The organism is Pseudoalteromonas sp. 10-33 (genome assembly GCF_001469195.1).
In the GTDB taxonomy this organism is placed as follows: Bacteria; Pseudomonadota; Gammaproteobacteria; order Enterobacterales; family Alteromonadaceae; genus Pseudoalteromonas.
Window position 1 is genome coordinate 389,608 of record NZ_LOFI01000012.1, and the last position, 83,397, is coordinate 473,004.

At 38.4% G+C, this 83,397-nt stretch carries 79 protein-coding genes and 4 pseudogenes; 33 read left to right on the top strand and 50 right to left on the bottom strand.

Going from position 1 to position 83,397, the window contains the following annotated elements:
* Positions 1-395: 395 nt before the first annotated feature.
* The 3 genes and pseudogenes from ATS76_RS09540 to ATS76_RS09550 all read left to right on the top strand — a co-directional run.
* Positions 396-857: pseudogene (locus tag ATS76_RS09540) on the top strand (cytochrome b); the annotation flags it as partial.
* Positions 858-1,550: 693 nt separating this feature from the next.
* A complete protein-coding gene (locus ATS76_RS09545; RefSeq protein WP_058551938.1) occupies positions 1,551-2,564 on the top strand; it encodes a DUF5924 family protein in 1,014 nt (337 codons plus the stop codon).
* A 127-nt stretch (positions 2,565-2,691) separates the two neighbouring features.
* Positions 2,692-3,276, top strand: coding sequence for a lipoyl domain-containing protein (locus tag ATS76_RS09550; protein ID WP_058551939.1), 585 nt, complete (start codon positions 2,692-2,694; stop codon positions 3,274-3,276).
* Between the two features lie 43 nt (positions 3,277-3,319).
* Here the strand turns inward: ATS76_RS09550 and ATS76_RS09555 are convergent, their stop codons facing one another.
* Complete coding sequence (locus tag ATS76_RS09555) at positions 3,320-4,837, bottom strand: leucyl aminopeptidase (RefSeq protein WP_058428913.1); 1,518 nt, start codon at positions 4,835-4,837, stop codon at positions 3,320-3,322.
* A 182-nt stretch (positions 4,838-5,019) separates the two neighbouring features.
* On the opposite strand from ATS76_RS09555, the gene ATS76_RS09560 reads away from it, so the two are divergent.
* Positions 5,020-5,694 carry an NADPH-dependent FMN reductase gene (locus ATS76_RS09560; RefSeq protein ID WP_006792927.1) on the top strand — a complete coding sequence of 225 codons (675 nt, stop codon included), beginning with the start codon at positions 5,020-5,022 and terminating at the stop codon, positions 5,692-5,694.
* Between the two features lie 142 nt (positions 5,695-5,836).
* Here ATS76_RS09560 and ATS76_RS09565 read toward each other — a convergent pair whose 3' ends face one another.
* The gene (locus ATS76_RS09565; protein ID WP_058551940.1) at positions 5,837-7,852 is read right to left on the bottom strand and encodes a TonB-dependent receptor; all 2,016 of its coding nucleotides are present in this window, start codon (positions 7,850-7,852) and stop codon (positions 5,837-5,839) included.
* Between the two features lie 208 nt (positions 7,853-8,060).
* Between ATS76_RS09565 and ATS76_RS09570 the strand changes: the two genes are divergently transcribed.
* Positions 8,061-9,872, top strand: coding sequence for a protein kinase domain-containing protein (locus tag ATS76_RS09570; protein WP_058551941.1), 1,812 nt, complete (start codon positions 8,061-8,063; stop codon positions 9,870-9,872).
* A 52-nt stretch (positions 9,873-9,924) separates the two neighbouring features.
* Here the strand turns inward: ATS76_RS09570 and ATS76_RS09575 are convergent, their stop codons facing one another.
* Positions 9,925-10,446, bottom strand: coding sequence for a hypothetical protein (locus tag ATS76_RS09575; protein ID WP_058551942.1), 522 nt, complete (start codon positions 10,444-10,446; stop codon positions 9,925-9,927).
* Between the two features lie 3 nt (positions 10,447-10,449).
* Positions 10,450-11,454 carry a YHYH protein gene (locus ATS76_RS09580; protein ID WP_058551943.1) on the bottom strand — a complete coding sequence of 335 codons (1,005 nt, stop codon included), beginning with the start codon at positions 11,452-11,454 and terminating at the stop codon, positions 10,450-10,452.
* Between the two features lie 158 nt (positions 11,455-11,612).
* Between ATS76_RS09580 and ATS76_RS09585 the strand changes: the two genes are divergently transcribed.
* Positions 11,613-12,044 (top strand): DUF3859 domain-containing protein, encoded by a 432-nt coding sequence (locus tag ATS76_RS09585; RefSeq protein ID WP_058551944.1) that lies wholly within the window; start codon positions 11,613-11,615, stop codon positions 12,042-12,044.
* A 157-nt stretch (positions 12,045-12,201) separates the two neighbouring features.
* Here the strand turns inward: ATS76_RS09585 and ATS76_RS09590 are convergent, their stop codons facing one another.
* The 3 genes from ATS76_RS09590 to acuR form a co-directional block, all read right to left on the bottom strand.
* The gene (locus ATS76_RS09590; protein WP_058403995.1) at positions 12,202-12,618 is read right to left on the bottom strand and encodes a VF530 family DNA-binding protein; all 417 of its coding nucleotides are present in this window, start codon (positions 12,616-12,618) and stop codon (positions 12,202-12,204) included.
* Between the two features lie 72 nt (positions 12,619-12,690).
* Complete coding sequence (gene acuI / locus ATS76_RS09595) at positions 12,691-13,683, bottom strand: acrylyl-CoA reductase (NADPH) (RefSeq protein WP_058551945.1); 993 nt, start codon at positions 13,681-13,683, stop codon at positions 12,691-12,693.
* A 49-nt stretch (positions 13,684-13,732) separates the two neighbouring features.
* Positions 13,733-14,365: an acrylate utilization transcriptional regulator AcuR gene (gene acuR, locus ATS76_RS09600; RefSeq protein ID WP_058551946.1), complete on the bottom strand. Its 633-nt coding sequence runs from the start codon at positions 14,363-14,365 to the stop codon at positions 13,733-13,735.
* Positions 14,366-14,764: 399 nt separating this feature from the next.
* Between acuR and rmf the strand changes: the two genes are divergently transcribed.
* Positions 14,765-14,935: a ribosome modulation factor gene (rmf, locus tag ATS76_RS09605; RefSeq protein ID WP_004586522.1), complete on the top strand. Its 171-nt coding sequence runs from the start codon at positions 14,765-14,767 to the stop codon at positions 14,933-14,935.
* 86 nt (positions 14,936-15,021) lie between these two features.
* Here the strand turns inward: rmf and fabA are convergent, their stop codons facing one another.
* Positions 15,022-15,537: a bifunctional 3-hydroxydecanoyl-ACP dehydratase/trans-2-decenoyl-ACP isomerase gene (gene fabA, locus ATS76_RS09610; protein ID WP_058403998.1), complete on the bottom strand. Its 516-nt coding sequence runs from the start codon at positions 15,535-15,537 to the stop codon at positions 15,022-15,024.
* Between the two features lie 203 nt (positions 15,538-15,740).
* Here fabA and ATS76_RS09615 point away from each other — a divergent pair, with 203 nt between their 5' ends.
* From ATS76_RS09615 to ATS76_RS09625, 3 genes are read left to right on the top strand one after another with little or no spacing between them, the layout of a single operon-like run.
* Positions 15,741-16,598, top strand: a complete 858-nt coding sequence (locus ATS76_RS09615) for a 6-carboxytetrahydropterin synthase (RefSeq protein WP_058551947.1) — start codon at positions 15,741-15,743, stop codon at positions 16,596-16,598.
* On the top strand, positions 16,591-17,409 hold the full coding sequence (locus ATS76_RS09620; RefSeq protein WP_058551948.1) for a M23 family metallopeptidase: 819 nt from the start codon (positions 16,591-16,593) through the stop codon (positions 17,407-17,409). The genes ATS76_RS09615 and ATS76_RS09620 overlap by 8 nt, the downstream gene beginning before the upstream one ends.
* A gap of 5 nt (positions 17,410-17,414) precedes the next feature.
* A complete protein-coding gene (locus ATS76_RS09625; RefSeq protein WP_058404001.1) occupies positions 17,415-17,846 on the top strand; it encodes an acyl-CoA thioesterase in 432 nt (143 codons plus the stop codon).
* A 176-nt stretch (positions 17,847-18,022) separates the two neighbouring features.
* Here ATS76_RS09625 and ATS76_RS09630 read toward each other — a convergent pair whose 3' ends face one another.
* Genes ATS76_RS09630 through ATS76_RS09650 form a run of 5 tightly spaced genes read right to left on the bottom strand, consistent with a single transcriptional unit; the run spans position 18,023 to position 23,622 of the window.
* Positions 18,023-19,345: a Na+/H+ antiporter family protein gene (locus ATS76_RS09630; RefSeq protein ID WP_058551949.1), complete on the bottom strand. Its 1,323-nt coding sequence runs from the start codon at positions 19,343-19,345 to the stop codon at positions 18,023-18,025.
* A gap of 8 nt (positions 19,346-19,353) precedes the next feature.
* Positions 19,354-21,330, bottom strand: coding sequence for a transglutaminase family protein (locus ATS76_RS09635; protein WP_058551950.1), 1,977 nt, complete (start codon positions 21,328-21,330; stop codon positions 19,354-19,356).
* Complete coding sequence (locus tag ATS76_RS09640; protein WP_058551951.1) at positions 21,323-22,315, bottom strand: DUF58 domain-containing protein; 993 nt, start codon at positions 22,313-22,315, stop codon at positions 21,323-21,325. Before ATS76_RS09640 ends, ATS76_RS09635 begins: the two co-directional genes overlap by 8 nt.
* A gap of 5 nt (positions 22,316-22,320) precedes the next feature.
* Positions 22,321-23,226: an AAA family ATPase gene (locus ATS76_RS09645; RefSeq protein ID WP_058551952.1), complete on the bottom strand. Its 906-nt coding sequence runs from the start codon at positions 23,224-23,226 to the stop codon at positions 22,321-22,323.
* 12 nt (positions 23,227-23,238) lie between these two features.
* Positions 23,239-23,622 (bottom strand): response regulator, encoded by a 384-nt coding sequence (locus ATS76_RS09650; RefSeq protein ID WP_058551953.1) that lies wholly within the window; start codon positions 23,620-23,622, stop codon positions 23,239-23,241.
* Between the two features lie 334 nt (positions 23,623-23,956).
* On the opposite strand from ATS76_RS09650, the pseudogene ATS76_RS09655 reads away from it, so the two are divergent.
* Together ATS76_RS09655 and ATS76_RS09660 are read left to right on the top strand one after the other, a co-directional pair.
* Positions 23,957-24,757: pseudogene (locus ATS76_RS09655) on the top strand (ABC transporter ATP-binding protein); the annotation flags it as partial.
* A gap of 169 nt (positions 24,758-24,926) precedes the next feature.
* Positions 24,927-25,886, top strand: a complete 960-nt coding sequence (locus ATS76_RS09660) for a sugar-binding transcriptional regulator (RefSeq protein ID WP_058551954.1) — start codon at positions 24,927-24,929, stop codon at positions 25,884-25,886.
* A gap of 279 nt (positions 25,887-26,165) precedes the next feature.
* Here ATS76_RS09660 and ATS76_RS09665 read toward each other — a convergent pair whose 3' ends face one another.
* The 4 genes from ATS76_RS09665 to ATS76_RS09680 all read right to left on the bottom strand — a co-directional run bounded on the left by ATS76_RS09665 (position 26,166) and on the right by ATS76_RS09680 (position 28,872).
* Positions 26,166-26,942 (bottom strand): DNA/RNA non-specific endonuclease, encoded by a 777-nt coding sequence (locus tag ATS76_RS09665; protein WP_058551955.1) that lies wholly within the window; start codon positions 26,940-26,942, stop codon positions 26,166-26,168.
* 277 nt (positions 26,943-27,219) lie between these two features.
* Complete coding sequence (locus ATS76_RS09670) at positions 27,220-27,792, bottom strand: tRNA-(ms[2]io[6]A)-hydroxylase (protein ID WP_058551956.1); 573 nt, start codon at positions 27,790-27,792, stop codon at positions 27,220-27,222.
* A 75-nt stretch (positions 27,793-27,867) separates the two neighbouring features.
* Complete coding sequence (locus tag ATS76_RS09675; protein ID WP_058551957.1) at positions 27,868-28,497, bottom strand: sulfotransferase; 630 nt, start codon at positions 28,495-28,497, stop codon at positions 27,868-27,870.
* Positions 28,498-28,872 carry an MAPEG family protein gene (locus ATS76_RS09680; protein ID WP_058551958.1) on the bottom strand — a complete coding sequence of 125 codons (375 nt, stop codon included), beginning with the start codon at positions 28,870-28,872 and terminating at the stop codon, positions 28,498-28,500.
* A 159-nt stretch (positions 28,873-29,031) separates the two neighbouring features.
* Here ATS76_RS09680 and ATS76_RS09685 point away from each other — a divergent pair, with 159 nt between their 5' ends.
* Entirely contained in the window at positions 29,032-30,384 is a 1,353-nt protein-coding gene (locus ATS76_RS09685; RefSeq protein ID WP_058551959.1) for a DUF2254 domain-containing protein, read from the top strand.
* A gap of 27 nt (positions 30,385-30,411) precedes the next feature.
* Here the strand turns inward: ATS76_RS09685 and ATS76_RS09690 are convergent, their stop codons facing one another.
* The 3 genes from ATS76_RS09690 to ggt all read right to left on the bottom strand — a co-directional run bounded on the left by ATS76_RS09690 (position 30,412) and on the right by ggt (position 34,904).
* Entirely contained in the window at positions 30,412-31,140 is a 729-nt protein-coding gene (locus ATS76_RS09690; RefSeq protein ID WP_058552020.1) for an SIMPL domain-containing protein, read from the bottom strand.
* Between the two features lie 153 nt (positions 31,141-31,293).
* A complete protein-coding gene (locus ATS76_RS09695) occupies positions 31,294-32,988 on the bottom strand; it encodes an NAD-dependent malic enzyme (protein WP_058551960.1) in 1,695 nt (564 codons plus the stop codon).
* Between the two features lie 137 nt (positions 32,989-33,125).
* Positions 33,126-34,904, bottom strand: a complete 1,779-nt coding sequence (ggt, locus tag ATS76_RS09700; RefSeq protein ID WP_058551961.1) for a gamma-glutamyltransferase — start codon at positions 34,902-34,904, stop codon at positions 33,126-33,128.
* A 64-nt stretch (positions 34,905-34,968) separates the two neighbouring features.
* Here ggt and rrtA point away from each other — a divergent pair, with 64 nt between their 5' ends.
* A complete protein-coding gene (gene rrtA / locus ATS76_RS09705) occupies positions 34,969-35,586 on the top strand; it encodes a rhombosortase (RefSeq protein WP_235590922.1) in 618 nt (205 codons plus the stop codon).
* 74 nt (positions 35,587-35,660) lie between these two features.
* Here rrtA and ATS76_RS09710 read toward each other — a convergent pair whose 3' ends face one another.
* The 5 genes from ATS76_RS09710 to ATS76_RS09730 form a co-directional block, all read right to left on the bottom strand.
* On the bottom strand, positions 35,661-38,162 hold the full coding sequence (locus tag ATS76_RS09710) for a S9 family peptidase (RefSeq protein WP_058551962.1): 2,502 nt from the start codon (positions 38,160-38,162) through the stop codon (positions 35,661-35,663).
* A 119-nt stretch (positions 38,163-38,281) separates the two neighbouring features.
* A complete protein-coding gene (locus ATS76_RS09715) occupies positions 38,282-39,442 on the bottom strand; it encodes an endonuclease/exonuclease/phosphatase family protein (protein ID WP_058551963.1) in 1,161 nt (386 codons plus the stop codon).
* 221 nt (positions 39,443-39,663) lie between these two features.
* Complete coding sequence (locus ATS76_RS09720) at positions 39,664-40,812, bottom strand: 5-(carboxyamino)imidazole ribonucleotide synthase (RefSeq protein ID WP_058551964.1); 1,149 nt, start codon at positions 40,810-40,812, stop codon at positions 39,664-39,666.
* A gap of 2 nt (positions 40,813-40,814) precedes the next feature.
* Positions 40,815-41,297: a 5-(carboxyamino)imidazole ribonucleotide mutase gene (purE, locus tag ATS76_RS09725; protein WP_058404023.1), complete on the bottom strand. Its 483-nt coding sequence runs from the start codon at positions 41,295-41,297 to the stop codon at positions 40,815-40,817.
* 193 nt (positions 41,298-41,490) lie between these two features.
* Positions 41,491-43,080 (bottom strand): ABC-F family ATPase, encoded by a 1,590-nt coding sequence (locus ATS76_RS09730; RefSeq protein WP_082664339.1) that lies wholly within the window; start codon positions 43,078-43,080, stop codon positions 41,491-41,493.
* Between the two features lie 518 nt (positions 43,081-43,598).
* Here ATS76_RS09730 and ATS76_RS09735 point away from each other — a divergent pair.
* Positions 43,599-44,807: pseudogene (locus tag ATS76_RS09735) on the top strand (porin).
* 214 nt (positions 44,808-45,021) lie between these two features.
* Here the strand turns inward: ATS76_RS09735 and ATS76_RS09740 are convergent.
* The gene (locus ATS76_RS09740) at positions 45,022-45,903 is read right to left on the bottom strand and encodes an alpha/beta hydrolase (protein ID WP_058551966.1); all 882 of its coding nucleotides are present in this window, start codon (positions 45,901-45,903) and stop codon (positions 45,022-45,024) included.
* Between the two features lie 25 nt (positions 45,904-45,928).
* Positions 45,929-46,417, bottom strand: a complete 489-nt coding sequence (locus ATS76_RS09745; RefSeq protein WP_058551967.1) for a GNAT family N-acetyltransferase — start codon at positions 46,415-46,417, stop codon at positions 45,929-45,931.
* 91 nt (positions 46,418-46,508) lie between these two features.
* Here ATS76_RS09745 and ATS76_RS09750 point away from each other — a divergent pair, with 91 nt between their 5' ends.
* Positions 46,509-46,709 carry a hypothetical protein gene (locus ATS76_RS09750; protein WP_058551968.1) on the top strand — a complete coding sequence of 67 codons (201 nt, stop codon included), beginning with the start codon at positions 46,509-46,511 and terminating at the stop codon, positions 46,707-46,709.
* A 56-nt stretch (positions 46,710-46,765) separates the two neighbouring features.
* On the opposite strand, the gene ATS76_RS09755 is transcribed toward ATS76_RS09750, so the two are convergent.
* Positions 46,766-46,960, bottom strand: coding sequence for a CPXCG motif-containing cysteine-rich protein (locus tag ATS76_RS09755; protein WP_008133045.1), 195 nt, complete (start codon positions 46,958-46,960; stop codon positions 46,766-46,768).
* A gap of 214 nt (positions 46,961-47,174) precedes the next feature.
* Here ATS76_RS09755 and msrA point away from each other — a divergent pair, with 214 nt between their 5' ends.
* From msrA to ATS76_RS09770, 3 genes are all read left to right on the top strand, one after another.
* Positions 47,175-47,774 carry a peptide-methionine (S)-S-oxide reductase MsrA gene (gene msrA / locus ATS76_RS09760; RefSeq protein WP_058551969.1) on the top strand — a complete coding sequence of 200 codons (600 nt, stop codon included), beginning with the start codon at positions 47,175-47,177 and terminating at the stop codon, positions 47,772-47,774.
* A 177-nt stretch (positions 47,775-47,951) separates the two neighbouring features.
* Positions 47,952-48,866 carry a 2OG-Fe(II) oxygenase family protein gene (locus ATS76_RS09765; protein WP_058551970.1) on the top strand — a complete coding sequence of 305 codons (915 nt, stop codon included), beginning with the start codon at positions 47,952-47,954 and terminating at the stop codon, positions 48,864-48,866.
* A gap of 134 nt (positions 48,867-49,000) precedes the next feature.
* On the top strand, positions 49,001-49,744 hold the full coding sequence (locus ATS76_RS09770; RefSeq protein WP_058551971.1) for a substrate-binding periplasmic protein: 744 nt from the start codon (positions 49,001-49,003) through the stop codon (positions 49,742-49,744).
* A 68-nt stretch (positions 49,745-49,812) separates the two neighbouring features.
* On the opposite strand, the gene ATS76_RS09775 is transcribed toward ATS76_RS09770, so the two are convergent.
* The 4 genes from ATS76_RS09775 to ATS76_RS09790 all read right to left on the bottom strand — a co-directional run bounded on the left by ATS76_RS09775 (position 49,813) and on the right by ATS76_RS09790 (position 55,540).
* Positions 49,813-51,924 carry a TonB-dependent siderophore receptor gene (locus ATS76_RS09775; protein ID WP_058551972.1) on the bottom strand — a complete coding sequence of 704 codons (2,112 nt, stop codon included), beginning with the start codon at positions 51,922-51,924 and terminating at the stop codon, positions 49,813-49,815.
* Positions 51,925-52,008: 84 nt separating this feature from the next.
* Positions 52,009-53,280 carry a DUF3526 domain-containing protein gene (locus ATS76_RS09780; RefSeq protein WP_058551973.1) on the bottom strand — a complete coding sequence of 424 codons (1,272 nt, stop codon included), beginning with the start codon at positions 53,278-53,280 and terminating at the stop codon, positions 52,009-52,011.
* The gene (locus tag ATS76_RS09785) at positions 53,277-54,725 is read right to left on the bottom strand and encodes an ABC transporter permease (RefSeq protein ID WP_058551974.1); all 1,449 of its coding nucleotides are present in this window, start codon (positions 54,723-54,725) and stop codon (positions 53,277-53,279) included. Before ATS76_RS09785 ends, ATS76_RS09780 begins: the two co-directional genes overlap by 4 nt.
* Positions 54,725-55,540: an ABC transporter ATP-binding protein gene (locus ATS76_RS09790; RefSeq protein ID WP_201023500.1), complete on the bottom strand. Its 816-nt coding sequence runs from the start codon at positions 55,538-55,540 to the stop codon at positions 54,725-54,727. The genes ATS76_RS09785 and ATS76_RS09790 overlap by 1 nt, the downstream gene beginning before the upstream one ends.
* Before the next feature lie 335 nt (positions 55,541-55,875).
* Here ATS76_RS09790 and ATS76_RS09795 point away from each other — a divergent pair, with 335 nt between their 5' ends.
* The 6 genes from ATS76_RS09795 to bktB all read left to right on the top strand — a co-directional run bounded on the left by ATS76_RS09795 (position 55,876) and on the right by bktB (position 62,332).
* Complete coding sequence (locus tag ATS76_RS09795) at positions 55,876-57,105, top strand: porin (RefSeq protein WP_201023501.1); 1,230 nt, start codon at positions 55,876-55,878, stop codon at positions 57,103-57,105.
* A gap of 2 nt (positions 57,106-57,107) precedes the next feature.
* On the top strand, positions 57,108-57,548 hold the full coding sequence (locus ATS76_RS09800; RefSeq protein ID WP_058551976.1) for a hypothetical protein: 441 nt from the start codon (positions 57,108-57,110) through the stop codon (positions 57,546-57,548).
* Complete coding sequence (locus ATS76_RS09805) at positions 57,541-59,172, top strand: diguanylate cyclase domain-containing protein (RefSeq protein ID WP_058551977.1); 1,632 nt, start codon at positions 57,541-57,543, stop codon at positions 59,170-59,172. Before ATS76_RS09800 ends, ATS76_RS09805 begins: the two co-directional genes overlap by 8 nt.
* A 75-nt stretch (positions 59,173-59,247) precedes the next feature.
* Positions 59,248-59,949, top strand: a complete 702-nt coding sequence (locus tag ATS76_RS09810; RefSeq protein WP_058551978.1) for a metal-dependent hydrolase — start codon at positions 59,248-59,250, stop codon at positions 59,947-59,949.
* 200 nt (positions 59,950-60,149) lie between these two features.
* Complete coding sequence (locus tag ATS76_RS09815) at positions 60,150-60,752, top strand: hypothetical protein (protein ID WP_058551979.1); 603 nt, start codon at positions 60,150-60,152, stop codon at positions 60,750-60,752.
* A gap of 389 nt (positions 60,753-61,141) precedes the next feature.
* Positions 61,142-62,332: a beta-ketothiolase BktB gene (gene bktB, locus ATS76_RS09820; protein WP_058551980.1), complete on the top strand. Its 1,191-nt coding sequence runs from the start codon at positions 61,142-61,144 to the stop codon at positions 62,330-62,332.
* 172 nt (positions 62,333-62,504) lie between these two features.
* Here bktB and ATS76_RS09825 read toward each other — a convergent pair whose 3' ends face one another.
* From ATS76_RS09825 to ATS76_RS09865, 10 genes and pseudogenes are all read right to left on the bottom strand, one after another.
* Entirely contained in the window at positions 62,505-62,813 is a 309-nt protein-coding gene (locus ATS76_RS09825) for a DUF6419 family natural product biosynthesis protein (protein ID WP_058552023.1), read from the bottom strand.
* Between the two features lie 116 nt (positions 62,814-62,929).
* Complete coding sequence (locus ATS76_RS09830) at positions 62,930-63,292, bottom strand: hypothetical protein (RefSeq protein WP_058551981.1); 363 nt, start codon at positions 63,290-63,292, stop codon at positions 62,930-62,932.
* Between the two features lie 36 nt (positions 63,293-63,328).
* On the bottom strand, positions 63,329-63,883 hold the full coding sequence (locus tag ATS76_RS09835; RefSeq protein ID WP_058551982.1) for a GNAT family N-acetyltransferase: 555 nt from the start codon (positions 63,881-63,883) through the stop codon (positions 63,329-63,331).
* A 538-nt stretch (positions 63,884-64,421) separates the two neighbouring features.
* Positions 64,422-64,733: a hypothetical protein gene (locus ATS76_RS09845; RefSeq protein ID WP_058551984.1), complete on the bottom strand. Its 312-nt coding sequence runs from the start codon at positions 64,731-64,733 to the stop codon at positions 64,422-64,424.
* 217 nt (positions 64,734-64,950) lie between these two features.
* Positions 64,951-65,349 carry a hypothetical protein gene (locus ATS76_RS09850; protein ID WP_058551985.1) on the bottom strand — a complete coding sequence of 133 codons (399 nt, stop codon included), beginning with the start codon at positions 65,347-65,349 and terminating at the stop codon, positions 64,951-64,953.
* Between the two features lie 45 nt (positions 65,350-65,394).
* Entirely contained in the window at positions 65,395-65,832 is a 438-nt protein-coding gene (locus tag ATS76_RS09855; protein WP_058551986.1) for a hypothetical protein, read from the bottom strand.
* A 143-nt stretch (positions 65,833-65,975) separates the two neighbouring features.
* Entirely contained in the window at positions 65,976-66,152 is a 177-nt protein-coding gene (locus tag ATS76_RS19290; RefSeq protein ID WP_201020859.1) for a hypothetical protein, read from the bottom strand.
* Between the two features lie 107 nt (positions 66,153-66,259).
* Positions 66,260-66,538 (bottom strand): annotated as a pseudogene (locus ATS76_RS19550) (transposase); the annotation flags it as partial.
* A 22-nt stretch (positions 66,539-66,560) separates the two neighbouring features.
* Complete coding sequence (locus ATS76_RS09860) at positions 66,561-66,998, bottom strand: SMI1/KNR4 family protein (RefSeq protein ID WP_160327116.1); 438 nt, start codon at positions 66,996-66,998, stop codon at positions 66,561-66,563.
* A gap of 73 nt (positions 66,999-67,071) precedes the next feature.
* A complete protein-coding gene (locus ATS76_RS09865) occupies positions 67,072-67,455 on the bottom strand; it encodes a hypothetical protein (RefSeq protein WP_152995634.1) in 384 nt (127 codons plus the stop codon).
* A 376-nt stretch (positions 67,456-67,831) separates the two neighbouring features.
* Between ATS76_RS09865 and gloA the strand changes: the two genes are divergently transcribed.
* Positions 67,832-68,359, top strand: coding sequence for a lactoylglutathione lyase (gene gloA, locus ATS76_RS09870; RefSeq protein ID WP_058551989.1), 528 nt, complete (start codon positions 67,832-67,834; stop codon positions 68,357-68,359).
* Between the two features lie 72 nt (positions 68,360-68,431).
* Here gloA and htpX read toward each other — a convergent pair whose 3' ends face one another.
* The 5 genes from htpX to bioB form a co-directional block, all read right to left on the bottom strand.
* Complete coding sequence (htpX, locus tag ATS76_RS09875) at positions 68,432-69,295, bottom strand: protease HtpX (protein WP_058551990.1); 864 nt, start codon at positions 69,293-69,295, stop codon at positions 68,432-68,434.
* A gap of 141 nt (positions 69,296-69,436) precedes the next feature.
* The gene (bioD, locus tag ATS76_RS09880; RefSeq protein WP_058551991.1) at positions 69,437-70,120 is read right to left on the bottom strand and encodes a dethiobiotin synthase; all 684 of its coding nucleotides are present in this window, start codon (positions 70,118-70,120) and stop codon (positions 69,437-69,439) included.
* Between the two features lie 26 nt (positions 70,121-70,146).
* Complete coding sequence (locus tag ATS76_RS09885) at positions 70,147-70,980, bottom strand: methyltransferase domain-containing protein (RefSeq protein ID WP_058551992.1); 834 nt, start codon at positions 70,978-70,980, stop codon at positions 70,147-70,149.
* The gene (locus tag ATS76_RS09890) at positions 70,977-72,128 is read right to left on the bottom strand and encodes an aminotransferase class I/II-fold pyridoxal phosphate-dependent enzyme (protein WP_058551993.1); all 1,152 of its coding nucleotides are present in this window, start codon (positions 72,126-72,128) and stop codon (positions 70,977-70,979) included. Before ATS76_RS09890 ends, ATS76_RS09885 begins: the two co-directional genes overlap by 4 nt.
* Before the next feature lie 13 nt (positions 72,129-72,141).
* Entirely contained in the window at positions 72,142-73,182 is a 1,041-nt protein-coding gene (bioB, locus tag ATS76_RS09895) for a biotin synthase BioB (protein WP_058551994.1), read from the bottom strand.
* A 95-nt stretch (positions 73,183-73,277) separates the two neighbouring features.
* Here bioB and bioA point away from each other — a divergent pair, with 95 nt between their 5' ends.
* From bioA to ATS76_RS09925, 6 genes are all read left to right on the top strand, one after another.
* Positions 73,278-74,588, top strand: coding sequence for an adenosylmethionine--8-amino-7-oxononanoate transaminase (gene bioA / locus ATS76_RS09900; protein WP_058551995.1), 1,311 nt, complete (start codon positions 73,278-73,280; stop codon positions 74,586-74,588).
* Positions 74,589-74,775: 187 nt separating this feature from the next.
* Positions 74,776-75,588, top strand: a complete 813-nt coding sequence (locus tag ATS76_RS09905) for a hypothetical protein (RefSeq protein WP_058551996.1) — start codon at positions 74,776-74,778, stop codon at positions 75,586-75,588.
* Positions 75,588-76,628, top strand: coding sequence for an extracellular solute-binding protein (locus ATS76_RS09910; protein WP_058551997.1), 1,041 nt, complete (start codon positions 75,588-75,590; stop codon positions 76,626-76,628). The genes ATS76_RS09905 and ATS76_RS09910 overlap by 1 nt, the downstream gene beginning before the upstream one ends.
* Complete coding sequence (locus tag ATS76_RS09915) at positions 76,628-78,127, top strand: ABC transporter permease (protein ID WP_058551998.1); 1,500 nt, start codon at positions 76,628-76,630, stop codon at positions 78,125-78,127. The genes ATS76_RS09910 and ATS76_RS09915 overlap by 1 nt, the downstream gene beginning before the upstream one ends.
* A gap of 13 nt (positions 78,128-78,140) precedes the next feature.
* On the top strand, positions 78,141-79,151 hold the full coding sequence (locus ATS76_RS09920) for an ABC transporter ATP-binding protein (protein ID WP_058551999.1): 1,011 nt from the start codon (positions 78,141-78,143) through the stop codon (positions 79,149-79,151).
* 30 nt (positions 79,152-79,181) lie between these two features.
* Entirely contained in the window at positions 79,182-79,811 is a 630-nt protein-coding gene (locus tag ATS76_RS09925; RefSeq protein ID WP_058552000.1) for a Vat family streptogramin A O-acetyltransferase, read from the top strand.
* Between the two features lie 2 nt (positions 79,812-79,813).
* On the opposite strand, the gene ATS76_RS09930 is transcribed toward ATS76_RS09925, so the two are convergent.
* Complete coding sequence (locus ATS76_RS09930; RefSeq protein ID WP_008131176.1) at positions 79,814-80,248, bottom strand: ATP-binding protein; 435 nt, start codon at positions 80,246-80,248, stop codon at positions 79,814-79,816.
* Positions 80,249-80,545: 297 nt separating this feature from the next.
* Between ATS76_RS09930 and asnS the strand changes: the two genes are divergently transcribed.
* Entirely contained in the window at positions 80,546-81,943 is a 1,398-nt protein-coding gene (asnS, locus tag ATS76_RS09935) for an asparagine--tRNA ligase (protein ID WP_058405591.1), read from the top strand.
* A 73-nt stretch (positions 81,944-82,016) separates the two neighbouring features.
* Here asnS and ATS76_RS09940 read toward each other — a convergent pair whose 3' ends face one another.
* Together ATS76_RS09940 and ATS76_RS09945 are read right to left on the bottom strand one after the other, a co-directional pair.
* Positions 82,017-82,949: an IS3 family transposase gene (locus tag ATS76_RS09940; RefSeq protein ID WP_152995635.1), complete on the bottom strand. Its 933-nt coding sequence runs from the start codon at positions 82,947-82,949 to the stop codon at positions 82,017-82,019.
* Positions 82,859-83,359, bottom strand: coding sequence for a transposase (locus ATS76_RS09945; protein WP_058552002.1), 501 nt, complete (start codon positions 83,357-83,359; stop codon positions 82,859-82,861). Before ATS76_RS09945 ends, ATS76_RS09940 begins: the two co-directional genes overlap by 91 nt.
* Positions 83,360-83,397: the final 38 nt, after the last annotated feature.

Sequence of the window (83,397 nt, forward strand, 5' to 3'; positions counted from 1 at the left end):
TCATTATTTAAACGCTTGCAGCTAAGCGTTTCACCGTGTTCATTAATGATAGCAATAACACAATTATTTGAATGCAAGTCAATTCCACCATATAGTTTCATACTAAGTTCCTCGAGGTACAGTTTATGTTTTGGTCAACACAACTGTATCGAAAAACTCGAGGAGCTTTCTATATGATTATCAAATCTTGACTTCAGACATCAAAGAGCGAACTGTACGAGTATTGGTTAGCAAACAAAGACTGAAGACTCAGAAACTCATTCAATTTTAGCGGTTTATTACTTTTAAACACACGTTGATATTTAAAACAGTAACTTTAAGTTGTTGTTTTTTTATGCCTACTATTTAAGCTTGCTCAGTTATTGTTACTAATATTTAAATTCCAGAATCATTAAACCATTGAACTTCGTGAATTATTTGAAAATGGTACCGAAACCCGTGATGCCTTAAAAATGTGGCACTTTATGTTGGGTTTATCTGTGCTAGCTTTAGTTAGTGTGAGGTTAGTTGCGAGTCTGGTGGGTGGTGCAGCACCTGCCATACAGCCAGAGCCTGCAAAATGGCAAAAAAAATTAGCTACATTTGTTCATATTGCGCTGTATGTGTTTATGTTTGCTATGCCTATAGCTGGTTGGCTAATTTTGAGTTTAGCAGGTAAACCCATCCCGTTTTTTGGTTTAGAGTTGCCTGCTTTGACCGCTCAAAACTTTGAACTTGCTAAAAGTATTAAAGAGATACATCAAACCGCAGGGGAAGTGGGGTATTACGTAATAGGTTTACATGCGGCTGCGGCTTTATTTCACCATTATGTTTTGGCTGATAATACGGTATCGCGAATGCGTTTTCCGAAATACTAGAAATAATAAAATCAACGGAGCCAAGCTTTAATTTTGCCCTTAATGTTTGGTGACTGATATTTAGCTGGTGCATCCCTAAAAGTTGCGTTTTTTAAATTAAACTATTTGATTGCGTTAGTTGCAAAGAACCAAATGTTGCTCTTTTAGCTTTATAAGCTTTAGTTAGTATTTTTATTATTATTGGGTTACTGTTTGCTAAATTCAATTTTTGAAGGTAAGGGTATGGAATTTATATATCATATTTTAAATTGGGGTTCCCCTTTAGGTTTGGGGTTATTCTTTTTTCTTTCATGTGCTGGCACTGGCATACTATTTTGGGGTTTATCTCAATTTAAAAATAGCTCTACCACAAATCAATAACGTGGTTTGTTTTTAGCTGGGCCTTTGTTTAAAAAACATTTACCGTTTAATTTCTTAAAGGCCTTAGTTAAAACGCTTTATATTACTCCTGAATATTTGTTATTAGTACCGTCCTTATAAACAGTGTTGGTTTTGTGAGTGTACAATAGATTTTCATTTGCATAATTTGTAATTGAGCCACATAAACAATTTACCAAAATAGTCCCGCGCTCTTATTTAGTTTCTCAATATTAAAAATATTATTGGGCTATCTATGTTCTGTTCATCTATGTTTGGCTAAGCTGTTGTAATAAATTAATAATAAAGTGCATTTGGTACTTATAAAGCGGGCAAATGAACAAATTAAAATCCTTGATTACACAATTTATTACTGCAATGCAAAAACGCCCGGGGTTATTGGCTGTTTTAGCGTTTTTATCGGGCGTTGCTAGTTATGTGCTTGTTGATAGAAAGGAGTCGTTTGCGCAGGTTGTTGCTGTTGTTTTACTTATAAGCTGGTTGTGGTTAATTGTAGATAATTGGCTGCGTGATAAAGTTGAAGAACGATTTGGTGTAAGCGTTTCACCTAATGTAACACGCTTTGCTCTACAAATGATTCAGCAAGAGAGTTTGTTTTTTGCACTGCCATTTTTTTTAGTTGTGACCCAGTGGGACCACCCTCAAGCAGTATTTACATCGCTGATTATATTGTGTGCGGTCGCATCAGTTATTGACCCGTTTTACTACAAAAAATTAGCTAAAAATAGAACGCTATTTACGGTGTTTCACAATTTTGCTTTGTTTGTAGTTTTACTTGTTACATTGCCTATTTTATTTAGCTTAACAACCAGCCAAAGTTTAGCTGCTGCGCTAGTTATAGCCGTGGTGTTAACATTACCTAGTCTTACTAATTTAATGCCCAATGCGCCATGGTGGCGTTTACCCATTTTAGCGATTATTTTATTTAGTTTGAGTGCAGGCGTATGGCAATTAAAAAGCTTTGTACCACCGGCTGCTCTGCACTTAACAAGCATTGCATTAGCCCATGAGGTAAATGAGCAAAGTAAAAAACCGATAGGAAATATTAACACGTTAAGTGAGCGCTCTTTACATGCAAAAGGGCTTTATACATGGACAGCGGTAAAAGCACCACGAGGGCTAAACGAAAAGATATTTCATGTGTGGACACATAATAAAAAGCAGGTAGACAAAATAGCGCTTAATATCAGTGGAGGGCGTAAAAGCGGTTATAGAGCGTGGACACACAAAGTAAATTTTCCACATAACGCGGTAGGAAAGTGGCAAGTTAAGGTTATGACTGAATCAGGCCAGTTAATTGGTTTAACTAAATTTAGGGTGACGCCTTAAACCAAGTTAAATAAAAATGGGCTAAAGCATAAATAATTAATTGAATAAGTGTGTATTAAAAAATTATTGTTAACTATCAAAGGGGTTGATAGGCTGTAGTGGTAAATTTATTAAGCAAGGATGAACGATGAACAGTGATGTTTTAATACCTCATTTACCCGAACAAACAATGTCTGCTTTGGCTACAAAAATATATGTGACTGAGGGGCAACACGTAAAAAAAGATGACACATTACTTGATGTGGAAACTGATAAAGTTGTTCTTGAAATTGTTGCTATGGCTAACGGAGTTGTCACCAAGATAAATATAAATGAAGGTGAGCAGGTTAGCTCAAACCAAGTGGTGATGCAGTTTGAATATGACGAAGTAACCGAGGAGTTAATACAAGCCCCTTTGAGTGATAAACCTGCATTTCAAAATAACACCAGCGACGTAGACCAAATTAACACCCATGATATTCAGAGCTCAGTTACTGAAACAACCATTCATAATGAAATAATAAATCTAGATCCAACGATTGATGATCCCAAACAGGCTTGCTTGGATAAACATAATGATACGCCACATACAGAATCTAAAATAGACACCAGAGCACAGCTACCTCAAGAAGTAAGCCATAGTGGTGAGAGTAAAGGGGTGTTTTATATGGTTGCTGTACTAGCGGTAGGCATTATTATTGGTGTAACAGCGAGTCGCTTTATATTTAATTAGTGGAGTAAACGCCAAAAGCGTGGGCTTTTGGCGTAAAATAAAATTAGTTAGCTAATAGCCATTCGCTTAACAAGCGTACACCATAGCCTGTGCCGCCAGGTGATAGTTCACCTTTTCCTTTTTTAACTAACGCGTTACCTGCAATATCAATATGAACCCAACGGGTTTCACCCGCAAAATGCTCTAAAAACGTTGCTGCAGTGGTTGCGCCAGGTCCGCCAGACCCTACGTTTGTTATGTCGGCAATGTCTGATTTAAGCATATCTTTATAACCTAATGGTAAACGCCATAGGTTTTCGTTTACCTGCTCGCCAGCAAGTGTTAGCTGATTTACGAGTGTGTCGTCTTTTGAGAAAACAGCCGCATACTCGTTACCAACGGCACGAATTTTTGAACCAGTAAGTGTAGCTACATCAATCATTATGCTTGGGTTGAAGTGCTTACGTGCATACCACATTGCATCACTTAAAACTAAACGGCCTTCGGCGTCGGTGTTGAGTATTTCAACACTTAAGCCTTCAGCTGTTCGAACAACATCACCAGGCGCTACTGCAAATTGCGAAACCATATTTGCCGCCATGCCCATTACAGCTACAACGTTTTTGTCGGCTTTGGCCATAGCCATTGCTTTAACCGTACCGAGTACAGCTGCAGCGCCTGCCATGTCTGATTTCATACGCGCGATAGATGCACCTGTTTTAATACTATAACCGCCCGAGTCAAATGTTATACCTTTACCTACTAATGCTATAGGGTCGTCATTAGAGCCTTTATAATGTGCAACGACTAAGCGAGCGCCCTGATCGCTACCGCGGCCAACGGCTTCTAATGCGCCCATACCAAGCTCTTTAAGTTGTTCAGGCTTTAAAACTGTAATGGTCACGCCTAACGATTCAAGTTCTTTTGCAGCATTTGCAAAATCAACTGGCGTCATTTCAGTGGCTACTTCTGAGGTAAGATCGCGTGCTAAAAATACACCGGCCTGAATACTTTCTAGCTGTTTATACGTCGCTTTCGTCTTTTTTGTGCTATCGACATCAAACGAGTAAGTCACTGTTTGCGTGCTAGGTGTTTGTTTGTATTTTTCAAAGCGATGGTCACGCAGGTTTGCGCCATGCGCAAAGTTTGCAGCAAGTAAATGGTTTGCATCAACGCCCGTTACATCGTCAAATAATACATTGGCGGTATCGGCTTTATATTTAACTAATTGCGCGTGCACGTTTCCGCCTAATTTAGCAATGCGTGCTTTATTTAACTCGTTTTGTTTACCAGTTCCGACAACTAATATACGTTTGTAGTTACTATTAAGTGGGGCAATCAGCTGTGTTGTTTTGGCGTATTTACCTTCAAAGTTTTCAACATCAATTATACGTTGCAGCTGTCCATTAAATTGTTTGTCGAGGTTTTTAAATTGGTTGTTTTTTCCATCTTGGCTATAAAACACAATTAATGTGTGTGCATCGTTGTCTACTTTAGAAGAAAACGAAAACTGTGCTGCGTGTGTATTTAAACTAGCGCTTATTGCCAGCGTTAAGAGAGAGGCTTTAATTATGTGTTTCATCGTTCACCTAAGATTAATTTAAAACTGTTTTTTACCTATTTTTGACTGCTTAGTTAAGTGCGATAAGCTGAAACGGCAATTAAGAGCGACGTATAACGGCATAAAAAATACGTTATAAATTTATTTGCATGTCGGTGATACTAGGCTTAATGTAAAACAAAATATTTACATGGAGTTATATTATGAAGTTTTTATTGTTTTTAGGCACTGTGCGTGAGAGCTCCCCCCCTAAACCAGTACGTCTTGGAAGTAGAGTTAGTAAAGCGTGTTTATTGTGTTTGCAGTCACACTTTAGTGAACATGAATTTGAAATAATTGATGCGTTAGATTACCCAAACGATGCTGTATTTAAACCTCACTTTGCATATACACAGCACAATGCACCCACTAAACTTAACAACTTGGCCGATAAAATTAAATCTGCTGATGGCTACATAATGATCAGCCCTGAATATAATCACTCTATGAGCCCTGCATTAGCTGATCTTCTCAATCACTTTGGTAGTTCACTGTTTTCGTATAAACCCAGTGCGATTGTTTCTTATTCTGCTGGGCAGTGGGGTGGGGTTCGTGCTGCAATTAGTATGCGCACTTTTTTATCAGAACTTGGGTGTTTACCAGTATCGTCGATGATTCATGTTCCAAAGGCACAGGATGTGTTTAACGAGCTTGGAGAGTTTGCTACTGATGATGATCAGACCTCGTGGTTTAACTATTTTTCTCGTACATTTAATCAATTAATATGGTGGGCTGAGGCCGCTAAAATACAGGCTGAATGTAAAAACCCTCATAATATGATTGCAAGCTTTAAAACAAATCCCGCGCAGCGAAATGCGCCTAAAACGACTACTAATTAAGTAATTGTAATTTAAATTATATGTATTTGTACTGTTTGGGTCATCAAAAAGTAAAGAAACCGGTTAGGCGAAATGAGCAAATAAGTACCCATTTACAGTTATACTGTATTTATATACAGTATAACTGTTGCGTTAATAAATACTAAAACAGTAAACTAAGTGTTAGGCGTGCAGTTCTGGGCTCAATAGGGTGAAAATGATTATCTTCAACGCCTTGAGCTGGCTCACCGGCTAAACGCGATGCATAATAGTAATCTATATCGTGGTCGGTACTGTTAAACAAGTTAAGTAATTCAAAGTCTACTTTCCAATGGGTTTGCTTATAGCTCACAGAGCTATTAACTACCGTTAGCGGGTTTGAGCGCTTATCACCGTCGTCTGTTAATGTGCGTTTACCGATATGGCGTACCCTGATCGATGATTGCCATTGTTTACTTAAGTGCCAATTTAAACCTGTACTTGCTACAACGGGTACAGCGCCTTCTATGTAATTGTTATTGTCATTTATATCTAAGCGAGAATGTGTAAACGAGGCTTCTAAATCAATATTAAATTGCTCGTTAATCCAGTAATAGGCACTCATTTCTAACCCATACCGCTTAGACGCATCACTTGGCTCTGTATTACCTGCATCTCCTACAAACAATAGTTCTGAGTCGAGTTTTAACCACCAGAGCGCAGCTGACATATTATATTTTTTTTCATCAGCAAATCGTAATCCAATTTCAGCGCCTTCACTTTTTACTAATAGATCGACCCGTTCGGCTTGATCACCTGTTACTGGGTCGATATTTATTGTGGAGCCGCGCGCATCGTTAGAGTGAAAAGATTGCCCCCAATTTGCATAGGCAGCTAGCAATTGAGTAAAGCGATAATTTAAGCTTGCTTTAAAACTGATTAAATCATCACTTGCTTTACCTGAGTTTACGGCGGTAATACTGGTTACATTTGTATCAAAATAGTCGTACCTTACACCTGCTGTTGCTTCTAGTTTTGGGGTAAATAAAAGTTTAGACTCCCAAAAGCTTGAATAACTCGTTTGCTTGAGTGCATCTTGCCTTACAGTGCTTAGCTGCTCTCTGGCTTTAGTGTTATAAAGCCCAACGTTATCTATATCGTCGTGTTTAAGCTCAAGCCCTGCAGTGTGTTGAATGTTTATGCCTGATGTTTTAGTTTCAAACTGATAACTTAAAGTGGTGCCATAAATATTGCGGCTATCTTGCTGATTAAACTGATCGCCATTAATTGGGTCATTTAAAAAATAACTGAAATTAGAATATAGGTTTAAATCGTAATTTATTACATAAGCGCTGGCTTTCAAATGCTCCCCTTGCCAATTACCCGATAAACTATAACGGCTAGAGCTGCCGCCAAGGGTGGTGTCGAGCGAGCCTAATTGTGTTATTAAATTTTGCGAAACAGCACGCTGTGGAATTTGATCGGCTGAGTTCCATGTGTTGTCGTATGCCATTGCGCTTATTGATAGGTCACCATTAAATGCTTTACCAACATAACGTAGTAGGGCATTTTTTTTATTTACGTCTTCGTTTATGTCATCCCAAGGGCCGTCGTAGCCTTGCCACTCAGCAGCCGCAATAAGTTTGCCTTTTTTAAGGTTAGTTGAGCCAAGTACTACCGCGCGTTTATAGTTATCTTCACCAATACTTAGTTCTATTTGCTGATGTTTAACATTATCAACCAGTTTAAACTGTGCACTACCAGCACTTGAAAAATCACCTTGGCTTGCGCTATATGACCCCTTTTGATAGTTAATGGTAGAAATAGATTCGGGAATTATAAAGTTTAGATCGGTGTAACCTTGGCCGTGTCCGTGGCTACGCATGTTGATAGGCATACCATCGATACTGGTGGCAAAGTCGGTCCCATGGTCTAAGTTAAATCCTCTAATAAAGTATTGGTTTGCTTTACCTGAGCCACTGTGTTGAGTAACCGCCATCCCCGGAATGAGCTCTAACATTTCAGCGCTTCTTAGCATTGGGCGCTGCTCAATTTCACCTTGGCCAATAATGCCGCTAGAGGCACTGATTGATTCGCCAATTAAACCATCACGGTGCCCATATACAGTGAGCTTTTCTATATTGGCATGTACATAACCGCTATATAATGTGCCTATAGTTAAAATTGCTAATGTTTTCATCCTTAAAGTCCTATCTATTATGCTTACTATTCAGTGCTGTTTAAATTAAAACGACTAAGTAAACCTTTTGGATGCAACATTGAGTGTTTTATTATTCAAATAGGGCTTAAGTTTGAAAACTATATTGGTGCTATTGTAATGTCGTTATATAAAACTAATAATCAGAGTGTTAAAACTTACCAGTAATCACATAATTAGAGAGCCTGTATTGAAAGCCAAAGAAATTCGAAATTTTTACATTAACGAAGAGCAATCCGTATATTTGCTGTCGCATCGTGATGCTAAAAAACATCGCCAGTGGCTTAATATTTGTATTAAACAACTTACTTTGCTTGGTTATAAAAATGTAGAAATGATTGGCTCAGGTGCATTTGGGTTTGTATTTGCAGGTGAAGACGACAAAGGCTTGCCTTGGGTGTTTAAGTTTTCACGGATTACGCTTGCTCAAAGTGTGCGTGACCGTCTTGAAGACGAAGCGTATATGCTTTCACAAATTAATAATCCGCTGGTGCCTAAATTTTATGCGTTTGAGCGCATTAAAAAGCAGGGCATTTTAATGATGGCGCGCGCCATGGGAGAAGACCTTGAAAAAGTGTCGCTTAAAGAGGGGCGATTTAGCGCGGCTAAAATAATGGCATTAGCCGTTAAATTACGTAATGTATTACTTGATTTAAGTAACCACAAAAATGGGTTAAGTGCTCAACCAATTGTGCATGGAGATATAAAACCTTCAAATTTGGTGTGGGATGCGCAAACAGATGCTTTATCTTTAGTTGATTGGGGGAGTTCGGTATATGCCCAATTACACAGTAACGGTGAGCCCGTAGCCAGTAACTTTATGGATTTAATGTCGGGAGATTTAAGCACGACCAATGCGCGTATGGGAGATGTGTACTTTATAGGCGAAGCGCAAATGTCGGGTGAGCAATCATCCCCGCGGTTTGATGAGCAAGGTGTTGCAGCAACTTTATATGCATTAGCGTCTGCACAGTCTTGCCGATTTGGTGCGCAGGCTATTCCTGCAATTTCTTTAGGGCTACCTAAAGAGCTCGCTAACGTTATAGATGGCATGCTCAGTAAAAGTAAAACAGTACGTGATGCTGCAGGCGATTACTTTATACGTAATATACCAACAATGGCAAAAGCGTATTTACCCGATCTTAAATTAACACAGCAAAAAGCCGCTATCCCGTTTTGGTACGGTACCGATGAAGCGCCAGATACCGTAGTTTATAGCTCGCGTAAACAGTTTTTACGCCAAGCCGACCATAACCAACAGTTACTAGATGTAAATGATGCCCAGTTAGACCGATACTACAAAGAATTTTTATTTGATACTGGTGACACCGAAAAAGCATTTTTGGCCTCCATAAGCCGGCTTGCGAAATACCCAGCCGTGGGTGGGCTTAGTTTTCATTGGAAAGATGAATCGTTGTTTATTGAGTCGTCATTAATAATGCACGATGAGTCACTAGGCAAAGCATTTACAGATTCAATAAACAATACAGTGATGTTAGCCCAAGCAATTAACCAAAAAGGGCTATTTAAATGTTGTTTATTTGATGCACGTAAAACCATTCAATTAGAGCGAGATGGCACCGGTGCATTTAAGTTTGATAGTCTTCCTGAGCTAGATTATGAAGTTGTGAGTGTTAAAGCTAACGAAATAACCCGGCCACATTCATACTTTGAAGATGGTAAAGATCCCGATGAGCAATTACAACTTCCTAAAAAAGTTATTAAATGTGTATTTGAGCTAAACCAAATACACCATACCGGTTGTATTATTTTTGAAGCCTTGCCCGACAGAATGAAAATTCACCACTACTACAGGCTACTCGACTCGACAAAAGAGGCCGAATTTAAACGTTTGTTAAATAAGCTAATGCAATATGCTGTAAACATTACTGATGTGGGCGTTGCGGGCTTTATGAAGCTACCCTATAAAAATACACGAGAGTTTGATTTGTGTGCACGACAAGCTGAGCAATTCTTTCCTAAAAACCCAAAACGCGTATAACGTGTCAGCTTTTGTAATGGGTTTATTTGGCTTGGTAAATCAGCCTAATACTTTAAAATAACTCACTATGCGGAGACAATGGCTCTAGCTCAAATTGATGTATAAGCTGTTGCTGTTTATTGGTAGCGGTAATTTTATAAGTTTGTTTACTACGGTTATTGGCAAATAAATTAATATTGAATTTTATATTGTTTGTCATTAGAGGTGTGAATCTGCCGGTAATGGTAATTTGATCAACAAATGTATTGTTACCGCTGTGCGCCGTTTCTGGGTGTAATAAAAGCCCTTCAATCGAAAAGCGATATTGCTGATCAGACAAATACACGTGCTTTTTAACCTGTTTACTAATGTGATTACGGTATTTATTAAATTCAGTGAGTGAAAGTGTCCCATCGTTGTTTTCGTCAACGCCTAATAATGACGACGCAGGAAGCGACAGCACAACAAACACATGCTCTTCAACAACATTAAGGGTGCCATGTTGTGCAACTATTAAGTGCGCATGTGTTTTTTGAGATATACAAAAAGCGATAATAATTACCCCAATGTTATGTATTAATTTTGAAAGGCGCATAACTTAAAGCTCTCCTTTTACACAACGCTGAAGAAACGGGTAAGTGTCAGTTGCATAGTAGTGATAAATACCATCTGGAAATTCCGGTGTTACGCCAATACGGCCATTGCATTCATCTAAATCGCCTGAACCTGCAACGTATTCCCAGTCTTGTGCAAATGTTCCTAATGGGTATATGTCGGTAGAAGGTCTGTTTGTACTGACTGTGGTAACGTGTTGGTAACTTCCTGTCATTGCAACGAGTTCAGAAGTGGCATCGGTTGAATCTGAGTAACCATAACGTGCATAAATAGGAAATCCGTCTGCAGCCCAGCCTATTAGTGTCATGGTTGTTTCATTACCGCCTTGCATTGTTATAAACCCTTCGGGCATTCCATGGTAATGATACGTCCCATCTGGTTGCACATGGGCATTGTTAGCATCTGTGCCAAAACTAAATGTAGTTTGGCTTAAAGCTTCTATATTCCAGTTGCCGCTATTATCACCTAGGTCGCAATTTTCACCTGAGTCATCACAGCTACCACCTGTGCCGGCATCAATTTTAACGCCATTTAAAACAAGCCTTGTTATTCCGCGAGGGCCGCCCATCATTGTAGCGGATGACGATTGAACCGGTGTTAATGTAAAGCTTTCATTCACTGATTGCTCGGCGATGGTATTGGGGTTAGCCGGATTAGGAAAAGTGCCTACGTCGTGGTCAGGAATTCCATTAGCAATGATGTCACGCGTTGTGCCTGTGCATGTCCAGTCAGCTGAGCTTGTTGTTTGTACAGAGTCAGCGTTGTTGTATTCGTTGTAAGCGTACTCACATAAAACATTGTGTGTAGAACCATTTGCATCAGTATTTGAACCGTCAACTGTTGTGCTATCAGTTATTACGTCGCTTATTGAAGTGCTTTGCTCAGAACCACCGCATGCTACAAGTGATGAGATTGCAGTAAAGCACACAATTAGTTTAAATTGTGCGACTGAATTTTTAGAAATATTATTTATTAGGAATGTACTCATAATTTTGAACTCACTGATAAAGAGATCAAAATATTATTCTGTAATTGTGCAAGCAATGTGCAAATATAAATGAAAATTATGTAAGTAAACTTTTATATAAGACTAAACCAACGGTTTATTATAAAATTTTGGTATATAAGTAAGTACAGGTTGGATAAATGGCAAAGTTAAAACCCAGCGTTACGCTCCAAGGTTATGGTATTTATTCAACTTGGGATAGTAACAGCAAGGCTCTTCCACAAATTGAGCAATTCACTACTGATGTGATTGCTGAAATAGACGTAGAATTTGGGCTGATAGTAAATATCAAAAAAGCAAAAGGTGAAAAACTGCATTTTTGTATTTACCATCCAGACATACCTAACGAAGAGGGGGATGTTATGCCGCCTTTTGAAGGCGTTGAATACGTTAAAGATAACGATTGGCACTTTTATCTTGGCGATACATTGTGGGAGCCTATTGGCAATAAGCTAGGCCCATGGCGAATGACTTTAACGCTTAATAATAAAATAATTGCAGATAAGACATTTAATGTTGAAATGGAAGCACAAAAAACAGAAATTGATTTTTGGAAAAGCCGAGGTTACTAAATAGATTAGCTAACCGTGTAGAATATAAATGACCCCTCGCTAGAGTTAGTTCATTTAACACAGCGGTTAGGTACTTTTCACAATAAAAATCAAGCAACGCTTGCTTACAAAAAAAGCCAATGTAGATTGGCTTTTTGTGAAAATATTTAACTAAAATTTAGTTACCCCAAGGGTTGCTTGCATTAGAACGTTGCTTACGATCACGGGCACGTTGTTTAGTTTCTTTCTTTTCTTTGATACGTTTAGCATCACTAAAACTTAGTTCACAGGGTTCACCTGGTTTATGATCCTCTGGGATCACTCTATCACGAGGAGGAAGCTCGTACTGAACATCGTCTGGCTTAGGTAAGTTTTTAAGGCGGTAAAGGTAAAAGTTGTCTACTTTTTCTTGAGCCCATTGGGTTTTACGCAAAAATTTTACTGCGGATTTAATATCTGGATTATTTTTAAAACAATTAAGCTGCAGGTATGCGTGTAGGAGTTCCCACCCGTATTGCTCAACCAGCTCTTCAACCACTTGTTCTAATTTTACGCCTTGCAGTGGGTTATTACTGAAAAGTTCTTGGTTGCTCATAGGTGTTGCCTCGTTATTTAAATACAAACTGTATTATAAATTTAATAACGAGGCTTTAATAGGGGAAATAGCTTAACGTTGGCAATTAACTACAACACGGCCTCTAATTTTGCCTTCCATTAATAAGTTAGCGTTGTCGATTACATTTTCTAAACTTATCTCAGTTGAAATTTTATCTAAATAATCGGCTTTTACTAAAGTGGCTAATCTATTCCATGCTTCAACTCTATCCGCTTTTGGACGCATTACACTATCAATACCAATTAACGATACACCACGTAAAATAAATGGCGCAACTGATGCAGGTAAATCCATACCTTGGGCAAGGCCACATGCGGTTACAACGCCTCCATATTTGAGCGATGCGCAAATATTAGCAAGCGTATGGCTGCCAACAGAATCAATAGCTGCAGCAAAGCGCTCTTTTTGTAATGGTTTGCCTGGGTTTGAAAGCTCATCTCTGTTAATTATTTCTGTTGCGCCGAGTTCTTTTAAATATTCGATTTGATCAACTCGACCCGTGGCTGCGATGACTTGATAACCAAGTTGATTAAGTAAATATATAGCAAAGCTGCCAACGCCGCCGTTTGCCCCTGTAACTAAAATTTCACCAGCGTCTGGTGTAATGCCTTGCTTTTCAAGTGCTATAACGCTGAGCATAGCGGTATAACCCGCAGTACCAATTTGCATTGCTTGTTTTGGGCTAATAGCAGCAGGTAAGGGAATTAACCAGTCACTATTTAGCGCTGCTTTTTGTGCAAGGCCGCCCCAATGTTTTTCGCCAACACCAAAACCATTTAAAATAACGTTATCGCCATTTTTAAATTCATTGCTGGTGGAGGTTGTAACAGTACCGACTAAATCTATACCTGGCACCATAGGAAAGCTTCTTACTACTGGCCCTTTACCTGTAATTGCTAAGCCGTCTTTATAGTTCAATGTGCTGTACAACACACTTACTGTAGTGTTTTCTTCAGGTAAGTCATTTTCGTTAAGCTGCGATAAAGAAGCGCTATAATTATTATCTTCTTTATTAATAACAATGGCTTTAATTGGGTTATTCATAACATATCCTTTTAGACCGATCGTCTTTTAATTGGTAAATAAAAGTGCATTAAGTTAGTAATGCACGTAAAAACATTTCAGTGTACAACGTAAGCGGTGTGCTTGATTTAGTGAGCTTTGCTCGCATTACTGCGCCTTCCCAACCAATCCAAAAGTACTCACTCATTAATTGTGTATTAACCGTTTTAGCAATTGTGCCTTGCTGTTTAGCTTGGTTTAAACATTTTTCAATTTGTATTTGCCAAGAGGTGTAGCTTTTCATTAATCGATTTTTAAATTCATCGCTTAAGTGATTTAGTTCTTGGTTTAAATTGCCAACTAAGCAACCGCGTTTGTAGTCGTACTTGCTCATGCCTTTAATGGCACTTTGAGTAAAATTGACTATTCGTTCAAGCGGTGGAGTATTTTGTTGCTCAAGGTAATGGCTTAGCTTTACAATAAAGTAACTGTCGTAGGCATCGACTAAAGCAATGCCATAAGCTTCTTTACTTTTAAAGTAATGGTAAAAAGAGCCTTTAGGTACCGAGGCTTTTTTTAATATTGTATCTAACCCTGTAGCACTAAAGCCAAACTCAGTTAACGTTTCTAACCCCGTGCGTATAAGTAACGCTTTAGTATCGGCGTTATCTCTGGCTATTTTGGGTGGACGGCCACGTCTTACGGTTGTTGTATTTTTGTTCATTAAACTATATTAGACCGATCGGCTTTTAATGTGCAAGTATTAAATTCGTTTGTTTAAAAATAATACCGACTTTGTCTGATTATGTAACGCCTACTATTTATGAAATTAAATTTATGTTTGAACTTCACTTATTTTTACTAGTCAATAATTGAGGTTAATACACAAATTGTGCGACTTAGTTAGTTATGATTTTAAATCGATGAGTAGGTTACATATCAGCGTGGTATGACCAGGGGAATTGTTTTAATGTTAATTCATTTTTGCATCAGCAGCTTAGTTAATGTCAAACAATTTAATTGCTTTTGTTATTTGAACTTTACATTTTTATTAACTATTCGTTAATTGTAGATTTCACTTATGCTACAAAATATATAATTAAAAAAGGTGAGGATAATACCGATGAAGAGACAGAAAAGAGATCGTTTAGAAAGAGCTCATTCTCAAGGTTTCAAAGCAGGTTTAGCAGGTCGTTCTAAAGAGCTATGCCCTTATCAACAAATAGATCCAAAATCAGAGTGGTTAGGTGGATGGCGAGAAGCGATAGAAAATCGCAATATGTATAAAACCTAATTTATAAACAAATTAAAGCAAAAAGGCCTCCATATTGGAGGCCTTTTTGTAGGCAGTTTCTCAAAGCGAAACTGTATATAAGTAGATTAAAAAGACGTGGTGTCTTGAAATAACCCTACTTTTAAATCTTTGGCTTCATATATTACGCGGCCATCGACTTCTACTGTTCCATCTGCAACACCCATGAAGAGTTTACGTTTAATTACGCGTTTCATTTCAAGGCGGTACGTTACTTTTTTAGATGTTGGGAGTATTTGGCCAGTAAATTTAACTTCACCTACACCTAAAGCACGGCCAAGACCAGGACCACCTGACCAGCCAAGATAAAAACCGACAAGCTGCCACATCGCGTCAAGGCCTAAACATCCAGGCATCACCGGGTCACCCTTAAAGTGGCAATCAAAAAACCAAAGGCTCGGGTCAATATCAAGCTCAGCGATTATTTCGCCTTTACCGTGGCTTCCACCATCAGCATTTATAGAGGTAATGCGGTCCATCATTAACATGTTATCGCTAGGTAAACGACAATTGCCTTCACCAAACATTTCACCTTGACCACATAAGATCAGTTCTTCTTTTGTATAGCTGTTTTTAGGTTCCATAACTCATTATCTTCGCTTAGAAATTGCCAGTACTTTAGCGTACACTTGTACGCTAAACAACTCGGAGCAGTTAAATATCCACTATATTGCGTATTAAATCATCAATCAAACAATGGCTTGGCTTTTTGCTTTATAAAACCGCGCAATTACAATCAAAAATCATTATAATTACCGCTGTCTTATAACTAGTCTAAAGGAAGTTTATGATCCTTTTTGTTAACTCACTTACTGTGATAGATTTTTCTTACTTATGTAACAAACGCGGCGCCGTTGGCGAAAGCTGGATTGTTGATTTAACTTTGCACGGTAAACTTAATGATGAGTCGATGGTGTTGGACTTTGGATTAGTTAAAAAACAAATTAAAGGCATTATTGATGAATGTATTGATCACCGTTTAGCTATTCCTAATAGCATTAATGGGTCAGTGACAGAATTTGATGAGTATAAAACACTTGATTGTACCTTTGGTGACAACCACCATTTAGCAATGAGTGCACCACATCAAGCCTATTGCATGATTGATGCTAATGAAATTAATGTAGAGTCGGTAACTGCATTTTTAGTTGATACTATTTTGCCTAAGTTGCCTTCAAATATTGAAAAAATAGAGTTAGCACTAAAACCAGAACATAGCCAAAGCTTTTATTACCATTATAGCCATGGTCTTAAAAAGCACGATGGTAACTGTCAACGGATAATTCATGGTCATCGCTCTCAAATAGGTATTAGCCTAGATGGTATTTCTATGCCTCGTTTACAAAAAGAATGGGCTATGCAGTGGGAAGACATATACCTAGCAACAAGTGAAGACCAAATAACATCGGAAAGTTTAAAATATATTACTGCAAAAGCCGATGATGTTTGTTTTGCTTACACATCAGCTCAAGGTTATTTTGAAATGGCAATTAGTGAAGCACGCTGTGATATTTTACCTATTGATACAACCGTTGAATGTATTGCTGATTATATTGCTGGGCAAGTTAAAGCCAAATACCCTGAACAAAATGTAAAAATAACAGCGTATGAAGGGGTTGGCAAAGGAGCAATCAGTTATGCTTAAATCACTTTTATCTACGTTGGTTGTCGCTTTAGTGAGTGTAAATTCGTTTGCTGTTGAACTAAAAGGGCACCTTACTCAAGGCGGTTTAGTGACCGGGAAGTTGAGTGATGCACAGTCTGTTAGTTTAAACGATACACAATTAAAGCTGTCAGAAAATGGTGATTTTGTTTTTGGTTTTGGTCGCGACGCAAAAGCAAATCATACACTTAGCTGGGTTGATGCAAATGGAAAAAAACATACTCAGGAATTAGTGATTACTAAACGTGATTACAACATTGACAAAATTACGGGCGTTGCAAAAAAGTATGTTTCTCCGCCTAAATCGGTAAGCGAGCGTATAAGCAGAGAAGCGGTTGCTGTACGAAAAGCGCGTGCTGTGAATTCAGATCTTACCTTCTTTTTAGACCCTGTATTAAAACCAGCGCAAGGCAGAATATCTGGTGTTTATGGTAGCCAGCGATACTTTAATGGTGAACCACGTCTCCCTCATTTTGGCTTAGATATAGCAAACAAAACAGGTTCTCCGGTGTATGCACCCATTGGTGGCACCGTTGTATTTGCAGAACCTGATTTATATTATTCAGGCGGTACGCTTATTTTAGATCATGGCCATGGAATTACCTCTACTTACATTCATTTAAGTAAGCTAGATGTAAACGTGGGTGATAAAGTTAAACAAGGTAATAAAGTTGCTGAAATTGGTGCAACCGGCCGTGTAACTGGCCCGCATTTAGATTGGCGTTTTAACTGGAAGGGTGAACGCCTAGATCCGGGTTTATTAATGCAAGATACGTTAGCAAACAAAAAGTAGAGACTATGACAGACGTAAATCGCGATGCAATTATTGCTCAGCGTATAAAAGATTCAACTACATCAGTTACAAAAACAGTGTTTCCAGGGCGCACTAATCACCACAACACATTGTTTGGTGGTGATGCATTGGCATGGATGGACGAAGTTGCATTTATTGCTGCTACTCGTTTTTGCCGCAAGCCTTTGGTTACTATTTCGTCTGATAGGGTAGATTTTAAAGAAGCTATTCCTGCAGGTACTTTTGCTGAACTAATAGCTAAAGTAGTGCATGTTGGTAATACGAGTTTAAAAGTAGACGTAGATATACTGTTAGAAACAATGCATAAAGATGATAAACACTCAGCAATAAGTGGTAGTTTTACTTTTGTTGCTGTTGATGATAATCATAGGCCAACCCCCGTAGTATGCGATAAAATGATTAACGGGTTTAAGTAAAAGCCATTAATAATAATAAGCACCTATTAAGGTGCTTATTATTTTATACATAAAGAACACATCATACTCCATTTTATTCTACGATTGTCTTTGCATTAACTGTATTGATAAAATAACTAGTAAACAGGTAATAGTGCTTATTAAAAAGTAAACCCTATATAAATGATTTATAAAAATTAAAGTACCATTGCTGCAATCCAACCGAATATTAATAATGGAATATTAAAGTGTAAAAAGGTTGGCACAACTGAATCCCAAATATGATCATGCAGACCATCAGCGTTTAAACCAGAGGTTGGTCCAAGTGTTGAGTCAGAAGCAGGGGAGCCTGCATCGCCTAAAGCGCCAGCAGTCCCTACAAGTGCAGCGGTTGCCATCACTGAAAAGCCAAGTTCTAAACACAAGGGAACAAATAAAGTTGCAATAATTGGTACCGTTGAAAAAGAACTACCGATTCCCATTGTGATTAGCAAACCAACTAATAAAATTACCGCCGCGGCAATGGGTTTGTTTCCATCAAATAAATTTGCGCCGCTGTTAACTAAGCTTTGTACATCACCCGTCGCTTGCATAACCGATGCAAAGCCTTGGGCCGATATCATAATAAAACCAATCATGGCCATCATGGCAACGCCTTTGCTAAATACGTCGCCATTTTCTTCCCATTTAACAATACCAAATAGGCTAAATATCATGACACCTACCAAGCCGCCAAGTATCATTGAACCACTAATATTTTGTGCAATTAATGAAGTGAGCACAGCTAATAAACCAACCACCATCACTTTTTTAGGATTTTTGATAGGCTCAGCTTTGCTCTGATTATTCATCGTGCTCGCTGTATAATGTCGTTGCTTTTTATACGTGACAAACACAGCAATCAGTAGGCCAATAAACATACCTAACGCAGGAATAAGCATTGCGATGGGAACACTGGTATTTACAATTTCAAGTCCATTATCTATAAGATTTTTATGTAAAATTGAGTATAAATATATCCCACCAAAGCCATATGGCAACACCATGTAAGACGTTGCTAAACCAAATGTTAAAATGCATGCAATAGCGCGTCTATCAAGTTTTAATTTATTAAATACAACTAACAAAGGCGGAATTAAAATAGGGATAAATGCTATGTGAACAGGCACTAAGTTTTGTGAAGAGATAGCGCAGGCTAAAATAATCATCAAAATAAAATAACTCAATAATGTTTGGCTTCCGTCACTCTTGGCGTCAACCTTTGCTAATAGTTTTTCAGCCAATATGCGAGTTAGTCCAGACTTTGATATTGCCACTGCAAACGCGCCTAACATGGCATAGCTCAGTGCAATTTCTGCGCCTGCGGATAAACCTGAATTAAACGCATCTAAACTTTGTTTTATTCCTAAGCCAGCAGTTAATCCTGCCACTATAGCGGATAAAGTCATTGCCACAATCACATTGACACGAACTAAGGTAAGCGCAAGCATTAAAATAACGCCAACAACAACAGCATTCATAGTTTTCTCTATTTTGAACTTTTAATTAATTTTATCAGATCTTTAGCTTGGGTTTTGCGCTCTTTGGTAAATGGTTTGTTAGCATAGCGACTGTTTTCAAACAAATGTTTAAATTCTATTAGCTCTTTAGAGGCGCTTGGCTTTTTCTTTGCCATAAACTCAAGTTGTTGTGATGGACTGAGAGAATCGGTCGATGTAATATTTTTTTTATTTCCCCAATGCAAAATCTCGTTATACGCTTTAACAATGGGTGGCAGTTTAGCCGTTTTTGTTTTTGGCCAGTTTAGGTAAATAAAATAAACAGCAAAACAGAGTGCTGCGGTTATTAATACAAACAACGGAACCAACCAACTTGTTTTATTACCGAATAGCGACTTTAAAAAATCATTTTGTTTTTCTTGATCAAAACCAAGCACCCAGCTTGACCATTGATAATCTAATTGTTCGAGTTCCAGCCTTAACCAGTTTATTGCGGCAATGTTACTTAAGCTGACTAAGCCAAAGTCTAAATTATTTTTAAACTCTTCGTTTAACTCTTGGTTTTGAGAAAGCGATCCATTTAATCGCTCTGGAGCAACAACCGCCGTGGCATCAAAAATAGTCCAGCCTTTATTTTGTAAATAAACCTCTACCCAAGCATGGGCGTCGTATTGGCGAACAGTGAGCGTATTGTTGCCGTTATTATATTCACCACCTAAATAACCACTCACTACACGAGCAGGAATATCTGCAGATCTAAATATATACGCAGCAGCACTGGCATAATGACCGCAAAAGCCACGTTTATTTTCAAATAAAAATTGATCAAGAGTGTTATTGCCCGTCATTGGGGTAGGAGTTAACGTATAGGTGAAATTTTGCTCTACAAAGTAATTAAGTAACGCGTTATAAAATGTTTGTTCATTGCTTACTTGCTGTTTTAACTGCATGGCAAGTTTATTAGTCTTAATATTTTGCTTAAAGCCTAAATAAGTGTACCTGTTTTGCTCAAGCTCATTGAGGGGACTCACTGAAAATTGATAACTTGCTACATTGTATTGCAGACTTTTTGCTTGATAACTTTTTTTTCTGAGCAAACCAAGCGCATTAGCGTCTATATTTTTACTGTTACTGGTTGAATAGGTTAATCCATAAAGCCACTTTTGTGTTGCAGGCTCTGCAATGACTGAATAGTTGGCAATAAGCGTGTTTAGCTCGGTTGCTACATTTTGATTTGATTGTTGATTATTATATTTTAAAAAGTCAGACGTAAGCCATGCATTACCATTAAATTCATCATGAATAATTGCACGCCAATAGTAAGGCGTTTGAGGTGGTTGTTTACTAAACGTTGCTCTAAAAACAAGTTCATCTGAGTTAGATAATTTAGCAATATCAAAAGGGTCGACTTGTTCAGAAAGTCCAGTTTTAGCTAGTTTTGGGCCGGGCAACTGCCAAAAAGCAGGCATTTTTGGTAAAAACAAAAGTAGAAATATGGCCAGCGGTAATGCCATTAATAACAATTTTGAGCTTTGTTTAGCGCTTATTTTTAGATTATGTTTAGACTCAAGTAGTCCAAGAACAGCAAAGTTTAATATATATAAGCCACTTACCGTTAACGTAGTTACTATTGTTTGGCTAAATAAATAAACAGAAGACAAAGAGAAAAACGTCAGTGTGGTTATAACATGATAGTGCTTTTTGTTTTTTGCTTGTAGTAATTTAAATAAACTTGATAACAAAAGCATAGCAACAAATAGTATTACAGTATCGGACATTCCGATTGTAAATACCATTAAGCCCAATGCGCCTGCGGCAAGTATATTTGCCAGCCATGCATTAGGCTTTGCTATGTTTTTTCCTGTTATAAATGCATTCCAAAGGCATAACCCAGCCAAAACACTAATAAATGGAAGCGGCAAGTGGGCTGTAAAAAATATAACTAAGCAGGCGTAAATAAAACATAACGATAAATTAATTACTTTTTCGTTTTTAAGTTCAATCATTATTATCACCTGCAAAAGTACTTAAGCTTTCTAAACATTGTTGCTTATGTGCTTGCCCAGTGTTGATGTTAATTACTGTGTTTGGCAGTTTTAACATGAAAGGGGTGTTGTGTTCAGTGGCTTCACACACTAAATAACATAGCTGACTTAAACGTTGCTCAGTGGCGCCAGTCATTAAATTAAAATCAAATAATGCATTCGTTGTTTTAAAATCAACAAAGTCTTTTACTAATAATTGTTTGGTTTTAGCGTAGTGCTTCCAAGATATTCTGTTTAAGCCCATTTCAGGCTGATGAATTAATAGGTTTTCGAATTCCTCTGTACCGGACTTTTTTGCCATTCCATTTTGTGCGTATTCGTCTTGTGAAGAAATATGCGCATCACTAAGCACATATTCGTGAGCTGGGTAAACATAGGTTTTAGTTTGTATTTGTAAGTAGCTCCACACAGATACCAAACCAAAAGGATAATTACTGGATATTTTAATTCGTTGGAGTTCATAACTGCCCCGGTTTTCATAAGGAAGTGGCAAACTACTACTAATCGACTTATTTGAAATTGTGTCGTAATGAGTATGCGCTTTTAATTCATTGTTGTAGGTAATAGAAACCGACTGACATATAGAGTTACTTTGTAAACTCAATTTTAAAATTGGTTTTTGTGGAGAAAAGCTCGGCAATACTTTATCAAAAGTAACTGTTAACCCTTTTGCGTTGCTGTACCCCATAAAAACAGCCAGTACAATGACTACAAACATTAAATAAGACATTACCAAAATTAAATTATTTTGATAGTTAATACCCATTACAAAATTTAAAATAGCAACAATAACAAAATACCACCCTAAGGAAGACGGCAGTACATAAATTGTATTGTGTTCAAGCGTAATAGAATTTTTAAGGTGTTTGTTTTTTAAAAACTTTTCAAAAATTATCCGTTTAAAAGATGTAAATAAACTGACTCGTTTTGATTTTTTAGCCGGCATAAAGGCTATACCGGAACCGGCACTGCTTGTAACAGCTCTCTTACTTGAGCTTCGCCCGAGTCGCTATGCAATCCCAAACGATGTAGGCAAACACTTGAAAACACCGCCTGCACATCTTCAGGAATTACAAAGTCACGGCCATCTATATATGCCCATGATCTAGCGGCTTTGGCTAATGCAATACTTGCACGAGGAGATAATGAAGCCGCAAATGAATGACTGTTTCTCGTAAAGTTTACCAATTCAATAATGTAATCAACAATCGGTATACTCAGTGTTACATCGTTAATTTGTGCTTGAATTTGTTTTAATTGTTGCTCATCAATTCGCTTAGGTAATTGGCTATAGTCACGTTTTTGTAAATTTAAAATTAAACGTTTTTCTGCTTCTTTTGTTGGAAAGCCCAAGCTAATGCGCATCATAAAACGATCTAATTGTGATTCTGGTAGCGGGTATGTACCTGACTGATAAAGTGGATTTTGGGTAGCAATAACAAAAAATGGTTCGGGGAGGTTATACTTTTTACCATCAACCGTGACTTGTTGTTCTTCCATCGCTTCGAGTAAAGCACTTTGTGTTTTAGGACCGGCACGATTTATTTCATCAGCTAATACAACTTGGCTAAAAATAGGGCCTTTATGAAAAGTAAAACTATGTTCATTACTATTAAAAACATTTGTTCCAAGTATATCTGCAGGTAACAGGTCGCTGGTAAATTGAATACGTTGGTAAGATAAGCCAAGTACAGTAGCTAACCCATGCGACAATGTTGTTTTGCCCATGCCGGGTAAATCTTCAATCAATAAGTGGCCTTGACTAAACAGGCAGGTAAGCGCTAATTTTATCTGCTTTTGTTTTCCAAAAATAACATTTGATAAGTCGTCTATGATCGCGGTAACGGTGCTTTGCATGCTAACCTTTTATTATTCTATGAGTTCGAGACGTTTCATTACTGTGTCTACTTTTTTGGCATTAAAAGGTTTTGCTATAAATCCTTTAGCCCCTAGCTCCCATGTATTTTGTACATTTTCTAAACTGTTATGTCCAGAGCACATAACTACATGAGCGTGAGGGTAGGTTATATTAATAAACTCTAAAATATCAGTCCCATCAGAGTCGGGTAAATCCACATCTAAAAATATAACGTTAGGGGATTTTTTATCGATAACCGGTTTTGCAGAGCTAAAATCGCTACTTTCTAAAATGTCTTCGTAACCCAGCTCGGTTAAAATTTGATTTAGATAATCTCGAATTTCTTTTACATCGTCAATGATAAGGATAGGCTCTAGTGGGCGAACAAATTCCATATGTAAGTTACTTCTTTTAATACTACTCAAGTATTTTAATATTAAGCTAAGGCTTACATAACCTCAAGAATGTTGCACAAAAAATCACTCTATAACCCTACTTTAATCAAACTATATGTGTTTAATGATGGGGGTCTGTTGATCTTGCAAGATTAAATTTCATCAGTCTGTGTGGTATTCAGGCAAGTTAGAGCCTAAGAAGTGTGAGGATTACCCATAAATTGACCATAACACAGGAGTAGTTATCGAGCCCACTAGGATACAAAGCTCGCGCCGTCATTAAACAGCCCCATTTTGAACGATTTTTAATCAGTGAAAAACAACAGACCCTAGACCGCCAGCCAAAAGAGGCTTGGCGATGGTATTTCAATCTTATGCGTTATACCCGCATATGAGTGTGCGTAATATCATTGCTTTTCCACTAAAACGTGCAAAAGTGAGTCCAGCTGAAATAGAGTCTAAAATTGCAAATGCCGCTAAAATTCTTAATTTAACAGATTATTTAGACCGTAAACCGGGCCAGTTATCGGGGGGGCAGCGTCAACGTGTAGCGATAGGGCGTGCAATAGTTAGACAACCATCGGCATTTTTATTTGATGAACAATTATCAAATCTTGACGCTTCATTGCGTGTAAATATGCGTCTTGAAATTTCAGAGCTACATAAAAGCTTAGCTACTACAATGATTTATGTAACACATGATCAAGTTGAAGCAATGACAATGGCCGACAGAATTGCTGTATTTAATGGTGGCATTATTGAGCAAGTCGGCACTCCATTAGAGCTTTATCAACACCCAGTAAATAAATTTGTTGCAGGTTTTATTGGTTCACCAAAAATGAATTTTATTGACGTTCCAAATACCGACACTAACGAAACAACAAGCTTAGGTGTTCGGCCGGAGCACTTTATAATTTCACAAGATGCAGGCACATGGGCAGGTAAAGTTGGAGTAATTGAGCGCTTAGGATCAGAAAGTTTTTTACACGTAACACTGACAAATGTCACCACTGTAACAGTTAAAGCCGATGGTGATTGTCCGCTACAATACGGCGATTCGGTATTTTTAACTGCACAAAAAAATAAAGTGCACACGTTTGATACTAATGGGAATACTATAAAAGTTAACAACTAAATTGTAGGCTTACCAATGCCTTCTACTATGAATATAGTATAAGGCATCCGTTATTTCATATTATTGACTTCGGCATTATATAAATAAATGATATATTTATATTAAAGTCGTAGGTTTAAGCCTTTAAATTATAAAAATAAATGTTATTCCTTAAATAAAAGAGGTTTAAGTGGCAAAGTTATCGAACACAGAAATTAGAAGGCTCGATGATGCAGCAAGAGCAGGGTGGTTGTATTACGTTGCGGGAAAAACCCAAGATGAAATAGCAAAAAAGCTTAATGTATCGCGTCAATCAGCACAACGAATGGTGGCTTTATCAGTTAGCCAAGGATTAATAAAAGTAAGACTTGATCATCCCATTGCCAAATGCATGGATTTAGCGCAAAAATTAAAAAGTCGATTTGGTTTAGTTTCGTGTGAAGTTGTACCAAGCGATCCTTCAGAGCCTTCGTCGACTGTCGGCTTGGCACAAGCTGGCGCAGCAGAAATACAACGTCATTTGAAATCAGAAACACCTAAAGTATTAGCGATGGGAACCGGCAGAGTTTTGCGAGCTGTTGTTGATGAACTACCAACACTTGATTGCCCACAACATAAAATAGTTGCTATGTTAGGTAACATGGCGTTAGATGGTTCTGCTTCGCCTTATGATGTTGTGGTAAGAATGGCCGAACACACTAATGCAAAACATTATCCGATGCCACTACCAGTTTTACCGCGTAGTATTGAAGAAAAAAACCAGCTCCATGCACAACATAATATAACAGCCAATTTAAAACTCGCGAAAAATGCAGACGTAACCTTTGTTGGTATTGGTAGCTTAGGTGAAAAGTCACCATTACATATAGATGGGTTTGTTGACGCAGAAGAATTAAAAGAACTGCAAGGCTTAGGTGCCGTTGGGGAAATGATAAGTTGGGTTTACGATAAAAATGGTCAATTACTAGATTGCACTGTAAACCAACGCGTTGCCAGTACGCCATTAGTAACCAATGAAAACAAACAAATTTATGCTATAGCTGCAGGTGAAGAAAAAGTGTTGGCAATATTAGGTGCAGTGAGATCTAATATGATTAGTGGTTTAATAACGAACGAATACACAGCAGAACGCTTACTTAGTATTGATTAAACAATTAATACATACGCTATTTATTTAAAAAGATTTAAGTTAAATAAAACCATATAATGTCCGATACCGTCTAGTATTGGACATAGTAAGAGTGCAATTATGCGCTCTTTCTATTTAATACATTACTACCTATAATTTATATTATGTTAAATAAGATAAATTACTTAGTTAGTAAGGTAAAGTACTTACCTATTTAACGTATATAACGCTCTATTTAACTATAATTTGGTTCAAGTGGTGATTAGCGGTATCCAATATACCGCTAACCTTAATGAGTTTTTAGTTACACCCTAGCTCGTTTGATAAATCAAATAAAGATGACTCTATCGTTTGCGCCTGATTAATCGTTAAATTAGGTAAAACATTAATGCCAGTTCTACTTTCAACTTCATCAATACTGACTTGGGTATTACAGAAATTGTCTCTGCGGCCTGCACTCTGCTGCATAATAAATGCTGATACTTTAATAGTGCTTCCAGATTGTTTCATTACGATTTTAAAATAACCACTGGGTATTGTGTGGTTTTCGTTAGCACGTGGTAAATCTGCAAAGTAATATTCGTACATTGGGCCTGTTACTACATAAAGGTTATTATCATCGTCAACATGATTTCTTACAGCGGTTTCAAGCCTAACCCATGGACCTTGGTTTAATGCAGTAGATTGAGGTGTGATATTAGAAAGCAAATTTGTTAAACGCCAATCGGCTGTATTACTAAATGATGCTAATGGAACCTGATGGCCTCGGTCGGTATTAATTGTTGCGTATGCATCTGTGTAATCACTGGGTTCAAGTGTGTAATGTGAATATAAATCTGGGTCTGCTTTCCAACTTCTTGATCTTGATGGGCCACTCATTGTATCGGGTGTAATTTGGTATGCTACCCAGTCTGCAAATTTGGTATAACGATTATTTTTTAAAGTATAAATACTACGTTCAATCGTTTTGCCGTTATTTAATCCTGTTGGACAACCTTTTAAACAATTAGCAGCATTGGCTGTTAAAGCGATAAATAAGCTTGATACGGTTAATGATATTTTTAATAATGCTTTCATTGTTGTTTTATCCTGTATAAATGAGGATAAAAAACTAACAAGCCTTTGTTACAGATATATTTAAATTTATAAATATATTCAATAATTTAAATAGAAATCATGCATTTAAGACTTAATCATTATGTTTTAATGTTAAAACTTTAGTTCTATTTAATCGCTTAATAAAAATACGCTAAGCCCCCCTATTAATATTTATTAACGTGTTTGACTTAGATCTTAATTTACAAACAAAAAAACGCAGGCAAATGCCTGCGTTTTGTCATTACATAAAATATAATTAATGCAGTGCGGCTGTAAATGGGATGCTTTTACAAATTTCAGCTTCAGCAATTAGTAATTCTTCCAAGCGTACGTCTACTTCTTCTTTATCAAAGTATTCGTAAGCTAATTCAACAAAAAGGTTTTTATGTTTTTCTTCTGATTTAGCAATGGCTACATAAAAATCTTTTTCTTTACCAGCTGGTAATGCTTGGGCAACTAATGAAAAGCGTTCATGCCCACGAGCTTCAATTACGCCGCCCACTAATAACCTATCCATTAAAAACCCATCACGACCGTGTCTAAATAAAGCGCGAATTTGTTTTATATATGGGTCTTTATGGTCATCACCTAGTGTTGTATCGCGTTCAGTTAACAGTTTAAGTACTTGTTTAAAATGAATTAGTTCTTCAAGCGCTAGGTCTGTCATCGCTTTAACAAGTTTGCGTTTGTCTGGATAATGCGAAAGCATTGAAATAGCCATGCCCGATGCTTTTTTTTCTGCAGCAGCGTGATCTTGTAAAAAGGTATTAAAGTCGGCAAGTACCGCTTTGGTCCATTCAAATGGAGTATGGTATTTTAATTCAAACATAATAAGTACTACTTAAAAAATAATGCGAGGATTTTAGCGTATTTTGTATTAAAAATCTTGATGGAGTCGCTAAAATTAAATCTGATAAGGCAAATGTTTATCTATACGCCCTTTCGCTGTCGACTCTATTTTTAAGGCGTGCTTTATATCATTCCACGCAGTGACTTTTCCGCCCATATTCATTTTTTCAAAACCTGTTTTATCGCTTGTTAATTCTAAAAAATCACACAGTGCTTTATAACTTGCAGGTTTAGCTATATCAATGGATAGAAAATCTTGTGGGCGGTGTTTGAAGTAACGTTGAGCTGATTCAAAATGACTGGTGTAACAATTTTCTAAATAACTATCATCGTTAATTTTTTGAAACGACAATTCACTAAAAGTGTTTAAATAACAGCGCTTTATATGAATGTTAAAACCACCATCGGCGCGCGTTAAATTAGTATGCATACGCGTTAAAAGCTGTTTAATAGAAGGCAACCACGCACTTAGTTCGCGCTCTAGGTAAATAAATTTAGAATCTGGGTAGTGCTTATCAAGTACTTGGTAGTCGTTAAATATGGGGGTGTCGGCGATCGCCGTTGCATTTTTAAAACACGTCTGTGTGTAGGCAGTATGCGCCGTTGCAATACTCAGTTCTAAAAACGCATGGCACACACTTGTTGTGCCAGTACGCGGAAGGCCGATTATAAATAGTTTACTCATTTAGCTATTACGGGTAACAAGCAGTATAAATGCGCTAATAACCATGACTAAAAATGTGGCTACAGCACCTATTTGACGATACTTTAATTTTGCCTCTACTATGCCTAAATTATGAAACACGCGCCCTATTAACAGCGCGGCACCCAATATGTTGCAGTAATGGCTAGCGAGGCCTTGGTATTCTGCTAAAAAAAGCAAAATAATTGTAAAAGGTACATATTCCATAAAATTTGCATGAGCGCGAACTGCACGCTGTAGTTTAACATTACCGTTATCACCGAGTGATATTTGCTCTTTTTTACGCACTTTAATTACATTAAAGCTCAGGTAAATGTAATAAAACGCAAGCAAAGCTGCATAAGTTGAAATGATCACAGTGTATTCCTGTCATTTATTATTTGAATATTACATTAGCCGTTAGGCACGTAATTTTAATTTGGGATAATAACATATATTTTGATAAGCATTATCAGAAGTTTAGTGATCAACTATGCTAATGTAGTTAAATAGATTTTAAGCTCACATAAGGATTTTATGTTTGTACCTCGTAAAGTAGCCGATGGTTATCGTGAAATGATAAACAGTATTGGTTTTTATCCCTCGTTATTTTCGATTGGGTTTTTACTGTTTGCCATTATTACCATGTCGCTTGAATATGTAGCGCCGGTTGAACAAATAAAATCATTTATTTCAGTGGTTTTAGTTGATAGCGCTGAAAACGCACGTACTATTTTAAGTACCCTTGCGGGCAGCATAATATCGCTTACCGTGTTTAGTTTTTCTATGGTGATGGTGGTTTTAAACTCCGCCAGTGCAAGTTTATCGCCACGTGTTGTGCCTGGACTTATTACTCGTAAGTCTCACCAAATGGTGCTTGGTTTTTATTTAGGTAGCATAATTTACTCAATTATTATGCTTATTAATATTAATAAGCTTGAAGGTGGCGATACAGCCATCCCCTCTTTGGGGGTTTTATTTGCGCTGGTATTTGGTTTGATATCGCTTGGGTTGTTTGTATTTTTTATCCACTCTATTTCTAAAGCAATACAGGTTGATAACGTATTAAATGGCTTATTTAGACAAACTAAAACAGAGATAAAAAGCATACAAACTAGGCAAGCAGAGTGTCCTTTTAATGACTTTCCAGATTTTACGCAGTGGCATTCAATTAAAAGTACAACAGAAGGTTATTACAAAGGCGTTCACACCGACAAACTGTGTGCGCTTTTAGAGCAAGAAAACATCCGTATCTATATCTCTGTAAATCAAGGTTACTTTACAGTTAAAGGGTATCCGTTTTTAAAATGTGATAAAGACATATCAGCCGATGAAGCGCTAATAGCTAAAATTTTAGACTGCTTTATTTTTTATATAGAAGAGTATATTAGCGATCATTATCGTTATGGCTTAACGCAAATTTCTGAAATAGCGGTTAAAGCAATGAGCCCAGGGATAAACGATCCGGGTACTGCGGTTAAATCTATTGATATGCTGAGTATTTTGCTTATTAAGCGCCTTGAAATAAGCGACATAAATTACTCGTTTAAGCACACCGATAACGAACCGCTGTTATTTATACACGAAACAAGTTTTGATGAGCTATTACACGATAATTTTACGCCACTGCGTAATTACGCTAAAAGCGATGCTTATGTAATGACTAACGTACTTGAAGCGTTTAAAAACATTTTGTTTGTGGCTCATGACGATGAAGATGCGCGCAATAGTTTGTTTAACTATTTAAACGCCATAGTCGATGACATTAATGAGCAAGTGACGAATGAGTACGACAGGCGCGAAATTAAAAATATGCTTAATTCTATTACCCGAATAAGTGAGCAACAAGGTGAGGAATTAGTGGCGCGTTTTGAGCGCCACAAAGATTAATCACAATTTTAGTGACCATTAATATAGTTACTCTATAAAATATACTGCATAGCTTGAAGCAGTCACTTTTATTTCTCCAGCATGGTAGGCATCGGGTACAAAGTTACCTGGTGTACTATCTGCTTTCATCATTGTTTGCTCGGCGCGAATATAAGGCTGAGATGGTACATTCATTGGGCTAAGCGAAGCTGTATAAAGCCCTTTAAGCTCCACCCCGTAATCTTCACTAAACTCTTTTGCTGCATCGCGAGCATCTTTAATAGCAAGCTTTTGCGCTTTTTTATGAAGCTCGTTGTAATTACTTGCTAAAAATTGTGTGTGATTAATTTCGTTAATACCGTTGTTTACTAAGCTTTGTAATAGCTCTGGATATTTTTTTAAATCACTTAGTTTTAAAGTAAGTGTGCGCGACACTCTAAAGCCTTTGAATTCTTGCAACCCCGATGTGCGGTTATACTGGCTTTCACGATTTATTGAAATATGACCTGCATTAATATCCCCTTCCTTTACACCCACTTCTTTAACGAGCTTAATTGCTTTAGCCATTGCGGTATCTGTTCTGTTTTTAGCTGCAATTAGGTTTTTATCAATTTCGGTAATACCAACACTTAGTTGAACATAGTCAGGCATTGTTGTTAAGGTTGCTTCACCTTTAACATAAATATGAGGGGCGTTTGGTGTTGATGCCGCAAGCGTATTAAAGCTAACAGCTGTTAAAGCAAATGCGCTGCCTAAAAAGAGTGTGAGTGATTTCATAGCGTTATCCATTGTATTTAATTAGCTCTATTAAAGAGCCTACGTGGTTAACAAAAAATGAACAAGCACAAAAAAACAGGCAATTGCCTGTTTTTTGTTATTAGCTGTAACTTAACGTACAGCCTGAGTTACTTTAAATTATGACTACCGTAATTAAACACTGCAACGTTTGTAGTTGCGGTATTTTGGCAACCAGTAATTTTTATCTATTGCTGCCCAAAGAGCATCGTCAGAAATTTCTAATGCTACGCCCTCTTCTATCGCTTTTTTAGCAATAGCAAATGCAATACGTTTACTTAGCGTTTCAATTTCTGTTAGCGCAGGTAGTAAACTACCTTTTCCGCTGTTTGCACGCGGTGAAGACTCAGCAAGCATTTCACTCGATACGCTAAGCATAGCATCGGTAATACGTGTCGCTTTAGCAGCAATAACGCCTAAACCAATACCAGGGAAAATATAACTATTGTTACACTGTGGGATAGGGTAAGTTTCACCATTGTATTGAACAGGATCAAACGGGCTTCCTGTTGCAACTAATGCTTTCCCATCGGTCCATTTAATTACATCTTCCGGGTGTGCTTCTACCTGCTTAGAGGGATTACTTAATGGGAAAATTATAGGTTGTTCACACGTTGAATGCATTGCGCGTATTACTTGCTCTGTAAACAAACCTGGCTGACCCGATACACCAATTAATATATCTGGTTTTGCACAGTGCATTACATCCAGTAACGACGCATATTCACCGCTGTAAGTCCAATCACTTAACGCATTAGTTGGCTGTGCTAAAGCTTGTTGGAAATCTCGCAAACCTTCCATTCCATTAGTTAATAAACCAAAACGGTCCACCATAAATACTTGGCTACGTGCTTGCTCCTCAGAGATACCTTCAAACACCATTTGGCTAATAATTTGCTCTGCAATACCACAACCGGCAGAGCCTGCCCCAACAAACACCACTTTTTGTTGGCTTAATGTTGAGCCTTTAACACGACAGGCGGCTAATAAAGAGCCAACCGTGACTGACGCTGTGCCTTGAATGTCGTCATTGAAGCTACAAATTTCTTCACGGTAGCGCTTAAGAAGTGGCATTGCATTAGGCTGTGCAAAATCTTCAAACTGAAGTAAAACATTTGGCCAACGGCGTTTTACCGCTTTGATGAATAGATCTAAAAACTCATCGTACTCGTCTTGCGCAATACGCTTATGGCGTGCGCCCATGTACATTGGGTCGTTTAACAGTTTTTCGTTATTGGTACCTACATCAAGCATTACAGGTAAGGTGTATGCTGGGCTAATACCCCCACATGCGGTGTAAAGCGATAATTTACCAATAGGAATACCCATGCCACCAATACCTTGATCGCCTAAGCCTAAAATACGCTCACCATCAGTTACCACTATTACTTTTACTTTACCTTTTGTCGCATTACGTAAAATATCGTCAATTTGAAAGCGGTCTTCATACGAAATAAACAAACCGCGTGCGCTACGGTAAATATCGGAGAACTTTTCACAGGCATCACCCACGGTAGGGGTGTAAATAATTGGCATCATTTCTTCAAGGTGATCGCGCACTAGGCGGTAATAAAGCGTTTCGTTGTTATCTTGAATTGCACGTAAATATATGTGCTTATTAAGATTGTCGGTAAAGCTTGAATATTGTTGATAACAACGCTCAACTTGCTCTTCAATTGTTTCAAAGCGTGGAGGAAGTAAACCTGCAAGGTTAAAGTTTTCGCGCTCTTTTTTACTAAATGCACTGCCCTTATTCAGTAAAGGCGTTTCAATAAGGCCAGGGCCAGAGTGATGAATATATAGGTAATTAGGATCAGTATTTGTTGTCATATTTCCAGGCTTTAATGGAGTCTTAAGTTATGATCTGTCATTATCAATGCTCAGAATTTAAATGCAATGAACATAGTACTTGTCAGACCATTGAGAATACAAACACGCACATAGGTCGTGTTTGTATTATACATAATTTAAAATTTGAAAGTGGCGTTATTATCAGATAAATCAGAGAGCGCAATGCCTTCGCGGCGCGGATCTGCTGCACCATACAGCTTATTATTTTTTACTTCTACGCCATGCAAACCTGAGTTTAGATCTAACACACGTACTTTATGACCTCGAGCAGAAAGTGCTGGTTCAAGTGATTCAATAACGGTGCCTTTTTCAAGACTGGTGTAGTCATTACGATTAGTCGTACGCGGCAGGTTTATTGCCTCTTGCACAGATAAGTTCCAATCTAGAACGCCAACAACGACTTGAGCAACGTAATCAATAATACGGCTACCACCAGGAGATCCTACAACTAAACGTAAGCTGCCATCTTCATTAAACACCATAACAGGTGACATAGAGCTGCGCGGTCGTTTGCCTGGCTCTACACGGTTAGCAACTAATTTACCGTTTTTACGAGGTGAAAGTGAGAAGTCAGTGAGTTGGTTATTTAAAATATATCCATTAACCATCACCGTTGAGCCAAATGCCATTTCAATTGAGCTGGTCATTGATACCGCATTACCAAAGCTATCAACAATAGATACATGCGATGTAGAAGGCAGTTCATACGAATCATCTTGTGCGTAACTTAAAAAATTAACAGGGTTGCCAGCAACCGCATGCTGATCTTTTTCGGTTATGAGTTTTGCACGTGATTTAATATAGTTTTTGTTTAATAATTCTTGTGTAGGTACCTGAGTAAAATCTGGGTCACCCATATATACATTCCTATCGGCAAACGCAATGCGTGACGCTTGGCTAAAGTAATGAACAGCCTGTTCGCTATTAGGTGTTAGAGCTGAAATATTTGTATGCTCTAGTAAACCTAACATTTGCAAAACAGCCACACCACCACTACTAGGTGGTGCCATAGAACACACATTGTATACGCGGTATTTTATACATACCGCGTCACGCTCTTTGCTTTTATAATGTGCTAGGTCTTGCTGCGTTAATGTGCCGGGTGCGATTTTTGATTTTTGCACTGCTTTAACTATTTGTTTAGCATTTTCGCCTTTATAAAACGCATCTATTCCTTTATGAGCGATGGCTTTGTATAAATCAGCAAGCGGCTGGTTTTTTTTTACGGTACCGGCCTCAATGAGTTTACCATTTGGGTAAAAGTACTCATTTATCACTGGCATACTCATAACACCTGGATTTAGCTGGCGAGCTAACAAACCATGTAATCGAGGCGATACAACAAACCCTTGTTCAGCAAGTTCAATAGCCGGTTTAAATAGCTCATCCCAAGGCAATACACCATATTGCTTATGCGCATTAGCGAAGGCATGTAACACGCCTGGCACACCTACAGAACGTCCGCCAACAACGGCTTCAATCCATTTAACCGCTTTACCATGTTTATTTAAAAATAAGTTCTCATCAGCATTTTTAGGGGCCGTTTCTCGTCCATCAAAGCTGGTTAACTTATTATTTGATTTGTTGTAGTACATCATAAATGTACCGCCACCAATACCCGATGATTGTGGCTCAACAAGCGTTAAAATAAGTTGAGTGGCGATTGCTGCATCAACGGCACTGCCGCCTTTTGCTAATATTTCCCTCCCCGCTTGTGACGCATACGGATTGGCTGCTGCCACCATATATTTATCACCTTTAACAATTTGCTTAGCATTGATTGAGGTAGTGGCTTCTGGTTCACGAACTTCTACTTTTGTGGGTTCTTTTGACAGTACCGGCAAAGACAATACACCTAAGCCAATAGCAAATAATGAGTTAAGTTTAAAATGCATAAAAAATACTAAAAACACTTAATTACAATGGGTAATTGGCATCTTAAAGTTAAACAGGCACAATATGCAAAAATTAATACTAAAAAAATACAATAAAATGCTTAATTTACCTATTCAGCCTCGTTATATTTTACCGCCCCTTTGCCTGATACTTTTTAGCACTATTTTTGCTGCATTTGATTTAAATTATTTACTTGAATTTAACCGCAACTTAGTTGAACAAGGTGAAGTATGGCGAGTGTTCACCAGCCAGTTTGTGCACGCTAATTGGGCACATTTAGGTTTAAATTGCGGGGGGATATTTCTAATTTGGCTATTGCACGGCGAATATACGACACCTACACATTATACCACTAATATATGTTTGCTTGCTCTTTGGTGTGGACTCGGTGTTTATTGGTTTTGCCCTAATATACATATTTATACAGGGCTAAGCGCCCTACTTCACGGTGTAATTATTTGGGGGGCAGTGAAAGATGTCACGTTGGGGCTTAAGTCGGGTTATTTGTTGTTTATAGGTGTATGGATAAAAATAGCGTTTGAGCAATTTAGCGGCCCAAATGCCGACATAGGTCAGTTAATTAACTCAACTGTTGCAATAGATGCACATTTAATAGGCGCTATAGGCGGCACACTGCTTGGCATACCTTTGTCGATTACGTACTTAAAAAATAACGATTAAGCTTTCCAATATTAATAAAAACGCCGCGTTAGTAAACGCGGCGTTTTTTTATACTTAAATTTAAAAATTTAAGATTAAAGCGTTTCTTTAAATAGCTTATAAATACGGCGGTATTCATCTAACCAACTTGAAGGCTGCACAAAACCATGCGGTTCAACGGGGAAGATAGCCGTTTCAAAGTTTTCTTTTTCAAGCTCAATTAAGCGCTGTACTAAACGCACTGAGTCTTGAAAAAATACGTTATCGTCTACCATTGGTGCATTTATTAATAACGGCTTATTTAACCCTTCAGCAAAGTAAATAGGTGAGCTGCGCTCGTATGCAATGGGATCCACATCTGGGTGGTTTAATATATTACCCGTATATGCTGTATTATAGTGCGCCCAATCGGTTACCGGGCGAAGCGCTGCACCTGATTGAAATAACTCTGGTGCCGTAAATAACGCCATAAAGGTCATAAAGCCACCATAAGACCCGCCATACGTGCCTACTGCCTTAGTATCCACGTTAGCATTTTCAGCCATCCATTTAACACCATCCGCTAAATCTTGTGTTTCTGGCGTGCCCATTTGGCGATAAATTGCTGTACGCCAGTCGCGTCCATACCCTTTAGATGCGCGATAATCCATATCCATTACCACGTAACCTTCATCAGCCAATAATGAATGAAACATAAACTCTCTAAAGTAAACAGACCAACCCATGTGTGAGTTTTGTAAATACCCTGCACCGTGGTTAAAAATAACCGCTTTACGGGTTTTACTACTTTCGCCTTCTACGTAATCAGCTGGGTAGTATACCTTGGCATATATTGGCGCATCTGTATGGCTTGATGGCACTGCAACTATTTTAGGTGCTGTTAATTTTTTAGCTAAAAACGCGTTAGATACCGTATTAGTTAAACGTGTTGCCGTCGCATTAGCTTTAGCATCTGTTACATATAGCTCAGCAGGCATGGTAATTTTAGAGTGTACTAGCAATAATTTACTTTCATCTGGGCTTAACGTGTAGTCGGTCATGCCATTTAAATCAGTAATTTTTTCACTTACAGCTGTTTGTGGATTTACACGAAAAATTTCGTATAAGCCTGGGTGTTCAACATTGGCTTTGTAATAAATAGCAGAATCGTCGCTTGTAACTGTTGGGTTTGATACCTCAAACTGACCTTGAGTTATCGCAACGGCTTTACCGTTTAATGGTTTTTTATAAAGTTGGCTGTAACCTGACTCTTCTGAAAGGTAATAAAGAGTATTTGTGTTATTCAACCAGCCAAAATTATTAAATGCATAAGCAATCCATGCATCGTCATGTAAACGATGCTGCGACACGAGTTTATTGTTTTCAAAATCTACGGTCGCAATCCAACGATCTTTGTTGTCCCACGCTTCAAGCATAATAGCAACTTGCGAACCATCGTTATTCCAAACTATTGGGCTTTGTCCTAATCCCCAATTTGTGATCAAATTAATAGCGCGTGGTGAGTTCTTTGATTCGTAGGTTTTGCCTAGTCGTGCATAATTTTCTTTTTTGACACTGGCTAATACATCTTCATCAAAACCTGGCAGCGAATCAAACGCTAGTGTGTTTTGTGTTTTATCATTTAAATTAATATATATAACTTGCGATGTTTCTTCTTTTGCATCAGCTATGCGACGGCGAACTTTTTTAGGTGCTATGGTGGCGTCGTCAGTAACATAATGTGGCATTATATCGGTGTCACTGCGCCAGCTAGATTGCTTTTTCACAACCACCAATAACGCATCACCGTTTGGCGAAAGTTCTACGTTATCAACTTTATTACCTTTGCCTAAATAGTAACTTGTATTTGCTACAGATGTATTTTGTTCGTTTATTTTCGCGTTACGTGCGTGTTGGTCTTTTTTATTTTTGTGTTCAAGAGCAATGTATTCAATAAGCTTATGCTGCTCTTTTGCAATGTACGAACTTGGCTCGCTAATTCCTTTTGGTTTATCAGCAAGTTTTAGGTTAGCAATTTCTTGTGTTAACCCCGTTACTAAATCGACTTTAAAAAACACATTCCCTTGACGATAAGCCAATGTGCCATCATTTAAAAACTGTGGATTAGATTCATTAACCGAGCTATGGGTTACTTGGCGAATTGTGTCAGTTTTAATGTTTTTTACAAACACATTGCCTTTAAACACGTAGGCTTGCATTGCTTTATTGTTTGAATAAACCGCGTTTCTAGCACCCAGTGTATGTAGCTTACTCAATGCGACTTGTTCAGCTGTTTGCGACGTTAATGACTGGCTAAATAAGTCACGTAATGTGCTACCTTGTTGCTTTTGAGCATAAATAATTGTTGCTGAATCAGTACCCCAAAAAGCATTTTGAGGTTGGTTACCTATCCAATCAGGATCAGCCATTGCTTGTTTTAATGTAATTTTTTCAGAGCCAACATCGGCAGGTGTACTTACCACCGCCTCAACTTTATTTGTTGCCGAAATATTATTTTTAGATGATGTGTTTGCAGTTGCACTACAACCGGCAAGCATAACACTTGAGGCAACAGCCAATGCGACTAACGTTTTAGATGAGGAAAAATTAAAGATCATAGTGCTTCTATACCGTTATTATAATTAACGCGTATTTAAGCAGAAGCACCAAAGTTAATGCAATTTTTTAAGATAAATAGCCAATTAACAGGGTAAAGCTCAGTTTACTTAAGCCTTAATTATTTAATCACTAAATCTAGCCATACCAGGCGATGATCGCTTGATGCACTTCTATCTTTAATTAAGCGATATTGTTCGCTCGATTCAACCGGCCAAAATACCCCGCCATCTTTTATTTCTAACCCATAAGTCGATGGTAATACATAATCAACACGGGCCTGCCAATTGGCAGTAAAGCGTTTTGCATAGGAAAATTCATATTGCTGCTTAGCACCTTCACTTTGAGGTAAAAAACGGGCATTGATTAATGGATTATTAACTAATTGATCGGTTGTTTCTAAACGCGCTTTGTCACCTTCTGGTGCTGCATTTAAATCACCCAAAATAACAAAACGAGACTGCGTCTCTAGCCCGCCTTTTTGTCCATTATCGTCGTATAAATAGTTAGCATTTGCTACGTAGTCGGCAATTAATCTAATTTCGTCATGGTTACGTTTGCCATTTCTATCTTCTTCGCCATCAAACACCGGAGGCGTAGGATGCGACGCTAATATATGCACTGCTTTGTTTTCAATAACAACCGGGACATCCCAAAACGATTTAGAACTTAACCTAAGAGCTTGCCACTCTTGAGCGCTATACCAATTCTCACCTGTTTTTGGCATTAACGGCATGTGGGCATTAGGCATATCTTTGTATTTAAAGGTTTGAAGAGTTCTAATTTTGTCAAAATCGATTGGGTATTTAGATAGTATGGCCATCCCATAATGCCCTTCAAAAAAGCCAAAGCCTTGGGCATCACCCATTACTTTACTTTTTTTACCATCGTTATCTAGGTCAAACTCTGTCGCAAGGCCCGTATTAACGGGTGCTATATAAGAATAAGGGTAATCAATGGCGGTTTGCTGGTTTTGGCCTACGTTTAAGTAATGTGTTTTAAAGTAATCAATACCTTGTTCTTTAGGAACAAAGTCAAACTCGTTCAGTAAAATAATATCTGGGCGAACGCGCTGGATAATTTCTGCAATATTTTTAATCTGTTGTGTGTTTGAGGTAAGAGCTTTGACTAAGGCATCACTTTTAATAGGCTCGCCTTTGGCAGTGTAATTTGTAGCATCCATACTGACATTGAATGTGGCGACACGAATAGACTCTGTTGCATGAATATTGACACTCAAAAACGTGGCGACTAACGCGCCATAAATTAGTTTAGATTTCATTTAAACACTCACCTTTGAAATAATTAGTTTTATTATTTCATAATGTAGTGCGTTTTTGTTTTTTTACAGACAAAAAATGCCGAGTAAACTCAGCATTTTTTAATTAAGGTGCAATTTAATTTTGGCTCGAGGTATTTATAACTTACAGTTCTGAGTAAATGCGGCATAAAGCGTCTTGCTTATTTAACTGAGAAAAGGCTTTTCCGTCCTGCTCAAGGCCCCTAGCCTAAAATTAGTTTTTCTGCCGTATTTAAAATTCCCGGGTAATCGTGCTCTGGTAAATAATCAGTTAATTGACTTAACTTATCTGACAGGTCATTCATATTGTGAGCCGATACATTAATATGACCCATTTTACGACCTGGCTTCGCCGCTTTACCGTACCAATGGCTTGTTACGTCAGGTAATGTAAGTACCTCAGCAGGGATGCTTGCTTGGCCAAGCACATTGATCATAGCCGTAATATGTTTAAGCTCAGTATTACCAAGTGGTAAACCTGCAACGGCACGCATATGATTTTCAAATTGCGAACAATGACAACCTTGCTGAGTCCAATGACCTGAATTATGGACTCGCGGTGCAATTTCATTAACTAATAGTGTGCCCATTACATCAAAAAACTCTATGGCCAATACACCCACATAGTTAAGCTCGTTAGCAATTTTAGTAAATGCGTCGTTTGCTTGTGCTTCTACCTGTTTATTATTTTTACCAGCAACAGAAAGCGTTAGCACACCGTTGGTATGCTCGTTTTCTGTTAACGGATAAATAGCAACATTACCGTGTTTATCTCGCGCACCAATAATAGAGACTTCTCGATCAAACGGGATCATTTTTTCTGCAATAATTGTGTGCGGCGCATCCTGTGACCCTGATGCTATAAAATCAGCCATTTCTGACCAAATTTGTTCTATTTGATCATCTGATTTTAATCGCCATTGCCCTTTACCGTCGTAGCCTGCTTGGCAGGTTTTTATCACAAGTGGCATACCTAGGTTTTTAGCAGCAAGTTCTAAATGTACTTTTTCAGTAATTAGCTGATAAGGCGCACATTCAACCCCTGTTTTATTAAGTAACGCTTTTTCAAGCGCACGGTCACCACCTGTTTTAATTGCGGCTTTACCCGGATAAAACTTGTTGCTATTACAGCATAGCGTTAAAACATCATCAGGAATGTGCTCAAATTCAGCCGTGATTGCATCAGCTGATTCAATAGCTTGTTCAAGCGTAGTTGTATACACTTCGCCCGTTAGCGGGTGAACAATTTTTTGGCTGCCAACATCGTAAGCAACTACATTCAAATTAAGTGGTGCGCCTGCAAGGCTCATCATACGTGCAAGTTGTCCTGCACCTAAAATTAAAATATTCATCGTTACTCAGCAGGATTTGGGTTAGCTAATATTGTGTCGGTTTGATTTTTACGAAATGCTTCGATTTTTTCAAAAATCTCAGGGTTATAGCACCCTAAAATTTGCGCAGCTAACAAACCTGCGTTTGCAGCGCCAGGCTCACCAATGGCCAAAGTCCCTACTGCAACGCCTTTAGGCATTTGACAAATCGAAAGTAGCGAGTCAACGCCATTAAGCGCTTTAGACTTTACCGGCACGCCTAAAACAGGAACTGATGTAAAAGCAGCCGCCATACCCGGTAGGTGAGCAGCGCCACCTGCGCCTGCAATAATAACTTTGATGCCGCGTTCTGCAGCTGAGCTTGCATAATCAGCAAGTAATTGAGGAGTGCGATGTGCAGATACAACTTTGGTTTCGTACTTAATACCAAACTGCTCTAGCATAAGCGCAGCGTGTTCCATGGTTGGCCAATCTGATTTAGAACCCATAATAATGCCAACAGTCATAAATACTCCTCAGTGATGTATTTTAAAATAGCGGACTTATGTCCGGTTTTAGGCGGGTATTATACCCAAACACGTTTAATTTGCGAGGTTCGAATGATATTAACGGCTAATTTTTTATAAATAATAAAAATAAAACAAAAATAAAAAAAGCCATGTTAAACATGGCTTTTTAAATTCTGTAATTACAAAGTAACTAGGCTTCTTTACTTGCTAGGTACTCTGAGTAATTACCTCTAAAGTCGATTATCTTACCGTCTTTAATTTCCCATATGCGGGTAGCAACAGAAGATACAAATTGGCGGTCATGCGATACAAACAACAACGTGCCTTCGTAAGCTTCAAGGGCTAAGTTAAGCGCTTCAATCGATTCCATATCCATGTGGTTGGTTGGCTCATCCATTAATAATATGTTTGGTTTATGCATCATGATTTTGCCAAACAACATACGGCCTTGCTCACCACCAGATATTACTTTTACTGACTTTTTAATGTCGTTTTGCGAAAACAACATTCGACCTAAAAAGCTACGAACAACTTGCTCATCGTCGCCTTCTTGCTGCCATTGCTCCATCCACTCAAACAAGTTCATGTCTTTTTCAAATTCGTCGGCATGATCTTGTGCGTAGTAGCCAATGTTAGCGTTTTCAGACCACTTAAATTCACCCGCTTTTGGCGCAAGCTTTCCTGCCAACGTATTAAGTAGCGTTGTTTTACCCACGCCGTTTTCACCAATTATGGCAATGCGCTCACCTACTTCTACTAAACCTTCTAGGCCTGTGAATAACGTATTGTCTTCAAAACCTTGGCTAAGGCTTGTCATTTCTAGTGCGTTACGAAACAGTTGTTTTTCTTGGTCAAAACGAATAAATGGTGTTTGACGAGACGAGGCTTTTACTTCATCTAGCTGAATTTTGTCAATACGCTTAGCACGCGATGTAGCTTGCTTAGCTTTAGAGGCATTAGCCGAGAAACGTGATACAAATTGCTGTAGCTCTGCAATTTGGCTTTTCTTTTTGGCATTTTCGCTTAATAAACGTTCGCGTGCCTGCGTTGCTGCAAACATGTACTCGTCGTAGTTGCCTGGGTAAATACGAAGCTCGCCGTAATCTATATCAGCCATGTGCGTACACACAGAGTTTAAAAAGTGGCGGTCATGCGAGATGATGATCATAGTACAATCGCGCTGGTTCAATACATCTTCTAACCACTTGATCGTGTAAATATCCAAGTTATTGGTAGGCTCATCAAGTAGCATAATATCAGGGTCAGAAAACAGAACCTGAGCAAGTAGTACTCGCAATTTAAAACCAGGCGCAATTTCAGACATGGGCCCGTAATGCTGCTCAGTAGCAATACCAACACCTAATAAAAGCTCACCGGCTTTAGACTCAGCAGAGTAACCGTCCATTTCAGCAAATTCTGTTTCAAGGTCGGCTACTTTCATGCCATCTTCTTCACTCATTTCTGGTAAAGAATAAATACGATCCCGCTCTTGTTTAATATCCCATAACTCTTTGTGACCCATGATCACTGTATCGATTACAGAGTATTCTTCGTAAGCAAACTGGTCTTGGTTTAGTTTAGCAACGCGCTCATTTGGATCTGTGCTTACATTACCTGAAGATGCTTCAAGCTCACCGCTTAAAATTTTCATAAACGTTGACTTACCACAACCATTTGCACCGATTAAACCGTAGCGGTTTCCATCGCCAAATTTTGCTGAGATATTTTCAAATAATGGTTTAGCACCAAATTGCATGGTGATATTAGCTGTACTAATAATAGCGCTACCCTCCAAAGGAGTTTGTGATGTATTTAATTTGCGCACAGTTTATATCAAAAAGGGCATTTTTTCTATCAAAAATCGAACTTACCAAGCACTGAAACTTAATTATTAAGGGTGTGAATTTCTTATTTTATTTTGATGTTTAACTTATGATTTGTAGTGAATTTAAAGCCAAATAAAACTTGATTACGCAGATTTTTGAATACTCAGTAAGGTGATGCTATTCCACTGAAAAATAACAAAATTAGAGCTTTTATACTAAAAATTAATGTATAGCTAACGTGAAAAAACATCATAATAATTAATTATTTTTAAGGTTGTAAATTTTCAGACTGCTTATGTATTTACTATAAAAATACACATTCATAACAACTTAAAAACACAATTAACTCAACGTGAATGTCTACCTATTATGTAAAAAATTTCGATGATGTTTTTCACTTTTGACAAACAAAGGTGTTTGCTAGTGTGCCCTGCACACGTGATTGAACACATCGCACACAAGGAAACACACAATGAAATTGAAACTAACATCAATGCTAGTAGCAATAATGGTTAGCCCTTCAGTATTTTCTGAAGTAAACATATACACGGACGAACGCAATTCAATGAGTGTGGGTGGTTTTATAGACGTAAGAGTAATAAATACGCAAAACCAAACTGAAGTCGTGAACGGTACATCGCGTATAAATTTTAAAATTGATCGAAAACTTAAGCAAGGCTGGACAGCCTTAGGGCTGGTTGAATGGGGTGTAAACCCTGTAGGTAGTAGCGATATTATTTACAACAACCGCTTTGAATCAATTCAGGATGAATTTTTATATAACCGTTTAGGTTATGCCGGTCTCTCACATGATAAATACGGCCAAATTACCATTGGTAAGCAATGGGGTGCATGGTAGGACGTTGTTTATGGCACAAATAACAGCTTTGTATGGGATGGTAATGCTGCCGGTGTTTATACTTACAACAAAGACGATGGCGCAGTAAACGGCACCGGCCGTGGCGATAAACTTATTCAATATCGTAACAGCTACAACGACTTAAGTTTTACACTGCAAGCACAGCTTAAAAACAGCGAATTTTACACCTGTGATGTAAGCGATATAACTGAATATGAATGCGAGACATTGTGGAACACTGGAGAAAGCGCTGCACAGGAAGTTGAGTTTAACTACACCTTTGGTGCCTCGGTTACTTACACCCCTATAGACATGTTAACGATTACAGCCGGTGTAAACCGAGGTGAGTTTGATTTAACTTACGGCGATGGCTCTACACAAAATGTTGAAGATTTAATATACGGTGCAGGCATTATGTGGGGCAGCGTAGATCAAAAAGGTCTTTATGTTGCCGCTAATATTAATAAAAACAAAAATCACGACACCGATAACCTTGGTCGCTTAATTAAAGACGCAATGGGTGTAGAAACATTTGCATCGTACCGCTTTGATAACGATTTTCGCCCTTTTATCGCCTACAACGTATTTGATGCAGGTGATGATTACGTAATTCAACCTAACTTTAATGCCGATCCGAACGATGTATTTAAACGCCAATTTGCTGTTATTGGCCTTCATTATTTAATTGACGAAGAAACGATTGCGTATGTAGAGACCCGTAAAGATTTTAGTGACTTTGAAAGCAACAATAAAGATCAGCAAACCCAAATGGAACAGTCGGAAGGTGACGGAATCGCATTTGGATTTAGATACCAATTATAAAATTATAATTTGCTCTTTCGTGCCCTACTAAGTTAGGGCGTTTTACCTGAGACTCCACCTACTCTTTGCTAATAACCATATCTCTTAAACTCTTAGTTAAGATTAACATTTAACCAAATTAGTATGATGTGTTCTTTAATAATATTAAAAAGGAATAGCCTTAATCACAAGAGCTATTTCGTCAATTACTTACTACTTTAAGTTGAGCGACATATTAAGGTGTTTTATATAAAAACCTTTGATATCCGCCTAGCGCATCAGCAACACTCAATAGTGGATTGTCGTTATGTTCGGCATTGGGGTTAATAATAGATTCCCACAGTAAGTTGTTATTATGGTTGGTTTTAAATGTCTGCTCTAAATTATTATATGCCTCTAACATTAACGGGTGCTCATCCCCACCTACAGACAAAAACAAATAGGTTGGCTGCTTAAACGCCTCCTTATTTGATTTTAAAAACGTATCAACCTTACTTACTACTGTCATATCGTCGTACCAAGCAGCAGGGCTAAACGCAAAATAGCCATTGAATAATTCGGTTTTTGTATGAAATACATACAACACAAAACTTCCACCAGCAGAAAACCCACTTAGCACACGGTTATTGTTTAGCTTAAATTTACTCGATAAATAAGGCAGAAGCTCTACTTCAATAAACTGTAAAAACTTATCAGCCTCACCATTAGGCTGCGTTCCATCATCTAATCTAGCTTCAGTATTAACCTCTTGGCGTGCGTAAGGCGGCACTAGGTCGCGATTACGAGAAGATGCAAAAAATAAGTTTGGAATAGCCACTAATATTGCTTGCTGACCACCTTGCTTTTTAGTAAGCATAGTTAAAGACTCATCCCATTTATCTAGGTTAAAATTACCATCTGTTTTAATAATTAACGAATACGTTTTATTAGCATCGTAATTACTCGGTAATCTAATAAAAATTTTACGCGTTTCATTTAATACTTTTGAATCGATTGTTACATCTGTATAGGCCGAAACATAATGGTTATAATAACGGCTGCCTAAAATAATTAAGCTCAATGCAATCACAGCAAATACTAAGTTTACTAAGTAATTTTTATTTATGTGTATAGCCATATTTTTCTCTATGTATTCAAATGTATTAAAAATGACAAAACCAAACGCTGCTTTTACTTTCGATAAGTTGAAACCCTAGCCCATTTAGCAAATTACACGAGGCTAAATTGCGACTATCTACCTCGGCATAAATAGTTTTTAACTTAAAAATCATCACTAATTCAGGTATTAACGCTACAAGCGCCTCTTTCATGTAACCCTTACCCCAAAAATCCGGTGCCAGCTCAAAGCCTAAAAAAGCACAGCTTACTTGTTCATTAATTTTATATAGGCCACAACTACCAATCGCTTTGTTTAGAGTATTATGCGTAATCGCTAAACGTATAACTTCCCCTTCATAGTAGCCGCTAATATCATCTTGTATTAATTGCTTTACATCACTTTTAGATAGCGGGGTTGAATAGTCATTAAATTTACTAACCAACGGGTTGTTTAAAATAGCATGTAAGCTAGTTACATCTTTATGAGATATTAAACGCAGCGATATACGAGGCGTATTTATTTTTTCAAACATGATTTAAATACAGGGCAAATAGCACTTTATGAACCTGCATTATTAACTTACCATAGTGCATTAACAAGCATTATATAACGAGCACACAAGTATGAGTGACGAATTTAAAGTAATACAACCTACCACAACTGTGTATTGTCCTAAGCGCGGCGAAGGCTGGACCCTAACCGGCATTACTAATATAAATGAGTTTACCTCAGTCATGTTTGACGGCACACGTTACACGCTTCCCGCTCGCGAAATAGTAGAAGAGCTACTCCCTAACCAGCTAGCTCGAGAACAAAATAGCTAACGCCCCATCAATAAAAAGGCTGCAGTTATGCAGCCTTTTTTATAATTTACGCCAATTTAAAATGTATCGTCTTCACTGTATACATTTACCTTTAGCTCGCCGTCGTCTTCAAATACAACAAACGAAATAGGCTTACAGCATACTTGGCAGTCTTCTATGTATTGCTCATCAATATCTGCAGCATCTAGTAATACTTCTATAACTTCACCGCAATACGGGCAGCTAATTGATTCCTCAGTTAATTGGTTCATCTAACACCAGATAAATTACATTATCAATGAATTAACCTTAATCAACACGGTTAAACTTTTCAACTGCGTTTTTAGTGGAATACATAGTATTAAAATATAAATTAGACACTTTTGACCAAAACCAAATTTGTTAGCTAAAAATATGAAATACCTTTTGTACTTGATAGGTCTAATAAAACGTATAGTTAAATTAATTCTAAAGGTGGATATTTTTATGAAAAAAACACTGTCATTAACGTTAGCGTCTACCCTCGTTTTATTTAGCACACTCTCTTACGCAGAAGAGACAAAAAAAGCGGTGCTCGCAGGTGGTTGCTTTTGGTGTATGGAATCAGACTTTGAGAAACTTGAAGGCGTAACCGACGTAATATCTGGCTTTACGGGAGGTAAAATTAAAAACCCGACATATAACGGTAATCATAAAGGACACTATGAAGCGGTTGAAATTACCTATAAACCTAGCATGGTAAGCTATCAAGACGTACTCAATCATTATTGGGTTAATATTGACCCTTTTGATCCGAAAGGCCAATTTTGCGACAAAGGCCCCAGTTATCGCAGTGCTATATTTGTTGCTAATGATGAAGAACGTAAATTAGCAGAGAAATCCAAACAACGTGTTATTAAAGAGTTTCCTAGTCAAACCGTTGTTACGCCAATTTTGAATACAACGGTGTTCTACCCTATCAAGGGAAAAGAAAGTTACCATCAAGATTACTACAAAAATAACCCTATCCGTTATAACACTTATCGCTGGCGATGCGGACGAGACAGTCGCCTAGAAGATATTTGGGGCGACAGAGTTACGCATTAAAATAAAAGGCTGCATTTAATGCAGCCTTTTTAACGCTTAAAAAGGCATTAAACGATGCTATTATTAATTTTTTATTAATACTGTTTATTTTATTGTCCAGTTTATTAATAATTAACTCTACAATAAACTTAACTCCTAGATTGTTAAACCTGTATTAAATAACTGGAGTTACATCGTATGAAAACCAAACAATTACAATTAGCCCGTGCTCTAGATTTACCAACACGCCAAGAAACGTTAAACCGTGATCACTCGGTACAGCAGTTTTGGGCAAGCAACGACGACCTAATTTCAGACGCGTGGAAAGAATGGGAAGCAAGCGAAGTTGACGCGTCTACCTTTACGCTAGACGATTCGTTACTCGATAAAAATTTACGCGAAGCAGTACAACAAGCATGGGAAAATCCATCTAAAGAGCATTTGGTAAAAGCGCTTTTAGAGGAAGTGGCACCTGATGTGTTTCAGTTTCAATTTTTTGATCCTGAGCGCCTAACCGTTTTACGTGGCTACCTTGATCAAGTATGGGACTCTAACATCCCAATGCGCCCACCGTATGGTATTGTATTAAATCGCCGCGGCGTTATGCTCGATAAACGATCTGAGGGCTATTTAGCAGCCCCTAGTTTTCAAACATTTTATAACGAAATGTTAAACACCTATATGCGCCCTATAGCGCGTTTATTATTTCCTGAAATTACAGGTTACGACACGCAAACATTTGGTTTTTCTATTTACTACGATCCAAGTACAGATGCGTCTATTCGCCCACATACTGATGCATCTGCGGTAACGTTAAATATTAATTTAAATTTACCGGGTGAGGAGTTTACAGGTTCTGAGCTTGATTTTTACGACCAAGTTACAGGTAAAGTAACTCAACTTAGTTTTATACCAGGTATCGCGATGATCCACAGAGGAAGTGTGGCACATGCTGCTAAACCCATAACCAGTGGCGATAGAACCAACTTTGTACTGTGGTTGTTTGGCGACCGCGGGCGTTTACCAGCTCAAGGCGCACAACACCCAGTAATAGATGCTACAGAGCGCTGGACTACTCCAGTAACAACACCCGATGGCTACGCACCATTTTAAATACCCCTGTATAAAATTGATATCAATCAGCCCATTAAAGCTAATTAATAATTAGTTTAATGGGCTTTTTACTTGTTGCTTTACACGTTAATAACTATCTTTTAAACATTAATAGTTAATTTATTTCAGTAAAAATGACGTTAAACAGCATTTTAATAGCCGCATTGTTATTATCACCCATCGTTAATGCATCAATCACTGAGCAAACGCTCGTAGTAGGTTTTGGTGAAAAACTTCCCCCTTTCGTATTCCCTGATTCAAATAGTGGTCTAACAGTAGATATTATTACAGCGGCTTTAACACCTTTAGGCTACACAATTGAGTCTCGATATTATCCTTACACTCGGCGTGTAAAAGAGTATAAAAAAGGAAATATCGATGTAGTAGCAGATATTAATTTAAATACTGCAAACGGAAACACCCTAAAAGGTTATTTATCATATGCGTCTTATACATACGAAAATCTTGCTTTTGCTTTAAGTAAAAACAACTTTAAATTGAGTGAAATAGCCGATTTGAAAAATTATAGTCTATTGTCATGGCCAAGTGCTGCCATTCACTTAGGAGATGAGTATGCAAATATGGCTAAAGCTAATCCATTGTATAACGAAATACACGACCAATCGCTTCAAGTTAAATTTTTGTACTTAGACAAGGTAGATGTTATACAAATGGATAAACAAAGCTTTGACTACTTTCGCGCAAATATAAAAGATATTGATACAACAAAAAAAATTGATAGGTTCCCTTTATTTGGAAAAAGCCCTAATGGATATTTATTTAAGTCTAAAAAAGTACGCAATGACTTTAATTTACAACTGCAAAAACTCAAAGAATCCGGCAAGTACAAGCAAATTTTTGATGGATACTTAAAATAATTAATTTAAAAACAAATAGGCTGCTTATATAAGCAGCCTATTTGTTTATATCGTTTTAATGGATACGTTTAAAACTTATAGGATGCAGAAAACTTAACGTTTCTTGGTGTACCAGGTTGTACCCATGCATCGGCAAACGAGTTTGTGTAATACGTTTCATCAAACAGGTTATTTACCTCAGCAGTAATACCAATGGCGTCTGTTACATCGTAATTTACAAAAGCACGGGCTGTTGTGTAGCTTGGTAATTCAAAGTCGGTACCAAAAAAGCCGTTACGCTTGCCCACATGTAATAAACCACCACCAAACTTAATGGCTTTACCGTATAGATCTGTTGATTGCACTAACTGTAAGCTAAGCTGTTGCTCTGGCACGTTTAATAGTGATGCGCCCGCTTCTACTGTGTAACCAAAGTTAGCATCAAAAAATGAGTTTTCGATTGTTGCATCAACGTATGCATACGACGCCCAAATTTTAAGCGTATCGGTAAGCTCACCCGTTAGGTCTATTTCTATCCCTTTACTTTGTGCTTCACCAATGGCTGCGTAAGTAAACGCTGTTGGGTCATCCACAACAAGCATGTTGTCTTGCTCTACTTTAAACACAGCAACAGTACCAAATAATGCGCCATCGTTTAATGTAAATTTAACACCCAGCTCAGCAGATGTAGATTGGTTTGGCTCAAAACCATCGCCATTAGCATCGGCACCCGAAAGCGGACGGAAGTTTTCACCGTAAGCCCCATAAACAGATACATAATCGCTTGCTTCATAAACCACACCAAACTGCGGGCTCACGCGTGACTCAGTTTGTTTAGTGTTGGTGTTAGCTAAGCGGTTATTTAAGCGCTGCTCGTAATCATCAAAACGTGCACCAATACGTATATCTAACTTATCAGTTAGGCTTATTTGATCTTGAATGAATATGCCTAACGATTCTTGAATTTCTACTCGGTCAGTATTTGATGTTGGCGTTGGTAATTCATACGCGCCGTATACAGGGTTAAATACATTAATGTATTGATCACCACGTACACGTAAAATTACTTGGTCGTTTTCAAATTTATCGGCATCAACACCCATAATTAAACGGTGCTCAAACCCGCCAAACTCTAAATTACCACTTACCTCAGTTCTAAATACTTGGTATTTAGCATCAAAGTCGCGATAGCGTCTAAAGCGATTTACTTCGCCATCTACTACGCCACCAAAACCAGTTTCGGTTGCAAAGCCTTCCATAGAGGTGTCACGGTAGTTTGCACCAAATAAAATGCTCCAATTATCATCAAAGTCATGAATGTACTCTAACTGGTGCCCAAGTACATCGGCTTCAATTGGGCCGTCGCCCGGCTCACCTAAAAAGCGGCTTTCAGGTATAAGGCCAAGCTCGCCATCAATCGCTAATACACCTCTATCAAACGGTACTTCTTGGTCGCTATATTCAAGCTCGTATATTAGTTGGCTGTTATTATTAATATTCCACACGATTGACGGGCTAAAGCCTTGCTTAGTGGTTTCTATGGTATCTCTAAAGCTTTCGGCGTCTTCGTAAAAACCAACCAGTCTAATTGCTACGTCATCGTTAAGCGCGGTGGTATAATCAACATCGGCGCGGTAAGTATCAAAACTACCTACAGAGAGTTTAATTTCGCCTTCGGTATCAAACGTTGGGCGTTTAGTAACTAAGTTTACAGTACCACCTGGTTCACCACGGCCAAATAAAGCCGCGCGCGGGCCTTTTAAAACCTCAACCGACTCAATACCCGACAAATCACGTGAGCCACCAAAACCACGCCCAGCATTAAAGCCATTTACTAAGTAGTTACTTGGTAGGTTTTCATCACCTACAAAACCACGTAATGCAAAACTATTCCACAACCCACCAAAGTTGTTTTGGCGCGCAACAGAGGCTGATAAATCAAGCGCTTGGTCAAGGCTTACTGCACCTGCGTTTTCAAGGGCTTCTAAATCAATTTTAAGCTCTGATTGCGGTGTTTCTAAAGGGCTAAAGTTACCTTGATAAGCCTGGCGAGATGCAACAACTGTTACTTTTTCAATTGCGTCATCCTTTACGCTTTTACTTTGCTGGTTTTGCTCAGCGGCCATAACATGGCTGCTAAATAAGCTTACTAAGCAAGTACTTAAATAGGTGAGCTTAAGCCCTTTTGTATTGGTTTTCATTGTGAACCTTGTGAGTGATGAAAGTATTTTATAGTTATATAGTCATTTATATAGCGCTAAACAGGTGCGTTTAGCGCGGTATTTTTAGTTGCTGCTTTGCGTGGTACTTTCAAAGCGTGGCATGTTTTCAAGGGCTGCTTTAGTTGGGTCGCCTTTGTAAAATAACCACGGGTAATAAAACTCGCGCAATTGCTGATGATAATCTCTAATTTGCTGCTCATACTTGTAAGCGGCAATTGAATCGGTATTGGCTTCACGCGTTAAGATGCGCTGCAGTAACAGCGGTGGCGAAACCCAAGATACAAAACCAGCTAACTTGTATTTTTTAGCGGCTGCATCGCGGTAGGCCTTTGAAAGCTCTGCTGCTTTTAAATCGCCTATTTGTTGAAATGCGTAATACCATTTCCACTCAAATTCACTACTCATATCTATATAAGGCGCAAACTCAGGAAACTCTTTAACAAAAGGCTGCATAGTTGCAGATTTAGGTAAATCCCACGCATCGTTTACTGCTTCACGTTGGGTAAGCATAATGTCGCCCCCTTTAGGCGAATGCACAGATTTGTTTATAGCAAGGTCGCCTAAAATAGGAATAATAAAAGCAAACAACACCCATAAACCAATTAAGCTAGAGGCAACACGTGGCGCGCTGGTTGCATTTTTACCCCACCACACACTAAGCGCAGTCCAAAATGCAAGGTAGACAATACACAGCAGCGATACAAACGCCACTTCAAACCCGCTTGCACCTGCTATAACTGCACCCACAAAAAATGGCAGCATTAAACACACTATTACCGCTACAAATCTCACGGTTATACGAGCGCCCCATAAAGCAAAGAAAGACTTAGCCGTAGTAACTAATAAATCGTGCCGACCGCTGGTGCGCTCATTTGCAAATAAATCATGAAACAGCAATATAATAACTAATGGAGCTAGCGCACTAATTACAAACACAAAATCTATTTTACCGGCCTGAGCCAGCTCAGCATTTTGTGCATCGCTTTCGTAAATTTGCCCCTCAAGTGCTAATAAATTAATGCGGTGTTTCCACGGGAATATATCGCGCTCACCTAATGCAGCAAATGCAAGGTTAGATGGCTGCGAGTACGTTAAATGAAAGCTGTAATACGCTAACATGCCCGCATCGTTTTGCTTTTGCTGTACTTTAGCGCGATCACTTTGATCTGCTGCTTTTAAGCGCTCAATAGTTTGCTGTTGTGCGCTTACTTCATTTAGCCCGCTGTAAATAGCAAAACCCGATAAAACAAGGCTACACAGCAGTAATACCACTACGTACTTTTGGCGCAGTAAAAAGCCCCATTCACGCATAAGTTGTGTAATTAAATAACTCATATCAAACGTTTTCCTACAAATTTAATACCGCCTACTAGTACTACAATCCACAGTAATAACTGTAAAAACGCAGGTACACTTCTTTGTGCTCGAACATCTGCACTATCTACATTAAAATTAAAATCTTGTAGTATTTGCCAGTTTTCGGCGCTAACGCGTGCTTTTTTAGTGGCTGCGGCATCAGCGTTGCGGTTCATGTCGTCTTTGTAATCAAGCTCTTCAATATGAATTTTGTTAAGTCCTTGCACAAAATCAAAACGAAGCTGTTCGGTTTCGCGTAAAAAACGATGATGCGTTTCTATACTTGTACCCACCACAATCATAGAGAGCGAGCGAATAGCAACCATTGGAGATACCCACCCAAAATAGCGCGATACTTGCGTTTGCTTAAGTTCTGCTTGCATACGCTGCTGAGCAAATTGGTTTAGTACTTTGGCCTGCTTAGCCTCTGATTCACTGGCTACTAAACCTCTAAAGTTTACCGGCAACTCATCAATACTATTTACGTTGTACTTTTCAAGGAGAGACTGTTTAAATTGCTTAAATGCTGGGTCGTTAGTGTTATGGCCATCGCCTAGTTTTCTAAGTTCGGCTTTAACCGCAAAGTCGGTTTCTATTTTACCAGCAGATGGCACAGCCGTTGAGGCTGTAGTACTTGCTACGCGCGGCATAACAATACACAGTAAAATCCATACAAACGCAAGCGCCGTAAAGCTACCACTGTTTTTACTAAACACGCTCGATGCGAGTAAAATCAGTAATACCCACACCGTTAAATATAAAGCGTAACCTACAACAAAACTTGCAACTGCTAGTAAACTTTCACCCGAAGATACCGTAAACAAAGCCGATACAGCCAGTGGCGCAATAATTAAGCCCACAACCGAAAGCAGTGCTAAGCCTTTACCGGCAATAAGCGTAATACCCGACGTGCCTTGCGCTAATAAGTACGAAAGCGTTTGCGATTCACGCTCTCGGCTAATAGAGCTGTAACCAATTAATATAAGAAGTAACGGCGCTAAAGTTTGCACTATAAAAGCAGGTGTTAAGCTACCTAATTTAGTCAGCGCTGTACCTTGGCGTTGATCGGCAAACATTGCACTATTTTGCCTATGTCCTTCTAAAAATATTGAGTTACCAGTGTATGCATCTATGCCTGGGTCGAGTGTGCTCAGTGGTGAAGGCGTTCTAAATGCATAGTGCCCGTAGTGCACCATTCTATGCGGGTGGCGATCGGGCTGATCAACAAAGCTTTGCACGGCATTTGATTGAAGTTCATGGCGATCGTGGCTAAGTTCATGCATTGTAATAGCAGTCACCACTACCGATGAAAGGGTAAGCAATAAACCAATGGCTAAAACGGTCATTGCTAGTTTTGAGCGTAGCCAATAGCGCCATTCATCTTTGGCAACTACAACCACTTTTGAAAAGTTATTTATACTCATTACGCGCCTCTTTGTGCAAAGGCTGCGTGTACTTGTTCGGTATCAATGCGGCCATTTTCAGGCGCGTCAAATTCGCCCACCAGCTCACCGGCTCTAAGTAAACCAATACGGTTAGCGACTTGGCACGCGCCGTATACATCATGAGTCACCATTAAAATAGTCGCGCCCGTTAATGCAAGCTCGCGCACTAGCTGGTTAAACTCATCTATTGCAACTGGGTCAAGGCCCGATGTAGGCTCATCAAGTAAAAATATAGGGGCTTGACGTAAAATGGCTAAGGCAATAGCGGTTTTTTGTCTCATGCCTTTAGAGTAAGTTTGCATATGACGCTCCCACGCACCTTCTTGCAAGGCTACGCGGTTAAATGCGGCATTAATTTGCTCATCTGTTTTATTAATATCAGCAAGTGATAAAAAATATTTTACGTTTTCGCGGGCGGTTAAATGCGGGTATAACGTTGCCGACTCTGGTAAGTAAGCTGTTTTTTCGCGAACAAAATCACGTGCTTGTGTAACCTCTTTACCCACTACTTTTACAGAGCCTTGCGTTGGTTTATTAAAACCCAATAACGTTTTTAACGTGGTTGATTTACCTGCACCGTTACCGCCAAGTAACGCGTAAATTTCGCCTGAGCCCACAGTAAAATTTAAGTTTTTTAAAATAGCGTTATTTTTAATGCTAAAACTTAACGAATTCACTTCAATAATGGCGTCGACTTTCGCTGTTTGAGCATTATTTAATTCTGAATTACGGGTATTTTCAGGGCGTTGAGATTCTATTGATGATGTTTGATTAATTGCAGTAGGTGTAGTCACATTCAAACTCTGTATAAGGGTAAATTAGAATGCGAAGGATGTTATACTATATCAAACAGTAAATGCAATACTATAACATCTTAATTGTTGACCAATAATGCAAAATGTTTAGTTTGTAAAATAGTGTAGCTACTTAAGGTGAACAAAAATAATCAGGTTGCGCAAAAAATATAAGCAATTTTAATGGTGTAGATATTTAATTTATATTCAGCCCATTAAGCCAGCTATGTTGCGTTCAGTTGGGAAATTAAAATAATGTGCTATCTTTTTTATTATATGTAATTGAAAAAACACAGGCTAACATGCGTTTGCGAGGCATCATTGTCATAGTATTATTGACAATATTTGTAACTAATAAAACCTATGCCAATGACATTGACGTTAAATTTAGTGGATTTGCTTCTTTAACGCTTAGTTACACTGACGATTCAGATATTGGCTTTGCATCTAGTTATTCAAATAAAAACGATACTGGTTTTTCAGTAACGCGTGATTCAATCTTGGGAGGCCAAGTCAATATATCTTTGTCAAAGAGTTTGGACTCTGTCGCCCAAATAGTTTTGCAAGATCATGCTTATAAGAGCTTTGATAATTTTTTAGAGCTCGCCTTTATACGTTATCGTCCAACGCGCCATTGGGCGTTTCGTGCTGGTAGGCTCAACAGTGACCTTTACTTACTTTCTGAGTACCCATACGTGGGATATGCTTATTTGTGGGTACGCCCGCCGCATTCTTACTACTCGTTTGCAAACATTGCCGGTAATTTTGATGGTATTGATGCTGAATACAGTAAAGCAATTAACAATGGTTTTTTACGTTTGAAGATTGCTTATGGTGATTCAACAGCAAAGCTGAAACCCTATGATGACGATTTTTTTATTTACTTTGATAATTTAACAACCCTAAGTGCAACATATACTTTAGATGCATGGACTATGCGTTTTTCGTTATCAAGGTCAGACTTTGGTAGGTATAAGCTAACTTCGTTGGATGGGTTTTTAGCGGCACTCGACTCTGTGCCTCAAAATATATGGCCACAAGCTCAAAATATATCTAAAGAATTTAATAGCAAAGGCAATAGTTTAGAATACGCCGCTTTTGGCCTTACTTACGATCATAATAACTGGCTTATTCAATCTGAGCTGGGTATTTCAGAGTCCGCTTGGGTAGTTGCTCCATCTGTAATTAGCACCTACATTAGTGCAGGCTACAGGGTCAATAATGCAATATTTTACACTGGTTTTTCAGCAGCGACTAATCGTCATGATGTAATCAATGCAAACAACCCTACTTTTATACCAGGTACACCCGAACAAGTTTCAGTGCCCATACAGCAACTCGCTATTGAAGCTCAATCTGCTGCTAAAATTTCCTATGTTCACCAGCACTCCATAAACATAGGTATAAAATGGCACCTATCAAAGCGTATATCGCTAAAAGCTCAGTTAGATCGTTTTGACATAAAACCTAAAGGCGCGGGGCTATGGAGCCTTAATGATCCTGCGGATGCAAATAAAAGCAACAAAGTACATATACTTAGCTTAAATGCTAGTATGGTATTTTAGTTATGATGAGCGCTCGTCAACTAGGCGTTAATGTAATGACTTCTTTGTGTCTGCTTTTTGTGAGCTTTTATGCTAAATCTACAGAGTTTGTTGTAGTGGTAAACAAAAGTAATGCTATTGACACCTTAACAAAACGGGAAATTATTGATATTTACATGGGCCGGTATTTAACTTTCCCTAATGGCGAAACCTCGAAACCGGTTGATTTGCCAGCTAAATCAACACTTAAAAACGATTTTTACTTAAAATTGGTCAATAAAGACGAACAAAAAATAAATGCGTATTGGGCCAGGTTATTATTTTCGGGGCGAGCTAACCTTCCTACATCTTCGGAATCCGTTAAAGATGCACTTAATAAAATTGCAGCATCACCATTTGCAATTGGCTATATCCCCTTGTCGCAAGTTACAGATACAGTAAAAGTGGTATACACCTTTGATTAAAATTATTAGCCAAAAACTCTACATACGAGTCGCTTTATCTATTGCCTTAGTTGCTATTGTTGTATCTATAGTGTCGTCAATACTGTCGTATTACTCAGGTTTTAATGAAAAGAAAAGCACCAACTATCTACTTGTCCAGCAGTTAGCCCACACCGTTGAAAAAGCAGCGACTATAGCTGCTTATCTAAACGATCAGGAATTAAGCCAAGAAATAATTAACGGCTTGCTCAGTAACGATATTGTGCAAGGCGCAAGCATAGAGGGTAAATCAAATATAAAAGGAGAAATGGAATTATTTATTGCAAATGGAACTATTAATAAACAAAAAGAAGCAGTATCAGTTAAGCTTGTTCATCCTTTTTTAGATGACACTTTTATAGGCGTTTTATCAATATACCCCGACGATAAATTTATACAGCAACAAGCAAAAGCCGCACTTAAAAAAGAATTTATATTAATGCTAATACAATCTATCGTCATTGCTTTTTTTGTGTCTCTAGTTGTACAAAGGTGGCTTACAAAACCTATTCAAAACCTGACAGATAGCTTTGCTAAAATTAACCCATCTGAACCTGAAACCCTTAAAATGTTAAGCTTTAAACAGGGTAAACAAGATGAAATAAGTCGATTAACACAAAATATAAATGCTTTAATGCACGAGCTGCATTTAACTATTAGCAATGAACAAACCCTACGAAAAAAAACACAAGAACTGGAAGCAAAATTTAGACTTATATTTGAACAAGCCAGTGCGGGCATTTGTTTACTGGATGAAAAAAATACTATCACTACCTTTAACCCAGCGTTTAAACATTACTTTACCCTTCCCGGTGAAGAAAAGTTATCAACCTTACACTTCCCTGAATTATTAAATAACGTTGAAGAATTACAAAGCCTATTAGTTGATATTCGCTGTGATAAAAACCCACCTCAAACAACATTAGATGTTGAGTGTAAAGTCGGATACAAAACGGTTTGGTTTCACTGCTTATTTGTAAGGTTAACAGACCAAAGACAAACCAACCGAAGTCCCCAGCAAGAACAATTAGTAGAAGTAATTTTACATGACGTGACCGAACGCGCAGAGCGCGAGTTTCAAACCCAATTTGAAGCCGATCACGATCCACTCACTGATCTATTTAATCGCCGTGCAGGCGAAAAGCGCCTAAAAAAAGCACTACGTGAATGCGCTAAACATGGTCAACATCTTGTGCTTATGATGATTGATTTAGACAAATTTAAACCCATTAACGACACCTATGGTCACGAAGCCGGTGATAAAGTGTTGATAGAGATAGCAAACCGCTTTAAAAAACGATTCAATAACAATACTGACATATGTATCCGCCTAGGCGGTGACGAATTCATTGTTGCGCAGCAAATTAATAATTACGATAAAAGCGCAACACAGAACCAAGCCATAGCCCTGCTCGATGAGCTACAGCAGGACATTAGTATTTCTCAAACTAAAAAATGCGCAGTCGGTGCAAGCATAGGTATTGCAGTAGCCCCTAACGATGGCAATGAACTACTTGAATTGATGTTCAACGCTGACAAAATGCTCTACCACGTAAAAGAAACAGGCCGCGGAAATGTTGCATTTTATGACGAGTTAAAAAAATAAGATGCTCTTAAGTATATTGAACAATTAAGTTTTCAATTGCTAAAATGCCAACCTATTTTCCTATCAAGATATACAATGGCAAACTTCAATACTCATCTTAATACTGCTGTTATCATAACCGGCTTAAGCTCAGCCGCTCTTTTATCGGCAGGCCACATTGATTTAAACAGCGCACTTTGGTTATGGTTTTTAGGCTCAATTGGCGGCCTATTACCCGATATAGATTCAGATAACTCCACATCACTCGATACTATTTTTAACTTATTTGCTCTTTGTGCTGTATTAATAGTAATGCATTACATAACCACCGAGCTAATCATCCAAATTAGTTTTGTCGAGTTAGTTGTAGTGCCGTTGTTAGTGTATGGATTTATGAAATATATTATCAGGCCCATTTTTGAGTGGATCACAGTACACAGAGGTAGCTGCCACTCTTTATTATTTATACTGTTATGCGCCTTGTTAACAACACAAGTAACCTGGCAGCTGAATGACCAAACAACCATGTATTCAGCCATCTTTGCCTGGTTAACAGGTGGCTTTATTTTACTCGGCGGGTTAATACATTTATTACTTGATGAAATTTACAGTGTCGATTTAAGTAATGTGGAAATTAAACGCTCTTTCGGAACCGCTTTAAAAATAGCTAATTTCGATAATAAATTAATTACTTTGGCGTCTGTTATTGCCATTGCAGGTTTGATCTATGTAGCCCCACCTACAATGCAAACTATCACTTTGTTAAGTGATTGGTCTCGTTTTAAGCTTATATCTTAGTCAGTTTAATCTTGGGCTCCTTTAGTGCCTTAGTAACTCAAACTGACTACAACATTGCTAAAATGCTTGCCACTCTTTTGTACAAAATATTTTTATAATTTTAAACGAAATAATTAAATAGTTTCACCTGTCTTATACCTGCAAGTTCGAAAGTTTTGCATCACTCAAAGCGTCAAACATAAAATTATAAGAGGTCCATAATGGAATTTACGAATAAACGCACCCCACTAATTGCAGCATCTCTATTGTTGGCGTTAGCGATAACACAGGCTATTTTTACAGCGCTTTACAGTGGCGGAATTAGCTTTTCAAGACAGTATGCATGGGGCCTAGAAGCGGTGCTTTTTACTGTACTTGTTGCCTTTGCAAGTGCAGCTATGGTGCAAGCAAAAAACGCTCAATTAGGCTGGTCGGCAATCACATTTAGCGCTGTTCTTAACATAATACAAGTAAGTATTGGCCTAACTTTATTTTCAACATTTGGAAAAGTAACGGGTGCAGTAGAAGGCGCACAACCTTTAATTGGTGGTGTAGTGTCTTTATCATTCATGATTTACTACGCAGCTAAATTATTATTAGGCTTAGCAGCACTTGTATTTGGCCTTTCTTTTATTGCCAAAGGCGGCAAAGCCATTGGTAGCCTTACAGCCCTTGCAGGCGGTGTTGCAATGCTTGCCAATGCTATATTAATTATATTTGGCCGTGATGGATTTCTGCCATCAGGCGTTGCCGGTGCTTCGGGCATGATTGCAACATTACTTTTAGCAATTTGTTTATTTAGTCTTAACCGTAAAGCAGATTAAGGCTCAATATCACACGAGTGATAATCTGTTTATAAAGGCTCTATCAATATCGGCGAATATACTATATCCGCCGATTTTTTTACGTTTAAAGCATTCGCCGAACATATTCCAAACTATCAAGTTCTAACGCTATTTACGTAATCATAAAATATAGAGCCGCCCCCATTTTTATTTAATTTGTTTGTAAAATAAGAGCTTCAATCTATTAAATATAAAGAGCGAGTAAACAAAGCAGTCCTTCCATAAGCTTCAAATGGGTAACAATACTTATTCATTTTGACTTAGCCTTTTATACCCACCTTGTTAATATGTTAGAGTATTTTAAAAAGACTAAGTTTAATGATTTAGCTTATCCTACTACACTAATAAATTAATAATAAAGAGAAAAAATGACAAAATCTAACACCGGTGTTGTTGTATTAAGTGCTGTAAGAACAGCAATTGGTAGTTTTGGCGGAACCCTAAAAAACTTTTCCCCTGCAGAGCTTGGTACCCTTTGCGCTAAAGAAGCAATCAAAAGAGCAAATATTCCTTTAAACCAAATAGGTTCAACCGTTATTGGTAAGGTAATACATAATGGCCCAAAAGATGCCTACCTATCACGGGTTATAGGCATAGATGCGGGGCTGCCTATAAACAGCCATGCAGTTACACTAAATCGCTTATGTGGTTCAGGCCTTGAAGCCATAATACAAGCAGCGCAACAAATTCAATTAGGTGATGTAGATGCAGCCCTTGCTGGTGGAACAGAAAGTATGAGCACATCAGCTTATACACTTCAAAGTAACCGCTGGGGGCAAAAAATGGGCAACAGCGTAATGCTTGACGAGCTCACAACAACATTACAAGATCCGTGGGATAACAACCCTATGGGGATAACCGCAGAGAACGTTGCAGAAAAATATGCAATTAGCCGCAAACAACAAGATGATTACGCAGCGCAAAGTCACCTTAAAGCAGCCAGAGCGATTGAACAAGGTCACTTTAAGTCGCAAATAGTGCCAATAGAAATTACATCACGTAAGGGCACGCACCTTTTTGATACCGACGAACATGTTCGTGCCGATACTACAGCCGAAAAACTTGCAACTTTAAAGCCCTATTTTAAAAAAGATGGCACCGTTACCGCAGCAAGCTCATCAGGTATAAACGATGGCGCAGCCATACTTGTACTTGTGTCTGAACAAAAAGCCCAAGAACAAGGGCTTAAACCAATTGGACGACTCATTGGCTATGCTCGTGCTGGTGTTGAACCCTCATTAATGGGAACCGGACCTATTCCTGCTGTGCAGCAAGTATTTGAAAAAACCGGCCTAACAATCAACGATATGGATATAATTGAATCTAATGAGGCTTTTGCAGCCCAAGCCTTATGCGTAGCAAATGAGTTAAACTTTCCTGCACACAAGGTGAACCCGAATGGCGGCGCCATTGCCTTAGGCCACCCGGTTGGCGCAACAGGCGCTATATTAACTACAAAATGCCTTCACGAGCTGAAGCGTATAAATGGTCAGTACGGTTTAGTCACTATGTGTATTGGCGGCGGGCAAGGAATAGCAGCCATTTTTGAAGCGCTTTAATTCTAAGTTTGTAATGCTATTTGATACCACATTAGGTTTAAACATACAGGCTTTATTCACAAGGAGCACTAACAGACGCTTTGCTTTTAGAGAAAAAACAGGGAGCAAAGCGCTGCTACACCTTATTGCTTAACAACAAAAAGCTTGCCTCAAACGTTGGCAAAACTCTCGTCTACAAAACGTGTTTTGAAGTTAACTTTCTTATGCCTACTAAAACACCACCAAATGAGATTGAAAATAATATCGGTATAAACAGTAATGTTTGGGTGTTTTCTATATTTATAGCTGGGCTGCCAATAACTGCCAGCGTATTAATTAACAGCAGTATCAAACTTGATTGCAAATAGCTCTTGTAACCTATAGCTCCTGCAAATAACAGCATAATAAATGAACCTGATATTGCAGGCGTAAAAGGTGCGGCGGCGAGTAACATACAAACAACCGAAAATATAACAGCACATCCAATTATTACTTTAAACATAACAACCTCCATGGTGAATGGCTTTTAATACAAGTAGTTTTAACTTTTAAATTGAGATGTTTTTAGACCTGCTAAGTGACCTAGGGCTGTAATTTCCTAAAATATAGATAAGTTACCTAGATAAAAAGCTTATAATTTAACAACATAACAGTGACTAAAGACCCTAAAAACAGCAAAACTAGCGTTCTTTCAGGTATTGCGTGAATCACAATAGATGGCATTTTTTTTAATACCGATAAAGGCGGCAAAAACAGCATAGAGTAACGCTCAAAACGCTTAAATTTATTAATTAACTTGAATATAAAAAGTTTAATCCCTGACGTGTAAACCAACACAAAGGTAGAAGCCCCTAAAAACTCAACCATCACCATCATTTCAAGCCCTAACATAATTTCTGGGCCTGCAATAAAAAACACAATGACTAAAGCTAACGACTGCCAAACTCCTTTGGCAATAATGTTTTGTAACTTAACAAGCATGTATTTCCCTTATTATTTCTTTTTTATATCAGGCTGTTATTGATATTTAAATTCAGTTTTTAACAACCCAAAGCATTTAAGATCGTGAAATTGGTTTTTCCAATAACCGCTATGGCGCCTTATACCCTCTTCTTTAAAGCCTACTTTTAATAATACAGCTTCAGACGCGGCATTACCCAAAACAGTATCGGCTTGTATTCTGTGTATGTTACACGCCAATTTACCTGCAAAAGCAGCTTTTACAATACAATTTACTGCGTCGGTTACATACCCTTTACCCCAATAATCCGGGTGCAAGTCATAACCAATAACAGCACTTTGCATTTTGGCGTTCCATGAATTAAATCCACACGTACCAATTAGTTCATTAGATTCTTTTAACCGAATAGCCCAGCGTATTCCTTTATTTTCATTAAAACGAGAATTAAATAACGTAATTAAATTGTTAGCTTGGGTTAACTCAGTCATTGCTTCTAAATCGTAATATTTTATAACCGACTGGTTTGAAAAAAGCTCAAACAGAGCCATAGAATCTGCTGGTGTTAATTGGTCAAGCAAAATGTGTGAGGTGTTTAATATTGGAAAATCCATTTTATTCCTACTCAGTATCCATTATTTTACGTTTGCTAATACAAACCTTAACTTAAATTCGTAATATGCAAAAATACTTACAAACCCGGCCTCGAGTACTATAAACAAAATGCCAATTAAACTGGCTGTTTGCAAATAATATAAAACTATAGCAATGCATATAAAGGCCCATACAACGTTACCTATTGCTAATACAGTGATTGTATAAACAGGCTTAGCAACTAAGAAAGCAAGGTTTAAAGCGTAAATTCCATAAATAATATTGCAACTTGCGAGTAAAAAAACAATATTTACAGGTAGGTTATATAAAACCGATACCCACTCTAATAAAGCAAATAACAATACACCCAAGCTTAAACCAGCCGCGCCATCTACATGTAATATGTTTATAGCTGAATCCTCTCCTTGCTAATTAACAGCAAGTAATAAAGTAAACTTATTAGCTAAAAACATACTATTGTATCTAACAGTAAACTTCATATAATCACTATGGCCTTAATTTTAAGATGGGATTTAAGTAATTTTGGATATCCCGTTTTTATAAAAACAACCTCAAGGCAAATCCAAGTGCACAAAACAATACACCGGAAAACATAAGCCATTGCTGTACTTTTATATTTCCTAAAGTTGGTTGATCTGTTGATTTAAAAATATCTGCAAAAGGTAAGAAAAATATTTTCGGAATTAACGCAAAACTTAGCAGCATTAAAAAAGCCCCAATACTCATTATTAGATCTTCGGCTTTGAATTCGATAATCCAAAAGTCGTAAATACCGCTAATTAATAACAAAAAAGCAAAACTAATACATAGCGTTAACGCTACTTTTCCTCGTGTAGATAAATTATTCATAAAAATCCTTCTTACGTAAAACTTTAATCAATAGAGTAAATGACTTACGGTAATAGAACCAACTGTAATTTGTAACTATTTATTAGTTAACCTTAATATATGACCTAAAGCGAATGACTTTTTTATTCTATTTGTCTAACTTAGACTAAAAGAATTAATTTTAAATTCAATGACGTGTATGCCTAAACTAAAACAAATATAAAATCATGTACTCGCCCTAATAAAGTTTGTTTTGTAAATCATTAGCACAATCATATTTTTTACTTAATTTAGCAAGCTCAATCATTTTATCGTTAAAAACACGTGAATAAGCAATAGCATGTTCTTCCGGCTCAATGTATGCAGAACAATTACTGGTGTCTGCACCAACCCACAAAACATCCCATTTAGTTTTTAATATGATACAAGCAGACATGTGGATATGTTCAAACCCCGGACGTGCAGGAACTAAACCATTAGCAACGGCAATAAAAGAAACGCCTTTATCCTCAAAACTTTGTTTTGCATCAGCGCCGGCACGTTCAATAACAAAGTCATTGCGTAGATGTTCAAAAGAGCAATCACTTGCTAAAACAAGAGGAGAAAAAAGAGAAATAAAAGGTATAGCTATCTTCATGAAACCCTTAATAATTATCACCCCAAATGGGGCCGCCCTTTCTTGTTATATGGTTTTATCAGCCAAACCTTGGTTGATTTTATATTGCATATAAATAACATGGAAAATTGACGTCATAAAAGGATTTAACCAAAGATTGTCACCTTTATGGGTGCCTGCTAGTAAATTAATACGCTTTCGAACCATGACAATCCATGTTATGTCGAAAGCACTCGATATGACATGAATTCCAATTGAGCTTTTTAAGATACTTAGGTCATGATAGTTAATTAAGCTATAAATTAAGCTACCTGAAGAAGTAACAAACAAAACAATAGCAGTTGTAATAAATAGTTTGGATATTTTAAGTTGAGTATGTTGATTTAATTGGCTTGTAAAACGATAAAGCTTATAGATTAAATAGGCACCTAAAGTCAGTACACATAAAGCGAGAGTTTTAAATACAGAATCAGTCTCAAATACACCTGAAAATGCGTGTTTCATTTATTTCCCTATATTAAGCATTAACTCTGTAAAGAAGTTTAATTGCACACGTAAATACACTAAAAATTCCTGACTAAAATTTCAAAACGTAAACAGAGTAATCTTCGCTAATTTACTTGTCCGAAGCGCAATAATTCCTGTGACTATTTATTTGTATTTTTGGCAGAAGCCCAAAATGCTACTGACATTGCAATACCTATTGTTATGCCAAAAACAGCACTATTTAATGCAACACCTAGACTTGCTCCCAAAGCAACCCCTATTGAAATACCAAAAAGAACAGGATTTTTAATTTTACCTGATTTATTCCATTTACCCATAGTTATCCCTTATCTGCTAAAACGAACCTGTGGAGTAACGCGTTTAAAATTTATTTTTATTAATGAAACAACCGTAGTCGAGATCCTATTTTGGTTCAATCAGTTATCGCATTTGATTTTAATTTACAACCATCAATAGTAATCATGTTACGGTCTATCAAGTCTTCCTCATCACATATCATCAGCACTTGCGTGAACAGCAGTTCAATATGCTCACGAATTTTGGCCACGAATGGCGCTATTGATGTTTAATGCGGCTGAATATCACCCGACACACTCATAAATAAAATATTCGTCTCACACGCTTTAGCAATTCGACGACTGATCAAATGATGTGCATAACCGAGTAAAATTATCTTTAGCATCACCGATGGCGGATACGCTGCATTATCTTTATTAGTTAGCTTGTTATACACCAACCAACGACAAATATTCACCAAGCAATTGATCAAATGTTAGCTCCAAAGATTCTAATTCATTGAAGTCAGTGTCGTATAAAAAGACTTCACCTATATCGGATGATAATTCAAAACAAAATGCATTTCCTGAACAGTCTGTTGCAAAAGCATAAACAGTTCTTGGCATGCCACCCGACCAATACATCTCATTAAACTTGACAAAGTTAGACACTTGAACAAACTCATTTAGGTCTGATAAGTCAGAGTCAGTTTCAACTGTAACATCCAATAGGGTTGGATTGTGAGTAGCTCCAAAACTGGCAATGAAATTTTTATAACTACCTGGTAATTCAGCTTTGAGAGTTGATTCAACAGACTCAAGTTCACTAATAGAAGCGGTGGCTGTACTTTGTGCAAATTTTTCAACAAAGCTTTGATATAAATTCATAGTTTCCATCGGTGTATAACACCAAATTAAGCGGCTTTGTCTGCTCTCGGCAATGTCCGCTTAAATTTTTTTGTTATAAGTACGTTTGCCAAACATTTAAATTTCCCGGTTTCGAATAAATACCGCTACAACCGATAACTAGCGATTCACAAAATTGCTCTAGCGGTAAGTTATTTAAATCAACTCGGAACGGAAGCTTTTCGTGACTTTGAGATACCGCGCTTAATCTTATCTGGCCAGCTAACTCGTCAAGCCAACAATATATCGTTAATAGCTCATCATTAACCGTATTTTTATATAGCTCAGTGCAATAGTTTAAAAACAAAGAAAAAAACTCTTCTTCTCTTTCAAATAAATCAAATGTAAAAGAGAGCATATTTCCGTTAGCCTCTTCGTTGATGTCAGAAGAAGTAACTATCTTTAATGGTAAAGCGATTCCATCAAATACTTTATTCAAATCAACCTCAAGTATTTATAACAATTTATTGAACACATCTTTGGAGAGGGTATAACACCCCAAAACGACGCAGATTACATTTCTTAATAATTCCACTAAATAACTTTTATGTAAACAGGTGATTACGTAGGCTTTAAAACACCCGTTATTGAAATACACCAAAACGACTTTTAATAATGTTATGGAATAAAACGCCAAGTGCTGTATAAAAAAAGTATCACTATATATGCCATTTCTCGCTTATAAAAACACAACTCATTGGCTAGTAATTTAGCTAAGTGGTTTTAATTTTTGCTGCTGTTTATTATGATGAGCGTGCACCCTGCCTTTTTAAATCCATTAAGGTTTTTTCAGTCAATTTATTAAGGATTAACGTATGTCTAGCTTTAACGAATCTCCAGAGCAAATTGCACAAGCCACCGAGGGCTATGTGATGCAGCAAACTATGTTGCGTATTAAAGATCCAAAACCGTCGCTTGCATTTTATGAAAACGTACTGGGCATGAAACTATTAGGAAAATACGACTTTCCTGATATGGAGTTTACTTTGTACTTTTTAGGCTACGAGCAAGACATGCCAAAGGGCGATGATAAAGAAAAAACACAATGGGTGTTTCGACGCCCTGCGCTGATTGAGCTTACCCATAACTGGGGTACTGAAAACGACGACAGCTTTACCGGTTATCACAGTGGTAATGAAGAACCAAAAGGCTTTGGCCATATTGGGATTAGCGTACCCGATGTATTCGCTGCCTGTGAGCGCTTTGCTAAATACGCTGTAGAATTTGTTAAAAAGCCAGATGGTGGTTCAATGAAAGGTCTTGCCTTTATTAAAGACCCTGACGGTTACTGGATTGAAATACTCTCGCCGGAGGGTATTACTGACATTATTCAATCGCAATAAAAAACATTAAACATAAAAAAGCCTGCAAATGCAGGCTTTTTGTTTACAAGTACTGTGAAAAACTTGAATTTTTTAACGAAGTAGCGCGTCTATACGCGAGTCAAGCGGCGGGTGCGATGAAAACAACTCAGCCATGCTTTTACCCCCCGCAATACCAAACGCCATCATAGATCCTTGTAACTGCGAAGGATGGTTTTGCTTTAAACGTTCAAGAGCGGAGCGCATTTTGTCGGCGCCAACTAATTTGGCTGCACCGCTATCGGCTGCAAATTCACGCTGCCTGCTGTAATGTGCCACAACTATACTTGCCAACACCCCAAACAGTACTTGGAATAACATGTCGAATAAAATGTAGGTCCAGCTTATTCCGCCCTCTTCTTCATCGCCATTAAGAAAGTTATCTACAATATTTGCCAACACTTTTGCAGCAAAAATCACAAAAGTATTAACCACACCTTGAATAAGCGTAAGCGTTACCATGTCGCCACTGGCAATATGTGACACTTCATGAGCGAGCACGGCTTCGGCTTGATCTTGGGTCATGCTTTGCATTAGCCCTGTACTTACAGCGACTAGTGAGTTGTTTTTACTTGGGCCTGTTGCAAACGCGTTCATTTCGGGGCTGTTGTAAATTGCCACTTCAGGCATTGCAATACCCGCTTTTTTGGCTTGCGCAGCAACAGTGTTTATTAACCACTGCTCAGTTTCGTTACTTGGTTGAGTAATAACCTGCGCACCTGTTGATTTTTTAGCAATCCATTTAGACATAAATAGTGAAATAAACGATCCACCAAATCCAAATACGGCTGCAATAAGTAATATACCACCCAGGCTACGATGGCTTAAGCCCAGCGCGCTCATTATAATTGAAAGCACCACACCTAATACCAACATAACCGCGAGGTTAGTTAATAAAAACAAAAATACACGTTTCATTCGAGTTCTCCAAAAATAACATTTATTGCTGAGCGATTTTTCTAAAATTTGATCGACTATGAGCAACACTACTCCTATGACACACTATGTCATAGGGGGCGTGTTATTTTGTGACAAACTATGTCACAACACAAGTAGTATTTATGGATTTATTGATAAATTTTCAAGAAGTGTTTTATAAATTTGTAATTTTGGCGTTTGCTCGCTGTAAGGGCTGATAGCAAGAATAGGAAATGGTAGCCGCGCCTTTAAACTATCTAGGTTTGCTTGGTACTCATCCATATGCTCATCAACTTGGTTGGCAATCCAACCTATACAGTTAATACCTAGGCTTTGCATATGTGCCGCGGTTAACAGCGCATGATTTAAGCAACCTAATTTCATACCAACTACCAAAATAACCGGTAGTTCCTCTGTTTTAACCCAGTCGTATAAATACTCAGTATTATTAATAGGTAAAGCCCAGCCACCCGCTCCTTCTGTAAGCATATAGTCAGCGCCTTGCTGTTTTACCGTTTTATAAGCTGCGGTAAGCTTGCTAACGTTTATACTGACCCCAGCCTGCTCTGCGGCTATGTGGGGAGCTATAGGTGGTGCAAAAGTAAAGGGATTTACAACATCGTATTTTGCACTCACCGTTGCACTTTCCATCAGCATAAGTGCGTCGGCATTAACAAGTTGATCAAACGCCATTTCAGAGCCAGCAGCTAGGGGTTTATACCCTATTGCCTTTTTTTTGTGTTGAGCAAGTAACTTTAACAATAAACTAGTTACATGAGTTTTTCCGGCGTCGGTGTCGGTGCCGGTAATAAAAAATTCTTTCATGGCTGTGCCTTTTAAACAGACGTTATTTACGCTTTATTTAATGATAACAATACTACATGGTAAGAAACACACGCTTTTTGGTTTATTAAAGGGTACGCTGCACACGCTTTTTTTAATGCCGACCTTGTTAATAACCCTTGGCGCGTATTAGCTGTGTTTTGGGTGGTTGCGCCAATAGCCTTTATTGAGCGAATAGCGTGTAATGCAGACGCATATTCGTCTGTATAAGTTTTAGAGATTACCCTGTTTACCTGAAAGCCAGAATTTTGGACCGATTGGTTTATATAATCACCCGCATTAAATGTATTAATATGGTTGTGGCTATCTACCGCGGCGAACGCTGTTTTTATTTCGTTAAGTGAGCCTTCAACTACAGTGCTAATATAAGCCTGCCCACCCGGTTTTAACACCCCATAAAGTGACTGTAAAAGCGCCTTAAAATTGGCCGACCATTGCACTGCAAAGTTACTAAAAATTATATCGATACTGTTTGCTTGCAGTGGCAAGTTATCCATATCTGCGCAAATTTTGTAATCACCTTCATTACCGCTTTTGAGCATATCAAAACTTAAATCCATTGATAACACGGTACCGTAAAGGCGTTGAAGCTGCTGGGTGTTTACAAGTGGGCCTGCGCCTAAATCAACGCATACCTTATTTTTATTGCAAGCTAATGGATTTATTAGTTTGAATAAATCATCGGCTGCTTTTTTTTGAACATGCGCATGTGTATTGTAATTACCTGCCGCTTTTGAAAAGTTAACTTGCGCTCCTTTTTTAAGTGCCGGGTTAAGCCTTTTTAATTGGGTTGTTGCAGCGGCCTTTGTAACTGGCTCAATATCCAGTGCGTGGGCAATCATAGTAGTGCCTTTGCTAAATGTTTAACAAGATAAGTAATGTCGTCAAGGGTATGTGCTGCGGTTAAAGTCACTCTTAAGCGCGCAGTATTGTATGCAACCGTGGGCGGTCTAATTGCGGTAAGCCAAATTCCTTGCTGCTTGAGTTTATTGGTCGCTTTTATTGTTTGCTCTGCACAGCCCAGAACAATCGGTTGAATAGCCATATTTGAGTCCATTACCGCTATATTATGCTGTTGTGCAAGGTGTTTAAATGCCGCTATGTTTTTATTTAATGTTGAGCGTTGCGTATCAGCTGTTTTAATGTGCTTTATACGCGTTAAGGTATTGTTTGCCATTAACGGCGACATAGCTGTTGAGTATGTGTAATCGCGATTATATTGCAGCATGTAGTCTATAAATAGGTGTGAACCCAATACACATGCGCCGCTACTGGCAACCGCTTTACCAAATGTAATGACGAGTATGTCGGGCAAAGTATCGCCAATAAGAGTTTCGCAACTACCCAACCCTGTGTTACCCAAAGCGCCAAAGCCGTGCGCATCATCTATCATCAACCAAGCATTATGTTGTTTTGCAAGGAGCAGTAAATCTTTTATGGGGGCCGTATCGCCATCCATCGAAAAAACGCCTTCGCTAATAATTAACTTGTTTTGTGCTTTTGACTTTTCGAGCCGAGACCGTAAATGGTTTAAATCGTTATGATTAAAACGTATTAATGCCGCATTAGAGTGAAGCGCCCCATCTATTAAGCTGGCGTGGTTTAACTTGTCTTGAAAAATAGCACTGCTTTGCGCTGCTGATTTATCCTGAAACAACGCTTTAATTACACTGCTATTAGCACTAAAGCCAGAATTAAAAAGCAGCCCAGCTTGATAACCAAACTGAGTGCATAAGTACTGCTCTAATGCTTGTTGCTGTATTTGATACCCAGTTACTAAAGCAGAGCTGTGGCTACCTAGCGTGTTAACATTTTCACTGTGAATAGCTATATCACCAAAGCCCAAATAGTCATTACTAGCAAAATTTAAGTACGTTTTATTATCAACCTCAATAGTGCGTGCCGTGGCATTTTGCACCACGTGACGTTTTCGTAAAAGCGATTGCTCTGCCCGCTCATTAAGGTGTGTGCTAATAAATTCAAATGGCATGAGTAAGACTTAATTAGGCTTCGTAAAACAATTCAGATGTGGCTTTATCAGCTACTTGCGATGAAAGCGACGCAGCTACGGCTTCGTCTGAATAACCTTCACGCGTTTCTGGGTTCATACCTAACTTTTTAATAAGGTTCATGTCAGCATCGGCTTCTGGATTTTCTGTAGTAAGTAGTTTATCACCATAAAATATAGAGTTAGCGCCCGCAAAAAAGCACATTGATTGCATTTGCTCATTCATGGCGTTACGCCCTGCCGACAAACGAACATAACTGTGTGGCATCATTATACGTGCTGTTGCTATGGTGCGTATAAACTCAAAATGGTCTAAATCATCAACGTTTTCAAGCGGGGTACCTTTTACTTTTACCAGCATATTAATAGGCACACTTTCTGGCTGCTGGGGTAGGTTAGCTAACTGCATAAGTAAGCCATAACGGTCGGCGGCTTGCTCTCCCATACCCACTATACCGCCTGAACAAACTTTCATACCGGCATCGCGCACATGATCTATGGTATTTAATCTGTCTTCAAACGTGCGCGTTGATATAATTTGCTCGTAGTATTCAGGTGATGTGTCTAAATTATGGTTATAGTAATCTAAACCTGCACTGCTTAGTTCGTGCGCTTTTTCGTTTGTGAGTTTGCCCAGCGTCATGCAGGTTTCAAGGCCAAGCTCTTTAACTTCTTTTACCATTTTTGAAATGTATGGCATGTCTCTGTCTTTTGGATCTGACCAAGCTGCACCCATACAAAAACGTGTTGCGCCTTTTTGTTTAGCTAAACGGGCTTGTTCTACTACTTTTTCTACTTCTATAAGGCGTTCGCGTTCAAGGTCAGTTTTATAATGGCCTGACTGCGGGCAATATTTGCAGTCTTCTGGGCATGCCCCTGTTTTAATTGATAACAAGGTAGAGATTTGCACTTCATTTGGATTGAAGTTAGCACGGTGAACCGACGCAGCTCTAAACAGTAAATCGTTAAACGGCATTTCAAATAAGGCTTTAACTTCGCTATGGGTCCAATCGTGACGAACAGGTGCACGTTCCATAATTCTCTCTTTATTTTTTTCATATTGGTGATGTTGGATTAGTCTAAAACTTCACGTACCATTGTCAACGAAGCTCACCCAGTTAAAGTTTACATATGAACAATAAGCAACCAATTGATTTAAATTTTGATCGTGAACACATTTGGCATCCATACACATCAATGACTCAGCCTATTCCTGTTTACCCTGTCACCCATGCTAAACACAATATAATTCACCTCGAAACAGGCGAACAACTAATTGATGGGATGGCATCGTGGTGGAGTGCTATTCATGGTTATAACCACCCCGCTATTAACCGGGCAATGGTTGAACAAATTAATGACATGAGCCATATAATGTTTGGGGGTATTACGCATTCAAGTGCAGTTGAGCTGTGCAAAAAGCTCGTCAAAATTACACCCAGCAGCTTAAACAAAGTATTTTTAGCTGATAGTGGCTCAGTGAGTGTTGAAGTAGCTATTAAAATGGCACTGCAATACTGGTTAAGCCAAGGTATTAAAACAAAACAAAAATTAATGACGCCTTATAAGGGCTATCATGGCGATACGTTTGCTGCAATGAGTGTATGCGATCCTGTTAACTCTATGCATAGCCTATATAAAGGTTTTTTACCTGATCACATATTTGTACCTGCCCCGGCCAGTAAGTTTTCTGGTACTTTTGAAAAAAGTGAAGCGATTGAACTTGAACATTATTTTAAAAATAATCACCAACACGTAGCCGCTTTTATCATTGAGCCTATTGTACAAAACGCAGGGGGTATGAATTTTTACCACCCCGACTATTTAGCCTGTGTAAGGCAACTATGCACGCAATATAATGTACTTTTAATTTGCGACGAAATAGCCACTGGCTTTGGCCGAACAGGTAAATTATTTGCGGTTGAACACGCCAATATTGAACCTGATATTTTATGCATAGGTAAAGCACTAACGGGTGGCTCAATGACTTTGTCTGCCACACTGACTAGCGATGAAATTGCCAAAGGCATAAGCGAAGGTGAAGCCGGTGTTTTGATGCACGGTCCTACCTTTATGGGTAACCCGCTAGCGTGTGCCGCTGCGTGTGCCAGCATAGATTTATTACTTGAGCAAAATTGGCAACAGCGTGTAGCTGATATAAATGACCAACTCCAGCAATTACATCAATGTATGGAGCTCAAAGACGTTGCTGATGTAAGAACCTTAGGTGCAATAGGCGTTGTAGAATTATCTGATGAAGCGGGAAGCATTGATGTTGCCACTATCCAAGCTTATTTTGTAGAAAAAGGTGTATGGATCCGCCCTTTCGGTAAACTAATTTATCTTATGCCACCGTATATAAGTGACGAAAACAGTATTAAAACGCTTTGCAATGCAATTTACAGTGCAATTAAAGGCAAACATTACGTTAAAGCTTGCTAAATATTGTCGGTCTAAAAGTGATGCTAATTAGCCAAAGACGGATTTAACTTGATGTAGATCATCTATATTAATTAAATTCGTCCTTAAGCCTTCAAATATGTGTTTAGTGGTTTTAGTATATTGCTCTTCGTAATATTTACGGATATGATAATACCTATCATTTACAATTACCTTTTGGACGTCTTACATGAACTTATTTTTTAAACCCGCCAAAGCATTAGGTGCCTCTTTTTTAATCGCGTCTGCATTTATTTCACAACCTATATTTGCTAACGGCCCTATTGGCGAGCATGTAAATCACCTTCAAGCTAACCTTAAAAGTTATAATGAAGAAGTTGAGTGGATGGTAGGTAAAGTGGACACGCTTGTTAGCACCTACGAAAGTAAAGGCGCTAAAGCTGTAAACACCGACGATTTAATTGAATATTGGGAATCGGTAAAATTTCACAGTGCAATTGAAACTAACTTAGTACCTGTTTATGCCTCTATTTGGCAAGGTTTGTACGGTGTGAAAATGGCAATTGATGGTGGTAAATCAGCAGCTGAAGTACGTACACACCAACACGCTATGAACACTGCCTTATGGCAAGGTTTAGGTGCTGTTAAACTAGCGGCTAAATTTCAACAAAAAGGCTTGTTAAAGACGGTTACAGCCACAGCAAGCAAAGAAATGACACAAAGTGCAACAATAGACGAAATAAAGCACAAACTAGACCGCGTTATCGCAAAACTTGCTGAACGCCTTCAAGACGAAGCAACTGAAATTGTACACGACACCTACCTACACTTATTCGAAGGCGTTGAAGGAACACTTATTGAGCAAGATGCCAATTTAGTAGAGGCACTTGAAAAAGATTTTAACGTAACGCTTCCAAAAGCGATTGCAGACAACAAAAGTGTTGATGAAGTGCGTGATGTAGTAACTGACATGCAAACAAAATTAGACCGCGCTAAGGGTTTAATTGAAAAAGCCGAAAAAAATCGTAAGGACGTTTTTTAGTGGAACGCAGAACCTTTATACAAGGGTTGGCTGCACTAGGGGTAATGGGCTCATTGCCATTACCTCTATCGCAGGCTTTTGCCAATACGGTACATAATCCCGTGTCGGTTGACGATTTACCAAAGCTTAAAGGTGATTTAACCTTATATTTAGGCCGAGGTGAAGGTGGTTTGTACGAAAATGTATTACAAGCTATCCAAAAAAATAACCCTGATTTTAATTTAGCTATTCGCCGCGGACCCACCGCTGCGCTTGCCAACACAATTGTTGCAGAAGCCAAAGCTGGCGTTAAACGCGCTGATTTATTTTGGGCGGTTGACTCTGGTGCTATTGGCCTAGTAACTGATGCAGGACTTGCTAAGCCACTGCCAAACGATTTATCAGCGCAACTGCAGCCACAATTTAAGTATAAAGAGTGGGCACCAGTAACCGGCCGTATACGTACATTGCCTTATAACACATCACGTTTAACGAAAGATCAAATTCCAACGAGTATTATGGAAATTGCTGAAAGCGATTTGAGTATAGGTTGGGCGCCTGCCTATGCGTCTTTTCAATCGTTTGTTACTGCAATGCGTATTTTAGAAGGTGATGATAAAACAGCTAAATGGCTCAAAAAAGTTAAAAAGCGTGCAAAAACCTACGCTGGTGAATTAGGTGTTGTTATGGGGGTAGAACGGGGTGAAGTAGATATCGGCTTTGCCAATCATTACTACACCTTGCGATTGAAGTCAGGCAAGCCTGATGCAAAACTTGATTTAGCGTTTACTCAAAACGACGCAGGCTGTTTGGTAAATGCTTCTGGCATTTTAACGCTTAACAGTGACCCGCTTGCAACTAACTTTATGCGTTATTTACTGAGTAAAGAAGTGCAAGGTTATTTAGCACGTGAAGCATACGAAATACCGCTAGTAAACGGTATTGAGCAGCCAGACGGTTTACCTTCGCTTTCAAGTGTTTTACCACCTAAAATTGATTTAACACAACTTGCAGATTTACGTCCCACTATTGACTTAATGCGCAGCAACGGCGTTTTATAATGCGAATACCTCCATCTTATCCAATGGCGCTGCTTGCAGCGCTCATTACGCTTACTCCTATTTGTATATTAATGGTGCTTGCAAGTGACTCAAGCTCTTATTTTGATAGCCATAACTTGGCCATTTTAGGCAATACACTGGCTTTAATGGGCTTAACTGTTTTGGGTTCTATTTTGATTGGCGTGCCACTGGCATTTATAAGTGCCTATGTTCATTTACCCTTTAAAAAAGCATGGCTTGTATTGTTTGCAGCCCCGCTTGCTATTCCCAGTTATATTGGTGCATTTACGCTTTACGCGGCATTTGGCCCTGGGGGCGAAATAAATAATCTATTGGGATTTGAAACACCCCCTATGTATGGGTTATCAGGTGCTGCAATAGTTATGACACTGTATACGTTTCCATTTGTAATGATGACTACCCGATCATCGTTATTAAGTTTAGATGCCAGCATGGTAAACGCAGCACGTACATTGGGTATGTCGATGACCCAAAGTGTATTCAACGTTATTTTACCCCGTGTAGTGAATGGCATTGCTGCTGGGGCGTTATTAGTGGCACTTTATACTTTATCTGACTTTGGCACCCCAGCCATGATGCGTCTTGATACCTTTACACGTGTTATTTATGTTGAATACAACGCCTTTGCACTGGGTCGCGCAGCGATGCTGTCGCTTCAGTTAATGATTATTGTAGGCTTTTTATTACTTATAGAGTCGCAAATAAAAACAGCTACTGAGCGAAATGGCCGCCCTCTTATTTTATTTCCAAGTAAGCTACAACTAGGTGCTATATTTACTCTGTTCGCTCCTGTCCTACTAATGGCTATAGGTTTACCATTGACTATATTTTTTATATGGCTTGCAAGAGATGGAGTAAGTAATTTTGACTTTACAATTGCATGGCACTCTACTTATGCGTCTGCACTTGCTGCTATGGTGGCAGTTATTGTCGCTGTGCCAGTTGCACATGCAGCCCTCAGTGGTAAAGCTGGTCGAATTATGGAGCGAGTAACCTACTTTGGCTTTGGCATACCTGGCATTGTGATGGGCACGGCGCTCGTTTATGGCGGGTTACAATTACCATTTTTATATCAAACTTTAGGGCTATTAATCATAGCGTACATGCTACGTTTTTTACCTCTGGCGGTTGGTTCAATTCGCACCAGCACCGAACATTTAGATCCAAGCTTGGTTAAATCTGCTCGCGTGCTTGGCGCAAGCCCGCGTGAAGCCTTCACGCGTATTACCTTGCCTTTAACCATGCGCGGTATCGTGGCTGGTGGCGCATTGGTGTTTTTAGAATCAATGCGTGAACTTGAAGCCACCTTATTATTAGGTCCAACAGGGTTTGAAACTCTGTCTACTTATTTATGGCGTGTATACGAAGCTGGCTATTTTGGCCGAGCTGCCATACCTGGGCTGTTATTAGTGGTGATCTCTGCTTGTGGTTTAGCTATTATGATGTCTGGCGAAAAACGTAACCAGTTTGAATATTAAGGATTTGAAGTAAATGCTATCTGTAAGTCAGTTGTCTATAGATTATGGCAGTAATCGTGTTGTGAGCGATTTAAATTTAACGCTTGGTGAAAACGAAATCCTAATGCTTGTTGGTCCAACCGGTTGTGGTAAAAGTACAATATTGCAAGCACTAGCAGGGTTAATACCTATCTCTGAGGGTGATATAAACGCAGATAAATGGCGTGCAACTCCTAATAAATCGGTGCCCCCTGAAAAGCGCAGTGTAGGTATGGTTTTTCAAGATTTTGCGTTATTTCCGCATTTGACGGTTGAGCAAAATATTTGTTTTAAATTAAAAGATAACAGCGTTGCGAATCATTGGATCAACTTACTTGGTCTAGATGAATTTAGAACAAAAAAACCAGCGACTCTGTCTGGCGGCCAGAAACAACGTGTTGCTCTAGCACGTACCCTTGCCCACCAGCCCGATTTTGTATTACTCGATGAGCCGCTATCAAATTTAGACGCAGCTTTAAAAGACATTTTGCGTTGGGATATACGAAATGCACTTAAAAATGCGGGTGTGCCAGCTATTTGGGTAACACATGACCAAGAAGAAGCCCTATCTGTTGGTGACCGTGTTGGTGTATTAAAAGGCGGAAAAATACAACAAATTGACACTCCCGAAAAATGCTTTAGTACCCCCGCTAATCGTTTTGTTGCGCGTTTTTTGGGTGAAGCTAGCTTTATAAAAGGCACGTTAAATAATGGCCAAGCGCTTACCGACATTGGTAATGCTCCCGCTCACGGTGTTGACTGGGCTCATGGCGATGTTGATGTATTATTGCGTCCAGACGATGTTTTATTAGTGCAAAGCAGTGTAGGTAATAATGGCGAAGTTATTTGGGTACGTTTTGAAGGTGGAAGCCGATTATGCGCAATTAAACTCGCCTGTGGTACTTTAGTCACTAGCCGTGTGAGTCACGAAGTGGTTGTTCACCCTGGTGATAACGTGCATGTTTCGCTAAGCACTTCTCATCCACTGGCGGCATTTAAACGCTAGCGGATTAACCATGTTATTTTGGAGGAAACTATGAACGGACCAAACCCAAATAACCCATCTCCAATGCCAGGGTTTCCTCAAGTAGGTTATTTAAAAAATTTTATTACGTCACCTAATATCGAAGTAGGTGATTACACGTATTACGACGACCCTGATGGGCCTGAACATTTTGAAAAAAATGTCCTTTATCATTTCGATTTTATTGGAGACAAACTTATTATCGGGAAGTTTTGTGCCATAGCAAAAGATGTAACTTTTATAATGAATGGGGCCAATCATCAAAGTGCTGGTTTTTCTACCTACCCTTTTTTTATATTTGGTAACGGGTGGGAAAAGTCTGCACCCCAACCAGGTGATTTACCTTTTAAAGGCGATACTGAAATAGGGAATGATGTGTGGATTGGCTATAACGCCACCATCATGCCTGGGGTAAAAATAGGAAGTGGCGCAATCATTGCCTGTAAATCGGTAGTGACCAGCGATGTCCCTGCTTATGCTGTCGTTGGTGGGAATCCAGCAAAAATAATCAAACAGCGTTTTGACGATAAAACGATTAGTGCACTGCTATCCATAGCATGGTGGGACTGGAGCAGTGACAAAATCACTACTCATTTAGATGCTATAACTCACAATAATTTAGATGTACTGTCTAAACTTTAGCACTACCACTCAAACATATACGCCATTTTACTTATCGTTTTAAGCGGCACATTATGCGAGTTACGTTTAGCGTATAGGTGCTGCATAGATTTATCTTTAACTTCACCCACAATCACTTCTTTTACTTGATAACCTAAGGCAACAGCTGCTTGAGTGTATGCCACAAATTCCCATTTTTTAATATTGGTGTTGTCTACAATTACAAGCGGAATGTCTTGTGCGAGGGCCTGTATAAAACGGGCTAAATTTAAATTATGGTATTGGGGTAATTTAAATTTATCAAAGTGATACTCACCCTGCTCGTTTAAAAAGTAATCGTCTGTTGAGCAAATTAAATATTGGCTTTCATCTGCAGTCGCTAATTCGTCTGCTAAATTTTGTGCATAATACGACTTACCGCTTCCAGGTAGTCCACGTAAAATAAAAACTTGTTTCATAGCATCCATTTCTAAAGTAATGGTCATTATTGAGTAATCAAAAAATATATAATGCCACAAAATCGTTAAACTTCAGAGCAGCAAATAACAAACTTAGTCATTTGTGCCTTAAAATCGACTAAAAATAAACCGCATTGATAAAAACTTTTAAAGAGTTGCCCGCAACAGTTTTTTTATTTTACTTTACTAGGTAAGATACAGGGTTCTAGTACAGCACCTTCTATTAATAAAATAGAGCGTATGTGTTGTACATATTTAAATAAATAAAGTTAGGCAACTTATATCATTGGAGTGAAGATGAGCCATTTAGCGATTTCAGAGCTATTAAAAGGCAATGTTGCGGTAGACAGCCAAGTAACAATTAAGGGCTGGATCCGTACTCGCCGCGATTCAAAAGCAGGAATATCATTTTTAGCCGTTCATGACGGTTCGTGTTTTGATCCTATTCAAGCGGTAGTTCCTAATTCACTAAATAATTATGATGAAGTTACTAGCTTAACAGCCGGTTGTTCTGTATCGGTTACTGGTGTTTTAGTTCAATCTGCTGGCCAAGGTCAATCGTTTGAAATTCAAGCTAATTCAGTAAAAGTTTTAGGTTGGGTAGAAAACCCAGATTCATACCCAATGTCGGCAAAGCGCCACAGCATTGAATACTTACGCGAACACGCGCACCTTCGCCCTCGTACTAACATGATTGGCGCTGTTACACGTGTACGTAACTGTTTAGCACAAGCTATCCATCGTTTTTATCACGAGCAAGGCTATTATTGGATCAGCACACCGATTATCACAGCAAGTGACTGTGAAGGCGCAGGTGAAATGTTCCGTGTATCGACACTCGATATGCAAAACCTTCCACGTACAGATAAAGGCGATGTTGATTACAGCGAAGACTTTTTTGGTAAAGAAGCATTTTTAACTGTATCTGGCCAGTTAAACGGCGAAACTTACGCGTCTGCAATGTCAAAAATTTATACGTTTGGCCCAACTTTCCGTGCAGAAAACTCAAATACTTCACGTCACTTAGCTGAATTTTGGATGGTTGAACCAGAAGTTGCGTTTGCTGATTTAGAAGACATCGCAAAACTTGCAGAAAACATGCTTAAGTACGTATTTAAAGCGGTACTTGAAGAGCGCCGTGACGATATGGAGTTTTTTGCACTACGTGTTGAAAAAACAGCCATTAGCCGTTTAGAAGAATTTGTAGAAAAAGACTTTGCCCAAGTTGATTACACTGACGCAGTAGAAATACTTAAAGCCTGTGGTAAAAAGTTTGAGTACGCTGTTGAATGGGGTGTAGATTTACAATCAGAGCACGAACGCTACTTAGCAGAAGAACATTTTAAAGCACCTGTAGTAATTAAAAACTACCCACGTGATATTAAAGCATTTTACATGCGCCAAAACGAAGACGGCAAAACCGTTGCCGCTATGGACGTAGTTGCACCGGGTATTGGTGAAATTATTGGTGGTTCTCAGCGTGAAGAGCGTTTAGATGTGCTTGATGCGCGCCTTGAAGAAATGGGCTTAAACAAAGAAGACTACAGCTGGTACCGCGATTTGCGTAAATACGGTAGCGTACCGCATTCAGGCTTTGGTTTAGGTTTTGAGCGCTTAGTTGCTTATGTAACAGGTATGGGCAACGTACGTGATGTAATTGCCTTCCCTCGTACAAAAGGCAGCGCAACGTACTAAAATTTAGATTAATAAGTTGTTTTAATATTAAAAACCAGCCAATTGAAGTGACCCCAATAAGTTGGACTCATTTCTAAGCGGCAACCAAGGCCTGATTTCGATATTGTATCGGACTCAGGCCTTTTAGTTTTAGCTTAATGCGTTCGTTGTTGTAATAATCGATGTATTCTTTGATGTTTTCAATGAGTTCATTTGCGTCCTTGAACGTCTCATTGTGATACATCTCAGTTTTTAATATGCCGAAGAAGTTTTCTGCAACGGCATTGTCTAAGCAGTTTCCTTTTCGAGACATACTTTGAATTAGCCCATGCTTTTTCAGGTGTTGTTGATATCGTTTATTTTGATATTGCCAACCTTGGTCTGAGTGGATGAGTGGTCTCTCATGCTTCAACAGCTTTGCTGTTGCGGCTTTAAGCATGTCAGTCACTAGTGGTAGCGTGACAGATGTCCTTACCTCATAGCTGACCACTTCTTGGTTAAATAGGTCTATTACCGGTGACAGGTATACCTTTTCTCCATTGACTTTAAATTCAGTGACATCGGTCACCCATTTTTGATTGGGCTTCTTTGCCGTAAATTCACGTTTGAGAACATTTTCAGCGATTCTACCGACTTCACCTTTGTAAGAGGTGTAGCGTTTAGGTCTGACTTTTGATTTCAAGCCAAGTTCGCCCATCAAGCGTTGCACGCGCTTATGATTAACCACCAAACCCATTGCTCTTAGCGTGCAAGTTACCCTACGGTAGCCGTATCGTCCTTTGTGCTTGTGATAGATATCACGTATTCTTTCGCATAAGTCAGTGTTGGAACAGGGTTGAACCAGTGTATTACGATGGTAATAATACACACTCTTGGGAAGCCCTGTGACCTTTAATAAGTGTTGTAAGCTGTATTTTGCCTTGAGCTCTTCGACAACTATCGTTTTGTCTTTGCTTTTTTCTTTCTGGCCTGAGCCAAGGCTTCTAACTTTTTTAAGACTGCGTTCTCTGCACGTAGATAATCCAATTCTTCCCTGAGCTCTTTTTCAGACATGTCTGCTGATGGTTTAGGAGTTGAAGAATGATTCGTCACGCGAGGCCTACCTTTTTTCTTTGGTTTTAGTCGGGTTATACCCCCGTGAGCATAAAGCTTTTGCCATTGAAATAAAATACCTGGGGATGATAAGTCGAAATAGGCGCTAGTATAACCCAAAGACCAATCATTAATTTCCATCGTCTCGAGCACATGAATTTTGAACCCGCCTGAATAAGGTAACTGTTTATGGATAAAACTCTTTGACCCATTAAGCAGGTAGACCTGAAACCAATAACGAATAAGCCGAGCGCTAATATTGTACTTTCTACTTAATGCTTCAGAGTTTTCCTGCTCAGCAAGTTGTGCGAGCTTTAACTTAAATATTCTTTTGTACTTGGACATAAAAAGACCCCCAGTAATTGGATTGTCCAACTATTGGG

What these genes read in the sequence shown, in the direction of transcription:
- ATS76_RS09815 (WP_058551979.1), top strand. Translation starts at nt 60,150, where the DNA reads ATGGAATTTACGAATAAACGCACCCCACTAATTGCAGCATCTCTATTG.
- ATS76_RS09845 (WP_058551984.1), bottom strand. Translation starts at nt 64,733, where the DNA reads ATGAATAATTTATCTACACGAGGAAAAGTAGCGTTAACGCTATGTATT.
- ATS76_RS09635 (WP_058551950.1), bottom strand. Translation starts at nt 21,330, where the DNA reads ATGATTGAACTTAAAAACGAAAAAGTAATTAATTTATCGTTATGTTTT.
- acuR (WP_058551946.1), bottom strand. Translation starts at nt 14,365, where the DNA reads ATGAACAAAAATACAACAACCGTAAGACGTGGCCGTCCACCCAAAATA.
- ATS76_RS09670 (WP_058551956.1), bottom strand. Translation starts at nt 27,792, where the DNA reads ATGTTTGAATTAAAATACCATACTCCATTTGAATGGACCAAAGCGGTA.
- ATS76_RS09640 (WP_058551951.1), bottom strand. Translation starts at nt 22,315, where the DNA reads ATGCCGGCTAAAAAATCAAAACGAGTCAGTTTATTTACATCTTTTAAA.
- ATS76_RS09885 (WP_058551992.1), bottom strand. Translation starts at nt 70,980, where the DNA reads ATGATTGCCCACGCACTGGATATTGAGCCAGTTACAAAGGCCGCTGCA.
- ATS76_RS09835 (WP_058551982.1), bottom strand. Translation starts at nt 63,883, where the DNA reads ATGGATTTTCCAATATTAAACACCTCACACATTTTGCTTGACCAATTA.
- ATS76_RS09915 (WP_058551998.1), top strand. Translation starts at nt 76,628, where the DNA reads ATGCGAATACCTCCATCTTATCCAATGGCGCTGCTTGCAGCGCTCATT.
- asnS (WP_058405591.1), top strand. Translation starts at nt 80,546, where the DNA reads ATGAGCCATTTAGCGATTTCAGAGCTATTAAAAGGCAATGTTGCGGTA.
- ATS76_RS09675 (WP_058551957.1), bottom strand. Translation starts at nt 28,497, where the DNA reads ATGAGTAAACTATTTATAATCGGCCTTCCGCGTACTGGCACAACAAGT.
- ATS76_RS09560 (WP_006792927.1), top strand. Translation starts at nt 5,020, where the DNA reads ATGAAGTTTTTATTGTTTTTAGGCACTGTGCGTGAGAGCTCCCCCCCT.
- bioB (WP_058551994.1), bottom strand. Translation starts at nt 73,182, where the DNA reads ATGGAACGTGCACCTGTTCGTCACGATTGGACCCATAGCGAAGTTAAA.
- ATS76_RS09945 (WP_058552002.1), bottom strand. Translation starts at nt 83,359, where the DNA reads ATGTCCAAGTACAAAAGAATATTTAAGTTAAAGCTCGCACAACTTGCT.
- ATS76_RS09715 (WP_058551963.1), bottom strand. Translation starts at nt 39,442, where the DNA reads ATGAAATCTAAACTAATTTATGGCGCGTTAGTCGCCACGTTTTTGAGT.
- ATS76_RS09620 (WP_058551948.1), top strand. Translation starts at nt 16,591, where the DNA reads ATGCTTAAATCACTTTTATCTACGTTGGTTGTCGCTTTAGTGAGTGTA.
- ATS76_RS09810 (WP_058551978.1), top strand. Translation starts at nt 59,248, where the DNA reads ATGGCAAACTTCAATACTCATCTTAATACTGCTGTTATCATAACCGGC.
- msrA (WP_058551969.1), top strand. Translation starts at nt 47,175, where the DNA reads ATGAAAAAAACACTGTCATTAACGTTAGCGTCTACCCTCGTTTTATTT.
- ATS76_RS09830 (WP_058551981.1), bottom strand. Translation starts at nt 63,292, where the DNA reads ATGCTTGTTAAGTTACAAAACATTATTGCCAAAGGAGTTTGGCAGTCG.
- ATS76_RS09740 (WP_058551966.1), bottom strand. Translation starts at nt 45,903, where the DNA reads ATGGCTATACACATAAATAAAAATTACTTAGTAAACTTAGTATTTGCT.
- ATS76_RS09695 (WP_058551960.1), bottom strand. Translation starts at nt 32,988, where the DNA reads ATGACAACAAATACTGATCCTAATTACCTATATATTCATCACTCTGGC.
- ATS76_RS09785 (WP_058551974.1), bottom strand. Translation starts at nt 54,725, where the DNA reads ATGAGTATAAATAACTTTTCAAAAGTGGTTGTAGTTGCCAAAGATGAA.
- ATS76_RS09800 (WP_058551976.1), top strand. Translation starts at nt 57,108, where the DNA reads ATGATGAGCGCTCGTCAACTAGGCGTTAATGTAATGACTTCTTTGTGT.
- ATS76_RS09890 (WP_058551993.1), bottom strand. Translation starts at nt 72,128, where the DNA reads ATGCCATTTGAATTTATTAGCACACACCTTAATGAGCGGGCAGAGCAA.
- rrtA (WP_235590922.1), top strand. Translation starts at nt 34,969, where the DNA reads ATGCAAAAATTAATACTAAAAAAATACAATAAAATGCTTAATTTACCT.
- ATS76_RS09665 (WP_058551955.1), bottom strand. Translation starts at nt 26,942, where the DNA reads ATGAAAGCATTATTAAAAATATCATTAACCGTATCAAGCTTATTTATC.
- ATS76_RS19290 (WP_201020859.1), bottom strand. Translation starts at nt 66,152, where the DNA reads ATGGGTAAATGGAATAAATCAGGTAAAATTAAAAATCCTGTTCTTTTT.
- ATS76_RS09575 (WP_058551942.1), bottom strand. Translation starts at nt 10,446, where the DNA reads ATGCGCCTTTCAAAATTAATACATAACATTGGGGTAATTATTATCGCT.
- ATS76_RS09755 (WP_008133045.1), bottom strand. Translation starts at nt 46,960, where the DNA reads ATGAACCAATTAACTGAGGAATCAATTAGCTGCCCGTATTGCGGTGAA.
- ATS76_RS09565 (WP_058551940.1), bottom strand. Translation starts at nt 7,852, where the DNA reads ATGAAAACATTAGCAATTTTAACTATAGGCACATTATATAGCGGTTAT.
- ATS76_RS09615 (WP_058551947.1), top strand. Translation starts at nt 15,741, where the DNA reads ATGATCCTTTTTGTTAACTCACTTACTGTGATAGATTTTTCTTACTTA.
- ggt (WP_058551961.1), bottom strand. Translation starts at nt 34,904, where the DNA reads ATGCATTTTAAACTTAACTCATTATTTGCTATTGGCTTAGGTGTATTG.
- ATS76_RS09690 (WP_058552020.1), bottom strand. Translation starts at nt 31,140, where the DNA reads ATGAAATCACTCACACTCTTTTTAGGCAGCGCATTTGCTTTAACAGCT.
- ATS76_RS09550 (WP_058551939.1), top strand. Translation starts at nt 2,692, where the DNA reads ATGAACAGTGATGTTTTAATACCTCATTTACCCGAACAAACAATGTCT.
- ATS76_RS09780 (WP_058551973.1), bottom strand. Translation starts at nt 53,280, where the DNA reads ATGAGTTATTTAATTACACAACTTATGCGTGAATGGGGCTTTTTACTG.
- ATS76_RS09625 (WP_058404001.1), top strand. Translation starts at nt 17,415, where the DNA reads ATGACAGACGTAAATCGCGATGCAATTATTGCTCAGCGTATAAAAGAT.
- ATS76_RS09685 (WP_058551959.1), top strand. Translation starts at nt 29,032, where the DNA reads ATGTTTGTACCTCGTAAAGTAGCCGATGGTTATCGTGAAATGATAAAC.
- bktB (WP_058551980.1), top strand. Translation starts at nt 61,142, where the DNA reads ATGACAAAATCTAACACCGGTGTTGTTGTATTAAGTGCTGTAAGAACA.
- ATS76_RS09770 (WP_058551971.1), top strand. Translation starts at nt 49,001, where the DNA reads ATGACGTTAAACAGCATTTTAATAGCCGCATTGTTATTATCACCCATC.
- ATS76_RS09650 (WP_058551953.1), bottom strand. Translation starts at nt 23,622, where the DNA reads ATGGAATTTGTTCGCCCACTAGAGCCTATCCTTATCATTGACGATGTA.
- ATS76_RS09585 (WP_058551944.1), top strand. Translation starts at nt 11,613, where the DNA reads ATGGCAAAGTTAAAACCCAGCGTTACGCTCCAAGGTTATGGTATTTAT.
- ATS76_RS09855 (WP_058551986.1), bottom strand. Translation starts at nt 65,832, where the DNA reads ATGAAACACGCATTTTCAGGTGTATTTGAGACTGATTCTGTATTTAAA.
- ATS76_RS09775 (WP_058551972.1), bottom strand. Translation starts at nt 51,924, where the DNA reads ATGAAAACCAATACAAAAGGGCTTAAGCTCACCTATTTAAGTACTTGC.
- ATS76_RS09825 (WP_058552023.1), bottom strand. Translation starts at nt 62,813, where the DNA reads ATGTTTAAAGTAATAATTGGATGTGCTGTTATATTTTCGGTTGTTTGT.
- ATS76_RS09710 (WP_058551962.1), bottom strand. Translation starts at nt 38,162, where the DNA reads ATGATCTTTAATTTTTCCTCATCTAAAACGTTAGTCGCATTGGCTGTT.
- ATS76_RS09545 (WP_058551938.1), top strand. Translation starts at nt 1,551, where the DNA reads ATGAACAAATTAAAATCCTTGATTACACAATTTATTACTGCAATGCAA.
- ATS76_RS09925 (WP_058552000.1), top strand. Translation starts at nt 79,182, where the DNA reads ATGAACGGACCAAACCCAAATAACCCATCTCCAATGCCAGGGTTTCCT.
- ATS76_RS09745 (WP_058551967.1), bottom strand. Translation starts at nt 46,417, where the DNA reads ATGTTTGAAAAAATAAATACGCCTCGTATATCGCTGCGTTTAATATCT.
- ATS76_RS09850 (WP_058551985.1), bottom strand. Translation starts at nt 65,349, where the DNA reads ATGAAGATAGCTATACCTTTTATTTCTCTTTTTTCTCCTCTTGTTTTA.
- acuI (WP_058551945.1), bottom strand. Translation starts at nt 13,683, where the DNA reads ATGAATAACCCAATTAAAGCCATTGTTATTAATAAAGAAGATAATAAT.
- ATS76_RS09905 (WP_058551996.1), top strand. Translation starts at nt 74,776, where the DNA reads ATGAACTTATTTTTTAAACCCGCCAAAGCATTAGGTGCCTCTTTTTTA.
- fabA (WP_058403998.1), bottom strand. Translation starts at nt 15,537, where the DNA reads ATGGAACCTAAAAACAGCTATACAAAAGAAGAACTGATCTTATGTGGT.
- ATS76_RS09860 (WP_160327116.1), bottom strand. Translation starts at nt 66,998, where the DNA reads ATGAATTTATATCAAAGCTTTGTTGAAAAATTTGCACAAAGTACAGCC.
- ATS76_RS09930 (WP_008131176.1), bottom strand. Translation starts at nt 80,248, where the DNA reads ATGAAACAAGTTTTTATTTTACGTGGACTACCTGGAAGCGGTAAGTCG.
- ATS76_RS09555 (WP_058428913.1), bottom strand. Translation starts at nt 4,837, where the DNA reads ATGAAACACATAATTAAAGCCTCTCTCTTAACGCTGGCAATAAGCGCT.
- ATS76_RS09765 (WP_058551970.1), top strand. Translation starts at nt 47,952, where the DNA reads ATGAAAACCAAACAATTACAATTAGCCCGTGCTCTAGATTTACCAACA.
- ATS76_RS09750 (WP_058551968.1), top strand. Translation starts at nt 46,509, where the DNA reads ATGAGTGACGAATTTAAAGTAATACAACCTACCACAACTGTGTATTGT.
- bioD (WP_058551991.1), bottom strand. Translation starts at nt 70,120, where the DNA reads ATGAAAGAATTTTTTATTACCGGCACCGACACCGACGCCGGAAAAACT.
- ATS76_RS09920 (WP_058551999.1), top strand. Translation starts at nt 78,141, where the DNA reads ATGCTATCTGTAAGTCAGTTGTCTATAGATTATGGCAGTAATCGTGTT.
- htpX (WP_058551990.1), bottom strand. Translation starts at nt 69,295, where the DNA reads ATGAAACGTGTATTTTTGTTTTTATTAACTAACCTCGCGGTTATGTTG.
- gloA (WP_058551989.1), top strand. Translation starts at nt 67,832, where the DNA reads ATGTCTAGCTTTAACGAATCTCCAGAGCAAATTGCACAAGCCACCGAG.
- ATS76_RS09645 (WP_058551952.1), bottom strand. Translation starts at nt 23,226, where the DNA reads ATGCAAAGCACCGTTACCGCGATCATAGACGACTTATCAAATGTTATT.
- purE (WP_058404023.1), bottom strand. Translation starts at nt 41,297, where the DNA reads ATGACTGTTGGCATTATTATGGGTTCTAAATCAGATTGGCCAACCATG.
- ATS76_RS09580 (WP_058551943.1), bottom strand. Translation starts at nt 11,454, where the DNA reads ATGAGTACATTCCTAATAAATAATATTTCTAAAAATTCAGTCGCACAA.
- rmf (WP_004586522.1), top strand. Translation starts at nt 14,765, where the DNA reads ATGAAGAGACAGAAAAGAGATCGTTTAGAAAGAGCTCATTCTCAAGGT.
- ATS76_RS09590 (WP_058403995.1), bottom strand. Translation starts at nt 12,618, where the DNA reads ATGAGCAACCAAGAACTTTTCAGTAATAACCCACTGCAAGGCGTAAAA.
- ATS76_RS09630 (WP_058551949.1), bottom strand. Translation starts at nt 19,345, where the DNA reads ATGAATGCTGTTGTTGTTGGCGTTATTTTAATGCTTGCGCTTACCTTA.
- bioA (WP_058551995.1), top strand. Translation starts at nt 73,278, where the DNA reads ATGAACAATAAGCAACCAATTGATTTAAATTTTGATCGTGAACACATT.
- ATS76_RS09720 (WP_058551964.1), bottom strand. Translation starts at nt 40,812, where the DNA reads ATGAATATTTTAATTTTAGGTGCAGGACAACTTGCACGTATGATGAGC.